The sequence below is a fragment of the Bradyrhizobium liaoningense genome, from assembly GCF_018130955.1.
Taxonomy (GTDB): domain Bacteria; phylum Pseudomonadota; class Alphaproteobacteria; order Rhizobiales; family Xanthobacteraceae; genus Bradyrhizobium; species Bradyrhizobium liaoningense_C.
The window spans coordinates 1-82705 of record NZ_JAFCJM010000035.1; the positions used below are offsets into that span (position 1 = coordinate 1).

The 82705-nt window shown below is 62.6% G+C and carries 53 protein-coding genes and 3 pseudogenes; 27 read left to right on the top strand and 29 right to left on the bottom strand.

All coding sequences use genetic code 11. The annotated features are described in order from the left end of the window. Positions 1-235 precede the first annotated feature (235 nt). On the bottom strand, positions 236-2032 hold the full coding sequence (locus JQ632_RS25250) for an NAD(P)/FAD-dependent oxidoreductase (protein ID WP_212405298.1): 1797 nt from the start codon (positions 2030-2032) through the stop codon (positions 236-238). Positions 2033-4045: 2013 nt separating this feature from the next. On the opposite strand from JQ632_RS25250, the gene JQ632_RS25255 reads away from it, so the two are divergent. Next, entirely contained in the window at positions 4046-4282 is a 237-nt protein-coding gene (locus JQ632_RS25255; RefSeq protein ID WP_212405299.1) for a hypothetical protein, read from the top strand. 120 nt (positions 4283-4402) lie between these two features. On the opposite strand, the gene JQ632_RS25260 is transcribed toward JQ632_RS25255, so the two are convergent. The 4 genes from JQ632_RS25260 to JQ632_RS25275 form a co-directional block, all read right to left on the bottom strand. Further along, positions 4403-5215 (bottom strand): ABC transporter permease, encoded by an 813-nt coding sequence (locus JQ632_RS25260; protein WP_212405340.1) that lies wholly within the window; start codon positions 5213-5215, stop codon positions 4403-4405. Next, positions 5215-6048, bottom strand: coding sequence for an ABC transporter permease (locus tag JQ632_RS25265; protein WP_409363515.1), 834 nt, complete (start codon positions 6046-6048; stop codon positions 5215-5217). Before JQ632_RS25265 ends, JQ632_RS25260 begins: the two co-directional genes overlap by 1 nt. 88 nt (positions 6049-6136) lie before the next feature. Next, entirely contained in the window at positions 6137-7267 is a 1131-nt protein-coding gene (locus JQ632_RS25270) for an extracellular solute-binding protein (protein WP_212405301.1), read from the bottom strand. Positions 7268-7300: 33 nt separating this feature from the next. After that, a complete protein-coding gene (locus tag JQ632_RS25275; RefSeq protein ID WP_312015660.1) occupies positions 7301-8413 on the bottom strand; it encodes an ABC transporter ATP-binding protein in 1113 nt (370 codons plus the stop codon). Between the two features lie 140 nt (positions 8414-8553). Here JQ632_RS25275 and JQ632_RS39625 point away from each other — a divergent pair, with 140 nt between their 5' ends. Beyond that, positions 8554-9036: a 2'-5' RNA ligase family protein gene (locus JQ632_RS39625; protein WP_249152526.1), complete on the top strand. Its 483-nt coding sequence runs from the start codon at positions 8554-8556 to the stop codon at positions 9034-9036. Between the two features lie 23 nt (positions 9037-9059). Here JQ632_RS39625 and JQ632_RS39630 read toward each other — a convergent pair. Further along, positions 9060-9308 (bottom strand): annotated as a pseudogene (locus JQ632_RS39630) (2-deoxy-5-keto-D-gluconate 6-phosphate aldolase domain-containing protein); the annotation flags it as partial. Positions 9309-9521: 213 nt separating this feature from the next. Between JQ632_RS39630 and JQ632_RS25290 the strand changes: the two are divergent. The 5 genes from JQ632_RS25290 (at position 9522) to JQ632_RS25310 (ending at position 14877) form a co-directional block, all read left to right on the top strand. After that, positions 9522-9707, top strand: a complete 186-nt coding sequence (locus JQ632_RS25290; RefSeq protein ID WP_212405303.1) for a hypothetical protein — start codon at positions 9522-9524, stop codon at positions 9705-9707. Next, entirely contained in the window at positions 9704-10486 is a 783-nt protein-coding gene (locus JQ632_RS25295) for an inositol monophosphatase family protein (RefSeq protein ID WP_212405304.1), read from the top strand. Before JQ632_RS25290 ends, JQ632_RS25295 begins: the two co-directional genes overlap by 4 nt. A 91-nt stretch (positions 10487-10577) precedes the next feature. Continuing rightward, the gene (locus JQ632_RS25300; RefSeq protein ID WP_212405305.1) at positions 10578-11618 is read left to right on the top strand and encodes an ABC transporter substrate-binding protein; all 1041 of its coding nucleotides are present in this window, start codon (positions 10578-10580) and stop codon (positions 11616-11618) included. 22 nt (positions 11619-11640) lie between these two features. Then, positions 11641-13821, top strand: a complete 2181-nt coding sequence (locus JQ632_RS25305; RefSeq protein WP_212405306.1) for an iron ABC transporter permease — start codon at positions 11641-11643, stop codon at positions 13819-13821. A 9-nt stretch (positions 13822-13830) separates the two neighbouring features. Next, positions 13831-14877 (top strand): ABC transporter ATP-binding protein, encoded by a 1047-nt coding sequence (locus JQ632_RS25310; protein ID WP_212405307.1) that lies wholly within the window; start codon positions 13831-13833, stop codon positions 14875-14877. Between the two features lie 419 nt (positions 14878-15296). Here JQ632_RS25310 and JQ632_RS25320 read toward each other — a convergent pair. The 3 genes and pseudogenes from JQ632_RS25320 to JQ632_RS40105 all read right to left on the bottom strand — a co-directional run. Next, a pseudogene (locus JQ632_RS25320) lies at positions 15297-15901 on the bottom strand (type I secretion system permease/ATPase); the annotation flags it as partial. A gap of 107 nt (positions 15902-16008) precedes the next feature. Continuing rightward, the gene (locus JQ632_RS25325) at positions 16009-21618 is read right to left on the bottom strand and encodes an S-layer family protein (protein ID WP_212405308.1); all 5610 of its coding nucleotides are present in this window, start codon (positions 21616-21618) and stop codon (positions 16009-16011) included. Positions 21619-21620: 2 nt separating this feature from the next. After that, positions 21621-21755 carry a hypothetical protein gene (locus JQ632_RS40105; protein WP_283817705.1) on the bottom strand — a complete coding sequence of 45 codons (135 nt, stop codon included), beginning with the start codon at positions 21753-21755 and terminating at the stop codon, positions 21621-21623. A 1051-nt stretch (positions 21756-22806) separates the two neighbouring features. Here JQ632_RS40105 and JQ632_RS25330 point away from each other — a divergent pair. Together JQ632_RS25330 and JQ632_RS40110 are read left to right on the top strand one after the other, a co-directional pair. Further along, on the top strand, positions 22807-23067 hold the full coding sequence (locus tag JQ632_RS25330; RefSeq protein ID WP_212405342.1) for a hypothetical protein: 261 nt from the start codon (positions 22807-22809) through the stop codon (positions 23065-23067). 83 nt (positions 23068-23150) lie between these two features. Then, positions 23151-23282, top strand: coding sequence for a hypothetical protein (locus JQ632_RS40110; RefSeq protein ID WP_283817706.1), 132 nt, complete (start codon positions 23151-23153; stop codon positions 23280-23282). 122 nt (positions 23283-23404) lie between these two features. Here the strand turns inward: JQ632_RS40110 and JQ632_RS25335 are convergent, their stop codons facing one another. After that, the gene (locus tag JQ632_RS25335) at positions 23405-25015 is read right to left on the bottom strand and encodes an FAD-dependent oxidoreductase (protein WP_212405309.1); all 1611 of its coding nucleotides are present in this window, start codon (positions 25013-25015) and stop codon (positions 23405-23407) included. Between the two features lie 318 nt (positions 25016-25333). On the opposite strand from JQ632_RS25335, the gene JQ632_RS25340 reads away from it, so the two are divergent. Both JQ632_RS25340 and JQ632_RS25345 read left to right on the top strand, forming a co-directional pair. Continuing rightward, positions 25334-25501, top strand: coding sequence for a hypothetical protein (locus JQ632_RS25340; protein ID WP_212405310.1), 168 nt, complete (start codon positions 25334-25336; stop codon positions 25499-25501). 58 nt (positions 25502-25559) lie between these two features. After that, positions 25560-25847 (top strand): hypothetical protein, encoded by a 288-nt coding sequence (locus JQ632_RS25345; protein ID WP_212405311.1) that lies wholly within the window; start codon positions 25560-25562, stop codon positions 25845-25847. A 78-nt stretch (positions 25848-25925) separates the two neighbouring features. On the opposite strand, the gene JQ632_RS25350 is transcribed toward JQ632_RS25345, so the two are convergent. Then, entirely contained in the window at positions 25926-26660 is a 735-nt protein-coding gene (locus tag JQ632_RS25350) for a metallophosphoesterase family protein (RefSeq protein WP_212405312.1), read from the bottom strand. 488 nt (positions 26661-27148) lie between these two features. Between JQ632_RS25350 and JQ632_RS25355 the strand changes: the two genes are divergently transcribed. Further along, positions 27149-28579: an undecaprenyl-phosphate glucose phosphotransferase gene (locus tag JQ632_RS25355; protein ID WP_212405313.1), complete on the top strand. Its 1431-nt coding sequence runs from the start codon at positions 27149-27151 to the stop codon at positions 28577-28579. Between the two features lie 184 nt (positions 28580-28763). On the opposite strand, the gene JQ632_RS25360 is transcribed toward JQ632_RS25355, so the two are convergent. The 3 genes from JQ632_RS25360 to JQ632_RS25370 all read right to left on the bottom strand — a co-directional run bounded on the left by JQ632_RS25360 (position 28764) and on the right by JQ632_RS25370 (position 32459). Further along, positions 28764-29075 carry a hypothetical protein gene (locus JQ632_RS25360; protein ID WP_212405314.1) on the bottom strand — a complete coding sequence of 104 codons (312 nt, stop codon included), beginning with the start codon at positions 29073-29075 and terminating at the stop codon, positions 28764-28766. 464 nt (positions 29076-29539) lie between these two features. Beyond that, on the bottom strand, positions 29540-31789 hold the full coding sequence (locus JQ632_RS25365; protein ID WP_212405315.1) for an AAA family ATPase: 2250 nt from the start codon (positions 31787-31789) through the stop codon (positions 29540-29542). Between the two features lie 157 nt (positions 31790-31946). Continuing rightward, the gene (locus JQ632_RS25370) at positions 31947-32459 is read right to left on the bottom strand and encodes a hypothetical protein (protein WP_249152517.1); all 513 of its coding nucleotides are present in this window, start codon (positions 32457-32459) and stop codon (positions 31947-31949) included. Positions 32460-33131: 672 nt separating this feature from the next. Between JQ632_RS25370 and JQ632_RS25375 the strand changes: the two genes are divergently transcribed. The 4 genes from JQ632_RS25375 to JQ632_RS25390 are packed head-to-tail and all read left to right on the top strand — an operon-like array spanning position 33132 to position 37933. Beyond that, positions 33132-34343 (top strand): acyltransferase, encoded by a 1212-nt coding sequence (locus tag JQ632_RS25375; RefSeq protein ID WP_312015661.1) that lies wholly within the window; start codon positions 33132-33134, stop codon positions 34341-34343. A 7-nt stretch (positions 34344-34350) separates the two neighbouring features. Continuing rightward, positions 34351-35700 carry a hypothetical protein gene (locus JQ632_RS25380; protein WP_249152518.1) on the top strand — a complete coding sequence of 450 codons (1350 nt, stop codon included), beginning with the start codon at positions 34351-34353 and terminating at the stop codon, positions 35698-35700. A gap of 29 nt (positions 35701-35729) precedes the next feature. Next, a complete protein-coding gene (locus tag JQ632_RS25385; protein ID WP_212405316.1) occupies positions 35730-36836 on the top strand; it encodes an acyltransferase in 1107 nt (368 codons plus the stop codon). Next, a complete protein-coding gene (locus tag JQ632_RS25390; RefSeq protein ID WP_212405317.1) occupies positions 36833-37933 on the top strand; it encodes an acyltransferase in 1101 nt (366 codons plus the stop codon). The genes JQ632_RS25385 and JQ632_RS25390 overlap by 4 nt, the downstream gene beginning before the upstream one ends. A 15-nt stretch (positions 37934-37948) precedes the next feature. On the opposite strand, the gene JQ632_RS25395 is transcribed toward JQ632_RS25390, so the two are convergent. Then, positions 37949-39052 (bottom strand): glycosyltransferase family 4 protein, encoded by a 1104-nt coding sequence (locus JQ632_RS25395; RefSeq protein WP_212405318.1) that lies wholly within the window; start codon positions 39050-39052, stop codon positions 37949-37951. Between the two features lies 1 nt (position 39053). Beyond that, on the bottom strand, positions 39054-39887 hold the full coding sequence (locus tag JQ632_RS25400) for a polysaccharide pyruvyl transferase family protein (RefSeq protein ID WP_212405319.1): 834 nt from the start codon (positions 39885-39887) through the stop codon (positions 39054-39056). 122 nt (positions 39888-40009) lie between these two features. Here JQ632_RS25400 and JQ632_RS25405 point away from each other — a divergent pair, with 122 nt between their 5' ends. Continuing rightward, positions 40010-41488 (top strand): lipopolysaccharide biosynthesis protein, encoded by a 1479-nt coding sequence (locus JQ632_RS25405; RefSeq protein WP_212405320.1) that lies wholly within the window; start codon positions 40010-40012, stop codon positions 41486-41488. A gap of 1 nt (position 41489) precedes the next feature. Here the strand turns inward: JQ632_RS25405 and JQ632_RS25410 are convergent, their stop codons facing one another. The 7 genes from JQ632_RS25410 to JQ632_RS25440 form a co-directional block, all read right to left on the bottom strand. Continuing rightward, positions 41490-42611: an acyltransferase gene (locus JQ632_RS25410; RefSeq protein ID WP_212405321.1), complete on the bottom strand. Its 1122-nt coding sequence runs from the start codon at positions 42609-42611 to the stop codon at positions 41490-41492. Positions 42612-42838: 227 nt separating this feature from the next. Next, positions 42839-46750, bottom strand: coding sequence for an RHS repeat protein (locus JQ632_RS25415; RefSeq protein WP_212405322.1), 3912 nt, complete (start codon positions 46748-46750; stop codon positions 42839-42841). Positions 46751-47224: 474 nt separating this feature from the next. Further along, entirely contained in the window at positions 47225-48676 is a 1452-nt protein-coding gene (locus JQ632_RS25420) for a hypothetical protein (RefSeq protein ID WP_212405323.1), read from the bottom strand. Continuing rightward, a complete protein-coding gene (locus JQ632_RS25425; RefSeq protein WP_212405324.1) occupies positions 48673-49947 on the bottom strand; it encodes a glycosyltransferase family 4 protein in 1275 nt (424 codons plus the stop codon). Before JQ632_RS25425 ends, JQ632_RS25420 begins: the two co-directional genes overlap by 4 nt. Positions 49948-50033: 86 nt before the next feature. Then, entirely contained in the window at positions 50034-51368 is a 1335-nt protein-coding gene (locus tag JQ632_RS25430) for a cellulase family glycosylhydrolase (RefSeq protein ID WP_212405325.1), read from the bottom strand. Between the two features lie 55 nt (positions 51369-51423). Further along, a complete protein-coding gene (locus JQ632_RS25435; RefSeq protein ID WP_249152519.1) occupies positions 51424-52590 on the bottom strand; it encodes a glycosyltransferase in 1167 nt (388 codons plus the stop codon). 217 nt (positions 52591-52807) lie between these two features. Further along, entirely contained in the window at positions 52808-53974 is a 1167-nt protein-coding gene (locus tag JQ632_RS25440) for a glycosyltransferase family 1 protein (RefSeq protein ID WP_312015662.1), read from the bottom strand. Positions 53975-54293: 319 nt separating this feature from the next. On the opposite strand from JQ632_RS25440, the gene JQ632_RS25445 reads away from it, so the two are divergent. Continuing rightward, positions 54294-55181, top strand: coding sequence for an aldose 1-epimerase family protein (locus JQ632_RS25445; RefSeq protein WP_212405326.1), 888 nt, complete (start codon positions 54294-54296; stop codon positions 55179-55181). A gap of 716 nt (positions 55182-55897) precedes the next feature. After that, positions 55898-70045, top strand: a complete 14148-nt coding sequence (locus JQ632_RS25450) for a VCBS domain-containing protein (protein WP_212405327.1) — start codon at positions 55898-55900, stop codon at positions 70043-70045. Between the two features lie 72 nt (positions 70046-70117). Here the strand turns inward: JQ632_RS25450 and JQ632_RS25455 are convergent, their stop codons facing one another. Next, positions 70118-70975 (bottom strand): hypothetical protein, encoded by an 858-nt coding sequence (locus JQ632_RS25455; RefSeq protein WP_212405328.1) that lies wholly within the window; start codon positions 70973-70975, stop codon positions 70118-70120. A 256-nt stretch (positions 70976-71231) separates the two neighbouring features. Between JQ632_RS25455 and JQ632_RS25460 the strand changes: the two genes are divergently transcribed. Both JQ632_RS25460 and JQ632_RS25465 read left to right on the top strand, forming a co-directional pair. Beyond that, on the top strand, positions 71232-71474 hold the full coding sequence (locus tag JQ632_RS25460; RefSeq protein ID WP_212405329.1) for a hypothetical protein: 243 nt from the start codon (positions 71232-71234) through the stop codon (positions 71472-71474). Positions 71475-71550: 76 nt separating this feature from the next. Continuing rightward, positions 71551-72852, top strand: coding sequence for a DUF6895 family protein (locus JQ632_RS25465; RefSeq protein ID WP_212405330.1), 1302 nt, complete (start codon positions 71551-71553; stop codon positions 72850-72852). A 13-nt stretch (positions 72853-72865) separates the two neighbouring features. Here JQ632_RS25465 and JQ632_RS25470 read toward each other — a convergent pair whose 3' ends face one another. Both JQ632_RS25470 and JQ632_RS25475 read right to left on the bottom strand, forming a co-directional pair. Next, the gene (locus JQ632_RS25470) at positions 72866-73975 is read right to left on the bottom strand and encodes a S9 family peptidase (protein WP_212405331.1); all 1110 of its coding nucleotides are present in this window, start codon (positions 73973-73975) and stop codon (positions 72866-72868) included. Between the two features lie 133 nt (positions 73976-74108). After that, positions 74109-74480 (bottom strand): cytochrome c family protein, encoded by a 372-nt coding sequence (locus JQ632_RS25475; RefSeq protein ID WP_212405332.1) that lies wholly within the window; start codon positions 74478-74480, stop codon positions 74109-74111. A gap of 267 nt (positions 74481-74747) precedes the next feature. Here JQ632_RS25475 and pgm point away from each other — a divergent pair, with 267 nt between their 5' ends. Beyond that, positions 74748-76394 (top strand): phosphoglucomutase (alpha-D-glucose-1,6-bisphosphate-dependent), encoded by a 1647-nt coding sequence (gene pgm / locus JQ632_RS25480; RefSeq protein ID WP_212405333.1) that lies wholly within the window; start codon positions 74748-74750, stop codon positions 76392-76394. A 17-nt stretch (positions 76395-76411) separates the two neighbouring features. Here pgm and JQ632_RS25485 read toward each other — a convergent pair whose 3' ends face one another. Next, positions 76412-76957 carry a dihydrofolate reductase family protein gene (locus JQ632_RS25485; RefSeq protein WP_212405334.1) on the bottom strand — a complete coding sequence of 182 codons (546 nt, stop codon included), beginning with the start codon at positions 76955-76957 and terminating at the stop codon, positions 76412-76414. A gap of 206 nt (positions 76958-77163) precedes the next feature. On the opposite strand from JQ632_RS25485, the gene JQ632_RS25490 reads away from it, so the two are divergent. Genes JQ632_RS25490 through JQ632_RS25500 form a run of 3 tightly spaced genes read left to right on the top strand, consistent with a single transcriptional unit; the run spans position 77164 to position 79959 of the window. After that, positions 77164-78210 (top strand): aromatic ring-hydroxylating dioxygenase subunit alpha, encoded by a 1047-nt coding sequence (locus JQ632_RS25490; RefSeq protein ID WP_212405335.1) that lies wholly within the window; start codon positions 77164-77166, stop codon positions 78208-78210. 2 nt (positions 78211-78212) lie between these two features. Next, complete coding sequence (locus JQ632_RS25495; RefSeq protein ID WP_212405336.1) at positions 78213-78968, top strand: GntR family transcriptional regulator; 756 nt, start codon at positions 78213-78215, stop codon at positions 78966-78968. Positions 78969-78978: 10 nt separating this feature from the next. Next, positions 78979-79959: a PDR/VanB family oxidoreductase gene (locus JQ632_RS25500; protein WP_212405337.1), complete on the top strand. Its 981-nt coding sequence runs from the start codon at positions 78979-78981 to the stop codon at positions 79957-79959. Positions 79960-80056: 97 nt separating this feature from the next. On the opposite strand, the gene JQ632_RS25505 is transcribed toward JQ632_RS25500, so the two are convergent. Continuing rightward, positions 80057-80923, bottom strand: a complete 867-nt coding sequence (locus JQ632_RS25505) for a hypothetical protein (protein WP_212405338.1) — start codon at positions 80921-80923, stop codon at positions 80057-80059. A 4-nt stretch (positions 80924-80927) separates the two neighbouring features. Between JQ632_RS25505 and JQ632_RS25510 the strand changes: the two genes are divergently transcribed. Then, the gene (locus JQ632_RS25510; protein WP_409363514.1) at positions 80928-81200 is read left to right on the top strand and encodes a 2Fe-2S iron-sulfur cluster-binding protein; all 273 of its coding nucleotides are present in this window, start codon (positions 80928-80930) and stop codon (positions 81198-81200) included. A 104-nt stretch (positions 81201-81304) separates the two neighbouring features. Here the strand turns inward: JQ632_RS25510 and JQ632_RS25515 are convergent, their stop codons facing one another. Continuing rightward, a complete protein-coding gene (locus JQ632_RS25515; protein ID WP_212405339.1) occupies positions 81305-82270 on the bottom strand; it encodes an ABC transporter substrate-binding protein in 966 nt (321 codons plus the stop codon). A 100-nt stretch (positions 82271-82370) separates the two neighbouring features. Between JQ632_RS25515 and JQ632_RS39645 the strand changes: the two are divergent. After that, a pseudogene (locus JQ632_RS39645) lies at positions 82371-82601 on the top strand (hypothetical protein); the annotation flags it as partial. Positions 82602-82705: the final 104 nt, after the last annotated feature.

The window sequence follows — 82705 nt, forward strand, 5'->3', positions numbered from 1 at the left end:
GCCCATGCCGGGCAGGCGGCCGAGAGATCGCGAGCCCAAATTTTCAGATCTCTGCCCCGGCTGAGAGCGTCGATCCTACCGACTTCTGCAACAAAATCGGCCCCTTTCCGACATGGCGGATCAAGTCAGCGATGTCGGCTCAGCGAGACAAGGCGGACATTGCGTTGGCGAGTGCGGAGACCCGTAAATCGCATGGGGCTCGCAATCCGCGAGCCCCGCGGTGCATTCGGCAATTTCAGGCCTTGTGATGGACGGCCTGCAGGCCGTAGACCGGCGTCGGGATGCTCTCGTAGCGCGCCTTCAACTGCAGGGAAAGGAATTGCGAGTAATGTCGCGATTGATGCAGATTGCCGCCGTGGAACCATAGGCCTTCCTGCTGCGTCGGCTTCCACATGTTGCGCTGCTCACCTTCCCATGGGCCGGGGTCCTTTGTCGTATTCGAGCCGAGGCCCCAGACCTTGCCGACTTTGTCGGCCATGTCCCGGTTCACGAGATCGGCGACAAAGCCGTTCATCGAGCTGTAGCCGGTGGCATAGACGATCACGTCGGCTGGCAATTCCTTGCCGTTGTCGAGCCTAACGCCGTTGGGCGTGATCTCCTCGACCTGGCCAGCGAACAGCTTGATTTTGCCGTCAATGATAAGCTGTGAGGCGCCGACGTCGATGTAATAGCCCGAGCCGCGGCGCAGATATTTCATGAATAGCCCGGAATCGTCGTCACCGAAGTCGAGCCTGAAGCCGGCCTTCTCCAGCCCGGCATAGAAAGCGGCGTCATCCTGGCGGATCTTGTCGTAGACCGGCTTTTGAAACTGATTCAATATCCGGTAGGGCAGTGAAGCGAAGATCAGATCGGCCTTTGCCGTCGTCATTCCGCCGCGGACGGCGCGTTCGGAATAAAGATCACCGAGACTCTCCATCAGCGAATCCGAACGCACGATGTGGGTCGTCGAGCGCTGCACCATCGTTACGTCGATGCCGGCCTCGTACAGCGCAGCGCAGATGTCATGGGCCGAATTGTTCGAGCCGATCACCACCACCTTCTTGCCTTTGTAGCCGCTGGAGCCGGGATGGCGTGAGGAATGGTGTTGCTCGCCCTTGAAGGTTTCCATGCCTTTGATTTTCGGCATGTTCGGCTTGGCCGACATGCCGGTCGCGAACACAAGCTGCTTGGGCCGCAGAGTAATCTCCTTGCCATCGCGTTCGACGATGACGGTCCATTCCTTCTTGGTGTCGTCCCAACTGGCGCGTTTGGCCACGGTGTTCGTCCAATAGTTCAGCTCCATGACCTTGGTGTACATTTCCAGCCAATCGCCGATCTTGTCCTTAGGCGAGAACACGGGCCAGTTCTTGGGGAAATCGATGTAGGGCAAGTGATCGTACCAGACGGGGTCGTGCAGGCAGAGCGACTTGTAGCGGTTGCGCCAGGAATCACCGGCGCGTGCGTTCTTTTCAACGATGATCGTCGGCACACCGAGCTGGCGCAGCCGCGCCCCGAGCGCAATGCCACCCTGTCCGCCGCCGATGACAAGTACGTAGGGCTGGGTCTTGAAGCCGAGTTGCTCGACTTCCTCGTCACGCAGTTCCTTCCAGGTCTTGGAGCCGGGATTGACGCCGTGCCTGGCGCCGAGCGGTCGGCTGAAGCCAGCCTTTTCCTCATGGCCCTTGAGTTCGGCCATGGTCGTCAACAGCGTCCAGATCTGGCCGTTTTGCAGGCGGATGAGTCCATATCCGCGCGCGACATCGGTCTCGAACGTGATCCAAGATTCGGTCACGCCGCCGGCCTCGGTTGGCGTTTCACCCTCTGCGGTTTTCCAGTTGTGCGGCTTCACATGCGCGAGGCAATGCGCGAGCATGTCGCGGACCTGATCGCGGCCTTCCATGGTCTTGATGTTCCAGGTGAAGGCAACGAGGTCGCGCCAGTAGCATTCCGGAGCGAACATTCCCGCTGCGGCGTCGAGATCGCCCGCCGCAAGCGCGGCTTCAAACTTGTCGAGGAAAACCTGGACGCGCGCGCTAAGCATGGTGTCGAGCATCGCTTCCTCCCGGATGTCGTTTGCAATTTTTCTGCGCAGGCAGCGTAACCTTACCCCAAACATCGCGGGATTCCAGACTCGCGCGGCAGGGTTCCCGGTCGGCTTCAGCGCCTCTCAGCGCTCGCCCGCAACAACGCCGCTTTGCCCACCGACGAGGGGGTGCCTTCTCGCTTCTCTTCAATTTGCAAAGTCGAGAGCAAGAACAGATCGTGGTTGTGAAACCGTGGGACAAGTGAGCGAGAAATGGATGCTTACCGATTCCGTGCTAACGGCACGCCCAATCCCTGATCGCCACCGGAATTTTCCCTGTTCCAGGTTTGCGCATCTGCCACGGGGAAAGGCCTAGATTAGCAAGGCGTTTTCGCATTGTTTCGACGTTTGGGGGCGGCGTTTACGTGGGTTTTCCCTGCAAAATTCCCTGTAAGCAGGGAATTGGTGCGGGCCAGGCCGTATTCTTTGTGCTGCCGAAATAGTCTTCGCCCGCAGGAACTCGCGCTGCGGCGTCATGGTTAATAGAAGTTTGGCAAAAGGAGATCGTCAGATGTCCCATGCCACCGCTTTTGTCATTGCCGCGATCGTCGCATGCTCATCTCTGTTGGTCCTGGCGCAAGGAGGCGGCGCAAATGCCGGGTCCGCGGGGGCGGGCACGGGAACGGGGGCGAGTAGCGCCAGCGCTGGCGCGTCGGCGCCTTCTGGAATGGGGACGAGTGCAGGCAACGCGGGTCCATCAGCGCCCCCAGGAATGGGGACGAAAGACACCGCCACCGGCGGAAGTCTGGGCACCAGCGGCCAACCGACAAATCCGAACGTTCAAGCCCCGACGCCGGCCAAGTCGCGGGCGGCAGCCCAGGCCGCAAGAAATGCCGGGGTTGGTCACGCTCAAAATGGACTGCCGATCGGCGCCATTGGGACGGGTACCAGCAACGAGGACCAAAGGACGATTAGCCCATCACCCATCCGGAACACCACCGGTGTGGGTCACGCAACAACTGGTCAGCCGATCGGAACGTTTGGAAGGGGCACCAGTCTTTCGGATCAGATCAGCCCGCCGCGGGCCGCGCGAGCTGGCGACAAGGTCCTGGACGCCAAAGCGCAGGTCGAACGACGAACAACTGTATCGCCCAGACGTGCTCCGGGCCGGGTAAAACTAGGTTTGTAGTCTGCGAGCGAAGCGGCGAAGAGACAGCCACGCCATCCTAGTTGTGGCGCCCTCTGACGCTCCGCCAAATTGCATCCCACGCTTGAACAAATGGAAGGACGAGGAAGAAAAGAACTCTGATCGCAACCGGAGTAACAACGTTCCGCAGTGATGGTGACTCATCGTCTTCCAATCGGCGGGCCGTCTTGTTGATCGGTGCCGGGACGGAGTTTCCTTCGCCGGTCTCGGAGGGAGGATCCGGCCTGCGCGAGGGCAGGACAATCACAACAAATAGAACGTTGATCAGTAGCCATACCCCCACGACGAGAAGAACAGTACGCACGAGGAGCGACCATAGTTTAATCTGAAATCCGCCGAGCTTGCCTCCTGCTTCACAGCTAGGCTGCAGTCGGCAGCATACGTGTCGCGCACGCAACCGCGTTGGCGGCCCCGGCAAAAATAGCCTCGACATCCGTCCCTACGGCAGCCTAGTCCGGCACAAAACTCGTGTCTGTACGCTTCCGAACGTTCATGCACCTTTCCTGGCGACCTGCTCCGACATCATCCCACGAGGGCGGACAGGGGTGGGTTCAGCCTCAGCGGTCGATCGCCAGCCGCTGGGCAAATGGATGGAGCGGCGGCCGCATCGACGGAATGACAGGGCCTGTCGCGAAACGCCACCCGCCGTCCTCAGCCCTAACGTCCGAAGCTGGGTCCGGAGTTTTGGATTTGGTCCAGCGTATCGCAGAGTGAATAACGAGTTAGCAATTGAGAAGAACCAATATTCTGTTTCGGGAGTTGACACATGCGCCATTCGAACCAAGTAAGGTTATTGTTCGCACCGAGGCTGAGTTGAGAACCTGAGCCGGAACAACATGAAGGACCTCAGGCGACGATTGGAGAAGGTCCGCGCTGACGCCAGAGAGTTTGCTCTTATGAGTCAGCTGGCGACGGACGTTGAAAAGCGCGAGCTGTTTAAACGCTTGGCGGATGAACTCGCTTTAGAAGCGCTCGAGCTTGAGCTAATCGTGAAACAAAAAGGGCAATCGGATCCCGGCGACCAGCACGAGGTTGTGGAATTCAAGTCGTCCTTTCAAAAGAAGCGCGGCTGACCTTATCTGCGCAACGGTCGCTGCGCCGTCTTCGCCGCTGCATGACCAAGGCCCATGGCGGAATCGTGATCCAAGGTGGTCTGCACGAAAGGAGCCGACGGTGGCGCTGAATGACGCCGCCTAGGCGCCGACCTTGGCCAGCACGTCGGCGCGCAGGAAGCGCTCGATGAAGAGCATGAACAGCACCGAGGGCACGAGCAGGATCAGCGCCGTGATCGAGGCGACCTGGTAGTTGCCGCCCATCGCCGCATTGTAGAGCAGCAGCGGCAGGGTCATGACCTGCGGGACGCCGACGAAGAAGGTGCCGGTGAACTCGTCGAGCGATTCCAGAAAGACAAAGATGCCGCTGGCGATGATGCCGGGCGCAGCCAGCGGCAGCGTCACGGAGAAAAACGTCCTGAGCGGCGAGGCGCCGATGTTGCGCGCCGCAAGCTCCAGCTCCTTGTCGACGGCGCCGAAGGCGGCGGCCGCGATCCAGACCGAATAGACCAGCCCATGCGCGGCGTGGACGAGCACCACGGCGAAGACCGTTCCGTTGATGCCGAGTTGGTAGAAGACGCGGGCGACGTTGATGTAGATCGCGACCGACGGAAAGGCCTGCGGCAGCAGGAACAGAACCATGAACATGGCGCGCGCCGGCAGCTTCAGCCGCGCCAGCGCGTAGCCGGCCGGGATTGAGAGTGTGAGCGCAACGACGACCGTCAGCACCGCGATCCAGACCGACGTACCGAGCGAGGCCATGGCATCGCCTGTCGGGCGGAATACCTGTTCCCAATAGCGCGTGCCGTAGGTCACCGGAAGTTTGTAGGGCGTGTACCAGCGCTCGGCCACGGACCAGAGCGCGAGGTTGGCGAGCGGGCCGATCAGCACGAAGGCAAAGGCCGCGAGCAGGAAGGCGGCCAGCGCCGTACGCAGCGAAGATGCCAGACGCATCATGGCGCGCCCTCTTTCGCCGCCATGCCACGCTTGAGATAGATGATCGCAGCGCCGGCCGAGAGCAGATAGGTGATGACGCCGAGCGCATTCGCCGTGGCGTAGTCGCCATAGGAGTTGATGCGGAAGGCCATGTCGACGGTCAGCATGGTGGGTTGCGATCCGGCCACCATCATCGGCACCGACAGCACCGAGAGCATCGTCACGAACGAGAGCACCAGCGCCACGAGGAGCTGCGGCATCACCTGAGGCAGCGCGAGTTCGACCAGCACACGCAAGCGAGAGGCACCAAGATTGCGGCCCGCTTCGAGCATCGCGCGGTCGATCGCGGCGAGCGCGCCAGCGAGTAGCAGGGCGACGAAGGGCGTCTGCTTCCAGACGAAGGTGGCGATGATGCCGCGCCAGTCGAGAAAGCTTACCGTCTGAAGCGGCTCCATGAGCCCCAAGGCCACGAAGGAATTGTTCATCAGCCCGTTCTTGGCGAGGAAAGTGCGCATGCACTGTGCCGCGACGATGAACGGGATGAAGAGCGGCCAGCGATAGAGCGCTTTCAGCGTGCCAACGATCCAGCGGTTCTCGCCGAGCGTCAGCGTGCCGGCGATGATGATGGCGGCGAGCCCTGTGAACAGGCAGGAGGCGAGCACGATCACGACGGTAAAGAGCACGTCGCCGGAATAGAACTCCCAGGCCTTTCGGAAGGCGTCCAGCGAGACGCCGCCCTGCGGCCCGGTGAAGGCCGAAATCAGCGAGAAGCTCAGCGGATAGAGAAACAGCGCCGCCACCAGCGCGAGGCCAGGCGCGACGAGCAGCAGAGCGAGCTGGCGTTGGGAGATGGACATCAAACCTGCTGACGGTGGCGCAGAGGAGAAAGGTCGTCATTCCCTGGCGTGACCGGGGAATGACGGCCTTTCGAAACGACGCTCAGTTCGCGACCTTCTTCTCGTAGCCCTCGAGGATGTCGTTGAAGTAGGGTGCTATCGGAAAGGGCTTGCCGTTATTGGCGAGCTCGGCCGGCGTTACGTCGGTGAAGAGCTTGTCCCAAGCGGCCTTGTCGAGCTTGCCTTCAAGGTTCTTGGCGTCGATTCCTGGATACCAGTTGAACTTCTTGACGATGCCGTCGGCCTGAACTTGCGGCGAAGTTGCCAGCGCAATGAAGGCCTCGGCCAGCTTCTTCTGGGCCGATTTCTCCGGGATGGAATAATACATCGGCTGACCGGGCATACCGGGCGAGATGAGCTTCAGCTTCATGTTCGGCGGCAGCTTGCCGTCGGCCTGCCAGGAGTAGAACATGTCGACCCAGACCGGGCCGATCGCGATCTCGCCGCGGTTCAGCATGTCGAGCGTGCCGGCATTGCCGGGGGTGATGGTGGCGTTGGCGTTGAAGGCCTTCAGATCCGCGAAGGCCTTGTCCCAATTGGCTTTGGTGGCGGCATCGTAGGGGCCTTTCATCAGCTTGTCGGCGTCGCCGCCGAAGGCGTAGACCCAGCCGGCGACGAAGGCGACGCCCGACATGCCGCCCTTGATGCCGTTATAGCCGAACTGCTTCGGATTCTTCTTGGCCCAATCGGCGAGCTCGGCAAAGGTCGCGGGCGGCGTCTTCACCATGTCGGCGTTGTAGGCGAGCGCGGTCTGCGACTGGAACATCGGGATGACGTAGCCGCTCACGTCGGTGCCGAGCGCGTTCTTGGCAGCATCGCCCGTGGCGAGCTTGGAAGTGTCGACATTGGCCGTATACTTGTCGAGCAGGCCTTCCTTGACCATCTGGCCGGCGGCCTTCTGGTGGATCACAACCACGTCGAAATCGGTCGTAGCCGAGCCCTTCTGGGCGTCGAGCTTTTCGTAAATCTTCTGCGAGCCGGAGTCGCCCGGGCCGGTGCCGACCGCGACGACCTTCACGCCCGGGTGAGCCTTCTCGAACATCGGGCCAAGGTAGTCCTTGACGTAGTCGACCATATTCTGATCGCCGGCGGAGGCGACGTTGAGCGTTTGCGCAGCGAGCGGCGAGGCCGCGATCAGCGCGGCGAGCGAGGTGGCGATCGTGAGAAGGCGCATGAGTCTGGCTCCGTGTCGGGTCGTTGGACCGCGTCAGGCTGGGATGGAGGCCTGTGCAGCCGGGAAAATGTGAAGGCGTGAAAGCGGGATGCGCAGGCCGACGGCCGCACCGGGTTCATGCCTGACGGCGTGGTCCACGGTAATCTGGCGGCCGGCGGCCTCGACCCGGTAGCGGTAAAGCCCACCCGGATAGCTGCGCGCCGCAATGCGGCCCGGCACCACCAGATCCTCGCCCGCTGCAGCGTCAGGCGCATCCAGACTGACGACGTCGTCGCGGAAATAGGCGAGTGCTTCGCCCGCGGGCAGGGCAAGGCCGAGTTCATTGGGAAGCACGCCGCGCGCCTCGCCAGCCGTGATCGCGGCAGAGCCCTCGCCGGGCTCGACACGCAGCGGCAGCACGTTCTCGGCGCCCATGAAATTGGCGACGAAGGCACTGTTCGGCCGGTCATAGACCTCCTCCGGCGTGCCGATCTGCGCGATGCGGCCAGCGTTCATGATGACGAGCCTGTCGGCCATCGTCATCGCCTCCTCGCGGTCATGCGTGACATGGATTGTGGTGACGCCGAGGCGTTGCTGGATGGCGCGGATCTCGTGGCGCATCGTCATGCGGATCTTGGCGTCGAGATTGGAGAGGGGCTCGTCCAGCAGCAGGATGCCGGGATCGACCGCAAGCGCGCGTCCCAGCGCCACACGCTGGCGCTGCCCGCCCGACATGGCCGTGACCTTGCGGTCCTCGTAGCCGGCGAGCCCGAGCATCGCCAGCAGTGAGGACACCTTGGCGGCGATGTCGCCCTTGGAGGCCCCGCGCAGCTTCAGGCCGTAGCCGATATTCTGGAGCACCGTCATATGCGGCCAGAGCGCATATGACTGGAAGACCATCGCCATGCCGCGCTTCTCGGGCGGCAGTCCGGCGACGTCTTTGCCTCCGACGGCGATCGAACCGGACTCGACCGGCACAAAGCCGGAGAGCGAGCGCAGAAGCGTGGTCTTGCCGCAGCCGGAGGAGCCGAGCAGCGCCGTGAAGGTCCCCGGCGCGAAATCGAGATCGATGCCGTGAAGCACCTTCGTGCCGCCATAGGCGACGTGCAGGCCGCGCACCTCAATTGCCGCGCCGACGCCCGACATAGCTTGCGAGCTCGCCCGCACGGTGTGTTCCTCCACGCCGCCCTAAGATGGAATTGTTCTTCCATTCTGCGATCAGCTTGGAATAAACATAACGACCCCTAGCGCGCTCGTGCAACAGATTTGTGACCCCGAAGACCATCGAAATTCGATCTCTCTGGCTAATGCCGTGCCCCGAAGACACGGCATTTCTCGCTTCGCTCATCGGCGAGCTTGCGACGCGCTTCGGCACACCGAATTTTGCGCCGCATCTGACGCTGCGCGGCGATACGGATGCGACGTTCGAGCGTCTCCACGACGACGTTCAGGCAGCAGCCGCTGCGTCGCAGCCCTTCGCCGAGCCGATCACGACGGTCGAGACGACGGAGGCGTTCTTCCGGGCCTTCTACGTGCGCTTCGCCGTCTCGGTTCAGCTCGACAGGCTGAAGCGACGCCTCGATCCACAAGGTACCGAATGCTTCATGCCGCATGTCTCGCTGCTTTATGGCAATCTGCCGGAGGAGGTGAAGGCGCCAGCTGCCGCCGAATTCAGCCAACGCCTCGCGGGCCGGACCATTACCTTCGACAGAATTTCGGTTGTCCGTTCAGGACAGGACATCCCCATCGCCGATTGGACGATCCAGGCGCCGGTGCCTCTCGGACGCTGAGGCCGGACCGTCAGCCGCCGGACAGCATCTATGTGCCGGGTGCGGCCTGCAAACCATTCTCGAGCAGGCTCGCTGAGGATCGAACGCCCGACGGCGAAGCCCTTCCGGCTGGCCGCAGCATGGGCCAGCCGGAATGCCTCTTCGAGCTCGGCGAGCGGCGCATCGAGCCCCAGCAGCACGACGTCGCGGCAATACGGATCGTTCTCGGCGATGGCGCCGTCGATCTGCTGCCAGCTGCGCTTCGAGCTTCCACCAATCGGGCTTCGCGACATCGGCCATCTGCCGCAGCCGCTTCGGCAACGAGCGCGCGCTCGCGCAACCGTGTCGCGGATGCGTCGTCGTCCGGTCCGACATGATCCTGTTACGCGGCGGGGGACATCGAGAGGGCACCCTCTGGCCTTGACTTGGCGGCGCAGAGAATGGAATGCTTGTTCCAACAGTCAAGCAAGACAAGAAGAATATGCCGGTTTAGGGAGTGTCTCGAAGTGGCTGAAGCGAGCGCCTATCGCCACGATCCCGATAGCAAGATCGTCGTCGCCGGCGCCACGCAGGGCTTCGGCGAAGCTATTGCCTGTGAATTCGCCGAGCTCGGCCTGCTGGCGCGAGGTCGCCAAGGCCGTCGCCTACCTCGCCAGCGACGAATCCGGTTTGATGACCGGCGCGAACCATGACGCCAGCCGAACTCCTGCTGCGCCGCTACGCTGCCCAGGGCCTCGTCGCCGAGGCGGGGCGCATCGCGCTTGACTATTTCGGCCGCAAGGAAAGCCTCGGCGTCACGATGAAGGGGGCGCAGGATTGGCTCACTGTCGCCGATGGCGCCGTCGAGGACTTCTTGCGTGCGCGGCTGGCAGAGCTTTTCCCTAGCGACACGGTGATCGGCGAGGAAGGCGGCGGCGCGGCCAGCGATGCGGTCTGGATCATCGATCCGATCGACGGCACTTCGAACTTCGCCCGCGGCGATCGCAACTGGTGCGTCTCCGTGGGCTTCCTGCTGAACCGCGAGCCGACTATCGGGATCGTCGCAGCACCTGCACTGGGCGAACTCTATGTCGCGCAGCGCGGCCAGGGCGCGACGCTGAACGGGCAGCCGATCGCTGTCTCGGGCGCCGATGACATTCGACGCGCTTATGTCGAACTGGGCTGGTCGACCCGTGTGCCGTCGCAGCGCTATCTCGACGTGATCGGCCGCGGTTATTCCGCCGGCTGCTCAATCAAGCGCTCGGGCTCCGGCACGCTCGGCCTCTGTCATGTCGCGAACGGGCGCACCGAGGCCTACGCGGAGCTGCATATCAACGCCTGGGACGTCGCCGCCGGCATTGTGATCGTTGGCGAGGCCGGTGGCTGGATCAACGACTTCTTCGCCGGAGACGGCATCAGCAAAGGCAATCCGATCCTGTGCTGCACGCCGGCGCTGGCATCGCAGCTCAGCGAAATCACGGGGATTTCGTAGTCAGCGCAAAATTTATTGCGTTGGGGCGGTGGAGCGCCACCGTCCCAGCCAATTGCGAAGAACGCAAAGTTCTCGTTCCGGGGAGGTGACCATGTTTTTGAGATCCCTGACTTTCGGAGTGCTGTTCGGGGCCGGCATCCTGCTTGCAGGCGCGGCTTCTGCGCCGGCGTCGGCCCAGGGCTCGCTCGTCATGTATTGCGGCGTGCAGGAGGAATGGTGCCGCGCCATGTCGACCGCCTTCGAAAAGGAGACAGGCATCAAGGTTGCGATGACGCGGAAATCCGCCGGCGAGGTCTATGCGCAGCTCAGGGCGGAGGCCGCGAACCCGCGCGGCGACATCTGGTGGGGCGGCACCGGCGACCCCCATCTCCAGGCGGCCGAAGAGGGGCTGACGCTCGAATACGAATCTCCCGTCAACAAGGATCTGCACGGCTGGTCGCTGAACCAGTGGAAAGCGGCGAAGCAGCGCTCGATCGGCATCTATGCCGGCGCGCTCGGCTTCGGCTACAACACCGACCAGATCAAAGCCAAGGGCATGCCGGAGCCGAAATGCTGGGCCGATCTGCTCAACCCCAAGCTCAAGGATGACGTGCAGGTCGCCGACCCGAACTCATCCGGCACTGCCTATACCCTGCTTGCCACGGTCGTGCAGCTGATGGGCGAAGACAAGGGCTTCGACTATCTCAAGGCCCTGCACAAGAATGTCAGCCAGTACACCAAGTCCGGCGCTGCGCCGGCCAAGGCGGCGAGCCTCGGCGAAACCGCCGTCGGCATCGTCTTCATCCATGACGCCGTCGTCTTCGCGGTGCAGGGCGACCCGATCAAGCCCGTCGCACCATGCGAGGGCACAGGCTACGAGATCGGCTCGATGTCGATCGTCAAGGGTGCACGCAATCTGGAGAACGCCAAGAAGTTCTACGATTGGGCGCTGAGCCCCGCCGCGCAGGCCCTTGCCGCCCCCGCAAAGTCATATCAGGTGCCATCCAACAAGAACGCGCCGGTGCCGCCTCAGGCGCCGAAGATGAGCGAGATGAAGCTGATCGACTACGATTTCGTCAAATACGGGTCGTCGGCCGAACGTACGCGGCTGCTGACAAAATGGGACAAGGAGGTCAAGGCGCTGCCGAAATAGCCGCCGGCTGCGGAGATATCCGATGCGCCCTTCGACTCGGCTTGCTCTGCTTCTCGGCTGGCTGGGCTACACGCTCGTGCCCTGGTACCTGCCGGAGGGCTGGGACCTTGCCGGCTATCCGTTCGGGCGGGCCGGCACGGCGCTGGCGCTTGCGATATCAGGCGCAGCGCCGTGGCTCTGGCCGATCGGCATCGCGCTCCTCGCTGCGACGGTCTTCGCGGCCCGTGCCGAGACCGCTTTCAGCGGCCGGGCACTGATCGCCGTCGGGCTTTTCGGTCTCGTCACGTTCTTCGCACAAGGCTTTGCGATCACGCTGCCTGGCCAGGGCATTCCCTGGCTGGCTGCGCTGCTCGGCGGCGCAGGCGCCGCGCAGCCAGGCATGGGTTTCGGCGCGCTGCTGACGCTGTTGTCGCTGCTCTTGCTGCTCTGCCACGGCCTCGCTTATCGCGGCTTTTGTCGGGGCGATCTCTTCACCACATCCACCGTCGGTTTCGTGGTGCTGTTGATCGGCCTCTTCATCTTCCTGCCAGTAGCGACGATCCTGCGTAATGCGCTGGTCGACGCCAATGGCAGCTGGGCGTTGGGCGAATTCTCCGACCGCCTGCTCTCCTCGACGATCTGGGGACTGGGCTGCCTGGGCGGCGGCATCGCCTGCGGCGTCGCCTGGAATACCCTGATGCTCGGCTTGCTGACCGGGACCATCACCACGCTGCTGGGTCTCGCCTGCGCGCTGCTCGTCTTGCGCACGGCAATGCCGGGCAAGCGGCTGATGCGCGCGATGACGGTGCTTCCGATCATCACGCCGCCCTTCGTCATCGGTCTTGCAATCATCCTGCTCTTCGGCCGTTCGGGCGTCGTGACCGGCTTCATGTCCGAATGGTTCGGCATCCCGCGCTCGCGCTGGATCTACGGTCTGCCAGGCGTGCTGCTGGCGCAAGTGCTGGCCTTCGCGCCGATCGCCTTCCTGGTCCTGATAGGTGTGGTCCAAGGCATCGCACCGAGCCTCGAAGAGGCCGCGCAGACGCTTGGCGCCAAGCATTGGACGACGTTCCGCGCCGTGACCTGGCCGCTGCTGCGGCCGGGGCTCGCCAACGCCTTCCTGCTCGGCTTTGTCGAGAGCATGGCCGATTTCGGCAATCCGCTCGTACTCGGCGGCAATTTCGAGGTGCTCTCGACCAAGATCTTCTTTGCCGTGGTCGGCGCCGCGCATAATCAGGGCATGGCGGCGGTACTCGCCATCGTGCTGCTTGTCTTCACGCTCGGCGCCTTCTGGCTGCAGCAGGGCTGGCTCGGCGGCAAGAGCTACACCACCGTATTCGGCAAAGGCGATGCCGGCATTCCGGCGAAGCTGCCGACCTTCGCCACCGTGCTCTCCGCCGCCGTCATCGTGCCCTGGGTGCTGCTGACGGCGGTGATCTACGCGGTTATCCTGATCGGCGGCTTCGTCAAGACGATGGGCCGCGACCATACGCCGACGCTGGAGCATTACCGCACCGGCTTCGCCGTCGATTTCAGTCACGGCTTGTTCTTCGAGGGCGCGGCCTGGCCCTCCTTGTTCACGACGTTGAAGGTCGCTGCAATCTCGGCACCATTGACGGCGCTGATCGGCCTGCTTACCGCCTATCTGCTGACCCGGCAGCGCTTCGCGGGCCGGCGACTGCTCGAATTCACGACCATGCTGAGCTTCGCCATTCCCGGCACCGTGCTCGGCGTCGCCTATATCCTCGCCTTCAACGTGCCGCCGGTCGAGATCACCGGGACGGGACTCATCCTCGTGCTTGCCTTTGTTTTTCGGAACATGCCCGTCGGCGTGCGCTCGGGCATTGCGGGGCTGGCCCAGATCGACGCGAGCCTCGACGAGGCCTCGACGACCCTGGGGGCGCGCAGCTTCACGACACTGCACCGTGTGGTGCTGCCGTTGCTCAAGCCTGCGCTCGTCGCGGCGCTGATCTACAGCTTCGTGCGCAGCATCACCTCGGTCAGCGCTGTCATCTTTCTCGTGTCGGCCGAGTACAACCTCGCCACCGCCTACATCGTCGGACGGGTGGAGGCCGGCGAGTTCGGGCTCGCCATCGCCTATTCTTCAGTGCTGATCGTCGTCATGGCGGCGGGCATCGCTCTCATCCAGTTCGGCGTCGGCGAGCGCAAGCTCGGCCGGAGGCCCGTCGCGCTTGCGACCTCGGCCGCCGAGCCCGCCAGATAGGACTTGCACATGCCCAAATCCGCCCCTGCCTCCGTCGAGTTCAATCATGTCAGCATGCGCTACGGCGCGGTGACGGCGGTGGACGATGTCAGCTTCACGATCCATGCGGGCGAACTCCTGACGCTGCTCGGCCCTTCCGGCTGTGGCAAGACGACAACTTTGCGCATGATCGCCGGGCTTGAGATCGCCAGCGAGGGACAGATCCTGATCGGCGGCAAGGACGTGACACGTCTCCCGGCCGCGGACCGCGACGTCAGCATGGTGTTCCAGTCCTACGCGCTATTCCCGCATATGAGTGTGCTGGAGAACGCGGCCTTTGGGCCGATGGTGAAGGGGCTAGGCAAGGCGCGGGCCGAGGCCATGGCGCTGGAGAAGCTTGCACTGGTCGGGCTCAAAGGCTTCGAGAAGCGTTACCCGGCCGAGCTATCCGGCGGCCAGCAGCAACGCGTCGCCGTGGCGCGCGCGCTGGTGCTGGAACCGCAGGTGCTGCTCTTCGACGAACCGCTTTCCAATCTCGATGCCAAGCTCAGGCGCAACGTGCGTCAGGAGATCCGCGAACTCCAGCAGTCGCTGGGACTCACCGTCGCCTATGTCACGCATGACCAGGAGGAGGCGCTCGCCGTCTCCGACCGCATCATCGTGATGTCGAATGCGAAGATCGCGCAGCAAGGTTCGCCGCGCGAGCTTTACGAGGCTCCGGCGAACAGCTTCGTCGCCGATTTTATCGGCGACGCCAATCTTGTCGAGGTGACGATCGACGCGGTCCAGGACGGGCAGGCGCAGGTCATGCTGGGGCCCATCCGCTTGAGGCTGCCGGCGCGCGGCCTCACCCCGGGGCCAGCAAAAGCTGCCATTCGGCCACACGGCATCTTGCTTGGGGACGGCCTTCCGGGAACAGTTAGAAAGTCTTCTTATCTCGGCGATCACGTCGAGATGATCGTATCGACGCCGATCGGCGAGCTTCTTGTCATCACCAGGCAAACCGATCCGCTTCCAGTGGCCGGTGCGCCGGTCAACCTGTCATTCGCCCAACAGGGCATCGCTCTCGTTCAGTGACGCGCGCTCGAAGCCCAATTCAAACTCGGCAATGACCGGTACCGCTATCCACTGGCCCTGAGCTGATGTGGCAACCAGAGGCGCGGATGATGATCATCGACCCTGATCCCGTTCGGGGACGAGATGCAATCGCGTCATTTCTGCCGGAGCGATTGATTGAATGACATTGCGAGCGGTCCGACGATGTATTCGAACGCGGTTCGTTGAACGGTCGGGATCATGACGGTCGCCGGCATGCCAGGATACAGGCGAATGTTCGGCATATCGGCCAATTCACCCTGATCAATCCGGACAAAGGCCGTGTAATACGGCGCATTCGTCTTCGGATCCGTGAGGCGGTCGGCCGAGACCTGAATGACGTCGCCGTGAATGATCGGAATAATGCGCTGCTTGTAGGCGGTGAGATGGACTAGCGCGCCTTCGGTGTTGCGCAGGCTCATCTCGGTGAAAGTGTAGTTTCGGCTTGCGGCTTCATTCGATTGCGACAATGGCGGCTTGACGATCCATTCATTGAGGACCGCCATCAGAATCAGGATGATCGAACCGGCCAGCGCAAACATGCCCAGGAAGGGATGCAGAGCAAAGATCACCGCGATATAGGTCGGCGTCCAGGGCAGATCGAGGATCGCAGAACCCCGGTGCCCGTGATGAACTGGCGGAAGGTGTCGAAATCGCGCAGCACCTGGCTTCGCGTACCGCCGGCGGCACGATCGATGATGGCGGTCATGACGCGGGGCGCGATCGTCTGGTCAAGGCGAATGCTGGCGCGGGTCAACACGCGCGCCCGAACGGCATCCAGCCCCGCCAGCGCCAGGAACGCCATCAAGAGTGCGATCGTGAGCATCAGCAACGTGCTCCCGCTGGCGCTTGCGATCATCCGGTCATAGACCTGGAGCATGTAGAGCGGCCCTGCCAGGTAAAGCAGATTGATCGCCAAGCTGAAGATCGCGGCGGTGACGAAATAGCCCCGGCAGCCTTGCAGCAAACGCGGGAGTTCGTCGGTTCTTTTGAACGGAGTACTCACACAGCGCGGCGGAAAATCCGCCCCTCTTTAAAATAAACTGCGGCACGCCGACATCGTAGTCCAAAGTCGGGGCGCAACATTCGCCCCGACCATTTTCTCGCAGCGGATCAGGCCAGGTCGTGGTAGCTGATGAGTGTTCCCGTGTTCTTGTCTGCCTCTGCTTGGAAGCCCGCGGGGTCGTACTGGCCCAACAGGGTAATATTGGCGGTATGGACTCCGTCAGTCACCGACAGGGTTCCTCCAGTGCCGGCCTGATTTGCGATATAACTCGCGGTCGTGCCGGCCCCGAACGCCACATCGAGGAGATCCAGGTGGTCATCCCCGTCAAATCCGGACACGATCCCGCTAAAGTCGAAGGAGTCATGGAGCACGATTGTGCCGGTGGCTGCGGCTTCAAGCGCTACATTCGCAGATGAGGCCGCTCCGAATTCGAATGTGGCTACGCCATCCATCAGTGCCGTGCCGCTGCCGCTAACACTCCCATTGAGAGTGATGTTGGCTCCATGCGCCCACAGCAGCCCGGAGTTATCAACGTTGCTGTCGATGACCAGACCGCCGCTGCCGGTGGCTTCAAGCGTTCCGGAATTGACGACGGTGTTGCCTCCGGTGTCAATCTCGAGCACGTTGGCACCCGTCGCGACGATTGTACCCTGGTTGACAAGGATCATCGTCCCCGCGCCAAGGTGTCCGGCTCCGGCAATGGTGTTGTCGACGTTTGTCAGCGTGACATCGGAAGCAGCTCCATTGACAGTGTTTTCGCTATTGTCGGACAAGATCACCTGACCGCCACCTTCAAGCAAAATGCCGTGCTCGACAAGCTGGAGGTCAGTCTCGGCGCCGGTGGAGTTCAGCTCGATCGTGCCGGCGTTGTCGATCGTGCCGCTCAATGGCAGGATCGCGCCATTGCCAATGGTCATATGGCCCGCATTGTGCGTGACAGGCGTCTGATCGAACACAAAGTCGCTCGCAGTGAGCGATGTCGGATCTACGCCTTGCAAAGTGATCGATTGGCCCTCTCCCAACTCGATCACAGCGTTGCCGTTGGCGTCGCTTACAGTATGCGCCTGAATGTCGGCGAACGACGTGAAGTTGGCGTAATCTATCAGATCGATTTGGTCGTGCATCGCGTCGAAGCTATAGACCACGTCGTGACCGATCGGCTGCGAGAACACCAGGAGGTCGTTTCCGCTCGAAGCCGTCAGATGGTCGTCACCCGATACAGCAAAGATCGGCGATCCCTGCGCATAGGCTTCGACATTGTCGGCCACGGTCGCAGTCCCAGTACTGCCGTCGGCATTCGTCCAGGTTAGGGTGACGTTCAGCACGATCGCGCCCGTAAAATCTGTCGGCGAAGTGATAGTCATCGACTGCACATTGGTCGTCTGAGCAGTCCAGGTGCCATCGCCGTTACTCGTAGCGTCACTAAGCCTCCAGCCCAAGGGTACTCCGCCAATCGTAACGGTGATTACATCGTTGAGATCATCTGAAGGATCGACCAGAGCCAGATTGATGGCCTCGCCAGCGATCCCGGCGGGTGTAAGGACATTGGCCCCGCTCCCCTTCACAATCGTGACCGTGTCAGTGTCAGCGAGACCTCCTCCATCGGTCGTTGTCATTGTCAACGTCCGCGTGGAATTGTTTGACCCGCCACTAAAGGTCACGCTAGCCAACGCCGCATTAATGTCCGAGGTCGAGCCGGAGAACGTCATCGCCTTCGTGCCGTTGGCACCGGAACTGAATGTAAGACCTGACGTGGTGGAGAGTGTTAAGATGCCGGTCGACGATTGCGGAGAGTTGCCCAGCGAGAGCGAAACAGTCTCGGTGCCGTTGTCCACATCACTGACCCTCAGCGCGAAATTTGCTGTTGAGCCACCGCCGTTGCCGTTCCCCACGGTCTGCTGCCCCGGAACGGTGTTGACCGGCGCATCGTTGGCGCCGTTGATCGTGACCGTCAGCACTGCGGTGTCGGTCAGGCTGCCGTCGGTGACGGTGTAGTTGAAGACATCGGTCGTGGTCTGGCCGGCGTTGAGCGCCTGCACGGCTGCATCGTTCTCGTTCACCACATAGGTGTAGCTGCCATTGGGATTGAGCGTCAGCGTGCCGTGCGCGCCCACCAGGCCGGCGCCGAGTGTGCCGGCCGTGCCGGCACCCTCGGTGCCGCCGGTGCGGATCGCACTGACCGTCAGGCCGCCGCTGTCGACATCGGTGTCATTGGCCAGCACATTGCCGCTGCCGTTGACGCCGCCAGAACCGTTGGCCGTGCCGCCCTTCTCGGTCGCCGCCGTGGCACCCGCACTGGCGCTGGTATCGTTCACACCTACCGGTGCGTCGTTGGCACCGTTAATGGTGACCATCAGCACGGCCGTGTCGGTCAGGCTGCCGTCAGTGACGGTGTAGTTGAAGGTATCGGTCGTGGTCTGGCCGACGTTGAGCGCCTGCACGGCTGCATCGTTCTCGTTCACCACATAGGTGTAGCTGCCATTGGGATCGAGCGTCAGCGTGCCGTGCGCGCCCACCAGGCCGGTGCCCAGTGTACCGGCCGCGCCGGCACCCTCGGTGCCGCCGGTGCGGATCGCACTGACCGTCAGGCCGCCGCTGTCGACATCGGTGTCATTGGCGATGACGTTGCCGGTTGCGTTGGATCCCCCAGAGCCGTTGGCCGTGCCGCCCTTCTCGGTCGCCGCCGTGGCATCCGCACTGGCACTGGTGTCATTCACCGCACCCGGCGCATCGTTGGTGCCGGTGATCGTCACTGTGACCGTACCGGTCGCGGTGCCATCCTGGCTTGTCACGGTGAACTGGTCCTGCACCTGCTGGCCGGCGATGAGTTCGTCATGCGCGCCGTTGCCGGTGTAGCTCCAGGCGCCGTTGGCATCGATGCTGAAGTCGCCATAGGTGCCGTGGACATTGCTCTGCGCCACGACATGGGCCTCGCCGGTGTCGGGGTCCACAATCGTCAGCTGACCGGAGGTGTTGAGCGTAGCCGCGGTGTCGCCTTCGGTAACGGACTTCGCGTCGGACGAAACCGTCGCCGCGTCATTGGTCCCGGTGATCGTCACCGTGACGGTGCCGGTCGCGGTGCCATCCTGGCTTGTCACGGTGAACTGGTCCTGCACCTGCTGCCCGGCGATGAGCTCATTGTGGGCGCCGTTGCCGGTGTAGCTCCAGGTCCCGTTGGCATCGATCGTGAAGTCGCCATAGGTGCCGTGCGCGTTGTTCTGTGCGACGACATAGGCCTCGCCCGTGTCCGGGTCGGTGATGGTGAGCTGGCCGGAGGTGTTGAGCGCGGAAGCGGTGTCACCCTCCGTCACGGACTTGGTGTCCGAAGAAACCGTCGCGGCATCGTTGGTGCCGGTGATCGTTACCGTCACCGTCCCGCTGGCGGTGCCATCCTGGCTCGTCACCGTGAACTGGTCCTGTACCTGCTGGCCGGCGATGAGCTCATTGTGAGCGCCGTTGCCAGTGTAGCTCCAGGCGCCGTTGGCATCGATGCTGAAGTCGCCATAGGTGCCGTGCGCGTTGGTCTGTGCGACGACGTGGGCTTCGCCGGTGTCGGGATCCATAATGGTCAGCTGCCCGCTGGTGTTGAGCGCGGCGGCGGTGTCGCCCTCGGTGACGGACTTGGAGTCCGAACTGACGGTTGCGGTGTCGTTGGTCCCGGTGATAGTGACTGTCACGGTGCCGGTGGCGGTGCCGTCCTGGCTTGTGACCGTGAACTGGTCCTGCACCTGCTGGCCGGCGATGAGTTCGTCATGCGCGCCGTTGCCGGTGTAGCTCCAGGTCCCGTTGGCATCGATGGTAAACTCGCCATAGGTCCCGTGGGCGTCGGTTTGCGCCACGACATGGGCCTCGCCGGTGTCAGGATCCACAATCGTCAGCTGGCCGCTGGTGTTGAGCGCGGCCGCGCTGTCGCCCTCCGTGACGGACTTCGACTCCGAGCTGACGGTTGCCGCGTCATTGGTCCCGGTGATGGTGACTGTCACGGTGCCGGTGGCGGTGCCATCCTGGCTTGTGACCGTGAACTGGTCCTGGACCTGCTGCCCGGCGGTGAGCTCGTCATGCGCTCCGTTGCCGGTGTAGCTCCAGGCGCCATTGGCATCGATCGTGAAGTCGCCATAGCTGCCGTGCGCGTTGGTCTGTGCGACGACATGGGCCTCGCCCGTATCCGGGTCGGTGATGGTGAGCTGGCCGGAGGTGTTCAGTGCAGCCGCGCTGTCGCCTTCGGTGACGGACTTCGAGTCCGACGAGACTGTCGCCGCGTCATTGGTGCCGGTGATGGTGACCGTCACCGTCCCGCTGGCGGTGCCGTCCTGGCTCGTGACCGTGAACTGGTCCTGCACCTGCTGGCCGGCGATGAGTTCGTCATGCGCCCCGTTGCCGGCGTAGCTCCAGGCGCCGTTGGCATCGATGCTGAAGTCGCCATAGGTGCCGTGCGCGTTGGTCTGTGCGACGACGTGGGCTTCGCCCGTGTCGGGATCCACAATCGTCAGCTGCCCGGAAGTGTTCAGCGCGGTAGCGGTGTCGCCCTCCGTGACGGACTTCGAGTCCGAGCTGACGGTTGCCGCATCGTTGGTGCCGGTGATGGTCACTGTCACCGTGCCGGTCGCGGTGCCGTCCTGGCTTACGACGGTGAACTGGTCCTGCACCTGCTGGCCCGCGATGAGTTCGTCATGCGCCCCGTTGCCGGCGTAGCTCCAGGCGCCGTTGGCATCGATGCTAAAGTCGCCATAAGTCCCGTGCGCATTGCTTTGCGCCACGACATGGGCCTCGCCGGTGTCGGGGTCCACAATCGTCAGCTGACCGCTGGTGTTGAGCGCGGCGGCGGTGTCGGTCTCGGTGACGGACTTCGAGTCGGACGAAACCGTCGCCGCGTCATTGGTGCCGGTGATGGTCACCGTGACCATCTGAGTAGCCGTCGAGCCGTGGCTGTCGTTGATCGTCACCACGAAGCTCTCGGTGATACTCTGGCCTGCGGCGAGATACTGAGCAGCCGAATTGTTCAGCGTGTAGTGCCACTGCACTGAGCCGTTGGCGGCATTGAGCGCCTCGTTGCAAGGGTCGAGGGAGAAGGTACCGAGCGCAGTGGTGTTGGAAGCGGCCGCCGCGCACGAGGCCGAATGGTTGTCGCTGAGATCGGCGTCGTTGAAGCTGATGGTGCCGGCCGCGCACTGCGAATCCGAGAGATCCGGCGTGGTATTTGCATCTTCGACCACAGAGCCACTCTGCGCACTCGATGTGATAGAGACGAGGTCGTTTGCGCCATTGAACTGGAGTGTCACCGTCGCCCAACTGAGCGTGCCGTTGCCCAGCTGGATCGCGTAGGTAAATGTATCAGTCAGCGTTTGCCCGGCCGCCAGCGCCTGAAGCTGGGCGTTGATGTCGCCCTTATCGTAATGAACGGTGCCGTCCGACTCGATCCAGATGCGCGCACCGAGCGCGCTACGGTCACCGGTACCGACCATTCCGGCAGCGTCACTGCTGTACGCCACATCTTTGACCTGCAAATCCGCAGGGGCGTAGTTCTTGGTGGACGCGGAGGCGCTCGTTCCGTCGTCCAGGGAGAACAGCGTCTTGGCCGCGCCGCCCAGATCATTTGCCAGCACATTCAAGATAAGAATGTTGCTGGCGTCTTCCGTAAAAGAGAAAATGTCGTTGTTTGCCTGCGGAGTATTTCCGAAAGAAACCGTGCTGCCACCGCCCGTTGTCTGCGTCGCCATAACTAAATCCTCCGGGTGATACGCCGTCCGCCTTCACGGACGTGCACAAATTGCACAATGGTGCGGTGATGGTCGGCTGCTGCCTTGCCCATACGGCTGAAGAAAAATGCCGTGCTGCCGAGCATGACTGTCGTCATGCTCGGGGCTTCGAAAATGCGGAAAGAAAGCACGTGACGAGCTCAAGCCTGTTTGGAGCTGGCGTCGCTCCGAACTCGCAATGGGATGTCCCGTGCACGGTCGCGGCCTGACAGGAGCGGGAGGTCCAGGGCCGAACCGTGCGCGACGGCTGGCGGGCCGTTCGCAAACAGCGCACCTAGCTCGATCGAAGGATCGCACGCTGCCCGAGAAGAACTGGAAATCGCCTGAGCCCGGTCGAATATTGTCTCGGACTCCCATGCAAAACGCGCGCACCTCATTCGCAACCCTCGTCTGCCAATGCAGAGCAGAGAGCCTCGCCGCAAAATCAATTCACGCAAATCGCGAGCGTTCGCTCGGACGAATGACATGTCCGCCCATAGCGTCGATCCGGCCAACTGTGCTGCGAAGTGACGCGAAAAGATTTAGAGCTGCATCCCCCTGCCCATACGTGTCCGGTCCTCGGTCCGCACACGTTTGCAATTATCGATCTGCAGTAATCTTCGGCTCCAGGAGCGACGACCGCGATCAGGGGCGATCACGATCATGCGTCCTCGGATTAAATCAAGCCTATTTTAAATTTTCGCGGTCGTCCATTTATTTGTTCGAGTTTTAATATTTAATTATTAATTCACAAAATCAACAGCAAAGAGGCGTCTTGCGCCGCCCTGGAAGGTGGCTCCGGGTATTTTAGGGGGTAACATCTTGATTTTGCGCAGCCTCTCGTTCCATGACATAACGGTCGGCGATATTATTCGCGGCCCGGCGTCCTGTTCGGATTAAAGCGCCGATTTCCAGTCCGTAGAATTCCGTTATTTAATTGGTGTTTTAAGAGAGACGCAGGCGCGCAATGGCGCGCTCTGCTACCCACGCATGGCGTCATCGGCCAAACATCGTCTACATCCGGCGCGCCGCGTTACTCGCGGCGCGCAAGGACGAAGCACGAAAGCAACAGTCGCAAAACACTTTGCGCCAACCGCGATTGTTAATTTGCGTGCTCGACGCGATTCAGGCCTCCTTCGGCAAAGCTACCAGATGGGGGAAATGACCAGAATGATCCTGCGTGCTGTCGGCGCTGCTGTCTCGTTGCTGATCCTCCTTAACTCCGAAGCGTTTGCAGTGCGCAATCACAGTCCCACCGGGCGCGTATCTTGCGCGGAGGTGAGATACTACGTCGCGAAGTATTCGGCTCCGGTGGCCGAGATGTATGCCCGTCGTCACGGCGCCACCGACGCACAGATTGAGCGGGCGCGACGTTGTTTGGCGTCTAACGAATCGGCCGAAACCGAGCGGGGTCGCTCCTACACCGATTGAACGTTGTGCGATCTTGTTTCTAACCGGAGCGGAAGTCGGTCATGCGGCGGTCGCGCTGTTCCTGACAATCTGCGAGGTATTGGATGCAGAAGAGCGAGAAGGACAGGGGAGGGGCAACCTCCGGCGGTTCGAAATCCGAGTGGGCGGGCTGGCTGAAAACGCACTACATCATGGCCAGCATGCGCACGGCATGTCTGATCATCACTTCACCCTGATATAGGATCACACGGTCCGGCTCTATTGCGATACGCGATCTATATTGCGACGCGGAAATGAAAGCGCCACGTCAATTAGGAGGCAATCGATGCCCAAATGCGGAGCGCTGGCTCCCGCGCCTTTAGTCCGGTGGCAGTCTGTTGCTCGCTCCTTCGTCGCCGAGTGAAAGGACCGCCCTGGTTTTTCTCAATTCGTGCTGAAGTTTTGCAACATCGATGTCCTGCACGGGGCGTCGATCTCGCACGGCGAGCGCTGCGGCCACGCCAGCGGCCTGGCCGATGATCATGAACTGGGGCTCCATGCGCAATGAGGCGTAGGCAACATGGGAGGCCGACAGACATACCGGAACAAGTAGATTTTTGACCTCGTTGCTGCGAGGGGTGATCGCACGGTATGGAATCTCGTAGGGGCTCACCGGCACCTGCATGTCGCCTTCGTTGCGCACCGATCCGTCGGGCATTGCGATCCGCTGCACGTTGTGCGCATCGCTGTTGTAGGCTCCCATGCCGATCGAGTCCCATTTGGTCCTTCTGTCCTGTAGGTCGGCCTGTGTCAGGATGTAAGTGCCGATCATCCTGCGGCCTTCGCGGATGTACAACTCCCGTGGCCAATGGCCGGTGTCTTCGAATTCGTCCTTCGCAAGCCCCCATGAGCCAATCTCATTTCGCAGCCTCGTGGGCACCGCCGGGTCGTGCGCCAGGAAATAGAGCAGAGATTGCGTGTAGCGGAGGTGGTCGTCGCGAATCTGCCGCTTCTCGTCATAGGTCGCGTCGGGATAGGCCGAACTGTGGCCGATATAGTCGGTCGATATCGGGCCATTGTTGTTGAAATCCGCCTTGTGGTTTGGAATCCGGACCGGCATGAAGAAATCCCAAAGGCGCGGCTCGCGGCCCAGGTGACCCTCAAACTCCTTCAGGTACTTTGCGAGCAGCGCGAATTGCGCGGCGTCGTATCCGTCGGGTTTGGGGAGCGGCAGGCGATTGGCGGGATCGTCGGTCAGGATGAGACGGAAGTTATAGGCCTGCACCTTTCGATCACCGCTTCCCGCAGCTCCGAGCGGGCCATCGGAAATCTCCGGATAGAGATGGTGGTCGTCGCGATAGGCGAGGATGGGCCACGCAAACTGGTGTTGTGGCGTCATCGCGCGCACGCCACCAAGACTCTCGCCATACGTGTTGCTGCTTTCCCGACCCCACGTGTACCCCGCGCCGGATTGCGACAGAACATCTCCGTTATAGCTGGCGTCGACGAACAATTGCGAACGCCAGATGCGTTCGTCCTCGGTGATGAGATGAACGATCCTGTGGTCCTGAACCCCAACGCCGTTCCGCTCGCGAACTCTGGCGTGGAAGATGACCCGGACTCCGGCTTCGCGAAGCATGTCGTCGAACACCTGCTCGGCCACGTGCGGCTCCGACAGCCATGATGATGGCTGGGCGAGGTCGCGCCAACCATAGTGCTCGGCGACCCGCCGATAATACATCCGGGCGTATCCACCGATGATACGGTCGTCGCCAAGATCGGTCGCCGAGAGCCCGCCCGTGACCATTCCCCCGAGATGCCCACCCGGCTCGAGCAGGGTGACACGCGAGCCCTGCCTTGCGGCCGAATAGGCCGCCATCGTACCGGCCGCCGTGCCGCCATAGACGAGGAGATCGCTGAACAGTTCGGGTTCTGCATTGGATTGCGGGGAGACGATGATGAGCAGGATGCAGGTCAGGATAGTAAGCATGGGACGCACCGTTGACATTGGTCAGCCTCGCACATGACTCGAACGGTTCCGGCAACATAGACGCGTTCAGCATGCGTTGTCGTAGTCGGATATTGTGGGTTATCCGCGTTCGAATAGGGTCGGCAGCGCGGCATGCTTCGGGTCAAAGGAGCTTATTGACGACTCCCATCCCGCGATGTGTCGCGCGAATCACGGATGATGGGCATCATCACAACTGCACAGGAAAATCAGGAGATGAACAATCTTTCGGCATCTGGAATCATCATGTCGTCACAACTCGCATGATCATGAGAGCGTGAACTATTCGGGACGAGCTCCATGATCTCTGCACTGACCTCTGCGTCCATCTTCTTCGCTGGCCTGTTCGTCGGATACGCGTTGCGCGCGTCGCGTTCTCAGCAGCGGCTTGAACGGTTGGATCACGATGCGCTGCGCAGATCGAGGGCACCGACCACGACCTTTGGACACGCGCGCCGCGCGTTCTAGTCGGCCCTGGAGTGTCTCCCACGCCTAGCGGACCACCTCTCTCCGGGCTGTCAAACACATGAGTGATCCCCAGAAGGATTCGCCGCGGCGGTATCTGGTCGACTCCGCTGGGCGGCGCGTGATCGTCGGGCTCTCTCTCGAAGAGACCATCGAGTTTGAAACTCTGGACAGCCCGGCGGCGCGCCGCCTGCCGAGCGCGCATCGTCTGCGCGACCAGCGCGATGTCGGCGCCAAGGAGCGCGGGCAACGCTGGCTCGAGCTCTATGCCAAGCACGAGCAAGCCTGGATTCGATGGATTGCCGAGAGCCGCGCCCGCCAGGACTGGCAATCGCGCCCGCCGAGCTAGAACGGGAGCTCTTCCGTTTGGCGGCAGGGGTGCTGAACACGCTCCCTACATATAATGTGTCGATGCCGGCGGGCAGCCTCAGATCGCGAGCATGCTGGCGCCCTGGATGCTCATCAGCGTGAGATTTCCCGTCGCATAGGCGCCGGTGTCGATGTTGGCGCGATTGGCCAGGAGTTCGGCGGCCCGCACGGGCGTATGGCCGTGCACGACATATTTGCCGAAATCCTTTTCACATTGCAGGAACTCGTCGCGAATCCACAGCAGGTCGGCTTCCTGCTGCTTGGCCAGGGGAACTCCGGGCCGCACGCCGGCATGCACGAAGAAAAAGTCCCCGCACGTGAAACTCAGCCGCAGGTTGTCGAGGAACTCGACGTGCTCGGTCGGCATCACCTGTAACAGGCGGCGCAGCAGCGCGGCGGGATCGTCCTTCTGCGAGTCGGGCGCAAGCCCATAGGACATCAGCGTCTGCGCGCCGCCGACACGAAGCCAGTCGTCAAACCGGGAGGGGTCCTCCATGACGTCGACCAGAATGGCTTCGTGATTTCCCTTCAGGAAGATCGCGTTGCCGCGGCGGCTGCGTTCGACCAGCAGGTCGAGCGTCGATCGCGTATCCGGCCCGCGATCGATAAAGTCCCCCATGAACACCTCGATTGCGTAGGGCGGCCGGCTGTTGATGAGGTCGGCATCGATCACCCGCAGCATCTGCTCGAGCAGATGCGCGCAGCCGTGAATGTCGGACATCGCGTAGATGCGAAGCCCCTCGGGCAGTGTCGGCTTTGTTCGTGGCGGACGAGGCCGCTGGAGGGGAACCATGAGACGCCGAGCGGCCCGGGTCAGGTGATCAGATCTCGGCGGGCGGCGGCCAAGAATCCACGCGAGATGTTAACGTCGAAGAGTTTGTGCGCGCGAGGCGTTTGTAGTGCTTCGGGAACGGGAACGCGAGTTTCATGTATGGGGGAGAGCTACAACGCGTGTTCGACTCGCATGTTCCGGGAACCAGTGCAATTTTTTCCGCGTCGACGCCGATACGTGCGCGCAAGAGGTGATGTGATGCGAACCGTGGCACGTTGCGCATCAAGTTTCAGCATCACGACACTTTCAAGAAAAGGATCTTAGAAAATCGTAAACTGCGCACATCTCTGCGCTGCAAGAAATTTGCGTGCAACGCCACAATGTCGCTGCGATCAGTTAACACGCTCTAGAGCGAACATCGAAAATCGTCGCGATCGCGACGCGCATCGTCTGCTTCAGAATCTCGTCTGCTCCTGGAAGCAACGTCAATCGACATCGAGAGGGTTCGAATGGCTGTAGCAACTTACAGTTCCGACAATGTCGAGTCAGTCTCGTCAACACGCGGCGCCGTTCTCCAGCGGCCTTTTCAGGTCGTTGTCATCGCAACCGACTTCTTGCTGATCCTGCTTTGCTACGTTGTGGCTGCCGAATCATATCGTGCCATGGTCGCCTCTGCCGCGGACGGCGCGTCGATTGGAGCCGGATTGATTGTCGGCGTCGTGTTCGTGGCGATTGCCTACTTTCAAGGCGTCTACGCAACGCATCGGCTCCTGAGCCTTGTCTGGCAGCTGCGCAAGGCTGTCATCATCTGGCTGGCCTCGCTCACGATTCTTGCTGTGGCGGCGTTTCTGCTGAAATCGACGGACAATTTGTCCCGCGGCACCGTCATCATGTTTGCCGCGATCGGCGGCGTAGGTCTGACCAGCCTGCGCGTTGCGTGGCAGTTCGCGCTCGGCACGAGCTTTGCGAGGGGACGATTGGTCGATCGCAAGGTCGCTCTGCTCAGCCTGAAGCCGCTCGATTTCACCTCGAACCGCTTCAAGGATCTGCGGCGCAACGGATTCGACGTGGTGCGGCACTTCGTGCTTGGCGGCGATAGCGACGGAAGCCGGTTGGAGCGGGAGATTCGCGACGTCATCCGCCAGGCGCGTGCGGCCGACGTCGACGAATATCTGTTGGCAGTCGATTGGAACGAGCTGCCGTTGGTGCAGAAGCTCGGGCAGCATTTGCGCGCCGTGCCGCAGCCGATCCGACTGCTGCCGGACAATTCGATCGCCGATCTCGTATCGCGGCCGTTCCTGCCGGTCAGCGGGACGGTTGCGATCGAAATCCAGCGGCCTCCGCTCAGCGTGTTCGAGCGCTTGCAGAAGCGCTGCCTCGACGTCGGCGTGGCCATGTTCGCACTCGTCGTCCTGGCACCGCTCCTCGTGACGGTCGCCGTTCTGATCAAGCTGGATTCCGACGGCCCCATCATCTTTCGACAGTCGCGCCGCGGCTTCAACGGCAAGCCATTCGAGATCTGGAAGTTTCGCAGCATGACCGTCTGCGAGAACGGTCAGACGATCGCCCAGGCGACGAAGATGGACGCGCGGATTACGAAGCTCGGACGGTTCCTGCGAATGACGAGCATTGACGAGCTGCCCCAGCTCTGGAACGTGCTCCGGGGCGACATGTCCCTGGTCGGGCCGCGCCCGCATGCGCTGGCCCACGACAATTACTACGATGAGCTCATCAGCAATTATGTGTACCGCCATCACATGAAGCCGGGCCTGACCGGCTGGGCGCAGGTCAATGGTTTTCGTGGCGAAACGCCGACCATCGACCTCATGGAGAAGCGGGTTGAGTACGATGTCTGGTACGTCAGCAACTGGAGCATTTGGCTCGATCTGAAGATCATGGTCCGGACGGCCGCCGCCGTCTTGTTCCAGGAAGCCTACTGAGGATAGACGCGAGGAGTTCGGACCATCGCGCTCCCTAAAGCATGATCCGGACCCCGCAGGGCCGCGTTGGCGCAAAGTGAGCAGCGGCGTTCCCTCGCGATAAACGCGGAACGCGTTTGTGCGGAGATCGTGCTCAAATAAGGAGCTAAAGTGCGATGCCGATTCGACCTAAAGCCATCGCGCTTTAGCGATCCGCGCGGTCCCCAGCTCGATTCCCACCCTGCATCTTCTTGAAGAAACCGACGATCGCGTCGCGCAGCGCCAGCAGCGGGGGGACCAGCACAAAGAAGGTCCCCATCGCAACCGACATCACGACGTGACGCAGCGAGAGCGGCTCGTCCTGATCAGGATCTGAGGTCGAGTTCCGATCGATCGGAGCTGGCGCAAGAGTTGCGGGCGGGCTCGGCCGCCGCGGCTTGCGCGGGGGAACCATGATCAGGACGAACAGAATGTTGAGCAGCACCCACGCGCTCAAGACAATGAGCACAGTCACCATTCGAACCTACCAAAAAGCCAACAAATATAAGGTCAAGTTAGCTCCCGGGAACCCAGAAAGAAAGGGTGCACAGAACCTCGGCAGCGGCGATTATCCGTGAGGCGGCAGCTTATTCCGCCTATTCCCGACCAATGGGCAATTGCAACAAAAGTTTATGTCGCGACAGCCCGTGGTCCACGACCGTGGTGGTTCGCTACGGCAAGGGTCGCAGTTTGTGGATTCCGGACGACTACGGTGTTCGGGGAGGACGTGCGCGCTCGACTGCTTGCGGCCTGGCGCGCCCTTGAGCGCCGAATGATCGGCTGTGCGGCACCAATGCGTCGACGACCAGGCATGTCGACTTGCAGGGCAGGATGTCGAGGACCTGACCATGTCCGGACTCATGCGGACGCGCCACGACCGCGGCGCCGAGGGCTCGGTCGACCGCGGCGACACGGACCGTTGTCGGTCGCTTTTCGCTCCGCTTACGTGTGTTCGACGTAATAGCTGTTGTGGTGCTTGCCCTTATACGCCTCGATGCGCTTGAGCATCTTGGGGTCGGCGCGGTTGAGCACGGCGCCGATCAGCTTCTTCTGCAGAACTTCCGAGCCGGACACCGATTCCTGAATCGCGCTTCGCGTCGTGCTGCCCCATTCGATCACATAGACCATGGCGTCGATCAGGAAGCTCACTGCTTTGGAGTCCGCGACCGGCATTACCGGAGCGAGATCGATCACGATGTAGTCGTAGTCCTCCCGCACCATTGCGAGCAGGTCCGAGAGCGCTTTGGAGGCCATCACGTCGGCAGAGTTGACCATGCGCGAGGCGACGACGGACGGCAGGAAGTCGAGCCCTGTCTCCTTGCTGCGCTGGATGTGATATCCGAACGAGCTCGGGTCGGTCAGCGCCTCGATCAGGCCGGTCTTGGCGTTAGGTGCGAGCTCCCGGGTCAGCGAGCGCGTATGCAGGTCGCCGTCGATCAACAGCGTGCGGTGGCCGGTCAGCGCGGTCAAGTGTCCGAAATTGGCGGCCACCGTCGTCTTGCCTTCCTTCGGCAAGGACGAGACGATGCCGATCACCTTGATCTCGCGATTGAGCCGCGCGACGTCGATCGATACCTTGATGTTGCGCAAGGTTTCAGCGAAGCGCGAAAACGGGTGGTCGACCACATAGCGGGAGACCGCCCGGTTGGCGTTTCCGGTATCTCGACCTGCGAGCGGCACCAATGCGCGCGCCTTCTGTGTCTGGTGTACCGAGCGGACGTCCGGAAGGATGCCGAGACACTTTACGCCGAGTTCCTCCTCGACCTCGCCCGGGGTACGCAGGACGTCGCTCAACAGTTCGCGCGCAAACGCGGCGCCAAAGCCGAGACAGAGCCCGCCCACCAGGCCGCCCACCAGCGCCAGCATCGTTTTCGGCGAGCTCTTGCGATCAGGCTTCGTGGCGGTGCTGATGAGGCGCGCCTCGCTCAGAGGGAAGCTCTGATTTTGGGTCGCGCTCTGGAGCTTCTCCAGGAAGTTGTTGTAGAGATTCCGATAGGTATCGGCCGCGCTCTCGAGATCGCGCAGCTTGACTTCGGCTTGCCCGGTATGGCCGGCCTGAGCAACGAGCTCCTTCACGTTCTTCTCGAGGGAGGCCTCTCGGCTCTTGGCGATCTCATAATCGCTGCGATAGGCGTCGGCGATGCGGCGAACCTCGTCGGCGATGTTCTTGCGCAGTTCCTCCATCTTGTTGGCCAGGTTCACGGCCGCCAGATGGGTCTTGCCGTAACGCTTCGACCAATCGGAATACTGCGCCTGCAAATCAAGGTACTGGGCGCGCAGGCGGGTGATGACCGTGTTGTTGAGCGCGTCCGTCACCGTTGGCTGGGCAAGGTCCTGATCGGAGATCCCGTCGATCCGGTCGAGCCGCGCCTTCGCTTCGGCCGTTGCCGCGCGGGCCTGGACGAGCTGTGTGTTGAGGTCGGAGAGCTGTTGCTCGGACATTAAGCCGCGACTGGTTCCAACGATGTTGTGCTCGGCCTTGAAGGTTTGCACCGCCCGGTCGCTGGCGGAGGCCTGCTCGCTGAGCTCGGCGCTGCGTTGCTGGAGCCATTCGGTCGCGCGTTTGGTCGACTGGTATTTTGCCTCCAGCGCGCCCACAATATAGGCATCCGCGATGGCATTGGCGACCTTCATCGCCTTGTCCGGGCTCTCCGAACGATAGCTAAGCGAAAGCACGTACGTGGTCAGCACGCGCTCGACCCGGAGGTTCTTCTGCACACGTTCGACCACGGCGTGCTCGATGCGTTCCTGCGATGCCGGCTCACCGGAGCCGAACAGCGACATGATCCTGCCGATCGCCACCGCGACGGCTCCGGCATTGGATCCGGTGAATTCGGGATCCTGCGTCAGCTTAAGGCGCCGAACGACCGACAGGATGAGGTCGTCCGAATTGATCACCTCGACCTGGCTGTCGACATAGCCGGTATCAATGAGTGCGCTGTTGGTGCCGCTGTCCTTGTCCAGCACCTGCGTCTGGCGGGTGTCCATCATGATGCGGGCATTTGCCGTATACATCGGCTTAGCCAGCGCCAGATAGATCAGCACGAGCATCAAGGCGCCGCAGACGGCCGCGACGATCAGAGGCCACTGCCGGCGCAGCACATCGGCCACGCGATCGAAGCTCAGGACGGCTCCACCAAATTCGATTCCGAACCGGTGGGCGGAATGGAATTGTTCCCGGGGTTGATACATTTGGAAATTCACTGCCTTGGCGATGATGACTGGAGCATGATCCGGAGAAGCGCGAAGCGGCTCTCCCTCGCGACAAACGCGGAACGCGTTTGCGCGGAGATCATGCTCAAACAGAGAGCCAAAGCGCGATGATGATTCGACCTGAATCCATCGCGCTTCAGCGTGGGATAGGAAGGGGCTTGAACGGGTTAGCCAGTTTCGTCTTCCATTCTCCCTCGATGAGATCGCCGCCGCGACCGGGTTTCTTGGTGTTCTTGTCCCGTGTTGCAAGTTGCGCGCCGGTGCCGTCCTCTCCAGCCGCCGAATAACCAGCCTGCACCGCGAGATCGCCCACCCGTTGGGTGAACTCCTTGATCTTGCGCGCCGCGTCAGGCTTGGTCGCGGTGCACCGCGCTTCGGCGAGACGAAGCGCGCCGCCGATCGCGGACCGGTCCGACGAGGTCGACTCGGTGATCAGTGTCTGCACGGACGGCAGGATCGCGGGATTGGTGGCGATGTAGGAGGCAAGCTGAAATTTCAGCTTCTCCTTGTCGTTACGCAGCCTCTCGAGCAGAGAGGACGGCGATTTGACGAACGTATCGAGGTCAACCTGGCGCGCACGATCGGAGGATTCAACGCATTGCGCATGGCATGGCTGGACGAAAAGGACGGCCAGCACCGAACCGATCAAGACGACCGATCGCAGTCGCAGCTGTCCGTCGACTGCCGCCTGACGGATTCCGAATGTTCTTCTCATTCCTTCTCCTTCGTCGGCTCCATGCAAACGACGGCAATGAGGGTGACGAACAACTGTGTCAATTTTTGTGCGATGCAGCAGCTTCACGTGCACAAACGACGGAGTTCCATCTCAAGAGGTGTCGTGCGATTCGCGCGCGTGCTCGTGCTCGACCGTTGTGCAGATGTCGCCTGCGTGTGCAGGAGGCGACGAGTCGATGCACACGATCGTTGCAGCGGAAGCGTCACGCAAACCCTCCTCAACAACTCTGCTGCGCAGTTGTTCCAACATGTCGCGCATGATTCAGAAAAATGGCAGAGCTGTGAATCTTTTCGCAACAACGTCGGATTTTGCGCAAACTTTGCGCGCAAAACATCGCGACCATCTCAGGAGCAGTCGAGGTCTGCGCGCTAGGCGCGCGGCAATTGAAGCGCGATTGGCTTCGAGCTCGAGCTGCTTTTCCCGTCACGATACGCAAGCTTGGCGCAAATATGTTCGAACAGACCACGAGCGATGAAATTGCCGCTGGCCGTCATGCAGTGACGAGAGCGCTGCGCGGTGCGCAGATTGAAAGAGGAATCGAAGTAAGACACACTGCTGCAGTGCAATATCGATAGGAATGTTGAAGTGACGGAGTTGGTTCACCGTGAGAAAGCTCATGTCCTTCCGCTCGACAGTATCCGGGGAATAGCGGCGACGTCGGTGGTGATTCACCACCTGCTCCTGATGCCGACATTTCTCGCGGCGTTTCCGCACAACGCGTGGATCAACTGGTCGTTTTTCAGAAGCGCCTGGCTTCTGGTCGACCTCTTCTTCGTGCTCAGTGGCATCGTGATGACGCTGAGCTACGTCAATGGCGAGTTCGGTCGCTTCTCGGTGCGTGAATTCATGGTGCGGCGGCTTGCGCGCGTCTATCCGCTGCACATCGTCATGCTGCTCGCAAGTCTGCTGTTTCGCCTGCTGCGGATCGGCCTGGTCATGGCCGGGGTCGTGGCGGCGGTGCCGGCGGCGTTCGAGGTGAACAACGGCTACTCGTTCGTGCTCAACATGTTTCTGCTGCACTCGATGGGATTCATCGATTATCTGAGCTGGAACGCGCCGAGCTGGAGCATCAGCGTCGAGTTCTACACCTACCTGGTATTCGGCCTGGTGGTCCTGCTCGCCCAGCGGCTGAGCTCGCTCTTGTGTCTTTATATATGTGCCGGGCTGATTGCGGCCGGCAGCCTGCTCGTCATCATCTTCGTGCTCGGCAAGCAGAGCCTCGGGCTTCAGACCGACTTCGGCATCCTGCGCTGCTTCGCGAGCTTTTTTGTCGGCGTCGTGACGGTCCGCCTGGTCCAGCGCGTGCCGCGGGGAATCGCGCCGGCATCGCAAGGCGCGATCCAGCTTGCGGCCATGGTTGCGAGTATTGTGCTTGTGTCGGCCGTCGAGGCCTACCCGGCGGCGAGTTTCCTCGCGCCATTGACCTTTGCGATCTTCCTGGGAAGCCTGCTGGCGTTTCCCGATGCGATGCTGGTGCCGCGGATGCTGGTCGCAAGGCCGCTGGTCTGGGTCGGGCGGAGATCCTATTCCGTCTACATGGTTCACGCGCTCGTGGTGCTCTTTGCCGAATACTTCGTGCGCGCGCTCGGTGCTCGGCCCATCGGTGCGCTCGATTCGATCTGTGCCGGGCTGCCTGCCACCATCAATCTGGTCCTCTCGCTCGCGGCGGTATTCGTCGTCTCGCATTTCACCTACCTCTACGTGGAAATTCCCGGCGGCAAGCTGTTCCGGAATCTGCTTCGGACCCGGCCGGATTTTTCCTCCGTGCCGGCGCCCTCGGCGCGGCCGTCGAACTGAGGCGGATATGAGCGCCTTCGTCATCCAGCGCCCCCGGGTCACACCGATCAGCCTCAACATCGAGGCGATCGCGCTCGGAACCTATCTGGTCCGCGACGCCTTCGGCGGGGTGATGCGGTACTACACCAGCATCCTGCACATGGACGCGTTGTGGTACGTTCCCGACGGCATCGCGATGCTGTGCCTCGTCCAGTTCGTCGTCCATTGCATTGTCCGCAATCGCAGCATCCTGGCGCTCCTGGTGCTGGTGCAGGTCATGCTGTCCCTGGTGCTGAGCTACATCATGCTCGGCACCGGCAACGCCGCGATCTCGTCGTTCAAGATGATGCTGCCGATCTTCGTCGGCTTCTGCTTTTGCGATTCGAGCCTCGGCTCCTACAAGAAGCTGCTCTCGGTCGTCGCCGTGACGTTCTATCTGTCGGTGATCGGCGTCGTGCTGACCAAGTTCTTCCTCATGCCGTGGGTCGGGTTCAAATACGAGTCATTCGGCGCGGTGCGCGAGGCGGGGCGACTCTGGTGGGCCTATGGCGGGGACGACCAGCGCCTGATGGGCTTCGCGGCCGACAACACTATGGCCGCCTTCTTCATCCTGGCGTCGTTCGCCATCACGTCGATTCGCAAGAGTACGACCTGGTGCCTCGTGTTCGGCGGCGTCGCGATCTACGCCATTCGGCTGACCACCAGCAAGACGACCATGATCGTCCTGGTGCTCTATCTGCTGCTTCTGCTCTTCGTGCGCATGCTGCCGGAGAAGTCCCGCTTTCCCGCCATTCGCGGTATCGCGCTGTGGTCGTTCGCCGCGATCCTGCTTCCGTTCTTCATGATCGTGCTCGCGTCCGGCACCGCCGCGGTACCGCACTCCACCATGTTCAGCATTCTCGATCGCATCAACAATAGCTGGCAGCTGCCCTTCGTCTATATGAGCCAGCTGATGCCGATCGGCCTAGTCACCGGCTGCGGCGCGGGATGTTTCAACTATCCGCAGAAATTGTTTTCGCCGCTCGCCGCCTATTGGGTGCCGGTCGATAATTTCTACATTGGCACGTACCTGATGTTCGGCCTGCCGTTCGTCGCATTCATGGTGATGGTGTTTCGCGCCACCTTTGCCGCGACCGACGTCTACAAGCTCACCCTGATCTTCGTCGTCAATCTCTTCACGATTACGGTCCTGAACTACGGCCCGGCATCGGGCCTGCTGATCATCGCATTGAGCTTCAGCGAAGTGTTCTCCAAGCGCTTGTTGGCCAGGGACAAGACGATAGACATTGTCGCGGCAAGCCGGCCGCGCCCGCTCCACGCGGTTCGGGTCGAGGGCGGACTGAGAAATCTCAGCGGCGACATGCCGAGGCCGGCATAGTCGGCTCGCAATGGAAAAGAAGGCGCGGAATGCATAAACGGCTGGCATTTATCGATACGTTGCGGGGCATCGCCGTGCTGTCGGTGCTGTTCCAGCACGCGCTCGAGGTGATCGTTCAGAACCACCCGACGGGCGCGTACTACTGGGCGTTCCACGACGCGATCGGGTACTACATCAATTTCGGCCGGTTCGGCGTGGTGCTGTTCTTCTTCGTCAGCGGTTTCGTCATTCCGTTCAGCTTCCCGGACAGTGCGACACCCGTGCGTGATTTCGCGACGAGCCGCTTCTTCCGCCTCTATCCGGCCTATTGGACGTCGATCGTGATCGGACTTGTCACGATGCAGGTGGTGGAGTCCAAGGCCTTCCCGCTGTCGCAGCTCCTCGCCAATGTGACGATGCTCCAGACCTTCGTGAATGTGCCCAATCTCTGGATCTTCTACTGGACCCTTGCCATCGAGCTGCTGTTCTATGTGGGTTGCACGATCCTCTTCGCGATGGGCTTGCTCAACCGGCGCTTCACGGCCCCGGCGATCGTCGTCACGGCCGCGCTGATCGGCATCATCGTGCCGCTCCTGACCGAGAGCAGGACGGTCTCCTCGGTGCTGGAAGTGGGCCTGAACCTGTCGGCAATGTTCCTCGGCAAGATCATCCGCGACGCGGTGATCGGCGGCAAGCTGCGATGGGGGCATGTCGCAGCCTGCACTGCGTCCTACGTCGTCTTCGCGATCACATTGTCGGACAGGCGCTTTGGCGGCGTCTATCAGGAGAACTTCTTCTACAGCTATTCCATCGGATCGGCCTATGTCTGCGCGGCACTGGTCTTCATCGCCGCCGCCGCGTTCGGCGAACGGATGGCCTGGCGCCCGGTCGCGTTCGTCGGCGTGATCAGCTATTCGGTCTATCTGATGTCGCCGTTCGTCATCGTCTGGGTTCACCGTGTCCTCGGGGTCGGCGAAGGGCCGCTGGGATGGTCCGCGTTCGTCGCAATGGTCCTCGCGCTGTCGCTCCTGGTGAGTTGGGTGACCTATAGCTTCGTCGAGAAGCCGTGCATCGCCTTCGGCCACAGGTTCCGTTCGAAGCGCAGGCGGGCCGTCGTTCTCGAGCCGGTGCTCAGCAGTCAGGGGGCCGCTGAGTGACGGGCGCGGCAGCACAGACGCACGGGGCTTATGACGGCTCTTTCTTGCCGTCGGTCCAGGGGCTGCGTGGCATCGCGGCCCTCAGCGTGCTGATGGATCATTTCTACGACATGCCAAAGGGAGGGGTGTACGACATACCCGATCCCGGCTTCCTGCCGCCGCTCTGGCCGTGGTTGCAGTCGACGATCAATGTCGGCGGACACGGCGTTGAACTGTTCTTCATGATCAGCGGCTTCCTGATCCCCGCAAGCCTGGTTCGGCACGGATCGCTGCCGAAATTCTTCTTCGACCGCGTGATGCGCATCATGCCGGTCTTCGTCGTTTTGCACCTTGCCCTGTTCGTGATCGGGCCGATGGTCGGCTACAAGTTCTTTCGTGGCATCGACGTCGCAAGCTATCTCGGGATATTCACCGCCAATCTGTTTTTCCTGCAGGATGCGCTGGGTCTGCCGATCGCGCAGCAGAATGCCTGGACCCTGACTTATGAGTGGGCGTTCTACATCTGGTTCGCACTGACATTTGCTGCGATCCGGCTGGGTGGCAGGGCGATGGCCGCGCCGCTGATCCTGCTTGGACTTGCCTGCGTGTTTCACTGGCCGATCACGGCGTTCTTCTGTGTCGGAATGCTGTTCAGCGCCGTCGGCTTTCGCATCCATATCCCGGGAGTGCCGGGTCTTGTCGCGGGTGTGATGTGCGGGGCCGCCATGTATGCGAGCCTGGTACTGTTTCACCCCTTTGTCGGTCTCATCCCGGGTGTCTTGCTGTTCGGCATGGTGCTGGCCGCAGGCTCGGGGATCGGCCGCGCACTCAGCACGCCGGCGCTGCAGTATGTCGGCAAGATCAGCTACAGCCTTTATCTCGTGCACCCCTTCGTGCTCTTCCCATTGCAGGTGATCGGGCTGAAGCTCGTCGCCGCGGGCGTCGACCGCTGGCTGCTCTGGGCCGCGTTCATCCTGATCGGGCTGGTGATGTCGCTGGTCGCGAGTGCGATCAGCTACGAGCTCATCGAGGTCAGGCTGCGGCGGCTGCTCGATGGCGTCCTGCGGAGCCTGTTCTTCCGGCCGCTCGGAAAGATGGAGCAATCCGTCTCGTCGTGAGAGATGGGGGCATGCTCAGGCTGCGAGACGGCGATAGGTCGAGAAGAGACCGTCGGCGATGTGATCCCAATTCAGCGATCCCGCCGCCGTTTGTCGCGCGCCTTCGGCCAGCGTTGCGGCCAGCGATCTTGACGTGAGGACGCGTTCGAGCGCATCCGCCAGCGCCGCGGCGTCCCCGGGCGGCACCAGCAGGCCGTTCACCCCGTCGTCAACGACGTCGGGAATCCCGCCCGTCGCGCTCGCCACTACGGGCCGCCGGTTGCCATAGGCCGACGCCAGCACGCCACTTTGCGAGGCGTCCTTGTAGGGTAAGGCAACGACCTCGGCGGATTGGAACAGCGAGCCGGTGTCTTCGGGCGAGATATAGGCGTCGATCGTCTCGATGGTCGGCATCCCGGCCATGCGCGTGCTGAGCCGCGCCATTTCCGGGCCGCGCCCCGCCACGATGGCTTGATGCGGCACGCCTCGTTGCACCAACTGATCGATTGCGTCGATGAAGACGTCGAGCCCCTTATAGGCCCACATGCGTCCGAAGAAGAGGATGCGCCCGGCGGTCGGCTGAAGCGGCGCGACGTCGTCAGGCGGCACCATCAAAACCCCGTGCATGGAGGACGTGATCTCCCCCTTGTAGTCGGGCGATGCGCGACGGAAGTCCGTGACGCAGCGCTCGCCGTGCACCGTGACATGCGTTGCGCCGGCGCGCATCCGTGCTCTCAACGCTTCCTCGCTGGAGTTCGTGCCGGATCCGCCCTCGGAATGGGGAAACGCGTCATGGACGGTCAGGACGCGCGGCAGGCTCGTGAGTCGAAGAAGCTCCATCAGCCCGGCCGTAAAATACTCCGGACATTCATGGCAATGGACCACATCCGGGCGGAACGCCAGGATGTCGAGAAAGGACTTCGGCAGGCCGATCGCGCCGAACCGACGCAGGCTGAGATCGCGAATGCGCGCCTCGAACGGCGTCGACGCCGGAATCCATGACAGGTTCCACTGCTGGTTGGCGTCCTTGCGGTTGAGCACGAGACGGACATCGCAATGCCGCGCCAATGCTGCGGCAAGACGATAGGAATATTCTGCGAAATGCGGCGCATAGATCGCGACGCGCAGGCGCCTTGGCATGTCAGTGTGTCCCGTTCCAGAGATCGATGGGGAAGGCGTCCATCAAGGCTTGATGATCGAAAGCAAGGCGTGTCGCGCCGCCCATTTCGCGCCCCTCGTCGATGCCTGAGGCGAACTCGACATTGAAGCGGCCCGTGCCTTCGTAATAGTCACGGTACTTGAACTCGGACTCGCCTTCACTCAGTCGCACATATCGCGCCGGAATGCCGAAGGCTTCTGCGACGACGATGCCGTGCAGGGAGCTTGCCAACACCAGCTCTGCCTCAAGAATGGCGTCAATTCGCCGATTCCATGATCCCAACGGACTGACCACATTCGCAAGGCTGCGATCGATCAGGCCGAGATCGTGCAGGTTTGGCACGAAAATCCAGGGCCGCACCGGGCGCCGCTGAAAGCGGCCCGGAAACAACTGCGGAAGCAGCAGGGCAGGGTCGCCAAACACATCCGGAACGACAAGACCGCGCCGTCGCAGGATTTCCTGTGTGCGCGGGCCGCGCACCGCACGGACGTCCAGTTGCTCGACTCGCCGGTTGAGGTCGTCTTGACCCGTTCGCCCGTTGATGCCGCTCCCCCAGACGATGTCGCCATCTCGTGCGTAGTGCAGGATCGAGCCGATCGCGAACAGGCGCACGCTGCGCGGAACTTCATCGGCGAGCGTGTGACCAAATCGCCGCAGACATTGTTCGACGATCACGAGCGACAGATAGTCGCCGAAATTGATTGTTCCATCGTCCGGTCGCCAGAAGAAGAGTTCCACATGAGGGTAGGGCAGTTGATGAATAAAGTCGCATCCGACTTCATTGATCAGCCTTCGTAGATTGCTTCGAAAATTCATGCGGCCTCGGATCGCAGACGCTATCTTGGCATAATGTCCTTCTAAAAGAGGCGACTCTTGGACCGTCGCAGCCGATGGTTCGTCAACGAACTGTGCGTCTTGCGATTGTGACAGACCTGCCATTGAGCCATCAGACATCCTTCAGGCAACGCTCGATCGTTTCGGGCGTCATCTGGTCCACTATCGACTCCGCGGTTGGACAGGCGCTCACGCTTGCCATCTACGTCATCATGGCGCGGCTGTTGTCGCCTCATATCATCGGCCTCGTGGCCACGGGAGCGCTGGCGCTGGATTTCTGCCGTGCCGTCCTCATCGAAAGCATCGCGATCGCCGTGCAGGCGCGCGCAGAACCGAAGGACGAGGACTATACCGCTTCGTTCTGGTTGATTGCGGGCTTCTCGTGCCTTGCCGCAGCGCTGCTGTTCGCGTCGAGCGATGCGATCGAGCGGCTCTCCGGCTTGCAGGACCTCGCGCTCGTTCTGAGAGGATTTTGCATGGTAGTCGCGGTGCAGGGGCTGTCCCGCACGCATGAGGCCTGGCTGACGCGCAATCAGCGGTTCCGGCCGCTCGCCATTCGCTCGATGATCTCCATCTCGCTCGGCGGTGTGGTCGGCATCGCGCTGGCGAGCAAGGGCTATGGTGTCCTTGCGCTGGTTGGACAGCTGGTGATCACCTCGCTCGCATCGCTGGTCAGCCTGTGGACGCTGACGCCATGGCGTCCCGGGCTTCGCTTCAGCCGCCAAACGGCCGGCGAACTCCTCGGCTACGCCCGCTACGTCTCGCTGACGGGGATCACGAACTTCGCCAATGCCAATTCCGACCTGATTTTCGTCACCTGGTACACCGGTGCTGCCGGCGCGGGCTTCTACAGCCTCGCCAAGCGGCTGGTCAATGCGGTGAGCACGGTGATCGGCAATTCGCTGAACCGGGTGTTCTTTGCCACGATCGCGGGTCTCCAGCGTGATCGCAAGGCGTCGAGTGCGACGCTCCTCGATTTCGTGATGTACACCTCGCTGCTCACTGCGCCGATCTTCGCGGGCATCGCGGCGCTGGCGCCGGATCTGATCACCGCCTTCTTCGGCGCCAAGTGGCTGGAGGCGGCCCCGCTGCTGTCGATCATCTCCGTAACCGGATTTCTGACCACCATCGGCCTCTACAATCATTCGGTGATCCTGGCGTTCGGCAAGCCGCACTGGCAGACCTGGCTGACGCTGATCTACGCCGTCTCGAATATTGCGATCTTCATCGTTGCCGCGCCCTTCGGCCTGATCGCCATCGCGGTCGGTTATGTAGTGCGCGCGCTGTTGCTGTATCCGCTGTCCGCAGGAGCCTCGCTCCGCATCCTGTCCGCCACCGTTGGCCGATATGCTTCCGCTCTCGTGCCGGCCTTCACGGGCTCGGCGGTCATGGCCGCCGCGGTCGTCAGCCTGTCCTACGCCACGCCGACGATGTCGCCTTGGCTGCGGCTGGCTTCGCTGACCGCGCTCGGTGCGTCGGTCTACTTGGCTGTCGTCCTCGTCGTGGCGCGGCCGGCCGTAGTGCAGGTATGGCACGAAGTGTCGAGCCGCGTCCGCCGCCTGGGAAATCGGACGAAGACCTAGCCTAGCGCGCGTTCGCGGCTTGGCCGGTTTCGGCGAGCGCCAGGGTTTCACTGGCAGAGGCTTTCGGCTTGGAATCCTTTGGCGCCAGGCGGCCGATCAGTTTCCGGGCCGGGTTCTCGATGTAGCTGTACGTTATGTCGGCGGCGATCGTCAGGACGACACAGCAGGCGACCGCGAAGATCGGGAAGGCGTCCGGCTGAAGTCCGAGCCCGCTCCAGGCCGGCTTGAACACCAGGATCAGCAGGAGCTCGTGCAGCATGTAGATGGCGTAGGAGGTGTTGCCGAGGCGGCCGAGCCAGATGGTGCCTGGAAACACCTTGAACGCACTCTCGCCGATGGCGGTGAGCAGGATGGCAAGCGAAAAGAGAACGATTGCCAAATCCGGCTTGGCGAAGACGTTGAGGACCAGAACGGACGTTGCGAAGACGACAAGTCCGACGATCGCGACCGGTTTGCTGCGATATTTTCCGGACAGTTTGAACAGGATTGCCAGCAGGATGCCATTCAGGAAGCTCGGCAATGCCCGCAGCATGCCATAGTCGAAATTCGCGCCGTACATCTGCGACCGCTCCTGCCAGATCGGCAGATGGCCGTGGGCGAGAACGGCGTAGGACACGGCGACGATGATCGCGAGCATCAGCGGAGAGACGTTCGCCGCCAGAATCATCAGGAGCGGGAACAGCAGATAGCAGAACAGTTCCGCGCTGATCGACCAGGAGGGCGAATTGAAGCTCAAGTGGTCGGTCACGCCCCAGGCCTGGACCAGGAACACATTGTGAATGAAGTCCAGGAAACTCGTATGCGAGGTCGGGCCGGCGATTCCGACCCATGCCAATGCTACGAAGGCCAGCAGGGTGAGGAGGTGGAGCGGATAGATCCGAGCGATCCGGCGGACCAGAAAGCGCAGATAGGACCGCGTCCCGGTCGAGCTCGCGGGATACGAATATGAGATCACGAAGCCGGAGAGGATGAAGAACATGTCGACGAACAGGCCGTACGAGCCGTTCCATGCCGGCGAGATGCCCTTGTCGATGTTCTTCAGATGAAAGATGAAGACGCCGAGTGCTGCGACGAACCGATAGAAATCGAGAACGACGAAACGTCGAGATTCACTTGCTTCCATGTCGAGCTTCAAGTTCGTTGCGGGCGTGTTGGTCTTCTAGAGTCAAATTGTGACGCAAGTTCGCATCATGGCGTCGCATCGCGACGCGTCGAGGTTTGGAACAATTCATGCCTGTCGTGCGCGACGCCACGCGATAAGGCAGACGCCCGAAAATTAAGCGGGGCCGGGACGCGCCGGTCCCGACCCCGCTTTGGTAGCGATGCACGTCCGCGGCTACTCCATCGCTTTTACACGAACAAGAAGTCGTGGCTCGTGAGGTTGGCTGCGGTGACGTTCTTCAGCGTGATCGTGTCGTTCGCCGAGATCGTCACGACTGCGTCCGCACCGGATTGTGCGATCTGGAGGTGGCTGTAGTCGGCCACCAGCGCCTTCAGGATCTGGATCGTGTCATGGTTGGTGGCATCGCCGGCCTGGAAGTTGGCGATCTGATCGTGGCCGTGATCGTAGGCGACCGTCGTCGAGTTGGGCGCGGTCGAAAACAGGTCGTTACCGTTGCCTCCCTCGATCGTCACGCCGGCAGCGACCGCCGTGACATTGTGGGTACCGTCGGCCTTGGTGTCGTCGAAGAATTGCAGCGCGTTGGCGGCGTTGTAGTTCTCGTGTTGCGTGGTGCCGGCCTGTCCGTTGAAGTTGAACAGGAACACATCCTTCGAGCCATCGACATTGTTGGCGATCTCCTGGGTCTTGGAGCCGCTGCTGTCATAGATGTCGGTCAGCTTGCTGCCGTCGTCGTTGACGACTTGGGTGTAGTCCAGGGTGCCGTCGGCATGAGTCCGGGTTACCTCCACGATTTGCCCGGACGCATTGAGATGCTGGTGCTGGGTGGTGTAGCTCTGCCCAGTGATGTTGTAGCTCCAGTTGTCGGACGTGCCATCGGCGTTGGTGATGTAGGCCGCGGTTTTCACGCCGTTGCTATAAACCGTCGTGGAATGATAGCCGTCCGCCTTCTGCACGGCTTCGCTGGTGAGATGGCCGGTGGCGTCGTACCAGTCCGTCGTCTTGGTGCCGTCGCTGGTCTGCGCGAGCGTGAAGGCCAGGCTGCCATCGGCATGGGTTCGGGCGATATTGGTGAGGAAGCCGGTCGAGTCGTAGCTGTCGTGCTCCATGGTGTAGTTTTGTCCGACGATGTTGTAGAGGAAGACGTCCTTCGAGCCGTCGGCGTGCTTGTCGGTCTCCGTCATCTTGACGCCGCTGGCGTTGTAGGTGCTGGTCACGCTGCTGCCGTCGGCATGGACGATCATGCTGTAGTCCAGCGTCCCATCGGCGTGGGTGCGGTCCATCTCCGTGACATTGCCGGCCGCGTCCAGGTGCTGGTGCTGCGTGGTGTAGCTCTGACCGGTGATATTGTAGCTGTAGTTGTCGTGACTCTGGTCGGCGTTGGTGATGTAGGCGGCGGTCTTCACGCCGTTGCTGTACACCGTCGTGGAGTTGTAGCCGTCCGGCTTCTGCACGACCTCGCTGGTGAGATGGCCCGTGGCATCGTACCAGTCCGTCGTCTTGGAGCCGTCGCTGGTCTGCACCAGCTTGAAGGCGAGGCTGCCGTCGGCGTGACGGCGCACCAGCGTGGTGAGGAATCCGGTGGCATCGTAGATGTCGTGCTCGGTCGTGTAGTTCTGTCCCGTGATGTTGTAGAGCCAGAGGTCCTTGCTGCCATCGGCGTGATAGTCGGTTTCCTTGATTTTGTTGCCAGCGGCATCGTAGTTGTTGACGACGCTGCTGCCGTCGCTGTTGATGACCTGGGTATAGTCGAGCGTTCCGTCGGCGTGCTTGCGCGTCACGGCCGTCACCTTGCCGGACGGGTCCACATGCTGGATCAGCGTGACGTAGCTCTGGCCGGTGACGCCATAGCTGTAGTTGTCCTGGCTGCCGTCGGCATATTTGACATAGGCCTTGGTCTTGACGCCGTTGCTGTAGAGCGTCGTCGAATTGTAGCCGTCCGCCTTCTGGATAACCTCGCTGGTGAGATTACCCGAGGAATCGTACCAGTCGGTGGTCTTGGTTCCGTCGGCACTCTGCACCAGCTTGAACGCCAGGCTGCCGTCGGCGTGGCGGCGCACCAGCGTGGTCAGGAAGCCGGTCGCGTCAAAGATGTCGTGCTCGGTCGTGTAGTTCTGACCGGTGATGTTGTAGGTCCAGACGTCCTTGCTGTGGTCAGCATGGTAGTCGGTCTGGACCAGCTTGACGCCGGTGGCACTGTAGGTGGTAATCGTGCTGCTGCCGTCGCTGTTATAGACCTGCGTCGAGTCGAGCGAGCCGTCGGCATGGGTGCGCACCACGGAGGTGACCTTGCCCGTGGTGTCGAGATGCTGGACCTGGGTGGTGTAGCTTCGGCCCGTGATGTTGTAGGTGTAGTTGTCCTGCGTGTGGTCGGCGTTCAGCACATAGGCCGCGGTCTTGACGCCGTTCGTGTAGACGGTGGTGGAATAGTATCCGGTCGGCTTCTGCACGACCTCGCTGAGGAGGGTGCCAGAGGTATCGTATCTGTCGGTGGTGCGGGTCCCGTCGGTGGCGAGATGGATGAAGCTGGTCTTCACGCCGGCGGCATAGCCGATCGCATCCTTGGAGCCGTCCGCATAGACGATCGTGGTCGAGACCGGGCGTCCGGAGCCGTCCAGGCCCGTGTTCGACGTCGACAGCAGTTTCCCGCTCGCATTGTAGGTCAAGGTGCTGGTCCAGGCCGGTGCGGAGTTCGTCACCGAGAACGAATAGCCGCCCTGGATCTTGGACAGCGCACTGCCGTAGTGCGAGATGATGTAGTCCAAGGTCGCCTTCGATGCGACCGGCAGGACGTGGCTGTCCGTCAGCGTGATCGATTGCAGCGTGCCTGACGCGCTGAGATCGGAAAGCTGCGGCACGATCTCGGCGGCGGTCCCGCTGACGGTGGACGGCGTGCTCGGCGGCGGCGTGGTGGTCGCGGGCGCGTCGATTTCGATGACGAGCGGGTGATCGCTCACCGGAACAGTGATCGTGCTGACATCGGTGTAGGTCGCGATCGGCGTCGTGCCGCTCAGTGTATCGTAGACCTTCACGGAGTGGTGCACGCCGCCCAGATTGACCGTGACGTTCTGCGTCGGATTCGAGATTTCGGTGTCGGTCGAGTCGTTCCACAGCTTGGGCTCGGCCCAGACCAGGAGGTCATAGGTGCCGTTGCTCTTGCCGAGCACCATGCTGTTCCCGGAGTCCGGCATGTTGCTGAAGCTATAACCCAACTCCGCCGTTGGCTGGCTGGTGCCCTTGCCGTCATCGGCGAGAAGGGTCGTCAGATTGTGAATCGCGGTCGCGGCAAGTTTCGGCGTGCCGTCGGAGTGGAACAGCCCGAACTTGGCCTCGGGATTGGTGGTGCCGGCCGAGGAATCGCGGTCGAACATCTCGTAGAGATATGTCGCGCTCACCCCCGCCTTGTAGGCATCGACCAGCGTGTTCAGGACTGACTTCGCCTGGACGGTTTCGTTGACGCCAAGATATTGTGTGTTGGCCTGCGTCGTGTAGCCGGTCTCGGTGATCACGACCGGCTTGCCCGAGGCCGCCGATTGCACCGCGCTCAGCGTTGCGGCCAGCGAGCTTTCCGGCGTGGAACCGGTGCTGACGTAAGCGTGCGCGTTGGTGTAGTCGACCGAGGCCGACATGTCGCCGAGCTGGTTGTAGCCCTGCGGATCATTGTATGCGAGCGACAGGTTGTAGACGGGGATGCTGGCGAGTGCGGCGTCGGCGTTCACCGCCTGATACAGCGCGCCCTGGAACTGGGCGGCAGCGTGCAGGCTCGAGCTGCCATTGTAGCTGAAGGGTTGGTGGTTGGCTTCGTTGAGCCCCTCGATGGCGGTGATACTGCCGGGATGGCTCGCCAGGAACCTGTCGAGGGACACGATATAGTTCTGAAGTCCGGCCGTCCCTTGCCCAGGCAGGGCCGAGGATACCAGGAAGTCGAACTTGTATCCGGCGGCAGCGAGGCCATCGACGACCGGCTGCGCGGCCGGGTTGGTCGCCATCGAATCGCGCAGATGCGTGACGCCGAGATACTTCAGATCGTCGACCATCAGCGCGAGATTGTTGTAGTCGGTCCATCCAAAACCGGCGTGCGTGTTGACGCCGATCGAATTGACGAAGCTGCTTGCGGAGAGGACGGTCTGATCTGTCGACATTGCACACTCAAGTGTTTGAGGCGAGCGAAACCGCTCGCAGGGTTAGCGAACAACTCTCTACTTCGAGTGTGAATTTCAGATAAAACTTGAGTCAGACGAATGCGTGCGATTCAAAGTTCCATCGCAGGAACGGAGCAGCTCGCTTGTCTGCAAAGAAGACAAATGATGTCGGCGCAGCGTGGCACGAGAAAGGCGCTTTCGAGATTTCCACGACATCGCACTGCTGAATCTTCGCGCATGCTGCTCATCTTTGATTCAAGCGTTAGGTCCTCGTCGATACGAGATGCGATTGCGAACATGTGCTGCATGGATATGCGCCACGTGCGATCGATGACCGCGGGCGCTCGTCCGGGAATTTACGGATGTGCGAGCGAAGCAGCATGTGCACTCGATTCGCTGATGTCCGGAATGATGGCGAGGACGCTATCGCTGTGGAACTGTGCGCGCAGCGGCCGCTGCCAACGTCCTTTGCGACTATCGCTCGATCGCCTCAAGGATGTCGCCGGGCTTGCCCGCCCCCGTCGGCGACCGGCGCGCGCGTCCCATCATCAGGAAGTCTCCATGCCAGGCGATAAGTCCGGTCAGGATGACCGCCAGCACGACCTTGCCTGCGAGCCAGGCCGATGATGGCTGCGTCGGCAAGGCCGCGAGCGACCCGATCAGCGCCGCGGCCACAACAGCTTCGTTCACCAGCGACCAGCGTAACACCGCGCCGAATCGGATGGTCGGACCAAGCGCGAGCAGGGCGGCGATGGCCGTTGTCGCCGAGGCCGCGGCCAGCGCGCCGCCGCGCGGCGACAGGCCGGCGGCAACCGCGATCGCGGACGATAGCGCAACGATGGCGAGCTGGCCCGCGGCCACGATGACTAGCCGGGTGGCAAGTTTCTCGAGGTGCGGGACGACCGCAACGGTGGCCTGGAGATGCGTGTGCAGGAAATAGAACAATGCCGCCATTGGCGCCGCCGCCAGGAAGCCGTCGAGGCTTTCTTGTGGCACCAGGATGCGTGCCGCATCCGGAATGAAGCCGATCAGGCCGCCGAGCAGCACGACGGTGGTGCAGATCATGAACTCGAACATCCGCCCCGTCGAGCGCGTCGCCTTCGCGCGGCTGCCGTGCTCGAAGTCGTTGACCACGTCGGGATAGCTGACGGTGTGGATCGCAGCGTTGAGCACCCAGAACGGACGTTGCAGCAGATCGAGCGCAAGCGAGAAACCAGCGCTGGTGCCGCTGGCGCCGAGGCGGCCGACCACGATGAAACGGAGCAGAACCGGAACCGACAGGTGAATGACGGAGGCAGCCGCCGCCAGCATGCCGTAGCGACAGAACTCGGCCCAGTCGGCCAGCATGATCCGCAACGGCACGGGACGCAGCGGCATGCGGCAGGCGATCAGCGCTGCAACAAGCCCGGTCACATGGCCGGAGGCAACGCCGAGCAATGCGGCCTCCGCCGTCCCTGTGCTGCCCGCACCGATTGTTGCGCCTGCCAGGAGCGCGGTCGCCCGCAGCGCGAGAAGCCAGGATGCCATGCCCAGCCGGTCGGACAGGCGCACGGTCAGCAAATACAGATCCGTCATGCCCTGGAGCACGGCGACCGTCAGGCCGAGCGCGATGACGCCGGCCGGGAGCTTGCTTAGGAGGGATGCGCTTGCTCCGATCGCGACGAGCGCGACCGCGCTCAGGCTCGCGGCGGCGAACAGCGACCATCTCAATCGCGCCGCATCGCTTGGCCTGGCTGCGGCGAGGAAACGGAGGCCAGCCAGCTGAAGCCATTCGAACATCAGCACGCAGAGCAACTGGCTCGAGGCCAGCGCCAGCGAAAGGTTGGTGTAGTCGGCCGCGGCCAGCAGATGGCTGGTGGCGAAGATGAGGACGATGGCGGCGGCGCTCTGATAGAAGTATCCTGCGATCGCAAACAGGCGGATCATCTTGAAATGAAGCCGCTCTTGCCCGTGATGGCCGGTCCCTTCGGTCCCACCGCGGCCGTGCGCAGCTGCGTCATGCGTCGCTCGCGCAATTGCTCGTACAGACCCCGGTAGGCGGACACGACGTCCGAAAACACCCACTTCCTGGTGTCGCGGACGAGCCGCTCGCTGATCTCCTGGATCTTGTGCGGATCGGACGCGACGCTGAGCATGCTCTTGGCGAGCGAATCCGGATCGGCCTCCGTCAGCCAGCCGGTCACGCCATCCTCGATTGCCTCCGGCATGCCGCCGAACCGCGTGCCGAGCAGCGGCCGGCCGGCGGCCTTTGCGTCCGCGACGACGAGCGGGCCGGGGTCGTGCCAGATCGACGGCGCGATCACCACGTCGACTGCCTTGTAGAAGTCGTCGGGGGAGACGAATCCCATGAACTCAACACGCGCATCGGGCGCGAGCTGCTTGAGGCGCTGCTGCTCCTGCGGGCTGACGCGGCCGGCGATCAGCGTCTTGAAGCGCTCGCGCGGCAGGACCGCCAGCGCCTTCATCAGATTGTCGATGCCTTTTTCCTCGGTCAGCCGGCCGATGAACCCGAATGTCACCTCGCTCGTGCAAAGCGGACGGAGAAAGGGCGCGCTCGGCGGCGCGGTCGAGGCATTGTGAATGACGGTACGGATCGGCGTGTCCGCGAACAGGCCGAGGTCGGTGTGGATCGACAGCACCCGTTCACTGACGCCGACGACGGCGCTGAGCCAATGTGTCGCGCGTCTGCGGTGATAAGTCAGAAGCGAGCAGCTCGCGCAGGTCGTTGCGCAGGACTGCCCGTTGGTGAAGCGCGAGCATCGCGGGCATGTGAGATAGTAATCGTGGATCGTATGGAGGACGGGAACGCCGAGTTGTGCGGCGACGCGCCAGATCGCCGTGGTCAGCCCGGACAGGTTGTTGGAATGCAACACGTCCGGCTTGAAGGCGCGGATCCGCTCCGCGATCATCGGCGCCCAGATCTGCCAGTCTTCGATCGCGTGCCACATGCTCCGCAGCGCGACGTTCTTCTGCTCGACGAACGGCAAGTAGATGTTCTGCACCGGCGCCGAATAGACGTCGATGCCGTCGCATCGCTCGCGCGGTTGATCGGGGAAGCACGCCGCCCGGATCACCTCCACCTCGTCGCCGCGCTCGGTCAGGCTTTCGGCGAACCGGCGTGCAAAGATCTCCGCTCCGCCGACGACCTTGGGCGAGGCGGGTGTCGGATAGAGCGAGGAGGTCAGCAGGATCTTCATCTGATTGGGCTCTTTGGCTGGATTGCTGTCGCATCCAATTCGCGCAACCGGCGCCTGGCATCGATGTCAATTTGCACCATGTGGGTCTACCTCGCCTGTCTGACGTCGAGTTCTGGAACGGCGCTTCTGGGGGCGCTGATGAGCAGCGGCGTGCTCGACACCGGCATCCAGACGTCAGATGCGGATCGCGCCGACGCATCACAGGGATTTGCGAATGTCGCGTTCGGCGCCTCGTTGCGCAGCCGGACCTCATAGCGGGCGTTCTGATCCTCGGACCAGATCGCGGCTTTTCCGCCCTCGGGGGACGAGGCCCTGATCGCGACGAGGCCGCCCGAGAGGCTCTTGCGTTCCGCGCTCAGGCTGGAGCGAACGAACGCCCAGGCGTCGCGAACCGCGCAGGCCACGGGTTTCGGTGAATTGTCGAAGCGGAACAGGCCGAAATTGTCCTCCAGCTCCGCCGGATTCTTGCCGCTGTCCTTGAGCTCATAGAGCGACATCCCTTTGAGCCAGCGCGCGGCGGTCGAGGCCCACAGGATCAGCTGCGCCGTGTTGTCCGCCTGCATCTGCTCGCTGACGCCGCATTTGTTCGTTGCCGTCGTCCAACCCGTCTCGGTCACATAGACCGGAAAGTCCGGATTGCCGCTGGCTTGGGCCACGAGCCGGTGAAACGCCGTCAGCCTGTCGATGATCTCCGTCGAGGTGCGCTTGGCCGGCGCCATGCAGAAATTGTACAGATGAACCGAGATGCCGTCGGCATATTGCAGGATGCCCGTCTGCAACATGCGCTCGGTCCATGTCCAACCGGGATCGTCGCCAATGGCGCCGACGACGAAGGGCGTATTCGGCGCGGCGCGCTTCAACACTGGCTGCGTCACTCTGGCGAGCGCCGCGTAGTTCTCGACGGAGAACGCGGGGTCCTTCTTTGCTGCCATGTTCCACTCGTTCCAGAGCTCGAGAACGGGGTGCTGTGGCGCCACGCTTTGCGCGGCCGCAGCCGCGTAGTCGGCAAATCGCTGCCGCGCCTCATCGGTCGTGGGCGGCATGGAGTTCGGAACGAGGTGATGACCGAAGGCGAGGATGAGGAGCGGGCGCGCGACGCCGGACTTGACCTGCTCTTCCAGCCTCCCCAGCTTCGCCGTGAAGCCCATGCGGCGGCCCGGCGATTCGAAATCGGACCAGGGGAAATCGTCGCGAAATGCGTTCAAGCCCAGCTGCTTGATCTGGTGAATGTTCGCCGCGGGCACGTAGCCGCGCGAGCTGACTGGCCCGCCAAGCCCCTGATGGGTGCCGACGCCCAGCATGAACCGTTTCTCGAGCGGTTGCGCCTGCTGGGCATACGCCGGCGCCGACGGCAAGCCGGCTGCGACAAGCCCCGCAACGAGGAGGAAGATGTCGCTGCGCAAGGTGCTGCGGCCTGCCATGGTTTCGGTCACAATTCCTCTTGCTCGCGCCTCGGGCACGTCCGTGCTCGTGCGATCAGAATGTCTTCGAAAGATCCGACTGCAATTGCACCTGCTCTTTCGGACGTGGCTGACCGGTGCTCAGCACCTCCATGTAGACCTGCTGAAGCTGGCGGTGCGTCTTCTGGACGTCATAGAACTGCTTGAAGCGATCGTAGCCCCGCTGTCCCAGCACTTTCAGGTCGAGGTCGAGCACGCGCAGGAAGCCGAGCACGAGCTGCTGCGCGGACACCGGCGAGCACAGCACTCCGGTGACGCCATCGACGACGATTTCCGGCAGGGCGCCGATGCGGAACGCGAGGATGGGCTTGGCCGCTCGCATGGCTTCCAGGGCGACGAGACCGAACGCCTCCCATCGCGACGGGATGACGACCACGTCGGCCGCCTCCAGATGGGATTCGATCTGCTCGCGGTCCAGCCAGCCGAGCAGCGTCACGTTGGACGGATGGGCGACCCCCTCGGACTTGTTGACCACGGACGCGCCGACGATGCGGACGTCCATGGCGTCTTCGAGCGATCGCGCCGCCTCGATCAGGAGGTCGAAGCCCTTCTGCCGGTCGAGACGACCGACGAACAGCACCTTCAGCTTCTTCGAAGGCCAGCTTGTCGAGATCGCCTGAGGCAACGGGCGGTTCTTGGAGATGCCGTTGTGGACGAGCGTCAGGCGGTTCGGCGAAAGTCCCGCGCGAACTGCTTCGTTGAACTCGTCACCGGAGATGCAGATGATACGATCGGTGGTTCGCGCAAGGATGTTCTCCGCAGCCTTCGTCACGCGATGGCTGAGGCGGCCGGTTTCGCGGGAAAAGGCCCAGCCATGCGGACAATAGATGACGCGCGGTCCGCCCGATCGCGCCGCGAGCGCAGGACGAAGAACGAGTCCGGCAAGGGACGAATGCAGATGGACGACGTCCGGTTTGAAGGCATCGATGGCTTGCAAGCTGGAACGCAACATCTGGAACAAGCCGGAAATGCTGCGGCCAGGGCGCTCGAACAGCGTGATCTGGGTGTCGTCGATCCCGACGAGGTCGCGGCGATGATCGGATGGCACCACATAGTGAACGTTGCCCTGCCCGAAGCTCGCTTCCTGCTGCGCGTGCAGCTCGTTCAGGTAGCTCGCGATTCCGCCCCGGATCGTTTCCGCGACATGCAGCACCTTGATCGTCTGTCGTGAAGAATCTGACATCGCGCGGTCCCGTCGTTCGTCTTGAGCGTCGGGTCACGATCATTCCAATACGTAGCGATATTTGGGCGGCGGTGTGGTGTTGTTGCGCCATCGCCTTTGCACTCGTTACGAGCGAGAAAAATTATCAGTGCGATGGAACAAAGATCGTGACGGGTGCGTTGCCGTCGCTTGCCCGAGGAGCGAGTTCCGACGTTCGATCAAGCGAAGATCGCGCTGTTCAGTTTGGATTTGGCTGCGCAAGGAATTGAAGCAATGCATGCGCAGACTTTTGCCAGGAGAACATCGCGATCCGATTTTGCTGTTTGGCGCGCTCGTCATCCGAAAGCGGACCGGCTGCGAGTCTTTCGAGCATGCGCCGGCGCAATGCATCGGCGTCGGTGGCGTCGAAATAGGCAGCAGCCTCGCCACAGGTTTCCTTGACTGCGGCGGCCGTGGACGCGATGACCGGACAACCGAACAACATCGCTTCGAGCGGGGGAACGCCGAATCCTTCATAGAGAGAGGGGAACACGAACGCCAGCGCGCGTGCGTAGAGGGCGGCGATCTCGCCATCGCTGAGGCGGCCGGCCAGGATCACGCCTGCGTTGCCGGCATCCAATCCGGTCTGGAAGACTTTATTGTTGTAGTCGCCGACCACCACCAGCGGAACATCCGGGCGTTCCAGCAACTGAGCCGCTTTGATCGCGACCGATATGTTCTTGTTTTTCTTTACCGAGCCGACGGAGAGAAAGAACCGGCCAGGTTTGAGTCCAAGCCGATCGAGCACGCCGAAATCGGGCGAGGTTGCAGCGAAATGCTCGGCGCTGTTTGGAAATACGGGGATCGCGGAAGCGGACAAGTCGAGCACTTCGGAAAGCTCCCGGCGCGAAAAGTCCGAGACTGTGGCAATCGTCGCCCGACGCGCAAGCAGGCGGCCGAGAGAGTGGTGCGCGGCGGCGTAGCGCCAGCTGAAGAAGTCTGGGCGGCGGAACACCTGCGCGTCATGGATGACGACGATTTGATCGGAATGCAGCACCGGGCCTGAATTGGCGAGGCTGATCAGGCGTCCGCTGGCGGCGGCGCGCGCAAGGTCGATCTGGTCCCACGCGTGGCCGTTCAATCGGCCGATCTTGCGAACCTCGATGCACTCGAGCGCGATCGGTTCGCTTGCATTTGGCGGCGCAAGCAGATGCCACGTCGCGGCGCTCAGCGGGGCAGGGAGCTGGCCTTTCGCGAGCAGAGCGTCGATGGCGCGGACGATTTCGGCGGCATAGCGTTCAACACCCGTGATCTTGTGCGAGAGAAAGCGGCCGTTGATGAAGAACTTGGTCTCGCCATTTCGGTCGGTAGCTCGGTGAGGACTGGGTGCCATGATATCGAGATTCTGTGGATCGGATCGGCGCATGAAATCCCAAAGAACAGTCATTCGGCACGGAAATATGACGCGCGCTCACGTCGCATCATTTCCGGAACGGAACCGAGACCTCATGATCGCGCGTGGATGTCCGCGCATACTGTTTGCGCGTAGTGCCGGCGAGATGCCCTCATCTTAGGCATGTGCGCGGATCGAGAAATGTTCTAACGAAGGTTCCCGGGAACGGTGATCGCCGACTCAACGAGGTCTTTCATGCATATCGTCACAATTGACGCGCGCGATGTCGGATCGGCATGCGATGCTCGCCTTGCGGACAGCGATCAAAAGCTCGAGAGCGGGGGCGCCTTGCATGCGTGAAGATACTCATGTCCTGCGCAGCAGCAGCCTCACGGCGATCGTCACCTCCGACGGCGCCGAGCTTTGCTCGCTCAGGAACGACGCCGGCACCGAGTTCATCTGGCAGGCAGGACCGGCCTGGCCGCGTCATGCGCCGCTTCTGTTTCCGATCGTCGGCCGTCTGAAGAATGACGAACTCCGGCATCGCGGACAGGCGTATCGGATGACACAGCACGGGTTTGCGCGCGACGTGCGCTTTGCGTGGCTGGAGCGCAGCGCCACGCGCTGCGTGCTGGTGCTCCACGACGGCGATGCGACGCGCGCAAACTATCCGTTCGCATTTCGCCTGGCGGTGACTTACAGCCTGGACGAGCGAGGGCTCGACGTCGCTTTCGAGATCGCCAATACGGGAGAGGAGATGCTGCCGGCATCGCTCGGTGGCCATCCCGCGTTCAACTGGCCGCTCGTGCCCGATCGGCCCAAGGACGGCTACGCGCTGACATTTCCGCAAGCCGAGGCGAGTCCTGTGCGTTGCCTGGAAGGCGGGTTGTTGCGCGCGAGCACGGAGTCCTCGCCGATCGACGGTAGGGTGCTTCGTCTGTCCGAAAGCCTGTTCGCCGGCGATGCGATCATCTTCGACCGGATTGCGAGCCAATCCGTCCATTACGCGGCGGCGCAGGGACCATGGGTCGAGATGTCCTGGACCGGCTTTCGCGAGCTTGGCGTCTGGTCGAAACCGACGGGCGCGCCGTTCTTGTGCATCGAGCCGTGGCGCGGCTATGCGAGCCCTTGGACCTTCGACGGCGAGTTCTGCGACAAGCCCGGACTGATGCAGATCGCGCCGGGGACCAATGAGCGGCTTGCCTACCGGATCGCAGCCGGGACCGGCCTACCGCGCTGACGCATCATCCGTTCAATCCGCCCGTTCGGGCTCAACCCTTTGGTTCGGAACGTTAATACCCGATCACAGGGGTGCGGCGAGATGACGCAGGTCCGTAGTGCTGTCTGGTTTGTCGGCTGATCAGCCGGTTCGGGCAGCCAACGGTAGCAAATCTCTTCCTGCGCAGCTTCGGCGAGGCGAGTGTGTTGCCTGCGCTCGCACATTCACGCGGTTCATTTGGCCCTTGTATTTCGCCGCAATTCGCGACGGCGCCGGTTTTTGGTGAGGTGAAGAACTGCGCCGTCGCCAGGATTCCACGCGGCTCCGTCCGTGCGACCTTTGCAGTGCAGCGTGCAATCCACATGCTCCTTAAGGTTAGCCACTGTGGTGTCTTGACGCAGTCATCCAACAATGGAAACACTTTGCAATTGTCAAAAAAGTTTTTTCGACCGCCGCGAATATCCACTTCGACATTGAAATGACGCCGGGCAGCGATGCTCGCGTCGACGAATAACAAGACCAGTTGATTTCAGACTCCCGCCGTTGGGCTGACGGCGAATTCGAAAGATCAGGAATTTATGGGAGGGGGCTCTCCATGAGCGACCAGACGATTCTGCGCGTCACGTCCATATCGCATCCAGCATTCGACGACTGAAGATTTCACCATTCGCACCACGCGAGCCGCTCCCGCGCGCTCGCGAGCCATGCCTGTTGCCCATCAAGAGAGATGAACTGCCATGATCATCAACGGCACCAACGGAAACGACCAGATCGCCGGCACCAATTCGGCTGATGTTATCAACGCAATGAATGGCGGCGACAACGTCAACGCCGGGGCCGGCAATGACCTCGTTTTGGGTGGCAACGGCAACGACACGATAAACGGCGGCGCCGGCAACGACATCATCCTCGGCGGCAATGGCAACGATACCCTCCTCGGCGGGGCGGGTAACGATCTGATCGGAGGCGGAAACGGCGATGACATCATCGACGGAGGTGCGGGTTCGGACATTCTCAGCGGCGAAAATGGCAACGATGTCCTGATCTACCGCGTTTCGGACAACGTTGGCTCTGCTGATATCTATGACGGCGGCAAGGGACAGGACACGCTTCGCCTCGTCGTCACTCAAGCGTTCGCGGATTCGGTCTCGTTCAAGTCCGACATTCAGGGAATTCAAGGGCTCATCGCGCGGTATGGCAGCGCGGACTACGCGTTCAGGAGCTTCAACCTGGCCGTCGTCTCGATCGAGAAGGTCGAGATTGTCATCGAAGGCGCGACCAATCATGCGCCGGTCGCCGTCGCGGATCTCGCCTCCGTCGCAGAAGACGCTACGATAGTTGCGAGCGGCAATCTGCTCGCCAACGACACAGACACCGATGCCGGCGATACCCACAGCGTATCGGCCGTTGCGGGAGGCACAGACAACGGTACCACGATCACCGTCGTCACCGCCTATGGAACGTTGGTCGTCACCAAGGCGACCGGTGCTTACACCTACACGCTCAACAATTCCAGCGCATCGGTTCAAGCACTCGCTCAAGGTCAGCAGGTGACCGACGAGTTCACCTACACCAACGCCGACAACAAGGGAGGGACGGGCTCGTCGACTCTCAAGGTGACGATTAGCGGCAGCAATGACCCGGCCACGATCACGGTGTCGGGGAGCCAGGATACTGTGGTGACCGAGGCCGGAGGCCTTGCCAATGCCGTCGGCGGCGATCCCAGCGCATCCGGCCAGCTCACGGTGCATGACGTCGATGCCGGTCAGAATCATTTCGCCACCCCGGCCTCGCTGGCCGGCACCTACGGCGATTTCACTTTCAACCCGACGTCCGGGGCGTGGACTTATACGCTCGATCCCGCGAGGTCGGACTCGCTCGTCGCGGGTCAGAATGTCACGGATACCCTGACTGTCGCGTCGGCTGATGGCTCCGCCACGCACAGTATCGCGGTGAGCATCATGGGCGCCAACGACGCCGCCACGATCACGGTGTCGCCGAACGAAGACACCGCGGTGAGCGAGGCCGGTGGCCTTGCCAATGCCGTCGGTGGCGATCCCAGCGCATCGGGCCAGCTTGCGGTGCATGACGTCGATGCCGGCCAGAATCATTTCGCCGCCCCGGCCTCTCTGGCCGGCACCTACGGCGATTTCGCCTTCGATGCGGCGTCCGGGGCCTGGACCTACACGCTCGATCCCGCGAGGTCGGACTCGCTCGTCGCGGTTCAGAATGTCACGGATACCCTGACTGTCGCGTCGGCCGATGGTACCGCCACGCACAATATCGTGGTGAACATCACGGGTGCCAACGACGCTGCCACGATCGGCAATGTCGGCGACCACGACGTCACCGAGGACGGCACCCTGACGGCTTCGGGGACGATCTCGATTCACGATGACGACCAGAACCAGAACTCATTCCAGACGACCGTCCTGTCGGCTCCCGGCAATCTCGGGACGCTGACGATCGGCACCGACGGTGCCTACACCTATTCGGTCGCCGACAACCTCGTTCAATATCTCGGCCAGGACGAGACCCGCAACGAGACCTTCACCATCAAGGCCAAGGACGGCACGACCAAGGACGTGACATTCACGATCCACGGCGTGAACGATGGTGCTGATATCGGCGATCCCGCCCAGCATGACGTCACGGAGGACGACACCCTCTCTGCGTCCGGCGTGTTGTCGGTGAGCGATCCCGACCACGATCAGAATTCATTCCAGACCAGCGTCGTTTCGGCGAACGGCAATCTCGGTTCGCTCAACCTAGCCGCGGACGGCAGCTACACCTATTCGGTTAGTAACGCCGCCACCCAGTATCTCAGCGCCACCGACACCAAGGTCGACACCTTCACCGTCAAATCCCTGGACGGGACGTCGAAGGACATCAGCTTCAACATCCACGGCGCGCAGGATGCGCCGGACGTGTCCGTCGTCAACCATACGTCGGGCGCCAGCGATACTCCCATTCCGCTGTCGATCTCCGCCGCGCTGATCGACACCAGCAGCACGATGCTTGTAAGGATTACGGGCCTGCCATCGGGTTTCACACTGAACCACGGGGCCGCGATCGCTGAAGGCGTGTGGGGCCTTTCGGCGGCCGATTTGCAGCAGAGCGACCTGGCACTAATTCCGGATCCCTCGGTCCCGCCCGGCCTGCTCACGCTTCACGTCACGGCGATCTCGAACGACGGCATCCATCAGGCGAGCAGCCCGGTGGCGGACATAACCGTCGACGTCTTGGCTAGCGCGAACGTGCCCGTCATCACCGGGCAGGAGATCGACGGCTACATTGCCGGCGCCACCGTGTTCGCGGATGCGGACTATGACGGCGTGCTCGATGACGGCGAAGCCCATACGACGACCAACGCTGACGGAAGTTTCGTGCTCGTCGGCGGCAGCGGTACGCTTGTCAGCATCGGCGGCACGGACGTGTCGACCGGCCTTGCGGTGACCGGCGTGCTCAAGGCACCTGAGGGATCGACGGTGATCACGCCGCTCACCACGCTGATCGCGGCGATGGTGGACTCGACCGCACACGATCCCACGCCGCTGAGCGCAGCGGACGCGGAAAACGCGATCAAGACCGCGTTCGGTCTCAACCCCACCATCGACCTGAAGACCTTTGATCCGGTTGCGGCCGTCGTCAACGGAACCGATGCGAACGACGTTGCCGCTGCGACAGCCGTTCTGTCCGCCGCAATTCAGGTCCAGAGCACGGTTGCGCAGGTGTCCGCAGTTGTCGGCTCCCCCGATGCGGTGATAGCGGCCATCGCCGACGTGATCATCGCGGCACCGGCGTCCGCGATCGACCTGAGCTCGGCGACCACGGTGACGACCGTGATCACCAGCTCGACCACCGACCCCGTCGATCAGGCGACACTCGATGCCGTCATCAGCGTCGTCACAACTTCCAATGACACCATCCAGTCAGCGACGACTCTCACCGGGCTGGCGCAGGCCGGCCAGGTCGCGCAGGGCGCGTCCACGGACCAATTGGCCAATACGCACTTCGACAACCCGACCGAGGTCGCCGCGCTCCAGACTTTTGTCGGCACCATCGAAACCCAGGTTCAGAACGCCGTGGTCGGCGACGTTGACGGCGCGCAGCTCGGCACGCTCGGTGACGACGTGCTCGCCGGCGGTAATGGCAGCGATTCGATCGATGGTCTCGACGGCAACGACCACATCAGCGGCGGTGCCGGCAACGATTTCCTCTATGGCGGCGCGGGCAAGGACTATTTGACCGGCGGCGCCGGCAACGACCTTCTCGACGGCGGCCAGGGTTTTGACCGCGCTATTTACTCCGATGCGACCGGCGGCATCACCGCAAATCTCGCGCTGGGCACGGTGTCCGGGCCGGGTGTCGACACCGATACGCTGGTCCATATCGAGGCCGTCGTCGGCAGCAATTCTGCCGACATACTCGATGCCAGGGGATTCACCGGCGATTCGATCGTTCGGGGCACGCCGATCGGCTTCAACGAGTTCGAGGGCAAGGGCGGCGACGACACGATCTACAGCAACAGCAACAGCCAGGGCGCCGAGCTCACCCGCGTGTCCTATGTCAGCGCGACCGCTGCCGTAACGGTCGACCTCGCCGCAGGAACCGCGGACGGCGATTCGTCGGTCGGCCATGACACCCTGATCGGTTCGGGTTTCATCGGCGCCTGGGGCTCGGCGTTCAACGACGTGCTCAAGGGCACCAATAATCCGAACTTCAGCGCCGAGGTTTTCTCGGGTTTCGCGGGCAATGATCTCATTGACGGCCGTGGCGGCTTCGATCGGGTCGATTACAACGTGGATCCGACCACGACGAGCGGCATCACGGTCAACATGGCTGCCGGCATCGTGACCGGCGACTCCAGCATTGGAACGGATACGCTCCGCGGTGTCGAGGCCGTTCGCGGCACCAATTTCGTCGACACCTACAACGCCACCGGTTTCGGCGCCGGCAGCGTCAATGCCGGCTCGCTCGGCACGTTCAACGAGTTCACCGGTAATGGCGGCGACGACATCATCACCGGCAACGGGTTTACGCGGCTCGGCTTCAACAACGCGACCGCCGGCGTCAGCGTCGACTTCCAGACGGGGATCGCCAGCGGCGATTCATCCGTCGGCACCGACCACTTCACGGACGTCAATGCCGTGCAGGCGTCGATGTTCGACGACATCCTGAAAGGTGGAGCGACCAACGACACCTTCACCGGCCTTGCGGGCGACGATCTCATCGACGGCCGCGGTGGCTTCGACGTTTCGTCCTACAACAACATCTTCTTCACGGCGAGCGGCATCACCGTCAACATGGCCGCCGGTACAGTCGACGCCACAGATGCCGACGATACGTCGATCGGTCACGACACCCTGCTCTCGATCGAGGGCATCCAGGGCACCAGTTTCGCCGATACCTACAACGCAACCATGTACGGGGTCACCGGTCCGAATTTTGGCAACAACGGCACGTTCAACCAGTTCGAGGGCCTTGGCGGTGACGATACCATCACCGGTAACGGCAACACGCGTCTCCTCTACGGCAATTCGACCGCCGGCGTGACGATCAATCTGTCCACCGGTTCGACCACCGGCGATGCCTCGGTCGGGCATGACACGTTCAGCGGTGTCAACAGTGCTCTCGGCAGCAACTTCGTCGACACCTATAACGCGGCGGGTTTCAACGGCCCGAACGGCACGTTCAACTCCTTCCAGGGACAGGGCGGTGACGACGTCATCACCGGTAACGGCAACACGCAAGTCCAGTTCAACAATGCTACTGGAGGCGTAACCGTCAATCTCGCCGCCGGCACGGCCAGCGGGGATGCGTCCGTCGGTCACGACGTCTTCAGCGGTGTGAATAGTGCCTCCGGCAGCAACTTCGCCGACATCTACGACGCGACCGGATTCAATGGTCTCAACGGGACCTTTAACTCGTTTTCGGGCAACGGTGGCAACGACGTCATTACCGGCAACGGCAACACGCAGATCCAGTACGGTAGTGCGACGAACAGCGTAATCGTCAACCTCACGGCGGGGACCGCTGACGGCGATGCCTCGGTCGGCCATGACACCATCACGGGCGGCGTTTTCAACGTCGCCGGGTCGAACTTCAACGACACGATCATCGGCAGCGCGAGCAATGACGTTCTCTCCGGCAACGGTGGCAACGACGCCCTGGATGGCCGCGGCGGTAGCGATTTCCTCAGCGGCGGCCTGGGCGCCGACACCTTCGTCTACGCAACCGGGTATGGCTTCGACACGGTCGGCGATTTCAACCACGGCCAGAGCGACAAGATCGATCTCACCGGCATCTATGGCATCTACAGCCTCGCCGACGTGCAGGCCCACGCGGTCCAGATGGGCGTGAATACGGTCATCAGCTTCGGGGCAGGTGACGGTCTCACGTTGCAGAACGTCAGTCTCGGCAGCCTGGTCGCCAGCGACTTCGTGTTCGGGACGGCGGGCGCGCCGATCGTCGGCGACGACATGCCGAACAATCTCGTCGGAACGGCAAGCGCCGAGTCGATCAGCGGCCTCGGCGGCAATGACAGGCTCCAGGGTTTCGGCGGCAGCGATCTCCTGGACGGCGGACAGGGTTTTGACCGCGCCATCTACACCGACGCGACCGGTGGCATCACCGTCAATCTGACGGCGGGCGCGGCGTCTGGCCTCGGCGTCGGAACCGATGTGCTCGTCAATATCGAGGGCGTCGTCGGCAGCAACTTTGCCGATGCGTACAACGCGACCGGCTTCACCGGCGCGAGCGGCATTCCCGGCGCGGCAGTCGGTCTGAACGAGTTCGAGGGTGGCGCCGGCAATGACGTCATCACCGGCTCGGTCAATGCGTCAGGACAAATACTGACCCGGGTGTCCTATGTCAGCGCCACGGCGGCGGCGACCGTCGATCTCGCCGCCGGGACTGCAGATGGAGACGCTTCGGTCGGCCACGACACCTTTACCAACGTCAATGCCATCGTCGGCTCGGCCTTCGACGACACGCTGCTCGGCACCAACAATGGCAGCGGGACGTACGAGCAATTCGACGCGCGCGGCGGCAACGATCTGATCGACGGCCGCGGCGGCTACGATTTTGCGTCCTATAACCAGGATTCGACGACCACGTCCGGCATCACGGTCAATCTGGCAGCAGGCTCCGTCACCGGCGATGCCTCGATCGGCACGGATACGCTGCGCTCGGTCGAAGCCGTGCGCGGTACCAATTTCGTCGACACCTACGATGCGACCGGCTTCAGCGGCGCCAGCACCAACGCCGGCTCGTTCAACACCTTCAACAATTTCGAAGGTATGGGCGGCGACGACAGCATCACCGGCAACGGCAACACGCGCTTGCAGTTCACGCAAGCGCTCGACGGCGTCACCGTCGATATTGCCGCAGGCACATCGCATGGCACGGCCGGCGGCGACGTCGCGCAGGTCGGCACCGACACCTTCACCGGCGTCAACGCTGTGTTGGGTTCGCTGTTTGCCGACGTCCTGTTGGGCAGCAACAGCACGAGCGGCGAGAATTTCCAGGGGCTGGCCGGCAACGACTTGATCGACGGCCGGGGCGGCTTCGATACCGCCCAATATAGCAACCTGACCTACACCACCGGCGGCATCAGCGTGGACATGGCGAGTGGCACCGTGACGGGCGATGCCTCTACCGGCACCGATACGCTTCGATCGGTCGAGGGCATCCAGGGCACGATCTTTGCCGACACCTATGTCGCGACAGGCTTCAGCGGCGGCAGCACCAATGCCGGCTCGTTCGGCAGTTTCAACCAGTTCGAGGGCCAGGGCGGCGACGACGTCATCACGGGCAACACCAACACGCGGTTGCTCTACACCAACGCCACCGGGGGCGTGACCATCAACTTGGCCGCCGGGTCGGCGACGGGTGACGCGTCTGTCGGGCACGACACGTTCACCGGCGTGAACGCCGCCTATGGCAGCAACTTTGCCGACACCTACGATGCCACGGGCTTTGCCGACTTCAACGCCTTCCAGGGGCTGGGTGGCGATGACGTGATCACCGGCAACGGCTTCACGCGGCTTCAGTTCGACAATGCCACCGCCGGCGTCAACGTCGACCTTGCGGCGGGCGCTGTCAGCGGAGATGCCTCGGTCGGGCACGATATCGTCATCGGCGGCGTGAACAGCGTCGTCGGCACCAACTTCAACGACACGATCCGCGGCGGCAAGCTCGCGGACACCCTGACGGGCAATGCCGGCGCCGACACTTTCGCCTACGTGACCGGCAGTGGCGCCGATATCGTCACCGATTTCTCGCAAGCGCAGGGTGACAAGATCGATCTCACCGGAATTGCCGGTGCGAATGGCGTCTACAGCCTTGCCGACGTGCTGGCGCACGCGACGCCTGCTGGCCTCGATACTGTCATCACGTTCAGTGCGACCGACAGCTTGACCATCCGGAATATCGCTCCCGGCGCGCTCTCCGCCTCTGATTTCATCTTCGGCACACAGGGCTCGACCATCACCGGCGATGCCAACGCCAACACGCTGCCGGGCACGGCCAATTCCGACACGGTCAGCGGCCTGGCCGGCAACGACCGGCTCCAGGGCGGCGGCGGCAGCGACCTGCTGGACGGCGGTGCGAATTTCGACCGCGCCGTCTATACCGACGCCACCGGCGCCATCTCCATCAACATGGCAGGCGGTTGGGTGACCGGCTCAGGTGTCGGCACCGACACGCTGGTGAGCATCGAAGGCGTGGTCGGCAGCAACTTTGCCGACACCTACAATTCGTCCGGCTTTACCGGAGACAGCGGCATTCCAGGCACGCCCGTTGGCTTCAACGAGTTCGAAGGCAAGGGCGGCAACGACGTCATCATCGGCAACGTCAACGCGTCAGGCGCGCCGATTACGCGCGTCTCCTATGTCAGCGCCACCGCTGCCGTGACGGTCGATCTGGCAGCCAAGACGGCGACCGGCGATGCCTCGGTCGGCACCGACACCTTCGTCGGCTCCGGCGTCGCCAACGTCAACGGCTCCGCCTTCAACGACACGCTGCTCGGCAGCAGCAATCCCTTCGGGACCGTCGAGGTTTTCGACGGCCGCGCCGGCAACGATTTCATCGACGGTCGCGGCGGCTTCGACCGCGTCGACTACATCAACGACACGGCCGTGACGGGAGCGATCTCGGTCAACCTGGCGGCGGGCATCGTCACCGGCAATGCGACGGTCGGCATCGATACGCTGCGATCGGTCGAAGGCGTGCGCGGCACGGCCTTCGACGACACTTATGATGCGACCGGATTCAGTGCGACCAGCATCAATGCCGGCTCAAACGGTACGTTCAACGAGTTCACGGGTGGTGCCGGGCACGACGTCATCATCGGCAACGGCAATACGCGCCTGTCCTACAACAACGCCACGTCGGGCATTACGATCGATCTCCAGGCCGGCACCGCATCCGGGGACAGCTCGGTCGATACCGACAGTTTCAGCGGCGTGAATGCGGTCCAGGGCTCGATGTTCGACGACACGATGTCCGGTGCCACGACCAACGACACCTTCATCGGCAACGCCGGCTCCGACTTCATCGACGGCCGCGGCGGCTTCGACACTGCGAGCTACAATAACATCTACTTCGTGACCGGCGGCATCAACGTCAATCTGGCGACGGGCACGGTCACGGGCGACGCCTCGATCGGCACGGACACGCTGCGCTCGATCGAAGGCGTTCAGGGCACGAGTTTTGCCGATGCGTTCGATGCGACCGGGTACGGGGGGGCTGGTGCGCTGAACGTGAGCAACAGCAACGGCTCCTTCAACCAGTTCGAAGGCCTGGGCGGCGACGACATCATCACCGGCAACGGCGTCACCCGGATCCAGTTCACGAACGCGACCGCGGGCGTGACGATCAACATGGCTGCGGGCACCGCCTCGGGCGATGCGTCGGTCGGCCACGACACGTTCACGGGCGTGAACAGCGTCAACGGCAGCAATTTTGCAGACACCTATGATGCAACCGGTGCCGTCGGGCCCAATGGCTTTCAGGGCCAGGGGGGTGACGACACCATCATCGGCAACGGCAGCACGCAGATATTCTTCAACAACGCCACCGCGGCCGTCACGGTGGATCTCGGCGCCGGAACGGCCTCCGGCGACGCCTCGGTCGGGCACGACACGTTCACGGGCGTCAACAATGTCATCGGCTCGAACTTCAACGACACCATCATTGGAAGTAATCTCACCGACGACAGTCTCGCCGGTGGCAGCGGCAACGACTACCTCACTGGCGGATTCGGGACCGACTTCCTGACCGGTGGCGCCGGCGCGGACGTCTTCGCCTACTCGAACCTCGGCAATACCGACTTTATCAGCGACTTCAGTCATGCCCAAGGCGACCTGATCGAGATCGCCGGCGTCGCCGGCATCACGAGCTTTGCCGACGTCCAGTCGCATGCGACGCAGGTCGGCAACAACACAGTCATCACGTTCGACGCCGTCAACAGCCTGACGCTGATCAACACGACGCTCGGCAGCCTCACCGCGTCCGACTTCGTCATCACCAGCGGCAACAGCGGCGTGGCCCTCAACGGCGACAGCGGGGACAATGCGTTGAGCGGCGGCGTGGGACAGGACACGCTCATCGGCAATGACGGCAACGATAGTCTGTTCGGGCTTGGCGGTGATGACGTTCTGATCGGCGGCAACGGGCAGGATTTCCTGTCCGGCGGTGCAGGCAACGACTATCTCAACGGTGGTGCGAATCCGCAGGGCAATGGGGACATGGCCAATTATGGCGATGCTCCGACCGGAGTCGTCGTCAATCTCGGCACCGGCCTTGCCTCGGACGGATACGGCGGCACCGACACGCTGATCAACATCGAAGGAGTGGGCGGTTCGACGCATGACGACGTGCTGATCGGAAGCGTTGCCGACAACGAGATTTTCGACGGCGGCATGGGCAACGACGTCATTGACGGCGGCGGCAAGAACGGCGCGTCCGGCCCATTCGGCGACTTTTCGAACTACGCTGGTGCGACCGAAGGTGTGGTCGTCAACCTGGTTGCCGGGACCGCCGTGGGCGGGCTGTCGGTCGGAACGGACACGTTGATCAACATCGACAGCATCAACGGAAGTGCGTTTGACGACGTCATCACGGGCAACGCAAACGCGAACCTGCTGCGCGGCTTCGCCGGGTCCGACGCCATCCACGGCGGGGACGGCAACGACCAGATCGAAGGCGGACAATTGTCCAACCCGTCGCTCGGCGGCAACGACTTCCTGTACGGCGACGGCGGCAACGACGTCATCTATGGCGGCAGCGGCAATGACCTGATCTCCGGCGGCACGGGAACCGATACCCTGACCGGCAATGCTGGTGCCGACACGTTTGTCTTCGCTGCCCATGACGGCAACGACCGCATCACCGACTTCTCGGATGCGCAGGGCGACAAGATCGATCTCACGGCGGTGGCCGGCGCGATCGGCAGCCTCGCCGACATCCAGTCGCATGCCCAGCAGGTCGGGGCCGATACCGTCATCACCTTCGGCGGCGGTGACAGCCTGACGCTTGCCAACGTCACGCTCGGCAGCCTCGTCGACAGTGACTTCATCTTTGCCCCGCAAGGCATCACCCTGACGGGCGATGCCAACGCCAACACGCTGCTCGGCTCGGCCAATTCAGATACGCTGACCGGGCTTGACGGCAATGACCGCCTGCAAGGTTTTGGCGGCAATGATCTGCTCGATGGCGGTCTGGGGCTGGACCGCGCGGTCTATAGCGACGCGACGGGCGCCATCACGGCCAACCTTGCGGCCGGCCTGGTGACGGGCGCCGGTGTTGGCACCGACATGCTCGTGAATGTCGAGTTCATCACCGGCAGCGATTTCGCCGATACGTTCGATGCGACGGGCTTTGCCGGCGATGCCGGCATTGCCGGCACGCAAGTCGGCTTCAACGAGTTCGAGGGCTGCGGCGGCGATGACACCATCATCACCGGCACGAACGCCTCCGGTGCGCCACTGACGCGCATCTCCTATGTCAGCGCGACGGCCGGCGTGACGGTCGACCTCGCGGCAAAGACTGCGACGGGCGACGCGTCCGTCGGCACCGACACCATCGTCGGGTCCGGTGTCGGCAACGTGATCGGCTCGGGCTATGCGGACACGCTGCTTGGAAGCAGCAATCCGTTCGGCACCGTCGAAATCTTCGACGGGCGCGGCGGCAACGACACCATCAATGGACGCGGCGGCTTCGATCGCGCGGACTATGCCAACGACCCGGCGATCACGTCCGCCGGCATCTCCGTCAATCTTGCGGCAGGAACCGTGACGGTCAACACCACGACGGGCACCGAGACCGACACGCTGATCTCGGTCGAATCCGTGCGCGGCAGCAACTTTGCCGATACGTTCACCGCTGCCGGTTTTAACTCCGGCTCCAACGGCACGTTCAACGAATTCAACGGCATGGGGGGCAACGACAGCATCACCGGCAACGGCAATACGCGCATCTCCTTCACCAACGCGACCGGTGCCGTCGTCGTCGACCTGCAGACCGGCATCGCGGACGGCGACGGATCGACCGGCCACGACACCTTTACCCTGGTCAACGCCATCCAGGCGTCGATGTTCAGCGACACGCTGCGCGGCAATTCGACCAACGACACCTTCACCGGCAATGCCGGCGACGACTTCATCGACGGCCGTGGCGGTTTCGACACGGCGAGCTACTACAACATCTACTTCGTGACCGGCGGCGTCACCGTCAATCTCGCGGCGGGCACCGCCGCGGGCGATGCCTCGATCGGCACCGACACGCTGCGCTCGATCGAGGGCGTCCAAGGCACCGCCTTTGTCGACAACTTCAATGCTGTCGGCTTTAGCGGAGCCAGCATCAACGCCGGCAATAACGGCACCTTCAACCAGTTCGAAGGGCTCGGCGGCGACGACGTCATCACCGGCAACGGCAACACCCGCATCCAGTTCACCAATGCGACGGCGGGCGTGACGATCAACATGCTGGCCGGCTCGGCTACGGGCGATGCCTCCGTCGGACACGATGCCTTCACCGGCGTCAATAGCGCCAATGGCAGCAACTTCGTCGATAGTTACAACGCCACGGGCTTTGTCGGCTTCAACGCCTTCCAGGGCCTTGGCGGCAACGACGTCATCACCGGTAATGGCAACACGCAGGTGTCGTTCCAGAACACCACCGGTTCCGTTGTGATCAATCTCGCCGCGGGCAACGCCAGCGGCGACGGGTCGGTCGGCACCGACAGCTTCACCGGCGTCAACAGCGCTTTTGGCGGCAGCGGCGCCGACACCTATGATGCGACCGGTTTTATGGGCTTGTTCGGCCCCTTCAATGCGTTCCAAGGCGGCGCCGGTGACGACACGATCATCGGCAACGGATTCACGCAGATTCAGTACGGCAATGCGACGGCGGGCGTGACTATCGACCTCGTGGCCGGCACCGCCGCGGGCAACGCGGGCTCCGTCGGCACCGATCATTTTTCGGGCGTGAACAACGTGGTCGGCTCGAACTTTGCCGACACGATCACCGGCAGTACCGCCAACGAGACTCTCAATGGCGCGAGTGGCAACGACATCATCAATGCCGGCGATGGCTATGATCTGATCACAGGCGGCGCGGGCAACGACACCATCGACGGCGGTGCTAGCGGTGACGTCGCGATCTTCTCCGGCGCGAGCACGGAATACACAATCTCTACTCTCGTCGGCGGTCAGATCCAGGTCGTCGACAACTTTGCTGGCGTCCGCGACGGCGCCGACATGCTCAGCAATGTCGAGTTGCTGCAATTCACCGACAAGATCATGACCACATCGGGGACATCAGGCGCGCCGGTTGACATCTCGGGGCTGTTCCTGAACGGAAATGCGCCCATCGTCGGTACGGGCGGCGATGACTATCTCGCCGTCGGCAACAATCTCTTCGGTCACACCATTGATCTCGGCAGTGGCATCGACACGCTGACCGTCGTCGGCCAGAGCGGCTATGGGCTGTCATTGGCCAACGTGGAAAATCTTGTGGGCGACGGCGGCGACAACAATGTTGGCCTGTCGACGCTGGCCAATGGGCTCTCCGTTGATCTCGGCAGCGGGGCCAACATGCTCAACCTTGCCAGTGGCGCCAATACGCTGGGCGTCAGCAACGTGGCGTTCATCAACGGCTCGGATTTTGGCGGCGTCAACCCTGTCGACGATGTGCTGACGTTGCTCAATGACCAGAACGGCACCTCGATCAATCTCGGTGACGGCACCAATAACGTGCTCAATCTGGAGGGCACCACCAACACGTTCATGAACCTCTGGGGCGTGCAGACGATCAATGGGTCGGGCGGCGACGACACGCTGACCGTGAACAATACGCTGTCGAACACGACGATCGATCTTGGCGGCGGAACCGACAGTCTCGTCATGAACGGCATCTTCAATTCCGTCACCGTCAACAACGTCGAGAACGTCACCGGCTCGATCATGAACGACAGCATCGTGATCGCGAACGCGACCGGAACGACGACCGTCAGCGGCGGTGGCGGCATGGACATGATGACCGCGAGCGCCGGTGTGGACAATTTCCGCTACGCCAGCGTGTCGGACTCCTACGTCGGAATGAGCGATACCATCGACGGCTTCAATGCCGCTCAGGACTTCTTCGTGTTCGACAACAGCATGGTGGGTGCCGGCGGGTTCACCGGCAATTCGGTCAACTTCGTCGACTCGGACCCGTTCACTTCGACCGGCCAATCGCAGGCGCGGCTGGACAATTCGGGCGGCCAGACGATGTTGCAGATCGACGTCAACGGCGACGGCAACATGGATGCGAGCGACATCGAGATCCATCTCACCAACAACGTCGGAACGATCACGAACGGCAACTTCCTGTTCGTGTGAGACGCGGTGGATCGGCGCCGGGCTTGCCCGGCGCCGGCCGTGAACGAGCTCCCGAGTGCCCTTGCGACGCTCTCATACGATCCGGACGATGATGAAGCAGGCGAGGGCAAACAAGACGACGAATCCCCAAAGAATCGACCATCGTTTGACCGCGATCAGCGTGCCGCCGCCGATGGCGAAGAGGCCGGTGGCAAGAGCGCCGTAGATATTGACTCGCGCCGCACTGAACGGGCTCTCCTCCGAGAGCGGGATCGAGACCTGGAAGATGATGCAGGCCGACACCAGCAGCAGCACATAGAGGGCGACGCCAAGGCTGATGCTCTGGGACGCCGCGAATTCCCTGGCGATGTTCTGGGTCAGTTGGAATTGCAGCGGACCGCGCTCCAGTGTCTTGGCGCGCTCGACGGCCTGGTTGAGCCAAGTTTGATGCGCGAGATCGATCGCGTAAAGCACGATGATCAGAATCACCAGCATGCAGAGCAGCCAGCTCTTGGTGAGATTGGCGGAATGCGTCGTGACGCTGAAGACGAAGGTGGCTGCGCCGACCACTGCGGTGATGAAGCCGAATCCGGTCTTGCGAATGTCGACCAGGAGCTTGTCGCAACGGTCGATGGTGTTGCGGCACTCCTTCCATTCGTCGAGCGGGCTTCCGAGCGACGAGACGGGCGTGCCGGCCGGCAGCAGGGTCTCGATGTTCTTCATGATCCCGGTCGTGAGCGTCACTGCCTGCTCGATCGCCGGCGCGAGCTGCGCGTCGGGCGCGTTCTTCGGCGCGGTTGCCGCGTCCTCAAGGTCGGTCAGCGCCCGTTCGGCGGCGGTGACCTTTGCGCCGAGCTCGTCGGCGCTGCGCCTTGCGATCACGGCGGCTCGACCGAGCGTGTCATGTGAGGCCAAAAGGAGATTGAGAGCGTTGTCGCGATCTGTGCTCATGTCGGTTCCTTCAAATTCTTGAAGTATCGCAGTCATGGCAATGGTCGCGGGCCGGGGGCATTCCGACCCGACTACAGCGCAGGGTAGCAGATCTGCAATCTGCGCGCGATTATGGTGCGAGCGTGGAGGTTGTTCTAAATAAATCTTGAAATGTAAGGTAGGTCACACGCCTTGCGGGTAGATCGCGTCATCGTCCGCGCCGGTGCCGGCCGACAGATGAAGCCGCATCGATCCACCCAACCGCAAGGAGGCAATCATGAGCAACGCTGCAGACCGCGAAGAGATCGTCCGCAAGTTCCTCGGCTCGAAAGTGTTCGACTTCGGCGCTTTCGGCAAGTTCGTCGCGGAGAACGGCACCAGCATCGCGAGCGCCAGCGACGGCGAGTTTGGCTTCGTGATCGGCCATCGCTTCATCCGTTATTGCATTCCGCCGCAGGTGAGCGTGATCCAGGAGCTCGACCCGGCCGTGATGCGGGGCGAGGTCACCGGCGGCCGCTGACGCCGCCGCATCGTTCTAGCGCGGCCTTGCCGCTCGAATGGACCATCGGCTTAAGTTCCCTCGCATCGAGGCGCCCATGCAGAACCCACACGATCACAAGGCCGCGCTAGATCGCCTTCTCAGTCACGCATCCGCTCCGCACCAGGCGGAGTTTCGCCAGAACCTTCTCCAGCGCCTGCACCTCGCCTTGCGGATTGCCGGGCGCACCGTGCAATTCCTCGGCACCGACGGGTTTGACGGATCGGATCATCCGGACGGCAATTTTGCCGCCGAGAAGCCGCTCGCGGAAACCGCCATGCTGCTCTACACGGCTGGCCGGCACGCCGCCGATCCTGCCCTTCGAGAGGTGTTCGACGCGGCGATGGACGATCTCGCTCCGCACGCCCGCTCGCAGCGGATGCGATGGGATGTCGTGCGCTATCCCTCGGTCTGCCTGCAACTCGCAACCCCGCACATCCTGCTCGGCGCCTTGGGCCGGGGCGATGCCCGTTTCGACGCGCTTCTCGCCGAGAGCGCCACATCGTCTGTGAGCGGGAGTCACGAGGTGGTGCCATATCGCGAGCTCGAGCTGATGTGGCTCGAGGCGCTGTGGCGCAACGAAGCGCCGCGGCCCGGCTTTGCGGAGGTCGCACGCAAGACGGCGCTCGGCCGCGCCATCGATCTCCTCAACGGCACCCGGGAGGATGCCTACGCCCACACCCATGCCGCGATGTACTACACCGATTTCGGCAACCGGCAGGGCAACCTGCCGCGTCCCGCGCACGAATTCCTCGACGAGTCCGCCGCCGTGCTCGCCCGCGCGCTGGTCATCGAGGACTACGACCTCGCCGCCGAAGCGCTGATGGCCTGGCCGCTGCTGTCGACGAGCTGGAGCCCGGCGGCGGCGTTCGGCTTCCGCGTCATCGCTTCGCTCGAGGACAAGGTCGGCTTCCTGCCGGCGGGCCGCTCGGCGTCGAGCCAGCTCCTGCGGCTTGACGGCCACGACAGGACCAAATGCGCGCTCGCCACCTCCTATCACACGGCTTACGTCATGGGCATGCTGTGCGCGGTTGCGCTGAAGCCCGGCATGGCCTCGCCATACGCGACAACCGGGCCGGCCTATTCGATGTCGCTGGTCGGCGATCTGCGTGCCCGGATCCCGGCGGGATCAGCGCATTGGGAGCAGGTGTTTGCCGCCTTGCGCCCGGACGAGCAAGCGGCCCTTGCGCCGTTCCTGCTCGACGTCGCCCTGATGCAGTCGAGCCGCAAGGGCGATGCCGTGCAAATGGCGCGCCTGCTGCAAATGGCCCTCACGCATGGCCTCGCCGACACCACCCTGTGCGCGCAGGCCGCCGGGCTCTTGACGCGCATGGGCGCGCTGGTCGCGCCCGACCGTTGACGACAGGGGCCTGTCACGGCCGGCGCGCCAGCCGATCGTCGACTGCATAGAGGCTGCAACCATCAGCCCATTTGCCGCACGCCGCGAGCGCATCGGCTTGCGCGTCCGCCGGGCTCGCACGTCCGGAGCGCCAGCCGAAGGCGCCCTTCGGCGAGATGGCAAAAGCCTTGTGGGGCAAGATACTGGCGAGATAGCGCGCGAACTCGGCTTTGCCACTCTCCGAGAGCTGGCCCGGCACCGGCAGCCGATCCGGCGGGCTCAAGATCTCCCGCGGCGCGAGTTTTTGCTCGCGCAGGAAAGCGTCGACGAACGGGGTCCATTGCGGCCGGCTGGTCGTGGAGTAGAGAAAGTGGCCGTCTTCGCCAAAGGCCGGCGCGTCGACGAAATTCGCATTGCCGCCATTGCTCCGGAACGCGTCGCGGAAGCGATGCACGAGGCTCGGGGCAAAGTACATGTCGTTGGCGGCATAGACCCACAGCGTCGGCACGCGCGAGGTCTTGCCGAAATTACCGAAGGCCTGCACCAGCGCGTCCGGATTGCAGACATTGTTGTCGCTGGACGAGCCGCGGCCGCCGGCAAAATTGATCCCGGCGACGAGGCCCGGCGGGGCCTGCGCGGTCAGCGCGATGGTGGCGAGCCCGCCGGCGGAGTGCCCGACCGCGATCATGCCGCTCGGGCTGATGTCGTCCCTCCGCAGCATCGCATCGATCGCCGCGCGCAGATCGGTGACCGCCACGGCGGTTGCAGCAATGTAGTCGGCGCGGGCGCAGGTGCCATAGCTGTCGGCCCTTCCGCCGGGGGAGGTGCCGTAGCCCCGCCGTAGCACGATCAGCGCGGCAAAGCCGCGGCGGGCGAATTCGAGCGCGATCGCATAATATTTGCGCGCCGACATCGTCGCACGGTCGTCAAAGGCCCGTGGCGTGCCGTGGCTGATCAGGGCGAGCGGATAGCGCCTTGAAGGCGCGGGCCGCACCATGAACGCCTCGAGCCCCGGCGGCCCGGCCGCCGCCATCGGGATGCGCAGATCCTCGGTGTAGAATTCGGCTGCGGTGGCCCGATGCGGTGCGCTCGCGACAGCAAGCCAGGCAATCAGCATCACTCGCAGCCGGCGCGCGGAGGTCATGGATGGTGATTCGAGGCCCCTGTCGCGCCGACCATAACAAATCGGCGCGACGGCGGCGAATGGGCGCGCGACCCGGTCCGATGACGTCGGGCGAAACCTGCCTGCGGGGGCGGCGTCGTATCCGCGGGCTCGGCTATCTCAGCGTCTGCAGATAGGTGATGACGTCGGCGCGATCCCTGGGCTCGGGCAGTCCCTTGAAGAACATCTTGACGCCATGAACGTCGCCGCGGGGGTCGGCCAGGTAGGCGTCGAGCGCCGTCGCGGTCCAGACATCCTTGTTGGCCTTCATCGCGTCCGAATAGGCGAAATCCGGAACGGAGGCCGGCGCGCGGCCGACCACGTTCCAGAGACTCGGGCCGACCTTGTTCACCCCGATCTCGACTGCGTGGCAGTTCTGGCAGGTTCGCGCGAAGACGACCTTGCCTGCGGTCGCATCTCCCTCCGCAGCAAAGGCTGCTGATGCAGCGCTGCTCAGCAGCGCGACGATTATCAGACGTCCGATCATCTCAAATCCGCTCCTTTGAAAACGACCGGCAAAATCCGGGAAGACCCGGCCGTTCCGTGAAACGGAGCCAGCGTGCCCATGGCGCGGACAGGCTACCTTGTCCTGCATCAAGCGAAATACGGCACCAAAGTACGAGACCGGCTTCGGCTCTGTCCGATGGATCGTTCGGCGATGCGCGCGCGTTGTCGGCCTGGCCGGGCTTGGCGAGGGCTTCACCGATGGTATGGTATCCGAGGCGATCGTTTGAAAAATGTGAGGATATTCCAGGTGGCTGATGTCAATCCCGCGGCGGGCAAGGTGGCTTCACCGGATGCGCTCGCCAACATTCCGAGGCTGGTTGCGGCCTATTTCGCGGGCAAGCCTGATCCGGCCGATCCGTTGCAGCGGGTGGCGTTCGGAACCTCGGGCCATCGCGGCACCTCGCCGAAAAACTCCTTCAACGAGGGCCACATCCTCGCGACCACGCAGGCAATTTGCGACTACAGAACGGAAAAGGGGCTGACCGGCCCCTTGTTCATCGGCATCGACACCCACGCGCTGGCCGAGCCTGCGCTCATCAGTGCGGTCGAGGTCTTTGCCGCCAACGGCGTCAACGTCATGATCGACCAGGCCGGCGGCTATACGCCGACACCGGTCATCTCGCATGCGATCCTCAGCTACAACAAGGGCCGGGACAGCGGGCTTGCCGATGGCGTCGTCATCACGCCCTCGCATAATCCGCCCGAGGATGGCGGCTACAAGTACAATCCGCCGCATGGCGGGCCTGCCGACACCGACGTCACCGGCGTGGTCGAGAAGCGCGCCAATGCCTATCTCGCCGATGGGATGAAGGGCGTCGCACGCATCGACTATGCGAAGGCGCGCAAGTCGGCCTGCGTCCACCTCCACGACTACATCACGCCCTACGTCGCCGATCTCGGCAGTGTCGTCGATCTCGAGGCCGTCAAATCGGCCGGCGTCACGATCGGCATCGATCCGCTCGGCGGCGCCGCCGTGCATTACTGGCATCCGATCATCGAACGTTACGGGCTGAAGGCGACGGTCGTGAACGAGGCGATCGACCCAACCTTCCGCTTCATGACAGTCGACTGGGACGGCAAGATCCGCATGGATTGCTCCTCGCCCTACGCCATGGCGAGCCTGATCGGGATGCGCGACCGTTTTGACGTCGCCTTCGCCAACGACACCGACGCCGACCGCCACGGCATCGTGACGCGCACGAACGGCCTGATGAATCCCAACCACTACCTCGCGACCGCGATCGCCTATCTGTTCGCACACCGGCCGCAATGGGGCGCAAATGCCGCGATCGGCAAGACGGTGGTGAGTAGCTCGGTCATCGACCGCGTCGCCAAGAAGCTCGGCCGCAAGCTGGTGGAGACGCCGGTCGGCTTCAAATGGTTCGTCGACGGCCTCGTCACGGGCAGTTTTGGATTTGGCGGGGAGGAGAGCGCCGGCGCCTCCTTCCTCAAGCGCGACGGCAGCGTGTGGACCACGGACAAGGACGGCATCATCCTCGGGCTGCTCGCCGCCGAGATCATGGCCAAGACCGGCCGCGATCCCAGCCAGCTCTTCGGCGACCTGACGGCCGAGCTCGGCGTGCCCCATTACGCGCGCATCGACGTCGCCGCGACTCCGCCGCAGAAGAACGTGCTGAAGTCGCTCACGTCGGAGCAGCTCGGCCTCAAGGAGCTCGCCGGCGATCCCGTCCGCGCCACCATGAGCAAGGCGCCCGGCAACGGCCAACCGTTTGGCGGCATCAAGGTCGAGACCGATTTCGGCTGGTTCGCCGCCCGGCCCTCCGGCACCGAGGATGTGTACAAGATCTACGCCGAGAGTTTTCGCAGCACCGATCACCTGAAGCGGATCCAGCAGGAAGCCCAGGCTGGGCTCGCGAAGGTGTTCGGGGCGTAGAGGCGACGTGCCAATCGTCAGCCTGGAACAAACGTCAGCCTGACGGCGTCCTCCGGGATCCTATCACTTGCGATCAGGCGCAGCGGCGGCCGCGCTCCCGCGAAGTAAGGCTTTCCTCCGCCGAGCACGAACGGGCGAAGATAGAGGCGATACTCGTCGATCAGGCCGAGGTCGGTCAGGCTCCCCGCCAGTTCCGGTCCGGCGACGTCGATGTCGCCTTGGACGTCGGCCTTCAGCCGTCGGACGAACGCTTCAACGTCGCCGGATATCAGTGTCGCATTTGGGCCGACCGACTTCAGCGAGCGTGACACGACCCATTTCGGCTGCGCCCGCCACGCCTGCGCGTAGTCTTGCGCGATCGCATCCCACTCGGAGCGATCCTCGTCCCAATACTGCATCATCTCGTAGATGCGGCGGCCGTAGAGGCAGCCGGCGAGACCCCGGATGTGATCGTTGAAATGGCGATGAAGCATGGGGCCGGGCATGGGCAACTCCGGGCCGTCAGCCCGGCCCGCGACATAGCCATCCAGCGACTGCATCATTCCGAAGACGAGTTTGGCCATTGCCGGCCTCCTTTTTCCGCCGGCCCATCTGCCGCCTCATTGGAATGACGAGTGAGCGTGTCGGAAACCGACGCCGCCCCGCGGTTTCTTTATCAATCGCAATTGATGTATACATAAAGTGATAAAAAGGTATTTAGATACTCATATTTTTACTACATAGTCTGATACTGTATACATACCGTATCCAATTAACCTGGGAGAACGCCGTGACAAAACCATTCCCGATGAATGCCTGGTACGCCGCGGCCTGGGACGCCGACGTCAAGCAGGCGCTGCTGCCGAGGACCATCTGCGGCAAGCATGTGGTGATGTACCGGAAGGCAGACGGTGGCGTGGTCGCGCTGGAGGATGCCTGCTGGCATCGCCTCGTGCCGCTCTCCAAGGGGCGCCTGGAAGGCGACACGGTGGTCTGCGGCTATCACGGCCTCAAATTCAATCCGCAGGGGCGCTGCACCTTCATGCCCTCGCAGGAGACCATCAACCCGTCCGCCTGCGTCCGCGCCTATCCGGCCGTCGAGCGCCACCGATTCATCTGGCTCTGGATGGGCGATCCCGCGCTCGCCGATCCCGCGCTGGTGCCGGACCTGCACTGGAACGACGATCCGGCCTGGACCGGCGACGGCAAGACCATCTACGCGAAATGCGATTACCGCCTCGTGGTCGACAACCTCATGGACCTCACCCACGAGACCTTCGTGCACGGCTCCTCGATCGGCAACGACGCGGTGGCCGAGGCCCCGTTCGACGTCACCCATGGCGAGAAGACCGTCACGGTGACGCGCTGGATGCGGAACATCGAGCCGCCGCCGTTCTGGGCGAGGCAACTCGGCAAGTCGGGTCTCGTGGACCGCTGGCAGATCATCCGTTTCGAGGCGCCGTGCACCGTCACGATCGACGTCGGCGTGGCGCCGGCCGGCACCGGCGCGCCGGAAGGCGACCGTTCGCAGGGCGTCAACGGCTTCGTACTCAACACCATCACGCCCGAGACCGAGAAGACCTGCCATTACTTCTGGGCCTTCGCGCGCAATTATCGCCTTGGCGACCAGCGGGTCACGACCGAGATCCGCGAGGGCGTCTCCGGCATCTTCCGCGAGGACGAACTGATCCTCGAGGCGCAGCAGCGTGCCATGGACGAGAACCCGGACCGCGTCTTCTACAACCTGAACATCGACGCCGGCGCGATGTGGTCGCGGCGGCTGATCGACAAGATGGTCGAACGCGAGACCCCGCCGCAGCTCCAGGCCGCGGAGTGACCATGGCCGAGCGCGAGGTCGACCGCTCCGTATCGCAGACGGTGAAGGCGCAGCTTGCGTTGCGCGATCTGATCTTGTCGGGCGGCTTGCGCCCGGGCGAGCGCATCTCCGAGCTTCAGGCGGTGGAGTCGACCGGCGTGTCGCGCACGCCGGTGCGCATGGCGCTGGTGCGGCTGGAGGAGGAGGGCCTCTTGGAGGCTATCCCCTCCGGCGGCTTCATGGTGAAGGCGTTCTCGGAGCGTGACATCCTCGATTCCATCGAGCTGCGCGGCACGCTGGAAGGCCTCGCGGCACGCTTTGCCGCCGAGCGCGGCGTCACCGCGCGCGACCTCGAGCCGCTGAAGGAGTGTCTCGCCGCGATCGACGAGCTTTTGCGGCAGGTGCCGATCTCGGTCGATGCGTTCTCGTCCTATGTGGCGCTGAACGCGCGCTTCCACGCGCTGCTCACGGAGCTGTCGCGCAGCGCGCCGCTGATCCGGCAGATCGACCGCGCCTCCGCGCTGCCGTTCGCCTCGCCGAGCGGTTTTGTGATGGCGCAGTCGGCACTGCCGGAAGCGCAGCAGATCCTCATCATCGCGCAGGACCATCATCGCATCGTGATCGATGCGATCGAGAACCGCGAGGGCGCGCGCGCCGAGGCCGTGATGCGCGAGCATGCGCGGCTCGCCGGCCGCAATCTGCGGCTCGCGCTGCGCAACCGGACCCATCTCGAGCTGCTGCCGGCGCTGGCGCTGATCACGACCGCCGCGACCATATAGGGGGAGTGCCATGCGATTCATCGAAACCTGGACCCCGGCCACGCTGGTTGCGACGCGCGACCTGTCGCCGGCAATCCGCGAATTCCTGATCAGGCCGGACGATTTCAACGCCGCCGCCTATCCCGTCGGCAGCCACATCAACGTCGCCGTCACCATCAACGGCCAGCCGGAGACGCGGTCCTATTCGCTGGTCGGCGAAGCCGATCCGCGCGGCCTCAAGATCGCGGTGCGCCGCGCCGAGGATTCCCGCGGCGGCTCGCGCTACATGTGGCAGCTCTCAACCGGCGCGCGGCTCGAGATCACCCAACCGGCTTCGCTGGTGTCGGTCGACTGGACGCGCGGGCATTACTGCCTGATCGCCGGCGGCATCGGCATCACGCCGATCGTCGGTGCCGCGCAGGTGCTGGCCCGCCGCGGCGCCAGTTTCACGCTGCACTACGCCGTCCGGTCGCGCAGCGATGCCGCCTATCTCGACGAACTCGCCGCCTTGCTCGGCGACCGCCTGGTCGTACATGTCGGCGAGGAAGGGAAACGGCTCGATCTCGATGCTCTGTTCGCCTCACTGCCGCAGGAGACCTTGGCGCTGTTCTGCGGCCCGATGCGAATGCTGGACGCCGCGCGCCATGGCTGGATCGGCGCGGGGCATGCGCTGTCAGATCTCCGCTACGAGACCTTTGGCTCCAGCGGTACGCTGCCGACCGAGACCTTCCGGGTGCGCCTGAAAGGCACAGAGCTCGAGTTCGAGATCCCGCGCGAGCGCTCGATGCTCGACGTGCTCAACGCCGCCGGCCACGAGGTGATGTACGACTGCAAGCGTGGCGAATGCGGCCTCTGTGCCATCGACGTCGTCGCGGTTGAAGGCGAGATCGACCATCGCGACGTCTTCTTCAGCGACCACCAGAAGCAGGAGAACACGAAAATCTGCGCCTGCGTCTCGCGCGCCCGCGGCACCATCACTGTGGACACGCTGCACCGGGCGGATGCGGTGTGAGCGGGCAGGGCGCGTACTCACAAACGTCCGCTTTGCTCCAAGCCGACATGGCCGCATGTCGGCTTTGTCCGAGCATCGTCCCGCTGATCATGCCCACCTACTTGCGCCGCCACGACTCGATCAGGGCCGCGAGCCTGGCGTCTAGCGCTTCGTCACCGTCCTTCAGATCTGCTTCGTACCGAAACCAATAATTGCCCACCAGCGCGCGGTGGGTACAAAACCTTGCGTCATCGAGCCGACACATGACAAGCCGCGTGGGCTCTCCGTTCGAATTCAGACGTGCGAAGTAATGGTCGACGCGAGTCGGTCCGCCAGCTTGCAACGTATAGCGCAAGTCAAACGATTGATACCCGCTACGGTCCGGGCCAGGACTCATTTGAGATCGGTACTTGCGCCATGACTTCAAGGCAGGATCAGCGACGCCGCTTTCTTCGTTCGGAAGAATGCGGACCTGTTGAATAAAGCGACAGTCAGTGTCGGCGCGCCCTTTGAGATTCGACAAGCAGAGATCGATCGTGAGGCCGATCTCACTTGGCATTTTATCTGGCGGTACCCCAACACGGAAATCGGCGTACTGCCAAGGCACGAGGAAAGCCTCCGAGCCGATATGCCGCTCGAAATAGTCCGGTCCGGGTTCTACAAAGGATCGGGCTACTTGGGTGCCAGCAAGGGCCGTGCCCCAAATCACAAGAACCAACACTGATGCGGTGGCTCGAAACTTCAGGGCAAGTGCAAACGACGATGCCACTGCGGCCAGAGCGCCAGAGGCAAGAACAACTCTGGAGGCTCCAATATCATATGCATCCAACGTCGCCTGCGGGTGCGCGGGGAAATAGAATAGGCCGAGCCCCGCAGCGCCTCCGATAAGAAGGCATACAGGGACCGATACCACAAAGAAGATCCAGCCGACGACAACGAACGTCTTGGCGCGGCTCCGAAGGATTCTCACGATCGCTACAGCCAAAATTGTGGACCAATCGCCTGCAATCTTAGCAGCAAGGGCCTGCGAATGGCTACTGGCGGTGCAGAGCTCTCGCGAGGCACGAGGTGATGTACGCTGCAAGCGCGGCGAATGCGGCCTCTGCGCCATCGACGTCGTCGCCGTCGACGGCGAGATCGACCACCGCGACGTCTTCTTCAGCGACCACCAGAAGCACGAGAACACAAAGATCTGCGCCTGCGTGTCGCGTGCGCGGGGCACCATCACCGTGGATACGCTGCACCGGGCGGATGCGGTGTAAGGAGCGCGGGCGTGTAGCCCGGATGGAGCGCAGCGAAATCCGGGGATCGTGCATCCGTGCGAGGCTCGTCCCGGATTGCGCTACGCTCCATCCGGGCTACGGCGCTATTCGATGACCTCGTCTGCCATCAAAAGCACGCGCTCTGGAATAGACAGGTTCATGGTTCTTGCGGTTCGCAAGTTGATGACCATCACAAACTTTGTAGGCTGCTCGACAGGCATTTCAGCCGGACGCCCACCCTTGAGGATGCGATCGACGTAGTGCGCGGCCCTGATAAAAACGTCGTGGATGTCGGGGCCGTAAGCCATCAGGGCGCCCATCCCGGGATAGGTACTGACCTGATAAACCGCTGGCAAATTGTATTTGATAGCAAGCGGTGGGAGAGCCGCTCTCGGCGGATCGGCCAGGACATAGACGACATCGCAGCGCGCGGCCTTCATATTGGCGAAAGCGCCTTCAAGGTCTTCCGGATTTGGTGCGACGAAGGATTCTGCCACGATGCCAACTGCGCCGGCTGCTCGAATGGCGGTCGCAACCCGGGGCGGGTGCGAGGGGTTGGCTGACGAAAGGATGCCGAGCTTCCTTGCTTGGGGAAAAACGAGCTTAACGACATCCAACATCTTTGCCGTAAGGTCATCGAACATGTTCGCAATGCCGGTAATGTTACCTCCCGGACGGGCAAAGCTTTGCACAAAGCCGAGACCGACAGGGTCGGTCGACGGTGCCATGATGATGGGAATTGTAGTCGTCAACTTTTGTGCCGCAGCAATAGCGGGCGTGGCTTCGGCCACGATTACATCGGGATTAAACGCGATGACTTCGGCGAGTAGTCTGGGCAACTCTGCATAACGCCCGTTGGCTTCGCGAAAATCGATGACGAGGTTTTTGCCTTCCTCGTAACCCAGAGTTTTCAGGGTATCTTTGATCCAATCCCGGATTCGGTCGCCCGGGCCTGACGTCACAATAGCAACGCGGGGCACACGCAAGGTCTGTCCTCTGGTGCCCTTAACCGTGCTCAGAAAAGCAACGCAGCCCGCGAGAACCTTGCGGCGTGTGATCGTCAACTTCATGGATCGCCCCACGCAGGTTGTCAGCCGGCCGGAACCTTAGCATGCAAGGGAGAAGATCGCCGCGAAAACATGCTGGAGATTGGTAGTCCTCGACGCCCTGCTACACGAATGCGGCCTCTGTGCCATCGACGTCGTCGCGGTCGAGGGCGAAATCGATCACCGCGACGTCTTCTTCAGCGATCACCAGAAGCACAAGAACACCAAGATCTGCGCCTGTGTGTCTCGCGCGCGGGGCACCATCACCGTGGACACGCTGCACCGGGCGGATGCGGTCCGAGCAAGCTGGGGCGTGTACTGTTGCGTCCGCTCTGCTCCTGGAAGGCGACCTTGAAGCCGACATGGCCGCATGTCGGCCCTGGGCCGATTTTGTTGCAGAACTGTCTTGAGGAGCCGAGCGAACCGTGATTCCGTCGAGGTGAAGCGGCCATCGACGGA

What these genes read in the sequence shown, in the direction of transcription:
- JQ632_RS25250 (WP_212405298.1), bottom strand. Translation starts at nt 2,032, where the DNA reads ATGCTCGACACCATGCTTAGCGCGCGCGTCCAGGTTTTCCTCGACAAG.
- JQ632_RS25255 (WP_212405299.1), top strand. Translation starts at nt 4,046, where the DNA reads ATGAAGGACCTCAGGCGACGATTGGAGAAGGTCCGCGCTGACGCCAGA.
- JQ632_RS25260 (WP_212405340.1), bottom strand. Translation starts at nt 5,215, where the DNA reads ATGCGTCTGGCATCTTCGCTGCGTACGGCGCTGGCCGCCTTCCTGCTC.
- JQ632_RS25270 (WP_212405301.1), bottom strand. Translation starts at nt 7,267, where the DNA reads ATGCGCCTTCTCACGATCGCCACCTCGCTCGCCGCGCTGATCGCGGCC.
- JQ632_RS39625 (WP_249152526.1), top strand. Translation starts at nt 8,554, where the DNA reads ATGCCGTGCCCCGAAGACACGGCATTTCTCGCTTCGCTCATCGGCGAG.
- JQ632_RS25295 (WP_212405304.1), top strand. Translation starts at nt 9,704, where the DNA reads ATGACGCCAGCCGAACTCCTGCTGCGCCGCTACGCTGCCCAGGGCCTC.
- JQ632_RS25300 (WP_212405305.1), top strand. Translation starts at nt 10,578, where the DNA reads ATGTTTTTGAGATCCCTGACTTTCGGAGTGCTGTTCGGGGCCGGCATC.
- JQ632_RS25305 (WP_212405306.1), top strand. Translation starts at nt 11,641, where the DNA reads ATGCGCCCTTCGACTCGGCTTGCTCTGCTTCTCGGCTGGCTGGGCTAC.
- JQ632_RS25310 (WP_212405307.1), top strand. Translation starts at nt 13,831, where the DNA reads ATGCCCAAATCCGCCCCTGCCTCCGTCGAGTTCAATCATGTCAGCATG.
- JQ632_RS25325 (WP_212405308.1), bottom strand. Translation starts at nt 21,618, where the DNA reads ATGGCGACGCAGACAACGGGCGGTGGCAGCACGGTTTCTTTCGGAAAT.
- JQ632_RS40105 (WP_283817705.1), bottom strand. Translation starts at nt 21,755, where the DNA reads ATGACGACAGTCATGCTCGGCAGCACGGCATTTTTCTTCAGCCGTATG.
- JQ632_RS25330 (WP_212405342.1), top strand. Translation starts at nt 22,807, where the DNA reads ATGATCCTGCGTGCTGTCGGCGCTGCTGTCTCGTTGCTGATCCTCCTT.
- JQ632_RS40110 (WP_283817706.1), top strand. Translation starts at nt 23,151, where the DNA reads ATGCAGAAGAGCGAGAAGGACAGGGGAGGGGCAACCTCCGGCGGTTCG.
- JQ632_RS25335 (WP_212405309.1), bottom strand. Translation starts at nt 25,015, where the DNA reads ATGCTTACTATCCTGACCTGCATCCTGCTCATCATCGTCTCCCCGCAA.
- JQ632_RS25340 (WP_212405310.1), top strand. Translation starts at nt 25,334, where the DNA reads ATGATCTCTGCACTGACCTCTGCGTCCATCTTCTTCGCTGGCCTGTTC.
- JQ632_RS25345 (WP_212405311.1), top strand. Translation starts at nt 25,560, where the DNA reads ATGAGTGATCCCCAGAAGGATTCGCCGCGGCGGTATCTGGTCGACTCC.
- JQ632_RS25350 (WP_212405312.1), bottom strand. Translation starts at nt 26,660, where the DNA reads ATGGTTCCCCTCCAGCGGCCTCGTCCGCCACGAACAAAGCCGACACTG.
- JQ632_RS25355 (WP_212405313.1), top strand. Translation starts at nt 27,149, where the DNA reads ATGGCTGTAGCAACTTACAGTTCCGACAATGTCGAGTCAGTCTCGTCA.
- JQ632_RS25360 (WP_212405314.1), bottom strand. Translation starts at nt 29,075, where the DNA reads ATGGTGACTGTGCTCATTGTCTTGAGCGCGTGGGTGCTGCTCAACATT.
- JQ632_RS25365 (WP_212405315.1), bottom strand. Translation starts at nt 31,789, where the DNA reads ATGTATCAACCCCGGGAACAATTCCATTCCGCCCACCGGTTCGGAATC.
- JQ632_RS25380 (WP_249152518.1), top strand. Translation starts at nt 34,351, where the DNA reads ATGAGCGCCTTCGTCATCCAGCGCCCCCGGGTCACACCGATCAGCCTC.
- JQ632_RS25385 (WP_212405316.1), top strand. Translation starts at nt 35,730, where the DNA reads ATGCATAAACGGCTGGCATTTATCGATACGTTGCGGGGCATCGCCGTG.
- JQ632_RS25395 (WP_212405318.1), bottom strand. Translation starts at nt 39,052, where the DNA reads ATGCCAAGGCGCCTGCGCGTCGCGATCTATGCGCCGCATTTCGCAGAA.
- JQ632_RS25400 (WP_212405319.1), bottom strand. Translation starts at nt 39,887, where the DNA reads ATGAATTTTCGAAGCAATCTACGAAGGCTGATCAATGAAGTCGGATGC.
- JQ632_RS25410 (WP_212405321.1), bottom strand. Translation starts at nt 42,611, where the DNA reads ATGGAAGCAAGTGAATCTCGACGTTTCGTCGTTCTCGATTTCTATCGG.
- JQ632_RS25415 (WP_212405322.1), bottom strand. Translation starts at nt 46,750, where the DNA reads ATGTCGACAGATCAGACCGTCCTCTCCGCAAGCAGCTTCGTCAATTCG.
- JQ632_RS25420 (WP_212405323.1), bottom strand. Translation starts at nt 48,676, where the DNA reads ATGATCCGCCTGTTTGCGATCGCAGGATACTTCTATCAGAGCGCCGCC.
- JQ632_RS25425 (WP_212405324.1), bottom strand. Translation starts at nt 49,947, where the DNA reads ATGAAGATCCTGCTGACCTCCTCGCTCTATCCGACACCCGCCTCGCCC.
- JQ632_RS25430 (WP_212405325.1), bottom strand. Translation starts at nt 51,368, where the DNA reads ATGGCAGGCCGCAGCACCTTGCGCAGCGACATCTTCCTCCTCGTTGCG.
- JQ632_RS25435 (WP_249152519.1), bottom strand. Translation starts at nt 52,590, where the DNA reads ATGTCAGATTCTTCACGACAGACGATCAAGGTGCTGCATGTCGCGGAA.
- JQ632_RS25440 (WP_312015662.1), bottom strand. Translation starts at nt 53,974, where the DNA reads ATGCGCCGATCCGATCCACAGAATCTCGATATCATGGCACCCAGTCCT.
- JQ632_RS25445 (WP_212405326.1), top strand. Translation starts at nt 54,294, where the DNA reads ATGCGTGAAGATACTCATGTCCTGCGCAGCAGCAGCCTCACGGCGATC.
- JQ632_RS25450 (WP_212405327.1), top strand. Translation starts at nt 55,898, where the DNA reads ATGATCATCAACGGCACCAACGGAAACGACCAGATCGCCGGCACCAAT.
- JQ632_RS25455 (WP_212405328.1), bottom strand. Translation starts at nt 70,975, where the DNA reads ATGAGCACAGATCGCGACAACGCTCTCAATCTCCTTTTGGCCTCACAT.
- JQ632_RS25460 (WP_212405329.1), top strand. Translation starts at nt 71,232, where the DNA reads ATGAGCAACGCTGCAGACCGCGAAGAGATCGTCCGCAAGTTCCTCGGC.
- JQ632_RS25465 (WP_212405330.1), top strand. Translation starts at nt 71,551, where the DNA reads ATGCAGAACCCACACGATCACAAGGCCGCGCTAGATCGCCTTCTCAGT.
- JQ632_RS25470 (WP_212405331.1), bottom strand. Translation starts at nt 73,975, where the DNA reads ATGACCTCCGCGCGCCGGCTGCGAGTGATGCTGATTGCCTGGCTTGCT.
- JQ632_RS25475 (WP_212405332.1), bottom strand. Translation starts at nt 74,480, where the DNA reads ATGATCGGACGTCTGATAATCGTCGCGCTGCTGAGCAGCGCTGCATCA.
- JQ632_RS25485 (WP_212405334.1), bottom strand. Translation starts at nt 76,957, where the DNA reads ATGGCCAAACTCGTCTTCGGAATGATGCAGTCGCTGGATGGCTATGTC.
- JQ632_RS25495 (WP_212405336.1), top strand. Translation starts at nt 78,213, where the DNA reads ATGGCCGAGCGCGAGGTCGACCGCTCCGTATCGCAGACGGTGAAGGCG.
- JQ632_RS25500 (WP_212405337.1), top strand. Translation starts at nt 78,979, where the DNA reads ATGCGATTCATCGAAACCTGGACCCCGGCCACGCTGGTTGCGACGCGC.
- JQ632_RS25515 (WP_212405339.1), bottom strand. Translation starts at nt 82,270, where the DNA reads ATGAAGTTGACGATCACACGCCGCAAGGTTCTCGCGGGCTGCGTTGCT.